The sequence below is a fragment of the Chloroherpetonaceae bacterium genome (assembly GCA_033763895.1).
Taxonomy (GTDB): Bacteria; Bacteroidota; Chlorobiia; order Chlorobiales; family Thermochlorobacteraceae; genus JANRJQ01.
In genome coordinates this window covers 346,029-461,371 of sequence record JANRJQ010000004.1, presented here as the reverse complement: position 1 = coordinate 461,371, position 115,343 = coordinate 346,029, and the positions used below count along the sequence as shown (strand labels likewise).

General features: G+C 40.7%; 96 protein-coding genes and 1 tRNA gene (2 of these 97 cut by a window edge). 63 read left to right on the top strand and 34 right to left on the bottom strand.

Annotated elements, in window-relative coordinates; translation table 11 throughout:
- A protein-coding gene (locus SFU91_02645) for an outer membrane protein transport protein (protein MDX2127918.1) crosses the window boundary here: on the bottom strand, positions 1–1,248 show its 5' portion. It extends 276 nt beyond the left edge of the window; 1,248 of the gene's 1,524 nt are visible here — the first part of the coding sequence; the start codon lies at positions 1,246–1,248; the stop codon falls past the left edge of the window.
- 179 nt (positions 1,249–1,427) lie between these two features.
- On the opposite strand from SFU91_02645, the gene SFU91_02640 reads away from it, so the two are divergent.
- The 4 genes from SFU91_02640 (at position 1,428) to ftsH (ending at position 8,484) form a co-directional block, all read left to right on the top strand.
- Positions 1,428–3,914 carry a glycoside hydrolase family 31 protein gene (locus SFU91_02640; protein ID MDX2127917.1) on the top strand — a complete coding sequence of 829 codons (2,487 nt, stop codon included), beginning with the start codon at positions 1,428–1,430 and terminating at the stop codon, positions 3,912–3,914.
- Between the two features lie 145 nt (positions 3,915–4,059).
- A complete protein-coding gene (locus SFU91_02635) occupies positions 4,060–4,731 on the top strand; it encodes a phosphatidate cytidylyltransferase (protein MDX2127916.1) in 672 nt (223 codons plus the stop codon).
- Positions 4,732–4,817: 86 nt separating this feature from the next.
- Positions 4,818–6,110 (top strand): hypothetical protein, encoded by a 1,293-nt coding sequence (locus tag SFU91_02630; protein MDX2127915.1) that lies wholly within the window; start codon positions 4,818–4,820, stop codon positions 6,108–6,110.
- Between the two features lie 337 nt (positions 6,111–6,447).
- Entirely contained in the window at positions 6,448–8,484 is a 2,037-nt protein-coding gene (gene ftsH, locus SFU91_02625; protein ID MDX2127914.1) for an ATP-dependent zinc metalloprotease FtsH, read from the top strand.
- 104 nt (positions 8,485–8,588) lie between these two features.
- Here the strand turns inward: ftsH and SFU91_02620 are convergent, their stop codons facing one another.
- Positions 8,589–9,437 carry a DUF350 domain-containing protein gene (locus SFU91_02620; protein ID MDX2127913.1) on the bottom strand — a complete coding sequence of 283 codons (849 nt, stop codon included), beginning with the start codon at positions 9,435–9,437 and terminating at the stop codon, positions 8,589–8,591.
- Between the two features lie 97 nt (positions 9,438–9,534).
- The gene (locus SFU91_02615) at positions 9,535–11,880 is read right to left on the bottom strand and encodes a polyribonucleotide nucleotidyltransferase (protein ID MDX2127912.1); all 2,346 of its coding nucleotides are present in this window, start codon (positions 11,878–11,880) and stop codon (positions 9,535–9,537) included.
- 16 nt (positions 11,881–11,896) lie between these two features.
- Between SFU91_02615 and SFU91_02610 the strand changes: the two genes are divergently transcribed.
- Complete coding sequence (locus SFU91_02610; protein MDX2127911.1) at positions 11,897–12,052, top strand: hypothetical protein; 156 nt, start codon at positions 11,897–11,899, stop codon at positions 12,050–12,052.
- Between the two features lie 18 nt (positions 12,053–12,070).
- Here SFU91_02610 and SFU91_02605 read toward each other — a convergent pair whose 3' ends face one another.
- The 4 genes from SFU91_02605 to SFU91_02590 are packed head-to-tail and all read right to left on the bottom strand — an operon-like array spanning position 12,071 to position 14,814.
- Entirely contained in the window at positions 12,071–13,603 is a 1,533-nt protein-coding gene (locus SFU91_02605) for a cryptochrome/photolyase family protein (protein MDX2127910.1), read from the bottom strand.
- A 14-nt stretch (positions 13,604–13,617) separates the two neighbouring features.
- Positions 13,618–13,911 (bottom strand): iron-sulfur cluster biosynthesis family protein, encoded by a 294-nt coding sequence (locus SFU91_02600; GenBank protein ID MDX2127909.1) that lies wholly within the window; start codon positions 13,909–13,911, stop codon positions 13,618–13,620.
- A gap of 60 nt (positions 13,912–13,971) precedes the next feature.
- On the bottom strand, positions 13,972–14,427 hold the full coding sequence (locus SFU91_02595) for a DUF1569 domain-containing protein (protein MDX2127908.1): 456 nt from the start codon (positions 14,425–14,427) through the stop codon (positions 13,972–13,974).
- Between the two features lie 3 nt (positions 14,428–14,430).
- Positions 14,431–14,814 carry a nuclease A inhibitor family protein gene (locus SFU91_02590; GenBank protein ID MDX2127907.1) on the bottom strand — a complete coding sequence of 128 codons (384 nt, stop codon included), beginning with the start codon at positions 14,812–14,814 and terminating at the stop codon, positions 14,431–14,433.
- A gap of 136 nt (positions 14,815–14,950) precedes the next feature.
- Here SFU91_02590 and SFU91_02585 point away from each other — a divergent pair.
- From SFU91_02585 to SFU91_02565, 5 genes are all read left to right on the top strand, one after another.
- Positions 14,951–15,024, top strand: a tRNA-Met gene (locus SFU91_02585).
- 47 nt (positions 15,025–15,071) lie between these two features.
- Positions 15,072–16,370 (top strand): MFS transporter, encoded by a 1,299-nt coding sequence (locus SFU91_02580; GenBank protein ID MDX2127906.1) that lies wholly within the window; start codon positions 15,072–15,074, stop codon positions 16,368–16,370.
- A gap of 49 nt (positions 16,371–16,419) precedes the next feature.
- Positions 16,420–17,490, top strand: a complete 1,071-nt coding sequence (locus tag SFU91_02575; protein MDX2127905.1) for an agmatine deiminase family protein — start codon at positions 16,420–16,422, stop codon at positions 17,488–17,490.
- 8 nt (positions 17,491–17,498) lie between these two features.
- Entirely contained in the window at positions 17,499–18,638 is a 1,140-nt protein-coding gene (locus SFU91_02570; protein MDX2127904.1) for a hypothetical protein, read from the top strand.
- Positions 18,639–18,641: 3 nt separating this feature from the next.
- Positions 18,642–19,628, top strand: a complete 987-nt coding sequence (locus SFU91_02565; protein ID MDX2127903.1) for an ATP-binding cassette domain-containing protein — start codon at positions 18,642–18,644, stop codon at positions 19,626–19,628.
- Between the two features lie 35 nt (positions 19,629–19,663).
- Here SFU91_02565 and SFU91_02560 read toward each other — a convergent pair whose 3' ends face one another.
- The 5 genes from SFU91_02560 to SFU91_02540 form a co-directional block, all read right to left on the bottom strand.
- Entirely contained in the window at positions 19,664–20,233 is a 570-nt protein-coding gene (locus SFU91_02560; GenBank protein MDX2127902.1) for a Uma2 family endonuclease, read from the bottom strand.
- Between the two features lie 71 nt (positions 20,234–20,304).
- A complete protein-coding gene (locus tag SFU91_02555) occupies positions 20,305–21,192 on the bottom strand; it encodes a YitT family protein (GenBank protein ID MDX2127901.1) in 888 nt (295 codons plus the stop codon).
- Between the two features lie 114 nt (positions 21,193–21,306).
- Positions 21,307–23,568, bottom strand: coding sequence for an ATP cone domain-containing protein (locus SFU91_02550; GenBank protein MDX2127900.1), 2,262 nt, complete (start codon positions 23,566–23,568; stop codon positions 21,307–21,309).
- A gap of 236 nt (positions 23,569–23,804) precedes the next feature.
- Positions 23,805–25,169, bottom strand: coding sequence for an ATP-binding protein (locus SFU91_02545; GenBank protein ID MDX2127899.1), 1,365 nt, complete (start codon positions 25,167–25,169; stop codon positions 23,805–23,807).
- Positions 25,159–26,550, bottom strand: a complete 1,392-nt coding sequence (locus SFU91_02540; protein MDX2127898.1) for a sigma-54 dependent transcriptional regulator — start codon at positions 26,548–26,550, stop codon at positions 25,159–25,161. Before SFU91_02540 ends, SFU91_02545 begins: the two co-directional genes overlap by 11 nt.
- A gap of 314 nt (positions 26,551–26,864) precedes the next feature.
- Here SFU91_02540 and SFU91_02535 point away from each other — a divergent pair, with 314 nt between their 5' ends.
- The 3 genes from SFU91_02535 to SFU91_02525 all read left to right on the top strand — a co-directional run bounded on the left by SFU91_02535 (position 26,865) and on the right by SFU91_02525 (position 31,480).
- Positions 26,865–28,187 carry an HlyD family efflux transporter periplasmic adaptor subunit gene (locus SFU91_02535; protein MDX2127897.1) on the top strand — a complete coding sequence of 441 codons (1,323 nt, stop codon included), beginning with the start codon at positions 26,865–26,867 and terminating at the stop codon, positions 28,185–28,187.
- A gap of 26 nt (positions 28,188–28,213) precedes the next feature.
- The gene (locus SFU91_02530) at positions 28,214–28,906 is read left to right on the top strand and encodes an ABC transporter ATP-binding protein (protein ID MDX2127896.1); all 693 of its coding nucleotides are present in this window, start codon (positions 28,214–28,216) and stop codon (positions 28,904–28,906) included.
- An 81-nt stretch (positions 28,907–28,987) separates the two neighbouring features.
- The gene (locus SFU91_02525; GenBank protein MDX2127895.1) at positions 28,988–31,480 is read left to right on the top strand and encodes an FtsX-like permease family protein; all 2,493 of its coding nucleotides are present in this window, start codon (positions 28,988–28,990) and stop codon (positions 31,478–31,480) included.
- Positions 31,481–31,500: 20 nt separating this feature from the next.
- On the opposite strand, the gene SFU91_02520 is transcribed toward SFU91_02525, so the two are convergent.
- The 5 genes from SFU91_02520 to lpxD form a co-directional block, all read right to left on the bottom strand.
- Complete coding sequence (locus tag SFU91_02520) at positions 31,501–32,121, bottom strand: hypothetical protein (GenBank protein ID MDX2127894.1); 621 nt, start codon at positions 32,119–32,121, stop codon at positions 31,501–31,503.
- Positions 32,078–32,557 carry a hypothetical protein gene (locus SFU91_02515; protein MDX2127893.1) on the bottom strand — a complete coding sequence of 160 codons (480 nt, stop codon included), beginning with the start codon at positions 32,555–32,557 and terminating at the stop codon, positions 32,078–32,080. Before SFU91_02515 ends, SFU91_02520 begins: the two co-directional genes overlap by 44 nt.
- Positions 32,557–33,222, bottom strand: coding sequence for a hypothetical protein (locus SFU91_02510; GenBank protein ID MDX2127892.1), 666 nt, complete (start codon positions 33,220–33,222; stop codon positions 32,557–32,559). Before SFU91_02510 ends, SFU91_02515 begins: the two co-directional genes overlap by 1 nt.
- On the bottom strand, positions 33,219–34,565 hold the full coding sequence (locus SFU91_02505; protein MDX2127891.1) for a peptidoglycan recognition family protein: 1,347 nt from the start codon (positions 34,563–34,565) through the stop codon (positions 33,219–33,221). Before SFU91_02505 ends, SFU91_02510 begins: the two co-directional genes overlap by 4 nt.
- Positions 34,566–34,720: 155 nt before the next feature.
- Entirely contained in the window at positions 34,721–35,782 is a 1,062-nt protein-coding gene (gene lpxD, locus SFU91_02500; GenBank protein ID MDX2127890.1) for a UDP-3-O-(3-hydroxymyristoyl)glucosamine N-acyltransferase, read from the bottom strand.
- 239 nt (positions 35,783–36,021) lie between these two features.
- Here lpxD and SFU91_02495 point away from each other — a divergent pair, with 239 nt between their 5' ends.
- The 20 genes from SFU91_02495 to SFU91_02400 all read left to right on the top strand — a co-directional run bounded on the left by SFU91_02495 (position 36,022) and on the right by SFU91_02400 (position 56,255).
- Positions 36,022–36,975: a ribose-phosphate pyrophosphokinase gene (locus SFU91_02495; protein ID MDX2127889.1), complete on the top strand. Its 954-nt coding sequence runs from the start codon at positions 36,022–36,024 to the stop codon at positions 36,973–36,975.
- 89 nt (positions 36,976–37,064) lie between these two features.
- Entirely contained in the window at positions 37,065–37,733 is a 669-nt protein-coding gene (locus SFU91_02490; GenBank protein ID MDX2127888.1) for a 50S ribosomal protein L25/general stress protein Ctc, read from the top strand.
- 110 nt (positions 37,734–37,843) lie between these two features.
- The gene (locus SFU91_02485) at positions 37,844–38,668 is read left to right on the top strand and encodes a gamma-glutamyl-gamma-aminobutyrate hydrolase family protein (protein ID MDX2127887.1); all 825 of its coding nucleotides are present in this window, start codon (positions 37,844–37,846) and stop codon (positions 38,666–38,668) included.
- A 5-nt stretch (positions 38,669–38,673) separates the two neighbouring features.
- Positions 38,674–39,786 (top strand): glutamate 5-kinase, encoded by a 1,113-nt coding sequence (proB, locus tag SFU91_02480; GenBank protein MDX2127886.1) that lies wholly within the window; start codon positions 38,674–38,676, stop codon positions 39,784–39,786.
- A 29-nt stretch (positions 39,787–39,815) separates the two neighbouring features.
- On the top strand, positions 39,816–40,601 hold the full coding sequence (locus SFU91_02475) for a DUF6733 family protein (GenBank protein ID MDX2127885.1): 786 nt from the start codon (positions 39,816–39,818) through the stop codon (positions 40,599–40,601).
- 76 nt (positions 40,602–40,677) lie between these two features.
- Positions 40,678–41,547 (top strand): CDP-diacylglycerol--serine O-phosphatidyltransferase, encoded by an 870-nt coding sequence (pssA, locus tag SFU91_02470; GenBank protein MDX2127884.1) that lies wholly within the window; start codon positions 40,678–40,680, stop codon positions 41,545–41,547.
- A gap of 23 nt (positions 41,548–41,570) precedes the next feature.
- Positions 41,571–42,017, top strand: coding sequence for a hypothetical protein (locus SFU91_02465; GenBank protein ID MDX2127883.1), 447 nt, complete (start codon positions 41,571–41,573; stop codon positions 42,015–42,017).
- Between the two features lie 10 nt (positions 42,018–42,027).
- The gene (gene purS / locus SFU91_02460; protein ID MDX2127882.1) at positions 42,028–42,288 is read left to right on the top strand and encodes a phosphoribosylformylglycinamidine synthase subunit PurS; all 261 of its coding nucleotides are present in this window, start codon (positions 42,028–42,030) and stop codon (positions 42,286–42,288) included.
- Positions 42,289–42,294: 6 nt separating this feature from the next.
- Positions 42,295–42,900, top strand: coding sequence for an aminoacyl-tRNA hydrolase (pth, locus tag SFU91_02455; GenBank protein ID MDX2127881.1), 606 nt, complete (start codon positions 42,295–42,297; stop codon positions 42,898–42,900).
- A 197-nt stretch (positions 42,901–43,097) separates the two neighbouring features.
- Positions 43,098–45,956 (top strand): TonB-dependent receptor, encoded by a 2,859-nt coding sequence (locus SFU91_02450; protein ID MDX2127880.1) that lies wholly within the window; start codon positions 43,098–43,100, stop codon positions 45,954–45,956.
- Positions 45,957–45,993: 37 nt separating this feature from the next.
- On the top strand, positions 45,994–47,517 hold the full coding sequence (locus SFU91_02445; protein MDX2127879.1) for a hypothetical protein: 1,524 nt from the start codon (positions 45,994–45,996) through the stop codon (positions 47,515–47,517).
- 33 nt (positions 47,518–47,550) lie between these two features.
- Positions 47,551–48,360, top strand: coding sequence for a DUF4397 domain-containing protein (locus SFU91_02440; protein ID MDX2127878.1), 810 nt, complete (start codon positions 47,551–47,553; stop codon positions 48,358–48,360).
- Between the two features lie 74 nt (positions 48,361–48,434).
- A complete protein-coding gene (locus SFU91_02435) occupies positions 48,435–49,829 on the top strand; it encodes a tetratricopeptide repeat protein (protein ID MDX2127877.1) in 1,395 nt (464 codons plus the stop codon).
- On the top strand, positions 49,819–50,565 hold the full coding sequence (locus SFU91_02430) for a Sir2 family NAD-dependent protein deacetylase (protein ID MDX2127876.1): 747 nt from the start codon (positions 49,819–49,821) through the stop codon (positions 50,563–50,565). The genes SFU91_02435 and SFU91_02430 overlap by 11 nt, the downstream gene beginning before the upstream one ends.
- A gap of 395 nt (positions 50,566–50,960) precedes the next feature.
- Positions 50,961–52,196 (top strand): TRC40/GET3/ArsA family transport-energizing ATPase, encoded by a 1,236-nt coding sequence (locus tag SFU91_02425; protein MDX2127875.1) that lies wholly within the window; start codon positions 50,961–50,963, stop codon positions 52,194–52,196.
- A 114-nt stretch (positions 52,197–52,310) separates the two neighbouring features.
- Positions 52,311–52,754 (top strand): chlorosome protein C, encoded by a 444-nt coding sequence (locus SFU91_02420; protein MDX2127874.1) that lies wholly within the window; start codon positions 52,311–52,313, stop codon positions 52,752–52,754.
- A 198-nt stretch (positions 52,755–52,952) separates the two neighbouring features.
- On the top strand, positions 52,953–53,270 hold the full coding sequence (locus SFU91_02415; GenBank protein MDX2127873.1) for a hypothetical protein: 318 nt from the start codon (positions 52,953–52,955) through the stop codon (positions 53,268–53,270).
- Between the two features lie 93 nt (positions 53,271–53,363).
- The gene (locus tag SFU91_02410) at positions 53,364–53,612 is read left to right on the top strand and encodes a bacteriochlorophyll c-binding family protein (GenBank protein MDX2127872.1); all 249 of its coding nucleotides are present in this window, start codon (positions 53,364–53,366) and stop codon (positions 53,610–53,612) included.
- 219 nt (positions 53,613–53,831) lie between these two features.
- Entirely contained in the window at positions 53,832–55,055 is a 1,224-nt protein-coding gene (locus SFU91_02405; protein ID MDX2127871.1) for a hypothetical protein, read from the top strand.
- A gap of 48 nt (positions 55,056–55,103) precedes the next feature.
- A complete protein-coding gene (locus SFU91_02400) occupies positions 55,104–56,255 on the top strand; it encodes an ArsA family ATPase (GenBank protein ID MDX2127870.1) in 1,152 nt (383 codons plus the stop codon).
- Between the two features lie 15 nt (positions 56,256–56,270).
- On the opposite strand, the gene SFU91_02395 is transcribed toward SFU91_02400, so the two are convergent.
- Positions 56,271–57,395: a response regulator gene (locus SFU91_02395; GenBank protein ID MDX2127869.1), complete on the bottom strand. Its 1,125-nt coding sequence runs from the start codon at positions 57,393–57,395 to the stop codon at positions 56,271–56,273.
- A gap of 192 nt (positions 57,396–57,587) precedes the next feature.
- On the opposite strand from SFU91_02395, the gene SFU91_02390 reads away from it, so the two are divergent.
- Both SFU91_02390 and SFU91_02385 read left to right on the top strand, forming a co-directional pair.
- A complete protein-coding gene (locus tag SFU91_02390; GenBank protein MDX2127868.1) occupies positions 57,588–59,459 on the top strand; it encodes a DUF5939 domain-containing protein in 1,872 nt (623 codons plus the stop codon).
- Between the two features lie 29 nt (positions 59,460–59,488).
- Positions 59,489–60,751: a hypothetical protein gene (locus SFU91_02385; GenBank protein MDX2127867.1), complete on the top strand. Its 1,263-nt coding sequence runs from the start codon at positions 59,489–59,491 to the stop codon at positions 60,749–60,751.
- Here SFU91_02385 and SFU91_02380 read toward each other — a convergent pair whose 3' ends face one another.
- On the bottom strand, positions 60,752–61,753 hold the full coding sequence (locus tag SFU91_02380) for a LysR substrate-binding domain-containing protein (GenBank protein ID MDX2127866.1): 1,002 nt from the start codon (positions 61,751–61,753) through the stop codon (positions 60,752–60,754). It lies immediately after the preceding gene.
- Positions 61,754–61,963: 210 nt separating this feature from the next.
- Between SFU91_02380 and SFU91_02375 the strand changes: the two genes are divergently transcribed.
- Together SFU91_02375 and SFU91_02370 are read left to right on the top strand one after the other, a co-directional pair.
- The gene (locus SFU91_02375) at positions 61,964–62,449 is read left to right on the top strand and encodes a rubrerythrin family protein (protein MDX2127865.1); all 486 of its coding nucleotides are present in this window, start codon (positions 61,964–61,966) and stop codon (positions 62,447–62,449) included.
- A gap of 132 nt (positions 62,450–62,581) precedes the next feature.
- Positions 62,582–64,414 (top strand): DUF2779 domain-containing protein, encoded by a 1,833-nt coding sequence (locus tag SFU91_02370; GenBank protein MDX2127864.1) that lies wholly within the window; start codon positions 62,582–62,584, stop codon positions 64,412–64,414.
- 57 nt (positions 64,415–64,471) lie between these two features.
- Here SFU91_02370 and purM read toward each other — a convergent pair whose 3' ends face one another.
- Genes purM through lysC form a run of 3 tightly spaced genes read right to left on the bottom strand, consistent with a single transcriptional unit; the run spans position 64,472 to position 67,292 of the window.
- On the bottom strand, positions 64,472–65,476 hold the full coding sequence (gene purM, locus SFU91_02365) for a phosphoribosylformylglycinamidine cyclo-ligase (protein ID MDX2127863.1): 1,005 nt from the start codon (positions 65,474–65,476) through the stop codon (positions 64,472–64,474).
- A 14-nt stretch (positions 65,477–65,490) separates the two neighbouring features.
- Positions 65,491–65,853: a hypothetical protein gene (locus tag SFU91_02360; GenBank protein MDX2127862.1), complete on the bottom strand. Its 363-nt coding sequence runs from the start codon at positions 65,851–65,853 to the stop codon at positions 65,491–65,493.
- A 38-nt stretch (positions 65,854–65,891) separates the two neighbouring features.
- Entirely contained in the window at positions 65,892–67,292 is a 1,401-nt protein-coding gene (lysC, locus tag SFU91_02355; GenBank protein MDX2127861.1) for a lysine-sensitive aspartokinase 3, read from the bottom strand.
- A 211-nt stretch (positions 67,293–67,503) separates the two neighbouring features.
- Here lysC and sppA point away from each other — a divergent pair, with 211 nt between their 5' ends.
- The 3 genes from sppA to SFU91_02340 all read left to right on the top strand — a co-directional run bounded on the left by sppA (position 67,504) and on the right by SFU91_02340 (position 71,558).
- On the top strand, positions 67,504–69,306 hold the full coding sequence (sppA, locus tag SFU91_02350; GenBank protein ID MDX2127860.1) for a signal peptide peptidase SppA: 1,803 nt from the start codon (positions 67,504–67,506) through the stop codon (positions 69,304–69,306).
- 202 nt (positions 69,307–69,508) lie between these two features.
- On the top strand, positions 69,509–71,035 hold the full coding sequence (locus SFU91_02345; GenBank protein ID MDX2127859.1) for an alpha/beta hydrolase-fold protein: 1,527 nt from the start codon (positions 69,509–69,511) through the stop codon (positions 71,033–71,035).
- Positions 71,036–71,138: 103 nt separating this feature from the next.
- A complete protein-coding gene (locus SFU91_02340) occupies positions 71,139–71,558 on the top strand; it encodes a hypothetical protein (GenBank protein MDX2127858.1) in 420 nt (139 codons plus the stop codon).
- Between the two features lie 369 nt (positions 71,559–71,927).
- Here SFU91_02340 and tsaD read toward each other — a convergent pair whose 3' ends face one another.
- The gene (gene tsaD, locus SFU91_02335; GenBank protein MDX2127857.1) at positions 71,928–72,953 is read right to left on the bottom strand and encodes a tRNA (adenosine(37)-N6)-threonylcarbamoyltransferase complex transferase subunit TsaD; all 1,026 of its coding nucleotides are present in this window, start codon (positions 72,951–72,953) and stop codon (positions 71,928–71,930) included.
- 36 nt (positions 72,954–72,989) lie between these two features.
- On the opposite strand from tsaD, the gene SFU91_02330 reads away from it, so the two are divergent.
- From SFU91_02330 to SFU91_02285, 10 genes are read left to right on the top strand one after another with little or no spacing between them, the layout of a single operon-like run.
- Positions 72,990–73,217 carry a hypothetical protein gene (locus SFU91_02330; GenBank protein ID MDX2127856.1) on the top strand — a complete coding sequence of 76 codons (228 nt, stop codon included), beginning with the start codon at positions 72,990–72,992 and terminating at the stop codon, positions 73,215–73,217.
- A gap of 56 nt (positions 73,218–73,273) precedes the next feature.
- Positions 73,274–74,272 carry a MoxR family ATPase gene (locus SFU91_02325; protein ID MDX2127855.1) on the top strand — a complete coding sequence of 333 codons (999 nt, stop codon included), beginning with the start codon at positions 73,274–73,276 and terminating at the stop codon, positions 74,270–74,272.
- A gap of 41 nt (positions 74,273–74,313) precedes the next feature.
- Complete coding sequence (locus SFU91_02320; GenBank protein MDX2127854.1) at positions 74,314–75,198, top strand: DUF58 domain-containing protein; 885 nt, start codon at positions 74,314–74,316, stop codon at positions 75,196–75,198.
- A gap of 9 nt (positions 75,199–75,207) precedes the next feature.
- Complete coding sequence (locus SFU91_02315; GenBank protein ID MDX2127853.1) at positions 75,208–76,233, top strand: hypothetical protein; 1,026 nt, start codon at positions 75,208–75,210, stop codon at positions 76,231–76,233.
- Positions 76,234–77,256: a VWA domain-containing protein gene (locus SFU91_02310; protein MDX2127852.1), complete on the top strand. Its 1,023-nt coding sequence runs from the start codon at positions 76,234–76,236 to the stop codon at positions 77,254–77,256.
- A gap of 14 nt (positions 77,257–77,270) precedes the next feature.
- Positions 77,271–78,311: a VWA domain-containing protein gene (locus tag SFU91_02305; GenBank protein MDX2127851.1), complete on the top strand. Its 1,041-nt coding sequence runs from the start codon at positions 77,271–77,273 to the stop codon at positions 78,309–78,311.
- A 20-nt stretch (positions 78,312–78,331) separates the two neighbouring features.
- On the top strand, positions 78,332–79,183 hold the full coding sequence (locus SFU91_02300) for a hypothetical protein (protein ID MDX2127850.1): 852 nt from the start codon (positions 78,332–78,334) through the stop codon (positions 79,181–79,183).
- Between the two features lie 4 nt (positions 79,184–79,187).
- On the top strand, positions 79,188–80,009 hold the full coding sequence (proC, locus tag SFU91_02295; protein MDX2127849.1) for a pyrroline-5-carboxylate reductase: 822 nt from the start codon (positions 79,188–79,190) through the stop codon (positions 80,007–80,009).
- Positions 80,010–80,025: 16 nt separating this feature from the next.
- Positions 80,026–80,247 carry a hypothetical protein gene (locus tag SFU91_02290; protein ID MDX2127848.1) on the top strand — a complete coding sequence of 74 codons (222 nt, stop codon included), beginning with the start codon at positions 80,026–80,028 and terminating at the stop codon, positions 80,245–80,247.
- A 3-nt stretch (positions 80,248–80,250) separates the two neighbouring features.
- The gene (locus tag SFU91_02285) at positions 80,251–80,436 is read left to right on the top strand and encodes a type II toxin-antitoxin system RelE/ParE family toxin (GenBank protein ID MDX2127847.1); all 186 of its coding nucleotides are present in this window, start codon (positions 80,251–80,253) and stop codon (positions 80,434–80,436) included.
- Positions 80,437–80,539: 103 nt separating this feature from the next.
- On the opposite strand, the gene SFU91_02280 is transcribed toward SFU91_02285, so the two are convergent.
- The 3 genes from SFU91_02280 to SFU91_02270 all read right to left on the bottom strand — a co-directional run bounded on the left by SFU91_02280 (position 80,540) and on the right by SFU91_02270 (position 84,497).
- Positions 80,540–81,742, bottom strand: coding sequence for a PLP-dependent aspartate aminotransferase family protein (locus tag SFU91_02280; GenBank protein MDX2127846.1), 1,203 nt, complete (start codon positions 81,740–81,742; stop codon positions 80,540–80,542).
- Between the two features lie 2 nt (positions 81,743–81,744).
- Positions 81,745–83,892 (bottom strand): methionine--tRNA ligase, encoded by a 2,148-nt coding sequence (gene metG, locus SFU91_02275; protein MDX2127845.1) that lies wholly within the window; start codon positions 83,890–83,892, stop codon positions 81,745–81,747.
- 68 nt (positions 83,893–83,960) lie between these two features.
- Positions 83,961–84,497 (bottom strand): 3-deoxy-D-manno-octulosonate 8-phosphate phosphatase, encoded by a 537-nt coding sequence (locus SFU91_02270; protein ID MDX2127844.1) that lies wholly within the window; start codon positions 84,495–84,497, stop codon positions 83,961–83,963.
- Between the two features lie 129 nt (positions 84,498–84,626).
- Between SFU91_02270 and sdaAA the strand changes: the two genes are divergently transcribed.
- A complete protein-coding gene (gene sdaAA / locus SFU91_02265) occupies positions 84,627–85,493 on the top strand; it encodes an L-serine ammonia-lyase, iron-sulfur-dependent, subunit alpha (protein MDX2127843.1) in 867 nt (288 codons plus the stop codon).
- Positions 85,494–85,506: 13 nt separating this feature from the next.
- On the opposite strand, the gene SFU91_02260 is transcribed toward sdaAA, so the two are convergent.
- The 5 genes from SFU91_02260 to SFU91_02240 all read right to left on the bottom strand — a co-directional run bounded on the left by SFU91_02260 (position 85,507) and on the right by SFU91_02240 (position 92,522).
- Positions 85,507–85,974: a nucleoside deaminase gene (locus SFU91_02260; GenBank protein ID MDX2127842.1), complete on the bottom strand. Its 468-nt coding sequence runs from the start codon at positions 85,972–85,974 to the stop codon at positions 85,507–85,509.
- A gap of 8 nt (positions 85,975–85,982) precedes the next feature.
- On the bottom strand, positions 85,983–86,762 hold the full coding sequence (locus SFU91_02255) for a hypothetical protein (GenBank protein MDX2127841.1): 780 nt from the start codon (positions 86,760–86,762) through the stop codon (positions 85,983–85,985).
- A 3-nt stretch (positions 86,763–86,765) separates the two neighbouring features.
- Positions 86,766–88,595: a BatD family protein gene (locus SFU91_02250; protein ID MDX2127840.1), complete on the bottom strand. Its 1,830-nt coding sequence runs from the start codon at positions 88,593–88,595 to the stop codon at positions 86,766–86,768.
- A 26-nt stretch (positions 88,596–88,621) separates the two neighbouring features.
- The gene (gene hemF, locus SFU91_02245; GenBank protein MDX2127839.1) at positions 88,622–89,527 is read right to left on the bottom strand and encodes an oxygen-dependent coproporphyrinogen oxidase; all 906 of its coding nucleotides are present in this window, start codon (positions 89,525–89,527) and stop codon (positions 88,622–88,624) included.
- Positions 89,528–89,645: 118 nt separating this feature from the next.
- Positions 89,646–92,522 (bottom strand): alpha-amylase family glycosyl hydrolase, encoded by a 2,877-nt coding sequence (locus SFU91_02240; protein ID MDX2127838.1) that lies wholly within the window; start codon positions 92,520–92,522, stop codon positions 89,646–89,648.
- 216 nt (positions 92,523–92,738) lie between these two features.
- Here SFU91_02240 and SFU91_02235 point away from each other — a divergent pair, with 216 nt between their 5' ends.
- Positions 92,739–95,348, top strand: a complete 2,610-nt coding sequence (locus SFU91_02235) for a TonB-dependent receptor (protein MDX2127837.1) — start codon at positions 92,739–92,741, stop codon at positions 95,346–95,348.
- On the opposite strand, the gene SFU91_02230 is transcribed toward SFU91_02235, so the two are convergent.
- Complete coding sequence (locus tag SFU91_02230; GenBank protein ID MDX2127836.1) at positions 95,332–96,015, bottom strand: YdcF family protein; 684 nt, start codon at positions 96,013–96,015, stop codon at positions 95,332–95,334. The genes SFU91_02235 and SFU91_02230 overlap by 17 nt on opposite strands.
- A 132-nt stretch (positions 96,016–96,147) precedes the next feature.
- Between SFU91_02230 and SFU91_02225 the strand changes: the two genes are divergently transcribed.
- The 3 genes from SFU91_02225 (at position 96,148) to SFU91_02215 (ending at position 99,836) form a co-directional block, all read left to right on the top strand.
- Positions 96,148–98,193: a glycoside hydrolase family 13 protein gene (locus tag SFU91_02225; protein MDX2127835.1), complete on the top strand. Its 2,046-nt coding sequence runs from the start codon at positions 96,148–96,150 to the stop codon at positions 98,191–98,193.
- Between the two features lie 3 nt (positions 98,194–98,196).
- Positions 98,197–98,787 carry an LPS export ABC transporter periplasmic protein LptC gene (lptC, locus tag SFU91_02220; protein MDX2127834.1) on the top strand — a complete coding sequence of 197 codons (591 nt, stop codon included), beginning with the start codon at positions 98,197–98,199 and terminating at the stop codon, positions 98,785–98,787.
- A 65-nt stretch (positions 98,788–98,852) separates the two neighbouring features.
- Positions 98,853–99,836: an extracellular solute-binding protein gene (locus SFU91_02215; protein ID MDX2127833.1), complete on the top strand. Its 984-nt coding sequence runs from the start codon at positions 98,853–98,855 to the stop codon at positions 99,834–99,836.
- A gap of 545 nt (positions 99,837–100,381) precedes the next feature.
- On the opposite strand, the gene SFU91_02210 is transcribed toward SFU91_02215, so the two are convergent.
- A complete protein-coding gene (locus SFU91_02210) occupies positions 100,382–100,549 on the bottom strand; it encodes a hypothetical protein (GenBank protein MDX2127832.1) in 168 nt (55 codons plus the stop codon).
- A gap of 39 nt (positions 100,550–100,588) precedes the next feature.
- On the opposite strand from SFU91_02210, the gene SFU91_02205 reads away from it, so the two are divergent.
- The 7 genes from SFU91_02205 (at position 100,589) to SFU91_02175 (ending at position 113,793) form a co-directional block, all read left to right on the top strand.
- Positions 100,589–103,666, top strand: coding sequence for a TonB-dependent receptor (locus SFU91_02205; GenBank protein ID MDX2127831.1), 3,078 nt, complete (start codon positions 100,589–100,591; stop codon positions 103,664–103,666).
- A gap of 43 nt (positions 103,667–103,709) precedes the next feature.
- A complete protein-coding gene (locus SFU91_02200; protein MDX2127830.1) occupies positions 103,710–107,828 on the top strand; it encodes a hypothetical protein in 4,119 nt (1,372 codons plus the stop codon).
- A 36-nt stretch (positions 107,829–107,864) separates the two neighbouring features.
- Entirely contained in the window at positions 107,865–108,899 is a 1,035-nt protein-coding gene (locus SFU91_02195; GenBank protein MDX2127829.1) for a PorV/PorQ family protein, read from the top strand.
- 113 nt (positions 108,900–109,012) lie between these two features.
- Positions 109,013–110,590 carry a T9SS type A sorting domain-containing protein gene (locus SFU91_02190; protein ID MDX2127828.1) on the top strand — a complete coding sequence of 526 codons (1,578 nt, stop codon included), beginning with the start codon at positions 109,013–109,015 and terminating at the stop codon, positions 110,588–110,590.
- A 205-nt stretch (positions 110,591–110,795) separates the two neighbouring features.
- Entirely contained in the window at positions 110,796–111,953 is a 1,158-nt protein-coding gene (locus SFU91_02185; GenBank protein MDX2127827.1) for an extracellular solute-binding protein, read from the top strand.
- Positions 111,954–111,998: 45 nt separating this feature from the next.
- Positions 111,999–112,940, top strand: a complete 942-nt coding sequence (locus SFU91_02180) for a sugar ABC transporter permease (protein ID MDX2127826.1) — start codon at positions 111,999–112,001, stop codon at positions 112,938–112,940.
- A gap of 1 nt (position 112,941) precedes the next feature.
- Complete coding sequence (locus SFU91_02175) at positions 112,942–113,793, top strand: carbohydrate ABC transporter permease (GenBank protein ID MDX2127825.1); 852 nt, start codon at positions 112,942–112,944, stop codon at positions 113,791–113,793.
- Between the two features lie 48 nt (positions 113,794–113,841).
- On the opposite strand, the gene SFU91_02170 is transcribed toward SFU91_02175, so the two are convergent.
- Entirely contained in the window at positions 113,842–114,555 is a 714-nt protein-coding gene (locus tag SFU91_02170; protein ID MDX2127824.1) for an SDR family oxidoreductase, read from the bottom strand.
- Positions 114,556–114,692: 137 nt separating this feature from the next.
- On the opposite strand from SFU91_02170, the gene SFU91_02165 reads away from it, so the two are divergent.
- A protein-coding gene (locus SFU91_02165; protein ID MDX2127823.1) for an NADH-quinone oxidoreductase subunit M crosses the window boundary here: on the top strand, positions 114,693–115,343 show its 5' portion. It continues 885 nt past the right edge of the window; only the first 651 of its 1,536 coding nucleotides appear in the window; it begins with the start codon at positions 114,693–114,695; the stop codon falls past the right edge of the window.

Genomic DNA, 115,343 nt, shown 5'->3' with positions numbered 1-115,343 from the left:
AGGGCGAATTTCAAGACCAATCGCTAACCCATAACTTGCGGAAAGTTGATTTTGAATTACCGTATTGATGTCATCAAGGGGAGAATTGTCTTGGCTGTAAGAAAGCTCTTTATGATTAGTATATCGTAAATCGGCAGCGAGCGTCATCCAAGATTCTTCATAACTGAAACCCAAACCAAAAACGAAAGGAGTTCGTAGTGTATAGTCAAATGAGCCTTCAAAACGGTCTTGAGAAGAATTGGTAGAGTCAAATAGCACCCCGTTTCGAAATACGGGAACTCTTCGAAAATCATAATTTGACTGCAATTCGCTTGAAAAGCGGTCGCTGAGACTATATAAATAGGGCGATTCTACCGTAAAGGAGAATCTCAGATTTTCATCCAGCCTGTAAAGAAATCCTCCTTTTACTCCCCAACCTGAAATCTGGGTTGTAAAATTATCGACCAATGAAAGCGATTGAAATCCCCACACGGCATTTGTATTGTCGGTTTCGTTGTAAGTACGGTTAAATGTGTAATTGCCATTGTAATAATTCAATGTAAGGCCAACAAACAAGGCAGGAGCAATTTCAAGCGAAAATCCTGCATTATATAAGTTTGTCCCACCAGTTTCATTAATTTTAGAATTTTGTTGAACTCGGTTACTGGTCCCTTCATTCACATAACGTCCTCCCACCAAATCAAACAGATAGGTTGACCAAGCTAAGCCCCCGTAATCTTCTATTTGAAGGTTAAAATTTGAATCAAATATGGGATTTAAGTTCGAAAACGAATTCAATATAGATCCGGTGGCATTAAAGGCATCAGCGGTTTGTGTGCCTGTGAAGTTATTGCTTCGTTGAAAACCAAATGCAATGACGAAGCTTCCTTGAAATGTAGGGATAGGGATAATGAGACCTAAAGCACTTGGAAGGGTTTGAGTAGCACTTGAAGTTTGAGTGTTTCCCAAATAGGAGGCATTGCTTGAGAAACCATAGTTTTCAAGAGCTAACATTAATTCAAAGCGTTTAATTTGACCGAGCCCGGCAGGATTAAATTGCATTGCACCAAAATCTTCAGATACTGCCGAATAGGCAGAGCCCATCCCCAAAGCCCGCGAATGAACGGCAAGAGGTTTCTCGCTAAATCGAAGGGCATCCAATTCATTCTGAGCCCTTAAAGCGTGAGCTGAAAGGAGTAAAATGACGATTAAAAGCGGCTGCAAAAAGAGGTTGTTCGATGATGCGTTTGTTTTTCTCGGGAATAACATTTGAAAGTGAATATGTTTGAAAAAACTCAAACGAATATGCTGAAATTTTGATACACTTTTGGCGATAGATATTTCTGAAAAAAATTTGAGATACCTAAACAAAACAATTAATTGTAAAGAAGTGAAAATAATGAGATTGACTTTTATATTGGAGTTTCTTGTAAAGTTTAGAAAATCCTATGATGCACGCTAAATCTCGAACTGGCCTGAATCCCCTTTTATTCGTAATTCTTTTTGCAGTTTTCACATCTGAACCGATTTTTGCTCAAATCTTGAAGCCTTCCACATTTGGAAAAATTTTGAAATCGACGCAAGAGGAAAATGGATTAACAATTCTATCAGAAGGTGCCAATATTCAAGTTATCGTTTATCGCCCGGCGACAATTCGAATTAGAATCTTTAAGACGGGTTTTGCTGATTCGTTGAGTTATGCGGTGGTTAAAGGACCTGAAAAAACAAAATTTCAAATTAGCGAAACACAGGAATCGATTCGCTTGGTGACAGACTCTTTGGAATTGCGAATTTCAAAAGATCCGGTGAGACTAACCTTTTTGAATCGAAAAGGGGAGATACTTTCGGAAGATGAAACATTTAGCACGCAGTGGATTGGTCAAAAAGTGACAACCTACAAAAAGCTCCAACCCGGTGAAAAGTTTATAGGATTAGGGGAAAAAACAGGGTCTCTAAACCGCTTCGGCAATGCCTATACCAATTGGAATTCAGATGTTCCGGGTTACAGTATCGGTCAAGATCCTTTATATGTTTCAACCCCATTTTTTATGGGGATTCATTCCAAGAATCTCTATGGAATTTTCTTGGATAATACCTACAAAACAGAATTCAATTTCGGGGCTTCAAACCGACGCTTTTCTTCATTCAGTGCGGAAGCAGGGGAGATGAATTATTATTTTTTTGCTCGCTCAAGTGTTCAAGGAATTTTGGAAGAATACACTTCACTTACCGGAAAAATGCCTTTACCTCCGTTTTGGAGCTTGGGTTACCAGCAATGCCGTTGGAGCTATACACCAGATAAAGAGGTGAAGCGAATGGCAGAAACATTCAGAGAAAAAGAGATTCCCGCCGATGTGATATACCTTGATATTGACTATATGGATAACTTCAAGGTTTTTACGTGGCATCCAAAAAATTTTTCAAAACCAAAAGAATTGTTGCAAGACTTAAAGCAACTTGGTTTTCATACCGTGGTTATTATTGACCCGGGGGTGAAAGTAGAAAAGGGCTATCACGCTTATGAAGAAGGTCGGGCTCAGGATTTATTTGTCAAATATTCCGACGGAGATTTTTATCAAGGCGAGGTGTGGCCAAGTTGGTCTCACTTTCCGGACTTTACTAATCCCAAAACAAGGATATGGTGGGGTGAAAAATTTCAGGGCTTGGTTGAAACTGGTGTTCGCGGGTTTTGGAATGACATGAATGAACCGGCAACTTGGGGACAGCGATATCCTGATAACACAATGTTCAATTTTGAGGGTGAAATTGGCACCCATTTGAGAGCTCATAATATCTATGGGCTTCAAATGTCAAGGTCAACTTATGAAGGTGCAAAAAAATTAATGAAAGGAGAACGCCCATTCATTTTAACAAGGGCGGCTTTTTCGGGTGTTCAACGATATTCCGCTGTTTGGACTGGTGATAACGCTGCAAATGATGATCATATTCTGCTTGGGGTTCGGTTGCTCAACTCGATGGGGCTCGCAGGGATTCCTTTTGTCGGAGTTGATATTGGCGGATTTAACGGAGAGAAGAGTTCTCAAGATTTATTTGGTCGGTGGATTTCAGTTGGCGCATTTTCGCCATTCTTTCGCGCGCATTCGATGCGAGGGACTCGTGAAAATGACCCTTGGTCTTACGGTGAACATGTTGAAATGATATCAAAGGCTTTTATAAAATGGCGTTATACCTTGTTACCCTATCTGTATTCTCAATTTGAAGAAAGTTCAACAACCGGAGCCCCGATTCAACGATCACTTGTTTACAAAACCCCTTTTGACCCAAAAGTTTATGATTGGGCGTTCGAGAATCAATTTCTCCTTGGTGATGCCTTAATGATTGCACCGCTTAAAAGCAATGAGCAATACATTAGGGTATATTTTCCCGAAACTGATTGGTATGATGTTTATACTGATGAACTCCTTTCAGCCGGTTCAGAAAAGATTGTATTTGCGCCTTTAGAAAAATTACCTGTTTTTGCTAGAGCGGGTTCAGTCGTTATTCAGCAAAATGTGGTTATGCATACCACCGAAACCCCTTCAGATACCTTATATCTTCATGTCTATAATGGTATGAGTGGTGGTTCATTCAACTATTATGAGGATGACGGTTTGACTTATAACTTTGAGAATGGGGATTTTTTTAAGCGTGTAATCGAATTTATACCGTCCAAAAAACAAATTTTATTGTCTAAACCGATAGGTAAAAGAAATTCTCAGCGGAAAAAGGTGAAAGTAATTTTACACGGATTTGAAAATATACGTGCAGTCAAAGTTGGCGGAAAAACCTTAAAAACTGCTGAAGAATTTCTTCCATTACCGATGCGAGCGATGGAAGAATGGTCTCCAGTTAAAAATTTCTTAAACTTAAAAGGGAAGAAAATAAGTACCGTTATTGTTGATTTTCAATCAGATGAATTTAGTATTTCTTGGTAACCCATTTGGATTTGTTGAAAAGAATAAATCTGTAGATGCCAATTATCGACTTATTTTGTAGCCTATATGCAACAAGAATTCGAAATAAGAAATCGGATTCTCTATCAAATAAATGATGAGTCAATCATTGAGAAAAAGCCCCGAAATGAAAAGTCAACCCTTGTCTGAAACGGAAATCGGTCAGATTAATTATCAAAATGAATTGGCTCGGAAGGGAATTCATTCAGCCTCAATTTTGATTCCAATCATTTACTATCATATAGAGCGGGATTTGGCGTTACTACTTCTCGCGATACTTTTTGGAGGGTTTTTTATCGTTGATCTCTTGAAGATGTTTTTTTCACCGTTGAGAAATTGGTATTACGCCCAATTCGGCGGTATGCTTCGTGCTCATGAACAAGGGACAAGAAGTTTTAACGGGGCAACTTTTGTCTCACTCTCTGCACTTATTTTGGTTTTCTTTTTTCCGAAGTTAATTGCCATTGCTTCATTTGCCATTTTAGTCGTGGCCGATACAGCAGCGGCTCTTGTTGGAAGAAAATTTGGAAAAACTAAAATTTTCTCAAAGTCATTGGAAGGCAGTATCGCCTTTTTTGTATTCGCTCTTTTAGTATCGTTTAACACTCCAAAAATTCATTGGGGAGTTGCTTTAGGGATGTCCTTTGTCGGAATGATTGCCGAACTTATTCCTATCAAATTGGGCGATTATACCTTTGATGATAACCTTACCATACCCTTGTCCACCGCCGTATTTGCTTATGTATGTTATATTTTTTTGATGCCGGAAAGTATCATGATGATTTCAATCACGCCATAAAGAAATTTAAAGTTTATTTTAAAAATGTTAATCTTGATGTAGAGACGAGTTGTCATACTTTTATTTGAAATCAAAAACATTTGCTAATGAAAGTTCCAGAGATGATTATCAAACATCAACAATCCATATTTATCCTTCTTCTTTTTTGTGCATTTTTCTCCTTAAATGGACAGACGAAAAAAAATTCTATTAACAGTGATTTTTCTGAGTACACTCAAAAGCGGATTTTAGGTTATACAGATACTCTGCTCACGGTTGACTTTTTTGATCTACCCATTCAAACCAAAAATATTATTAGAACCGAAGCAAAAAGACTTATAGAACGAACGGACTCATTGATACTAAGTAGTAAAATGCCGTTGGGAAAAATGGAAAAAGAAAGATTGCTCATAGAGACCATAGATTCTTTAGACCGATTCTCTGAATCATTGTATGAAAAATTTTTAGCATCAATGATAAGTAATGGTGCAGTCACACAAGAAACTTATTCAGAAGCAGATCTTGATTCACTTGAAAATGCCTTTGCTGCCTCTGGCTTTAGTCGGGATGTCAGCGGAAGTGCATACCAAAGGGATAATTTTTCGCAACCTTCAGGCAACAATTCATATTTCTTAGCTAATGGCAGAGGCTCCCGTCAGCAAGTTTGGAGGGGAACCGATCAAAGTGGTGGGAATGGTTCTGCTTCGCTCTCACTTTCATATCGCTTTGGATTTGGACTGCGTTTGAGTGCCAGTGGTTTATTTATTCCCAATCAAACAAGCCCGCTGGATCAATCGACTCTCTCGGTGGGATATATTTTTCCGATTGTTGATAAATTGAAAGCCTCTGTTTCTTATTCACGATCATTTTTTTCAAATGAAAGCGCTCAAAGCATTTCCGCATTGAATAATGATATCACTATTTCACTTTTTTACAACAACGAGTTCTTATTCATTTCATCGAGCTTTAGTTACACTTTTGGTAAACAAACAATTGAAGTTGTGCGAAGGTTAATCCCTCTGCAAGTGGTCAACGAACAAGTTGATGCGGCACAACGGTATTTTTATGCTTCTCTCAGTAAACCCTTTACAATCGAAAATGTATTGGGAAGTTACTTGGTCATAGAACCTGCATTTGACCTAAGTTTTGGAACTGTGCCAAAGTTCATCGACGAAACAAGGCAAGTCAGAAGAGCTAATGGGACGGTTGTAAATGTGCCATCAAGAAGAATCATTGATAACTCGGTATTTGCCATTACAAACTATGATTTCAATCTTTTCTTTTCCTTTGACTTTGGTTTTATCACCATTGACCCTGAATTAGGCTATTCGATTCCCGTAAATCAAGACGGGGCTGAGAATTTATTCAATACTGCAATTGGATTTTCAATTATCCTTTGATAAAGGGAAATTGGTTCCTCGCTAAATTTGCTTTTTACTTCAAGTATTGATTTAATCAAGATGTGATTGAATAAATCAATGCGACACGCCGCATTTTATTTCCTTTTTTTGCGTTACATTAAATAATAGATAGACATACAGATTTGCAAATATTGCTTTAGAATTAGATAGAGATTAAATTTTTGAAATACCTTTTGATGTTAAATGTGGATTGAGGTTAAGTTTTTGGCAGCACTGAATCCCTAACCTTATTGAACATGCTGCGTAAAGAAAAGAGTTACCCTAAATTTTCAGGAGATTTTTTTAGGATTTAAGAATAAAGAAAGGACAAAACGATATGGCCAATAACTTTTTTGACGGCTTCAACGATGAGGGAAGCGAAAAGAAGAAAAAGGATAAAGACGGAAAACCAAAATTCTCGGCTATTTACTATGTGATGGCAATTTTAATTTTGATTGGGATTCAGATTACGTTTTTGTGGTCTAGCTCTACAGTAGAACTGCCTTACAGCCAGTTTCGTCAGTTGCTTTCTGAAGATAAAATTCAGGATGTAAAGATTTCGCCCTCTCGCGTCACCTATACCATCAAGCCTAATGTGGTTGTTGAGTTTCCGGGGAAACAGCAATCGCTATTCAAGCGACAAACAAATACTCGCGAATTTACCTCCGTTGCCATTAAGGATGAAAGCCTTGTGAAGCTTTTGGAAGAAAAAGGGGTTCGCTATCAGGGAGTCGCTGATGGAAATTGGTTTACGGAAAGTATCCAGTGGTTTATCTTTTTTGGGCTTTTTATTGCTGTTTACTTCTTCCTTTTCCGCCGGATGAATCCGAATTCGCAAGTGATGAATATCGGTAAAAGCAAGGGCCAATTGTATGAAGGTGAAGAAAATACAAAAATAACCTTCAAAGATGTAGCAGGCCTTGATGAAGCTAAAGAAGAAGTAATGGAAGTGGTTGATTTTCTAAAAGATCCGAAGCGATTCACAAAGCTTGGCGGAAAATTGCCAAAAGGGGTTTTGCTGGTTGGGCCACCCGGTGCCGGTAAAACGCTTCTAGCGAAGGCCGTTGCAGGTGAAGCCAATGTTCCATTTTTCTCGCTTTCAGGTTCTGATTTCGTTGAAATGTTTGTTGGAGTTGGTGCAGCTCGTGTAAGGGATTTGTTTAAGCAAGCAAAAGAAAAAGCGCCGTGCATAATTTTTATCGATGAAATTGATGCCGTAGGACGCTCGAGAGGAAAGGGCGTGATGATGGGTGCAAATGATGAGCGAGAAAATACGCTTAATCAACTTTTGGTTGAGATGGATGGATTTGCAAGTGATAAGGGTGTTATTATGATGGCCGCAACCAACCGCCCTGATGTTCTCGACCCAGCATTGCTTCGTCCCGGTCGATTTGACCGACAAATCACGGTTGATAAACCTGATTTGAAAGGTCGTTTGGCAATCTTTAAAGTTCATTCTCGTAACATGCCGCTTGCCAAAGATGTCGATTTAAAAATATTGGCATCTCAAACGCCCGGTTTTGCGGGGGCAGAAATTGCGAATGTTTGTAATGAATCTGCACTCCTTGCTTCACGCAGAAATAAGGAGCAAATTGAAATGATTGATTTTCAAGATGCAATCGAACGCGTGATAGCAGGGCTTGAAAAGAAAAATAAGGTGATTAGCCCAAAAGAAAAGAAGATTGTGGCATATCATGAATCGGGGCATGCAATTATTTCTTGGCTTAAAGAAGGAAATGATCCGCCGCAAAAAGTTACAATTGTGCCGCGTGGGGTGAGTGCTTTGGGTTACACACTCAATATGCCATTAGAGGATCGGTATTTAATGACAAAGGATGAACTTTTTGCAAGAATTTGCGGGCTTTTAGGCGGAAGAGTGGCAGAAGAAATTGTCTTTAACCAGATATCAACCGGCGCTCAAAACGACTTAGAACGCGTCACCGACATCGCCTATAGTATGGTTGCTCTTTATGGTATGAGCGAAAAAGTAGGTTATCTTTCTTTTGCCGATACCTCAAATCAGTTTCTTTATGGCATGAGCATTGATAAAAAATATGGTGAAGAAACAGCTCGGTTGATTGATAGCGAAGTCAAGGTAATTATTGATGAAGCACATCAAGAAACCCGTCGGATGCTCAATGAAAATCGTGATAAGCTTGAACGAATGGCAACCGATCTTTTGAGGCGTGAAGTTTTAAATTATAAAGATCTCGAGGAAATTTTAGGTAAACGCCCGAATATGGATGATTTAAATACTAACTTGGATTTCGGCGATGAAGAAAAGGCAAATGAAGCACCAGTTGAATTGCCGAAAGAAGAACGTGCTGCGCTCGAAGCTGCCGTTGAAAAACTCAAAGCTAGAAAAGCTGAATAGATGAATTGGAAACAACCGAAATTAACACAAAACAAAACGGGGCTCTTGCCCCATTTTGTTTTTCAGCTGTTGTGATTGCAAAATATTTTTTTATGAGGAAAGTATTAAGCTAACTGTGTGATTAAGAGCGATGTACCGATATAAGCAGCGGCTTCAATTGTTCCGACACTGATATTTCTATCTCTAGCAATTTCCTTATCCAATTCACCCCCATAAATCGCAAATCCTGATCCTAAAACCAATCCTTGAACTAAAAATTGACGAATTGGGTAAAAGAAAATAATCACGAGAAGAGATTTCCCATATCCGATCAAACTTTGGCCGTAGCCAACAAATTCTCCTTGAAGGCCATAATGAATGGCAAGAGCAATACCAATCATCACACCGGCATAGGCAAGGGCTGCGGCGGTGTTGCCATTATTTATTTCGATTGCATCGTCGTAGGCGGTCAGAATGCGGTAGAGTCTTGTAAGGACATGAAGAGAAACCTGTCCAACAAGGAAAAATACGATTGCCGTTAACCAATCGCCGCCTGTATTATCTCCTGAAACTGTCCCAGCGATCACCAAAGAAGTTGAGATAAACCCTCCTGCAGCAATAATCCCGGCGGCGGTATTTCGATTGGCAACTTCAGTGACCACATCAATATTATGAATCCACTTAAAGCCAAATAAAGCCAGAAGTGAAAGCAACACGATTCCTCCTATGCCATAGGCGCTAACAATGAGAGCATCGGTTAAAAAACTGGTATGACCATCCCCGCGAAGAACGGCCGCTATTATTTGGACAACCCCAAAGAGGTATCCAGCAACGGCAATTCCGATTGAAGGGCAGTCTTTCATTACAACAGCGTCGTGCATATTAATTTTCATAACTGCTTGATAAACATAACGCGCAATGACAAGCATAAATATCATTGCTGTAAACGAAAAGAGAATGGCCTGCCAATTCATCAGCATTATAGGTTTGAGTTAAAAAAAATCCTCGCTTCCGAAAAATTAGCGAAGCGAGGATTGTTATCCAGAATTAAATCGTAAAATTTAATCGAACTTACTCGCCGCGCGGTTCACGATGACCGCCATTTCTATCGCCCCGATCTCCCCTGTCACCTCGATCGCCACGGTCACCGCGGTGGTCACGATTGCCACGGTTGTCACGGCGTCCATCGCCACGATTCCCGCCATAATCGCCACGCGGTTCGCGCGGTTCTCTTGGCTTCGGTGCTTCCATTCCTTCAGGCATCGGAATTAGTGCCTTCAAAGAAAGACGAAGTCGTGGTTTGCCGGACTTCGGATCTTTCTGAACATCAAGCAATTTAACCGTTATGCGTTCGCCTGCTTTAACGATATCGGTTGCTTTTCCAACACGCTCATGTGCGAGTTCAGAAATATGCAATAAGCCTTCAACTTTTGGAAGAATTTCTACAAAAGCTCCAAGTTCATCACGAACTTCTTTGACAAGGGCGTTTTCATAGATGGTTCCAATTTCGGGCTCGCTTGTAATTCTCTTGATAATTTCCAAAGCGCGTTCAGCTGCTTCACCGCTGACCGAAGCAATTGTGATGGTTCCGTCATCGGCGATATCAATTTCAGTACCGGTTTCAAGGGTAATGGAGCGAATGGTTTCGCCGCCTTTGCCAATCACAGCACCGATGGATTCAACCGGAACCTTGATGGTGGTTAATCTTGGGGCATAGCGTGATAGCTCGGTTCGTGGCGCAACAATTGCTTCATTCATTTTTCCTAAAATATGCATACGACCTTCTCGGGCTTGGGCTAAAGCCTCTTCAAGAATTTTGTAATCGAGCCCATCGATTTTGATATCCATTTGGCATGCGGTGATCCCGTCTTTTGTTCCGGCAACTTTGAAATCCATATCACCCAAGTGATCTTCGTTACCTAGGATATCGGAAAGAACGGCATATTCTTTTCCTTCTTTGATAAGACCCATTGCAATTCCAGCAACAGGCTTTTTCATAGGAACACCGGCATCCATCGCAGCAAGTGTACCGCCGCAAACTGAAGCCATTGAAGAAGAGCCGTTAGATTCTAGAATATCGGAAACAATTCGAATCGAATAAGGAAACTCGGATTCGCTTGGTGCCATCATTTTAATTGCTCGTTCGGCAAGATTACCGTGACCGATTTCGCGGCGACCTGTAAATCCTAAGCGACCAACTTCGCCCACAGAGAAGGGCGGAAAATTATAATGCAACATAAATCTCTTGGATGGGCCTTCGTAAAGCGTGTCCACCAATTGCTCATCTTTTTTGGTGCCAAGCGTTAATGATACCAACGCTTGTGTTTCTCCGCGAGTAAAAAGAGCTGAGCCGTGAACGCGTGGTAACAACCCGAGTTCAATTGAAATAGGCCGAATCTGCTTGGTATTTCTGCCATCGAGACGAAGACCGCCTTTTAAGACCTGACGGCGCATTGCATCGCGCTCGAGATCGTGAATGACGATTTTGATCATTTTCTCATTAAGAAATACGGCCTTTTCCGGATGAGCGGCGAGGACTTCTTCGGTCAACTCAGCCTTAAATTTCTCAAGTGTCTTTTTAACGGTTTCTTGATAAACCTCTTTGGTGCGCTCTGCACGAGCTTCTTTTGCAAGCGGCTCGGCGGCAAGGGCTTCAAGTTTTGAATAGCAAATACCTTTGACATAGGCATTTAATTCTGAAGGTGGAAGCATCGGAACAAAAGCTCTTTTGGGTTTTCCGGCGGTTTTAACCATTTCAGAAATTCCATTTGATATTTTGGTAATAGCTTCGTGGCCAAAGCGAATGGCGGCAAGCATTTCAGCTTCAGAAATTTCCTTCATTTCGCCTTCAAGCATGCAAATCGTTTCGGCGGTGCCTCCAATGCAAATGTCGAGTTCGGTATTGGCAAGTTCTTCGACCGTTGGGTTCAAGACAAATTCACCGTTGATTCTGGCGACACGAACCTCTGACATCGGTGTTGTGAAGGGAATGTCGGAAAGGCAGAGTGCGGCTGAGGCTGCAACACCGCCAAGAACATCGGCATCGTTGGATCGATCGCTTGAGAGGACATTAACGATAACTTGAGTTTCGTTGTAATACCCATCTGGAAAAAGCGGGCGAAGGGCACGGTCGATTAAGCGGGAAGAGAGAACTTCCTTTTCACTTGGTTTTCCTTCGCGTTTTACAAAGCCACCGGGAAATTTACCAGCTGCCGAATATTTTTCACGGTATTCAACTTGAAGCGGAAGAAAATCTTGACCGAGCGGCGGTTCATCTTTTTTAGCAACAACCGTGGCGAGCACCATTGTATCGCCAATGCTTGCAACGACAGAACCATCAGCCTGTTTGGCGAGTTTTCCGGTTTCGAGCTTTAATATTCTGCCAGAACCGAGATCAATTTCTTTTGTATGTACCATAATAATAATGAGTTAAGTGAATAAACGCCGAGTTATCGTGCTTATCACCAACCATTCTGAACATAGAAAAGCCGCAATCGTGCTTTGCCGTGTTCAGCATAGTGGTGACCTCGATGAACGGCGTGCGAATATAGACCAATTGGGGCGGTTTGAGAAATTTGAGGTGGGATAAAGGTATCAAGCCAAATACTCAATAATATGAATTGGGTTTTATTTTTTCACGAAATTCATCGGCGGAGGTACGAATCGCAACCAATTCATCGGCTGACTTTTTTTCAAGGAGTTGGTAAGCCATTCCGATGCGAGAATTTCCTCTGAGTTTCTCTTCATTGCGGAGATAGAAATCCCAATACAAATAGTTGAAAGGGCAAGCATTTTTTCCGGTTCGCTCAGTTTTATTGTAACTGCAGCTATGACAAAAGTTGCTCATTTTGGAAATATAATTGGCACTTGCCGCGTAGGGCTTTGTGGCAACCAATCCACCATCTGCAAATTGAGACATCCCAATAACATTTGGTGTAACGACCCAATCATAAGAATCGACATAAAACTCCCAAAACCATTGATTGATTTCTTCGGGTTTTACTCCGAAAAGCAGAGCAAAATTACCAAGAATCATCAAGCGTTCTATGTGATGAGAGTATCCGTGCTTGATTACTCGGTTAATAACTTGAGAGAGACAGTTCATTTTTGTATTGCCAGTCCAGAAAAACTCTGGGAGCTTGTGAGTATTATTAAAAAAATTTTCTTTGTGGTAATCGGTCTCGGACATTTTAAGCCAATAGCAGGCATATATGAATTCACGCCAACCAATGATTTGCCGTATAAAACCTTCAACAGAATTAATCGGTGCGTGATTTTTTTTGAAGCAAGCTTCAACATCGCGGACAAGCTTAAGAGGGTCAAGAAGGCCGATATTCAAAAGTGGTGAAATAGAGGAATGAAATAGAATACTTTCGTTTGCGAGCATAGCATCTTCATATTTACCAAACAGTGGGAGGCGGTGCTTGACAAAATCATGAAAGAAAATTTCTGATTCTTCACGAGTTGTCGGAAGTGAGAAATCTTGTGTATGACCGGGATTATTCGGGAAATACTTTTCGACAGCCCCGATTACATCGCGATCAATTTTATCTTTTTTTGGAGAATAAACTTCAGGGAGTTTGACATCGGATTTCAACGGCAAACGATTTTCTTTATCAAAATTCCACGCCCCACCTGTTGGTTGACCATTCTTCTCCAACAGTACACGGTGTTTCTTTCTCATTTCTCGATAAAAGGGCTCCATTACCAAGTGTTTTTTTTTCTTATTTTTTTTGATGAAGGCATGCCGATCGGTCAGAAACATTGTATTGGGGGTGAGTTCAATTTTCGGGTCGTGATTGAAATTACTTGCAAATTCAACGGTGGCTTTTTCATGCGGCTCCATTAAGAAAATGCGATTAATATGATTTTTTTTTGAAATTGATTTCAGTGCTGTCTGGAATGAATGATTCTCTTCCAATTCAAAGTAAAGCACTTGATAGCCCAACTCAATAAGTTCTTCCCGAAAATGGCGCATCGCTGAAAAGCAGAGTATCAATTTGTGTTTGTGATGATTGAGAAGGCTTGCGTGTTCAAGCGATTCGACCATCAAGACATAATCATGTTTTTTCTCGAGCAATTGAAGCGCTGAGTTAGAGGGGGTTAGCTGATCGCCAATAATCCAAGCAAGGTTGGGCATTTGAAGAAATAGAGTTAGATGCGGTAAGGATTTTCTACAGTTAAAGTGCCGCCAAATGGAGTTTCTAAGAAATCGATGATTGCACCATCGGCATGTTTTTTTGAATTTCGATCAATGTAAATTTCAAACCCTGCTTGGCGAAGAAAGGCATCATCATCGCTTGGAATCATATCAAATTGAATTTCCAAAATTGGCATTGCCTGAGCAACACCTTTAAGAATGAGGCGAAACCTTCGTGAATGAATTTGACCTGAAGCGACAAGCTCTTCGAGATGACCTTGAGCCGTTTTGGTGATGAAAACAGTCATTTAAGTTGAGTCGATTTCGACTTACGACAAAAAAAAAGTGGTAAACATTCCCGCAAGCGATTAAATCAACTTAAACTGTTTGAAGTGATGTGTAAAATGCTTGGTATGAAAGGTTTCCCATTCGGTTTTGTTGAGCTCGCCCATTGTGGGATTCATTGGTTTCGCATCAGGGTTTTCAAGAAAAAACTGATGAAAATTTGAAAGGGCTGTAAGTAGATTGGTTTTCGCCATTTCAATCGATTCAAAAATCAGTGGAGGGGGTAAATCGGGGACGATTGGCGATTTAAACCCTACCGGAATTTCATTGGGCGAGTGGATTAGTCTTTGTTTAATAATCTCTGCTTTTCTCTCAGGGAAATGCAATGTTTGAGGGAGATTACCATTTGAAATTTGAAGACTTAAATAGAGATGTTCAATCATCCCTTGAGCAGAAAAGGCTCCGAAAACTGGGGATTCCTTGGGCTGCAATTGATTCAGCAAGTGACTGAGTTGAGCCGAGTTATGAATATCGAGCATGATTTAGGTTTCAATAAGTGTTGTATGAAATCCGCAGGCTTCACCGCTATTTAAAGAGCCAACGATAAATAATTTTTTTTCGCTTGGGTTGTCATTTTCTGAAAAAAGAAAAGCCTGAGGATTTCTAAGATTACGGTTAATGAATTGATTCAATTTATTAAATCGATTTGTGGGGTCATTTTTGCAAATCGGGTCTAAAAAATTCTCATGCATAGAACGCTCAAGGTGAAAGGATTTATTATTATAAAAACGGGAAACAATGAATTTTTCAATCGAAGTGCTATCAAAGTTTTTGGCTTCGGGCCAATGAAACGCGATCAAGGGAAAATCAGATTCGCTTGGGTAAAGCAGCCCATCGGTCAATTTTTTCAGTTCACTAAAACTCATCGATGATAGATTTATTTATTGAAGATAACCTTGAAATCAACGAAAATTGAAATCTGTGAAAGGCTTTTGTTAACCCAAGGGTGAATAGTATATTTGCAACCCTTTTGGAAAGTATAATGCTGTTCAATAGGGAAATGGTGTGGTAGCTCAGATGGTTAGAGCACAGGATTCATAACCCTGAGGTCGGGGGTTCGACTCCCCCCTACACCACGCGAGCCGGAGAAATCCGGCTTTTTTTATTGATAGATAATTTACTGATGCCACATCCTGAATCGCAAGAATTCCAAAAGATAATACAAGAGGAGAGAGATGCCTATGCAGCGCTAAAACTCCCAGAATACCGGCTTTATTTGGCGGCGCGTTTTTTATTTACTGTAGCCATTCAGATGCAAGCTGTCGCGGTAGGTTGGCAAGTTTATGAGATTACAAAAGATTCACTTTCACTTGGGCTTGTTGGGCTTGCAGAAGCGATTCCATCAATTGCCGTGGCTCTCTATGCGGGTCATCTCGCTGATATTCACCGTCGAAAGCAAATTATTCTTATTTCGCTATTTGTCCTTTTAGGTTGTTCACTATTCCTTTACTTCTTCCTTTTTCTTACACCAAATTTTTTTCAATCAAGTGGTGCATTTCCGATTTATACTGTGATTTTTATCAGCGGTATTGCGAGAGGTTTTCTTACACCTGCGGTATTTGGGCTTTTTGCTGAAATTGTTCCAAGATCGCTTTATGCAAACGCAGCAGCTTGGAGCAGTACGGTTTGGCAAACGGCAGCGATTTCGGGGCCGGCTGCTGGAGGGTTAGTGGTTGGTTTTTTGGGGTTAAAATCGGTTTACTTTCTGGATAGTCTTCTCATGATTTTATCAATTTCGATGGTGTTTTTGATTGAGCCAAAAATTAGAACTGAAAGAAATCAAAGTGAATCTGTATTTCAAAGCATACGCGAAGGGATTTTATTTGTATTTCAGAATCCGATAATCATATCCGCGATTTCACTTGATTTATTTGCCGTTTTATTTGGAGGTGCCGTCGCCTTACTTCCAATTTTTGCGACGGATATTTTAAATGTTGGGGCCGAAGGTTTAGGCATTTTAAGAGCTTCTCCTGCAATTGGAGCTGTTGTTATGGCCTTCTGGATGGCACATCATCCGCCAAAGGAGAATGCGGGTAAAATTCTTTTGCTTGCTGTGGCGGGTTTTGGGCTTTCGATGATAGGCTTTGCACTTTCGAGTATATTTCTGCTTTCTTGTTTCCTTTTGTTGCTCAGTGGTGCATTTGACGAAATTAGTGTGGTCATAAGGTCAACAGTGTTACAGCTCTCGACACCAGATCACATGCGTGGAAGGGTTTCGGCAGTCAATAATATTTTCATTGGTTCATCAAATGAAATCGGTGCCTTTGAATCAGGAGTTGCTGCACGGTTAATGGGTGTAATTCCTTCGGTTATTTTTGGTGGAGGAATGACCCTTTTCGTGGTGTTGGTTACGGCGTGGAAATCGAAATCAATCCGTGAGCTTTCACTGTTAAATTTTCGTGAACGAAAAAACTCAGGCTAACTTTTGTGTAGCTTTTCAGACTTATCGAAATGAAAAATATTTTATTGATATGACACTAAAGGAACAAGGATTTTTTATGCCTCCGGAGTGGGCTGAACATGAAGCGACGTGGCTTTCTTGGCCGCATAAGCAGGAATCGTGGCCTGATATGGATATGAATTTGGTTTGGGAAGCTTGTATAGAAATCGTTCGCTTTTTATGCCCTCATGAAAAAGTTTGTATCAATGTGCTTGGTGCTGAAATGGAGGCCGATATTCGCCGCCGAGTAGAAGAAGCGGGAATCATTCGCGACGCAGTACCGAATATTCAATACTTTCACTTCCCAACGAACGATGCGTGGTGCCGCGATCACGGGCCAATGTTTGTGCTTCGTCATACTTCAAGCGGCGTTGAAAAGGTGATTCTTGATTGGGATTATAACGCTTGGGGAGGAAAGTATCCGCCGTTCGACTTGGATGATGACATCCCTTCCAAAATTGCAGCTTTGAAAAATTTGCCAGTTCATTATCCCAAAATCATAATGGAAGGTGGCTCCATAGATACCAATGGCAAAGGCGTATTGCTTACCACCACATCATGCCTTTTAAATCCAAACCGAAACCCGCATTTAAATCAAGAGCAAATCGAAAAGTCCCTTATTGATCACTTGGGGATGAGCAAAATCCTTTGGCTTGGCGAGGGAATTGTGGGTGATGATACCGATGGGCATATCGATGATATTTCAAGATTTGTGGATGCAAATACCATCGTTACCGCAATAGAAGATGATCCTTCTGATGAGAATTATGAAATTTTGAAAGAGAATTATGAGAAACTGAAAACCTTTACCGATCAAGATGGCAATCCTTTTCGAATCGTTACGATTCCAATGCCAACACCGGTTATTCATGACGGACAGCGCTCGCCGGCAAGCTATGCCAATTTTTATATTGCCAATAACACGGTGCTTGTTCCTACGTTTCGATCAAAAAATGATATTAAAGCACTTGAAGTATTGCAGAAGTGTTTTCCAACAAGGCGAGTACAAGGAATTGATTGTTATAACTTGATATGGGGCCTTGGGGCAATTCACTGCCTTTCTCACGAAGAGCCAAGCATGAACGGACTCAAAAATTTATAGAACAACAAATGAACCAACTTCGATTTTTAACCCTTCTCGCTTTCATTTTGATTGTCGCGGCGTGCAGCGCGACAAGTCAGCCGAGCCTTAAGGAACAAACCAAAAGTCAAGGATTTCCAAAACAAAATGAGACCGTGCTAATAGCGTGGTGGAATGTTGAAAATTTGTTTGACACCTTTGATGACCCAACCGACGATGATGAATTTCTTCCAAGTGGGCGACGGGCTTGGACAGAAGAGCGGTTGCAGAAAAAAATTACAAATCTCTCCAAAGTAATTTCCGATCTCTCTCAATCGCGAGGAAAAACCTTGCCCGATGTGATGGGTTTTTGCGAGGTAGAGCATCAAGCGTTGCTTGAAAGACTTTTTGAAGATGGTTTGAAGACCAAAAATTACAGGTATGCCTATTTTGAATCTGGCGACAACCGTGGAATTGATGTTGGTATCGCGTATGATGCAAGTAAGTTTACTCTTCAAAGCGCTGCAAAGTATAAAGTTGATATGGGTCAGGGTGAGCGACCGACACGTGATATTATCCGCGCGTCACTCACTTACAAAGGAAAAACGATTCACTATTTAGTCAATCATTGGCCTTCACGCTTAGGCGGTCAAGAGCGAAGTGAACCGAAAAGACTTTTGGCGGCAGCGGCACTTCGAAAAGTGGTGGATAGTATATATGCTTCAGATCCAAAGGCCGACTTTGTCATAATGGGTGACTTTAACGACGGGCCGGAAAATAAATCGATTACTGAAGTGATGAAGGCTTCGGTGACACATCAAGAACTTGCATCCTCAACCGGAAAACCTGAGGATATACCCCTCTTTAACTATGCAAAATTTTACCCCGGAAATGGTGAGGTGAAAGGAACAATCATCTTTAGTAATCAATGGGAGTTTATTGATTTATGCCTTATCAGTAAAGGGATGACGGATAATTACGGCTTTTATGCAAAAGAGGATAAACTTGATGAACCCTATGAAACCCGAGCGTTTAATATTTTTCAAAGAGATTATCTTTTTGAAGCGCCGGATGCAAATCGGCGTGGGCGGTTAAAGGATTTATATAGAACCTACGGCAGTGGAAATAAATATTTGGGAGGCTTTGCCGATCACTTGCCGGTATTCATAGAAGTTTATGTTGCACCTTGAAGAATGACGAAAGAATGTGTTATTGAGGTTTCTCATTTGGTCAAAGAGTATCGCTCGGTAAAGAAGGAATCGGGGATTTTGGGAACCTTGAAAAGTCTCTTGAATCGGCAATATCAGATAAAGAAAGCGGTCAATGATGTTTCATTTAAGATTGAAAAGGGGGAATTGGTTGGCTTTTTGGGTGCAAATGGAGCCGGGAAGACAACAACGCTCAAAATTCTTTCAGGATTACTTTTTCCTTCGCAAGGGAATGTGAGGGTATTGGGATATGAACCTTCAAAAAGAAGTGATGCCTTTCGGCGCCAGTTCTCTATCGTTTTAGGGCAGAAGAATCAGCTCATTTGGGATTTACCGGCTGACGACTCCTTTTTGCTTCTTAAAGAAATTTATGAAATTCCGACACCCATCTATCATCAGCGACTCGATGAGCTTTGCCGAATGATGGATGTGAAGGACAAACTCGGAATTCAATTGCGACAGCTTTCGCTTGGGGAGCGAATGAAAATGGAACTTATCGGTGCTCTTTTACATGCGCCGAAAGTTCTTTTTTTGGATGAGCCTACAATCGGGCTTGATGTGGTGGCTCAAAAAAGTATTCGTGAATTTATCAAGAAACTAAGCCAAGCAGGGGAAACAACCATCATTTTAACCAGTCATTACATGCAGGATATTGAAGAACTTTGCGATCGTGTAATGATAATGGATGCCGGAAAGCTCATATTCGACGGGGCATTAGGAGGAATAATCGAAAAATTCTCGTCAGAAAAACTACTTTCAATTGATTTTGAACGAAGTGTAACCGAAATTGAATTAAGGTCTTATGGCAGGGTAACTGAAGTTCAAGACGAACATGCAAAATTAAGATTGCCACGCAAGGACATTTCCACTCGCTCGGCAACACTCCTATCATCATTTCCGGTCAAGGATATTACGATTGAGGATATTCCAATCGAGGATATCATTCGAGAAATTTTCGAAAAGAGGGAATAAGGGCAAAACAAAATTTGAATATGCACTTGTTACTTTTATGCGCCCATCTTAACCTCTTCATAAATTTCCTTCAGTGATATCGAAAATCCGATACTCAGCAAGGGAATTTCAGACTCAATTGTGGTGTATTCGTGCAGAATCCATTCTCCATTTTCAACCTTTCGAAAATGCTCAGCCAAAATTGATTCTGAATCAACAAGTAAATATTCTCGAAAGGAAGGGATTGAGCGATACATTTTGAATTTTTCTCCTCGGTCGTAACTTTTTGTGCTCGAAGAAAGTACTTCAACAATAAGAACCGGATTTTTTAGCTCCGTTTGATTTTCACTTAAATCAGGGTTACCGCAATAAACTAAGGCATCGGGATATGTGTAAAGCCCTGAGGGTGTTACGATTCTAAAATCAGAACTTTTGGCAGTGCAATTTTTACCGATTAAGAATTTCCGAAGAGAAAAGAAAATATTTTCAGAAATCGCACTGTGATTAAGTGTGCCCCCTGCCATAGCGAAAATTTCACCCTGATAAAACTCGTGTTTAATGTGGTCCTTCTCCTCCAGAGCGAGATACTCTTTTATGGTATATGTTTTTTTTGCAATCTCTTCCATAAACTTATCCCAACTTGTTTTGGAAATTATTTGAAAAAAGAACTGATGATTTCGTGAAAAAAAAATTAAGATCAATCCGCTTTAATTTTTTTAACAATACCGCCTTTTGTTTCGCGGATGCTATGTGCGAACATAAATGCTTTTGGGTCAACCTCATTAATCGCTTCAGTGAGCATCAAAATTTCAAGCCTTGTGACAATGGTCAAAATAATATCGGTGTCTTCTCGAATTTCAAATGAATCGGGCAGGTATCCTCGCTCGCCTTTATACACCGTAATTGCTTTTCCAAAGAACTGAACCAGAAGCACTTTTACCGTTTCGGGTTTAGAAGAAATGATGGTCAGTGCGGTGTATTCTTCTAAGCCATCAACGATATAATCAACAACTTTAGTCGCAGTATAAAAAGTAATCATCGAATACATTGCCGTTTCAACACCAAGAGCAAAACCGGCAGAAATGAATATGAGGGCATTCAAAAAAAGAATTATTTCAGAGCTTGTTAAACCAATCTTTTTGGTGGTGAACAATGCAATAACCTCAGCGCCATCGAGCACGCCACCGCCGCGAATCACAAGTCCAACACCGGCACCCATTAATACACCGCCAAAGATTGAGGTTAAAAGCCGGTCGTTCGTAACGGTTGGAAATGGAAGAAATGTCAGTGCAACACCTAAAAGAACAGTGGAAATGACCATTTGCATCCCAAAGGTTTTTCCAAAGCGGCGATATCCGATAATGATGAAGGGAAGATTAAAACCAACGATAAGAATATTAATGGGAAGATGGGTGATTTCATGAATCAGAATTGAAATCCCCGAAACCCCGCCATCCATAAAGTGATTGGGAATCATAAATCCCTTGATGGCAATTGTTGAAAGCGCGACACCGAGAACTTTAAGAAATAGTTGTTTCGGTGAAAAAATGCTTTGCCAATTGATTGATTGCTTTTGACCTTCCATTAATGTTGAATTGGTTTTTTTCTTAGTGATTGTCAACTGAGAATAACTGGTGCATAAGATAAATAAAAAAGCGAGGCAAAATACCTCGCTTTATTGATCTTGAAAGGCGTGAATTTACAATTCGCATGAGCCGCCGACACAGGCAAGCTCTTTTGATCCTTGTGTTTCATCATTTTCTTCATAAGCTACGATTTCGGAGAAATCGATTTTTGGCAATTTCGCGGCAAGCTTTTCATAAGTTTCTTTGCTGACTTCCTCATAAGGTGCAAGCGCATAAACATGATTGGTTCTTGGAAGAAAAGATAATCCCCCAATGATTTCCCAATTTTTATAAAGCCAATTTCCGACTTCAAGCCACTCTTCTTCACCGACACTAACTGTGACAGAAGGATTATGCTCTGTAAAATGGGTCTTCACCAATTTCCAATGTGCAAGCTGTTCCAACGCCGAGACATCATCACGAGTCGTTGCACCGTCTGGGGCCTTCACAGGAAACTCAAGAACATAAGTCGTCGCTTGTCCATCGACTTGACCAACCTCAGGTTTATAAGGAAACTTTTGATCTTTCAAAAGTTTGAAGAGTGGATCGCTTGCGGAAATACGGATTCTGCGGATGTAATAAGGGGCGTGCCGGGCATGCATGCCTGAGGCAGCATCGACCAATTGAGAGACCGTACCTGAAGGCTTAACGCATGTGATACAAGTCGAGGCATTAATCCCAAAGCGCTTAGCGTACTCTTGATTGATTTTAAGTGACTCCGTTTTAAGCTTGGAAAGAGTACTGGCTTGACGCGCAGCATCTGAATCCCACTGACCGGTTATCGATACGCCTAAAAGTCGCTCTTCTTCACAATTTTTTTTCCAAGCTTCTGAAAGGTAAGGAAAGTCAGTTAGAGTTGATTGGAAGGTGCCAACAATGGTTGCAAGGCGAACCTTGCGAAGCAATGAATCTTCGGTGTCTTCACTTCTTGCAACAACTTCTGAGAGGTTACAGAACTGTTTTGAACGAAGGATGATTTCTCCGCAAGGATTCGTACCTGAAGTTGAAAGATAACGCTCAAATTTTTCTCGGCGGCGCTCTGGCAGTTGTGAAAGAAGCGTTGAGCGGTTGAAAATACCGCGTTCACCGCTTCCTGATTTGATCAGTGAAAGCCATTCATCTAAAAATTCTGAAACGGTAGGCCGTTCATTATAAATGGCGGAGTTGTTGGCCATACTTCGCTCAGGGTGAGACATATAAAACGCCCCATCCTTCGCGTGACGCATTTCAGTATCATCTAAATCGGAGAGTGAAATCAGCGCGCTTCGTCGAACCCCGCCCATCACAACCACTTCTCCGATTTTACAGATAATGTCGTGAACATCAAGTGTGGTAAGCCTTCTGCCTTGCCTTTGAAGCACGCGATCTCGCGTAAAATCAATGAGAGATCGAAGCGGCTCAGGGCCTGAAGCGCGCCCTCCCATAGTTTTAAGGCGCGCACCTTGTGGGCGAATAGTTGAATAATCAAATGAAATATCTTCTCCTGAAAACCAAGTGTTAAGTCCTAAAACAAAAGCATCAGCCCATCCTTCTTTGCTGTCTAAAACAACATGTGAAGGTTGCTTTTTACCGGTTTGCCTTTTGATTTGTGGAAGGCGGTGAATCGTTTGCTGTTCAACAGAAAAGCCAACGCCTGTTCCGCACATCAAGATGTACATGATTTCGCCGAAATCTTGAAGCGATTCGGGTGCAATGAATGAGCAATTATAAGCAGCAACATTCGTACGACTTGCGGCTTCTCCGGCGCTCCAGAGAAGTCTCATTGATGGCATGATATCTTGCTTTAAGATAGCGGTCCGAATCTCATCGTACTCCGCAGTGGTGAGTTTATCGCCAAGGTTTTGACGCATAAACTCAACATAGCGGGTTACAGTTTCGACCCAAGTCTCGCGGCGACCTTTTTCGGGTAACCATCGTGAATAAGTTCTATAGTAAACAAGTTCCGAAAGCTCGTTTCTAAAGAAATGCTTGCTTTCATCGGCCAATTTTTTTACTTCTTCGGGAATTGGGCGTTTTTGCTCTCGAATTTTAGCGCGCTCGTTTCTGTAAAGGATGTACGCCTTGGCAGTTTTCGCCCAATTTTCCTTGATGAGAACAGTTTCAACAATGTCTTGAATTTGTTCAACAGTAGGAATCTCGCCCTCAAATTTTTGCTCTAAAACTTTAACCACTTCTTCAGAAAGCTGTTGTGCGATTTCAGGTCCAAATTCCCCTGTGGCATTCCCGGCTTTATTGAGTGCAATTGAAATTTTGCTCTGATCAAATGAAACGACAGATTTATCTCGCTTCATAACCTTCAATAATAATGCAGTATCTCGGGTTGGTGTTGAATTCATAATGAAGTTTACTGTTTGAAGTTGTTAGAATATTGACGAAAAAATCGGTTTAGGAGTATGTTAAAACAAAACCTAAAGAAATAATTTCAAAATAAGTTGACTTATATTTTCTTTCGAATGAAAAAAATGAGTGGGCGTGATTTTTGAGAAATTTGAGGGAAGAGTGTGGAAGGAAAGGAGGTGCTTCATTGAAAAAATCTATCAATAAAAATGAACAGACTAGTGTTAAAGATTTGCTAAAATCGAAGAATAAACAATGTGCCTTTTTCGGGGGTTGAACGTACACGAATGTTCCCGTTATGAAGGCGCATAATTTGACGAGCTAAAGAAAGTCCGATTCCGCTGCCATTGGGCTTAGTTGTAAAAAAGGGAATAAAAATTCTTTCTTGTAACTCTTTCGACATCCCAATTCCGTTATCCTCAACTTCTATAATGACTTTTGATTGAGAATCCAAAAAGGCGCGAACCCAAACAGCACCGTTTGGCTTATCAATAATCGCTTGTCTTGAATTTGTAATTAAATTGATAAGCACTTGTTCAATCAAAGTTTGATCGGCAATAAGCTCTAATGAGGCGGGTTCAACACGAAAGGATAATTGAAGTTGAAATTCTTGAAAAGAAGATGAAAATAAAATTTGAAGTCGCTCCATTATTTGGTATAAAGGAAAAACGGAGAACTTTGGTGGAGGAATTTTTGTCAGATTTCGATAAGATTCTACAAATTCAAGAAGTCCATTGCTTCGTTTTGCAATCGTCTCTGATGCTAACAAAAGATCATCAAGGGTTTCTTTATCCATACTGGCTTGTTTTATCATCCTATTCATTGTTTCGGCGAGCGATGAGATTGGGGTGATACTATTCATCATTTCATGTGTTAAAATCCGAATTAGCTTTTGCCACGATTCCAATTCCTTTTCATCCAATTCCGATTGGATGTTTTGAACTGCAAAAAGAATCATCTCTTTTGAATCAATCGTGAAGCGAGTGGCAGAAAAAAGCAGTTGAGTATGGTCACCCTCAATCGAAAAGTTCACAAGCATTTTTTCCCCGCTCTTTAATGCCAGAAGCTTTTCATCGAGTCCTGTGTGTAGATGCGAGAGACCAGAAATGGTTCTTAAGGAAGGGAGTTGAAATAATCGCTTTGCAGCATTGTTTATCAGCTCAAGTGTCCCATCGCGATTTACGGCAATTAAACCGGTACTGATATGTTGAAAAGTTGTTTCGAGAAATTGGAGGCTTGCTTCTTTTTCTTTTCTTGTATTTCTAAACCTTTCAATGATTCGGTTAAAGGACTCATAAAGCTTGGAGAAATCTTCCCCTTCGGTATGGCTCTTGAATTGTTGTGAAAAGTCTTCATAAAGTATGGCATCGAGTAAGCGTGTTAGATCACGGTTGGTGCGTTCGACATAACGAATGAGAAGCCATAGTTGAATCACCCCAAAGGCGGTGAAAAGTAATGGAGTAAAAACAAAATCGGTAGTTATAAAAATAGAATAGGCGCCGATAAATAGAAGACATAAGAACAGAAGCCTTAAGATGAATTGAAAGCGAAAATTTTTCCAAAATTTCCGCAGATTTGACAGTAGGGGCTTATAGACCATATTTCTCTAAACGTCGGTAAAGAGAGCCTCTTGTAAGACCTAAAATTTTTGCCGCTTCGGTGATATTACCATTGCACTGTTCCAACGCTTTTTGAATCGCTTCTTTTTCCACCGATTCAAGATTGACGGTATGCTTTTCTTGATGAATCGAACCGGTGATTTCAATAGGGTTAATCTCGGTATTGGGAAAATCCTCCGGTGTCAGTAGGGATGATTCTGCAAGAATGACGGCACGCTCAACGGCATGACGAAGCTCTCTTACATTTCCTCGCCATCGAGCTTTTTGAAACAAAGAAATCGTTTCTGGGGTAAAGGTCATATCCCCTTTCTTGTACTTCGTGGCAAATTGATTTAAGAAATGGGTGGCAAGTAACGCGATATCAAGACCTCGCTCTCGGAGCGGCGGCAAATGAATTTCAATTGTATTGATTCGATAAAGCAAATCTTCCCGAAATGACTTTTCCCGTGAAAGCTGATGTAAATTGGCATTGGTGGCGGTGATAAGACGAACATTGATTGGTTTTGAGAGATTGCTGCCAAGCGGAGTAACCGATTGACTTTGCAAGGCCGAGAGAAGTTTCGCCTGAAGGTGTAAGGGTGTATTGCCAATTTCATCTAAAAAAAGTGTACCGCCTGAGGCAGCGAGAAATCGCCCAATCCGCTCTTCCTTTGCATCTGTAAATGCACCCTTTTTGTGCCCAAATAATTCCGATTCAAAAAGCGTTTCAGAGAGTGACCCGAGATCGACGGCAAGAAATATGTCATTCTTCCTTACCGAAGCCCGGTGAATTGCTCTCGCAACGAGTTCTTTGCCTGTGCCGTTTTCTCCTTGAATCAAGATATTGGCATCGGTCGGTGCAACTTTTTCAATCGTAGAAAATATTTTTTCCATCGCTGGAGATTTTCCAAGAAACTCTGAAAAGAGCCGATCTCCATTTTCGGAAAGTGCCTTGTTTTTTTGGGTTAGTGAAGCAGTTTCGCGTTTTGATTCAAGAAGTTTGAGAGAAGTAGAAATGGTGGCCAAAAGCCGTTCATTTTGCCACGGCTTTTGAATGAAGTCAGTTGCGCCACTTTTGATTGCCTTTACCGCAAGGTCAATATCACCATACGCTGTAATCATAATTACAATTGCAGTGGGGTCGATTTTTATGATTTCTTTTAGCCAAAACAGCCCCTCTTCGCCGCCGCTGACATCGCGAGTGAAATTCATATCCAATAAGATAACATCGTACGAATTGGAAGAGAGGATCTCGGGAAGTTTTTCCGGCTTTGTTTCTGTTTTTACTTCCGAAACATAAGGCTTCAAAAGAAGTTTGGCGGCCAAAAGGACATCTTCATTATCGTCGATAATGAGAAGTTTTGCAGTTGAATTCAGCATCATGTTTTAATTCGTTCAAAATAAAATACCACGCTTCACGAATTCACCCATCAATACAAGAAATATTTTTTGAATGTCCATTGGCGGACGTTGAATCGTCCAAGCTTGGACAAAGGGAAGACGCTGGTTAAACCACATGTCAATTTTCAATGAAACTCCAGTCTTTATAAGGGTTCTGACTTGGCATAGAAATTGAACAGATATAATAAAAAGTTGAAATCGTCACTGATATTCGAATTGAAATATCCACCTCGTTTTTGGTGTCATAATTAGGGAGAGAAATGAAATTTCACATAAATAAAAAAACCTGAAGAGAAATGTCAAGCGAAATCGATGAGCGCAGCGCAATGAGTTCCATTGAAGGTGAAGTCTTTATCAATCAGGATTCCAAAATGGATAGAAATATCAAAAAATCGTTTTGGAGCAAAGAGCGTATTGCTCTGTTAGCTTTTTCTGCCGTTCTCTCACTCGCAATTATTTTTGGTTTGATTTATCGAGGAAGCTCCAAAAAAAAGGTTGAGCGGTCAAAACTTTTAATCAGTGAAGTAAAAGTTGGGCAATTTCAGGAATTTATTCCTCTTAGCGGAAATGTTTTTCCAAAAACCACATTCTACTTAGATCTGATTCAAGGGGGGCAAATTGAGAAAGTTTATTTAGAACAGGGGGCACAGGTAAAACAAGGAGATTTAATACTTAAACTTTCCAATGCGGCATTCTTGCTCGATGCCACCACGAGAGAATCTCAAATCTTTGAACAAATGAGCAACCTTCGCAATACAAGAATTTTGATGGAACAAAATACTATTGCAAGGCGAGGCGAGTGTATCCAGATCGAAGCACAACTGACGGAACAGAAAAGTGCTTTTAACCGCTTGCTGTTGCTCCACCGTCAAAAGTTAGTCTCAAGTCAAGAGTTTGAACAAGCAGAAAACAGGCTGAATGAATTGGAGAAAAGATTTGCGCTTTCGCAACTGGCATTCAAGCAAGATTCACTCTTTAGAGAAAATCAACTCAATCAGATTGAAGAATCAATGCAGCGTTTAAAATTAAACTTGGAAGCTGTGAAATCAAGCGTTGAAAACTTAATGGTTCGCGCCGCTATGCCCGGAATACTAACTGCCATTACAGATCAAGTTGGAAAAGCCGTGGTGAGCGGAGAGCGCGTGGGGCAGATTGATTCAGAGTATGCATTTAAGATTCGAGCTCCTGTAGATGAATATTATATCAGTCGGGTATATGAAGGGCAAAAAGCGGTTGCCACGATTGAAGGAAATAAGATAATGCTTACCCTGTCGAAGGTTTTTCCCGAGGTTCGCAACGGCCGCTTTGAAGTCGATTTTCAATTTGAAAACACGCCGGCTGGAATTCGTCGAGGGCAAAGCATTCAGATTCGATTAGAACTTGGAGAGCAACTTCAAGCAGTTCAGATCGAGCGAGGAGACTTCTATCAAAAAACAGGGGGTCAATGGATTTATGCTCTTTCTAATGATGAGCGAACTGCAAAAAAGAGAGTGATCAAAATTGGTCGTCAAAATCCAGACGACTTTGAGATTCTCTCAGGACTTTCGGGAGGGGAAAAAGTTGTCGTTGCAGGCTATGAATTATGTGAGGATGCAGATGAACTTATCTTAAACGATTGAATAGAAACAAACAAAACCAATAACAAATGATTACGCTCAAGAATCTTCAGAAAGTATATCGAACGGATGAAGTTGAAACCACCGCCTTAAGGAGTATAAATCTACAAGTGAAAGAAGGCGAATTCGTTGCAATTATGGGGCCTTCAGGTTGCGGGAAGTCAACCCTTCTAAACATCTTAGGATTGCTCGATAACCCCAATGATGGCGAGTTTATTTTTGATGGTGAAAACGTAGCCGGTTACTCAGAATCGCAACGAGCGGTACTTCGTAAACACAAAATCGGATTCGTTTTCCAGAGTTTTAATCTCATTGACGAGCTCACTGTATTTGAAAATGTTGAACTTCCCTTGCTTTATCAAGGGGTTTCAAGTGGCGATCGAAAATGGCGAGTCGATAAAGCACTTGCCCAAATGAACATCATGCCTCGCCGAAATCATTTCCCTCAGCAGCTTTCCGGTGGCCAACAGCAGCGAGCCGCAATTGCAAGGGCAGTGGTTGGCAATCCAAAATTTATTCTTGCCGATGAACCAACCGGAAACTTGGATTCTAAAAATCGAAAAGAAGTGATGGATACGTTATCAAAACTCAATGAGAGTGGAACCACTATTGTTATGGTGACACACTCGGGTGAAGACGCCGATTATGCTCATCGCGCGGTTCACTTGTTTGATGGGCAAGTGGTATCTGAAAATTACAAACGAACCCTAAAACACGGATGATTGAGCACTTGAAATCGCACCTCTTTTTAGAACTGGGGTGAACAATAGAATTTTTATAAATGGCGTTATAAAAACCGCATCATGTTAAAAAACTATCTGCTAACGGCGTGGCGAAATATGCTACGTCAAAAAACTTACACGGTAATAAATCTTATTGGATTAGCGCTTGGGCTAGCTTCTGCAGGGATGATTGTCCTTTATGTCGCTGATGAACTTGCCTTTGATGAATTTCACGAAAAAAAAGATCGAATTATCCGTATTGGCCGGCGCTCGATTCGTGACGGTAAGGCAGAAGTTTCAGCCGTTATGCCCGCACCTTTTGGCAAAATGATGAAAGAAAAAATGACGACGATTGAATCGGCGATTCGCCTTTTCAAGTTTGGTGGAAAAGATTGGCAAATCGAATTTCAATCAATTTCAAAAGGAACCAAGTTTAAAACCAATGAAATCCTTTTTGCAGATAAAGAGTTCTTCAATGTGTTTTCGTTTGAACTTATTCAAGGCAATCCGGAAACTGCCTTAGAGATTCCTTTTTCTATGGTGGTTTCGGAATCGTTTGCACAAAAAAGATTTGGTCACACGGCAATTATTGGAGAAAAACTTAAAACCTCATTTGGCGAGGTCACCATAACGGGAGTAATCAAAGACCCGCCAAAACAATCTCATATCTGCTTTGAGATTCTAGGGTCATTTCGCACGTTGGAACTAATTCCCGGGGTCGCTTGGATGATGGATAATTGGTCATCTTCCTCCTACTATACTTATGTCCTTCTTCATAAGGGCGTCTTGTTACAACAGTTTGAACAAGAACTAAAAGCAACGGCTGAGAAACTACTCAATGAACGAATAAAGGGAGATAACCTCAAAATTCAACTTCTTCTTGAACCACTAAAAGACATTTACTTAAGGTCAGAACTGGAAAATCAGATGTCGGAAGTTGGGAATATGAACGCAATTCTGCTTTTTTCAACAATAGGACTTGTGATTTTGATATTGGCAGGGATCAATTTCATCAACCTTGCAACTGCCCGTTCAATGAGACGATACAAAGAAATAGGAATCCGAAAAACACTCGGGGCAGAGCGAAAACATATTGCAATTCAATTTATTGCGGAATCAGTAATGCTTACCCTATTGTCCTCAATTATCGCCATAGGAATAATCGAAGTTCTTTTACCTGAATTCAATGCTTTTACTGAAAAGAAGTTATCGTTAGGTTCATCAGCCCTTTCGTTGCTTGGGTTTACATCTATACCGATAAGTAACACCATTCTCTTTTTTTTATCTGCTTTTATCGTAGGTGTTGCTGCAGGGCTTTATCCAGCCGCAGTTCTCTCTCGATTTCTTCCCTCTGGTTCCGCACTGTATTCACGCCAAAAAAGCAGTAGGATAGTGAGAAAAGCTCTCGTTGTATTTCAATTTTCAATTTCTGCAGCGTTAATTATCGCTGCACTTATTGTTAAGTCGCAAATCAATTACATGAATTCCAAACCCTTAGGTTTTAGTACAACCCCAATGATTGTTATTGATGTCGAAAATGAAGAAGCGAGAGCCCGACTTGAAGCACTAAAAAATGAATTTGCAAAGTCGGCTTATATCGCAAGTGTCAGCCTTTCCGGTAATGTTCCATCAGCACCCGTAGGTACTTGGCTTATGAATATCGAATTGAGTGAGGGGAAAGAGCCGCTTCGCACTGAAATGAATATGTTCCTTATCGATGATCAATTTATTGACCAATATGAACTGACCACTGTTGCCGGAAGGCCGTATCGAAAGGGAGAACCACTGGAAATGATGAATACCGAATACGGATTTTCTACACAGTGCTCCCGAGGGATATTGCTTAATGAAACGGCGATTCAAACCTTGGGTTTCAAGTCACCCGAGGAGGCTTTAGGGAAAAAAATTACCAAACTTTTTCCGGGAGATGGTGAAGTTATTGGTGTGGTGAAAGATTTTCACTATAAGTCGCTTCAAACCAAAATTGAGCCGCTTGCATTGCGAATTTTCCCGGGTCAATTTAGCTCTCTCAGTCTTAAACTTTCGCCGGCTGCTTGTGAATCCTCGGAGTCGGTTGAAAATACGATTCGCGAAATAAAATCGATTTGGGCAAGAGTGATTCAAAATAGTGATTTAAGATTCAGTTTTCTTTCGGAGAGATATGAAGCACAATATCGAAATCAATTTCGATTTGGATATTTACTGAGCGTCTTTGCGGTCATTGCGGTTGCTATCGGCTCACTTGGGCTTTTTGGATTATCAGCTTTTACTGCGGAAGAGCGAACAAAAGAAATTGGAATTCGAAAGGTTTTGGGAGCTTCAGTCGGAGATATCTTTTCAATGATTGCAGCCGATTTTCTTAAGTTGGTCGGTATTGCATTTGTGATTGCAATCCCAATTACGCATGTTGTGATGAAAGAGTGGCTCAATAGTTTTGCCTATCATACCGAGCCAAAACTCTCTCTCTTTTTCTTTTCAATTCTGTTAGGAATAATGATCGCAACTATAACCGTTTCAGCACATTCCATTCGCGTAGCCTTAACCAATCCGGTGAAGAGTTTGCGGTATGAATAGTTTATGGGTTAATGACGGAATCAAAAGCCAAAGACTTTAATGATACTCAATGAATTTGTTGCAAATCCTGTAAAACCATAAGTGAACATAAACTGCCAATCACGATAGCCAAAGCCGAAATGCCCATAGAGATTTACTTCGTCACGCTCTCTCCATCCGGCACCCCCAATCAGCAAGCGATAATCGCTGCTGCCCGAAATTGATTTCAGATCAATGTAAAGCTTTTTATAAGCCTCAGAAATGCTGTCTGTTACAGCAATCAATGATTTTTGCCTGATAAGATTGGTATCAGCGGCAGCTTTATAGGCTTCAAAGTTTTGAATCAATTTCAATTGTGAGGCAATTTCAATGCTATCTCGCTTCACCCGCTCTTGCAAAATGCGAACCCGCTCAACCAATCGCGACAATGTATCCATCGGTAAAATGACTACAACAGACGAATCCTTTTTTGCAACAAAAGTATTGGCATCCAATCGGCTGACTTGAAAACTCTTTCCACCTATACTAAACTTCACTTCTTGGGCGTACAAGTTCACTGAAACCATTAGACTTAGGATGGCCAATCTGCCAAGTGAAAAAAGCTGTAAGAATGAAATTCTATTGCGGCGCAGGCGTTCCAAGTATTTTTTTGATTTCATCATAGAGTTCTTCTGGTGTTATGGTTTCGTGATGCTTTTTTATTTCTTCAACCCTTTTGCGTAAGCTTTCATCAGCATTGGCTATGGCTTCGGCACTTTCTAACTTCGATTGCTTTAACCGTTCCGAAGCCGCTTGATACTCGGCATCACTGATTTCCGCCTTTCGCTTTAATTCATCGTACCGCTTTTCCATCGCGGCGATTTCTTCCTCTCGCTTTTTTAGTTCTTCAAATAACCGCTTTCTTCTCCACGCTATCCCTCCTATGCCAAACCCCAATAAAATAAACATAACCGTATAAAACCATCCCCGATTTCCACTTCCTTTCAGCTCTAATCGTACAAAAAGAAATATGCCCAAAATAAAAACCACGGTAAGGATAAGAACATCAACCCAAAATGAATTGAGTTGAAAACTGAATATAGATTTAACAAACTCCATTATGATGATTTTTCCGTTGATGACTTAAGCTTTTTTTCGGCTTGGACAATAAGATTGTGAAGCGGTTCAACGCCCATTGAAATCAGCGCTGAAACAATAAACACGGATGGTGCAGTAAGTGAAATTTCTAAACCCTCCTGACCAATGTTATCGAAAAGAAACTCAAAAATTGACTTAAAGCGATTGAACCCATAAACATCAAGGATACTCTTCAGCAAAAGTGCCGATTTGGCTTCAAGCACCGTATTCTGCAAAACAACTTTTAAGAGAAACAACGCTAGAAAAAAAGACATCACGCGATTGACCGCCTTCACCCAAAAAATTCGAACTTTTTCGATAGAAATCGATTTCTTCTCACCTTCTTTGGAACTGCTTAGCAAATGAGATGAAAATGATTCCACTACGGTTTTCCCTATAGCAGAGTTTTGTTGAAGTGCATACGCAAGTTCAAGTTTCTCTTGAACAAACTTGGCACGATGAAGCCAAAAACCAGAGAAAAAATCATGCCTCATCTCTACATACTTAAAGAGGCTATTGAGATACTCTAAAATCCGTTCTACTGTTATGGCAAGAGTGAGATAAATGAAAAATACAAACGTCGTGAGCGTAATGGCATCCTTCGAGAATGTCTCAACTCCCGTTTTTACCGAATCCAATGGGTTCATAAGTAGGGTTGTGTTTTGAAATTTTTTAGTGCAGTTTCAAATCCATCTAATTTTTTCCAAGCGGTTACATATTCAACAATTGTTTGTTGAAACAGATCAAATTGAAAACTTTCTCCGGGGCAAGCCTTAAATGCCAAGTGACGATGAGGAACAATTCCTTTTATCGCTTTTGAAATAACCTTTTTATCTGAAACTGCCTGAGGGAATTCGAGCGGAACTTGATAAAGAAAGTGCCATAGCGCAATAACGCGAGCAGCTGCATGTAACTGAGGCAATGTGGCTTGCGAAGAACCAAGCCTGCCATTCACATTTGAAAACGGTACTTTAGGGTTTGTTTCATAATTGCCTTGAAATGCCAGCCCAAGCGAGCGAAAATTGTATCCTGCCGCATGATTGCCCCGCCTATCCCAACGGGTTAAAATTTCAATTGCCCCGTTCTGAAACACTACCGCATGATATCCCGCAAGCCACTTTTTTCGTTCGAATTCTTTGATTACTTCAGAAAAAGGCGCGCTGCTGTTCATCGCTGTGTGATGATAAACGATAAGATCAATTGGTGCGGTGCGCTGATGAGAATGTTCTATCGCTTTAGAATGAACCCCTTGATGGTGCAGGTAGCCCACAAGTGTTTCTAGTGAAATTGGAGCATGCGTCAAAACTTCATTTTTCAGAGCATTAGCCGAATTGAATCCGTTAGTAGTTTGTTTAACAGTAGCGGAAGGTATTGAAGCACTTTCAGAATTTATCTGTTCATGTTCATCAGATGGGTTTGCGCTAAGCAATTCACGATATCCCACAATTTTTTCAGGACGAGATACTTGTAATTTTCTCTCCGTAATAAAGCGAATCAAAAAATGTACCGGCTTACTTCCTGCGCCAATAATGATACCGGTCAATACCATACCAAGTACTGTGTTAGGCAAGGAATCGTTGCCAAAAGGCAGAAAAGTGAAAATCGAAAAATTTGAGAATTTGCATCCGGCAATTCCTACAAAACAGCCTAAAGTGTTTAACCAAAATTCTTTTGTGATGGAATTTCGATTTCCTATAGGCATTGGAAGAAGATCAAATGATTTTTCCACAAACGAGAAATTTGGGTTTGGAGGGATTTCTCTGAGATCATGATTAAATGAACGAATTTCATCTAATTCCGAGGCTTCCTTAAATGCCAGCTGCTCCTTTTCTAAATCACGCTTTAAGGATGAGTAAATCTCAATGCGAAAAAGAAAAAGTTGGTCAAATAGCCAACTGCCAATCTCTAAAAAACGCTCAACTGCAAGTGAAAGCGTGAGCATCACACCGAGTGCCGCTAAAAGTGGCGCAAAAGGGAGATAAAGTTCCATTTCGTTTTCGGTTTAGAATTTGGTAAAAGTGAGAAATAAATGTAGGATTTAACCTCTCTATCAAAAAACTTGAGCAATGCGTTTAAATCACTTGAAAGGATTAATGGCCTTGAGAAAAGAATGAATCTTTGAAGTGAAAGAATTATAACGAAATGCTAAGTCGATTTTGACTTCAATTCATCAAGTTCCTTTTGCATCACTTTCACGGTTTCTATTAGATCAGCCAATTTTCCAAGCAAAGCCTCTTGGCGCAACTGATGGCGAATCGGGCGAGCGGGAATGCCTCGAAGCGATTCCCCTTCGTTCAAAAACGATTTTGCAACGCCTGCTTTTGAACCGATAGTGATTTTATTTCCTATTTCAATATGCCCTACGAGCCCAACTTGACCACCTAAAAGGCAATTTTCACCTATTTTCGTACTTCCCGAAATGCCAACTTGCCCTGCAATGACGGTGTTCTTCCCGATTTTGCAGTTATGCCCAATTTGAACAAGGTTATCTATTTTTACACCATCTTCGATAACGGTTTCAGTAATTGTAGCACGGTCAATCGTGGTATTGGCACCGATTTCAACATCGTTTCCAATGCGTACAATCCCTATTTGGGGAATTTTATGATACCGCCCATCTGACCTTGGTGCGAAACCAAATCCATCCGCTCCAATAACCGCACCCGAGTGAATCGTTACTCGATGCCCAATTTTTGACCCGTGATAGATTGTCACATTTGGGTAAATCGTACAATCTTCACCAAGAAGTGAACCTGCAAGAATGACTGAATTTTGAAATATTCGGGTATTTCTGCCAATTCTAACATTTTCTCCAATAAAAGCATTTTCGCCAACAGAAACCCCGTCAGCCAAAATCGCAGAAGGATGAATAAATGAGGATGGTGAAATGCCGTTTCGGATTAATTCGATTGGAGGTGTAAATTTTTCAAGCAAAAAGACAAACGCCAAATAAGCATCATCCACCTGAAAAAGCCCAAGCCCGGGGCGAGCGGATTCGATTTTAAGGTCTTTTGAAACGATTAATGCAGAGGCCTCAGTGGTAGTCAAAAACTTCTCATACTTCGGGTTAGAAATAAAGGAAATTTCTCCGTATCCGGCTTCCTCAATTTTGGCGAGTTTCGAGAGCTCAAGCGTCGGGTCGCCAAAGTAATCGACAGAACTTCCAAGTTTTTCAGATAAATAGTCCTTAATTTCGTTTGCTCTCATAATTCGGTTAAAACCGCAGGTCTTTGAATAGAATAAAACCCTCTCCAAATGGGAAAGGAAAAAAGCCTGAATTCCATTACTTTTTTTAGAAATTAATGTATATTTGCGGCTCAATTTTTTTAGCCGAGAAAAAGCAGGGGCTTTACCGTTGCTTTTTTGCTTTGTCAAAATTAGGGTATGGCAAGCCTAAAAAAAACTTGTTTGGAAAATTTAATTCCGGTTTTTATCCGAGGTCCACTATGATCAAAACGATAAAAATTTTTGCTGGGCGAAGCAATCGCCCGTTGGCTGAAAAAATTGCAAGACATCTTTCCTTGCCTTTGTGCAGGGCAGAAGTAAAAAACTTTTCGGACGGTGAACTTTCGGTTCAATACAACGAATCGATTCGCGGTAGTGATCTATTTATTATTCAATCCACGAATCCACCTTCCGATAATTTGATGGAGTTACTCATTTTGATTGATGCTGCCAAACGCGCATCGGCAAGCCGTATCACGGCGGTGATTCCATATTACGGTTACGCTCGTCAAGATCGAAAAGATCAGCCGCGTGTTTCCATCACGGCCAAGCTGAATGCTAATTTGATTACAACAGCCGGGGCCGATAGAGTTTTAACAATGGATTTGCATGCACCGCAAATTCAAGGGTTTTTTGATATTCCGTTTGATCATCTCTATTCATCGATCGTACTGACCGAGCATATACGGCAAATGGAACTTGAAAATTTCGTAATTGCCTCGCCCGATGTTGGTGGTGTAAAACTTGCGCGCGCTTATGCTCAGCGGTTGCACACCGATCTGGTTATATGTGATAAACGCCGGCCAAAGCCGAATGAAGCGGAGATTATGAATATTATCGGCGAAGTAAAGGGAAAAAATGTGTTGCTTGTTGATGATATGATTGACACTGCCGGCACAATTTGCCAAGCCGCTGAAGCTATGAAGAAAAACGGTGCAGAAAAAATTTATGCCGTTTGTACACATCCGATACTTTCAGGCAAAGCAGTTGAACGGTTAGAAAATTCTCATATTGAACGCGTGATAGCGACTGATTCCGTACTGACCAATCACGCACCGTGTTCAAAATTAGATGTTGTTTCCATCAGCGGCATTTTTGCAGAAGCTATTAAAAGAATTTACGACGATAGTTCAGTAACATCGCTCTTTGATGAATTGAAGCAATCGGATAAATAGTTTACAAGTATTCCGAAATGGTTGCCATTTCAAGGCAATAAATATTATAAGTCTTAAAATTTTTGATAACATAAACTTTACTAAGAATCATGCAAACGATAACGCTTGAAGCCAAAACGAGAGCCGTGGGAAAGAAAAGCGAATTGAAACAGTTGCGCCGTGAAGGGTTTGTTCCGGCAACCCTTTATCACCGCGGAGAAGATTGTGTCACCCTTACCGTTAAAGAAGCCGAGCTTCGCCAATTGGTCTATACCACTCAATCACACCTTGTGAATTTGAAATTCCAAGACGGAAAAGAAAAGCAAGCCGTCATGAAGGATGCTCAATTTGATCCTGTGACGGATTCGTTGATTCATGCCGACTTTCTTTCATTGAAAGACGATGAAAAAGTTGAAATTACCGTTCCGGTTCTTTACAAAGGAACGCCTGTTGGACAAATCAAGGGAGGAAAACTTCAAGTTATTTTGCACAAAGTTTCTGTTCGAGCCTTGCCTGCCGATATTCCTGAGCATATCGATGTTGATGTTTCAATTCTGGATTTATCCCAATCCGTTCACATCGGCGATCTTCGCAAAACCTACGCGACTTCAAAGTTTGAAATTTTAGGAGAAACCACCACTTCGCTTGTCACCCTCATCTCGCCAAGCCGCTTGGCCGCCGCTGAAGCCGCTGCAATCGCATCACCTGCTGATGGCGCAGCACCAGCAGAACCTGAAGTCATCGCTAAGGGTAAAGAAAAGGGTGAAAAGGAAAAATAACCGATTTTCTTTCAATCAACTTTTAGGCTGGGTTTACTACCCAGCCTTTTTTTTAAATTTATTTTTCTGTTGTTTCAAATCTTACTTTCGAAATCGGTATAAAACCTTGAATGGAAAAAACAAAACTCAAAATTGCCGTAACCTCTTGTGGTCATAAAACGCCCGAGTACTTATCGTGGATTTCAACTGCCCAAAATGAGCATATTGAAATTGAATGCGTTGAATTAAAATATCATGAACCTCATGAGTCGTTTGAAGTCTATTCTTCGCTTTTACAAAAGAATCTTCAAACCATTGAAACTGCCGATGCCATCGTTTTCACTGGGGGGCTCGATGTCGAACCGGCTCGCTTTGGAAGAAATGATGATAAAAATGTGTTGAAAGACTTGGATGTTGAAATTCATCCTGAGCGTGACCAAATGGAATGGGAATTGGCGGAAACGGCCCTTGAAAAAAAATTACCGATTCTTGGAATTTGCCGAGGGCTTCAATTGATAAATGTGGTGATGGGCGGAACTTTGTATCTCGATATTCAAAAGGAAGGTGCTACAGAGATTTCTCACAAAAAAATATCGAATGACACGAGTGGCTTTCACGGAACAAAATTACTTCGCCAATCAGGTCTCTTTGAACTGATTCGTGAAGAATCGACAGACAATCTCACCACAAGGCATCACCAAGCCATTCGCGATGTTGCCCCTGAATTAAAAGCGGTTGCATTTTCGCCCGACGGAATTATCGAAGCCGCAGAATCAAAAGATCCAGCCCGAGATATTTGGCTGGTCCAATGGCATCCGGAGCGAATGTGGATTGAAAGTGCCGCGAACCCACGCCTTGACAATGCCTTTTCCAAAAATTTACTATTGGGCTTTATTGATCGGCTCCTTCAAAAAAAATTGCTCAAGCTGGAATCGGCTGTCAACACTCACTCATAGAGGTTATGACCGAAGCCAAAAAGCATAAGCCGGAGACCGTTGTCATAAAAATTGGAACCAATGTGATTACCGGTTCAAATGGGCTTCTTGATTTGGAAGTAATGGAAGCTTTAACCGCCGATATCGCGGCGGAGCGGAAAAAGGGAAATCGCCTTATTATGGTATCATCAGGCGCAATGGGTGCGGGAAGATCTCTTTTAACCTTGCCCGAAAAATCGAATCCGGTATCGGTGCGTCAAATTTTAGCCTCTATTGGCCAAGTCAAGTTGATACATCATTATTCAGACCTATTTGAAAAACATCATCTTTTGTGTGCGCAAGTTTTAGCTACAAAAGAAGACTTCCGCGACCGCCGTCATTACCTAAACATGAAACATTGCTTCGAAGCACTGCTTGAGCAAGGTATTATCCCTATAGTCAATGAAAACGATGTGGTATCGGTTACGGAGTTAATGTTTACCGATAACGATGAACTCGCCGGATTAATCGCTGCAATGATGAATGCAGATTCACTCATGCTATTAACCAGTGTTGAGGGAATTTATTCAGGCAGCCCAAACGACCCCAATTCAAAAGTCATTTCCAAAGTTGAAATCGGCACGAGCTCAAAACGAAGCCCCATTGGTGAACTTTCAACAATGATCACAAGCGAGAAATCGCAATTTGGCAGGGGAGGAATGCAGACAAAGTTTTCGATTGCGTCGAAACTTGCAAAAGTGGGGATTCGCGTGTACATCGCGAATGGAAAAAAAAGAGGGATGATTTCAGATCTCTTAAAAGGTAAAGAACTGGGAACAACATTTATTCCTGTTAAAAAAACTTCAGGGGTGAAAAAATGGGTCGCAACTTCTGAAAGCGGTGCAAAAGCGAAAGTGATCATTAACCGCGGTGCAAGCGAACAATTGAAACGTGAAAATGCCGCCTCAAGTCTTCTTCCGATAGGAGTAATAAGAATAGAAGGAACTTTTCAGAAAGGGGATATCATTAAAATTGAATCAGAAAGCGGAGAGGGAATTGGGGTTGGCGTTGCTCAATATGGTTCAGACATTGCAGCCTCACGGCTCGGTAAACGGGGTGAAAAGCCGCTTGTTCATTACAATTATCTTTATCTTACTTAAAATCTCTCGAACCCAAAAACATGAAACCAATGAATCCGCTTTCCCGAAGCTTAAAATGTGTCGTGCCATTTTTACTTGGATGCCTGTTTTTTGTTTACGAATCTCCAAAGCTTTTCGCGAGTCAAGTTTCTCGCGATAGCACAACGGCACTGCCAAAACAGGAAAAAAAAACTGTAAACGCGAGGGCATCAGTCGGTTTCGATCAATTTTGGGGAAGCTGGATTTCTGGAAATGTGGCTAAAAATTTGGATTCAACAGGTTGGATAAAATCCTATGAGCTTTACTTACAAGGGTGGCAAAACCCTGCCTTAGGAAATGGTTTGGGAAGTGACCCTTGGGTTGAATTCGGTACTTCTGTTACTTTTCATCCAGTTGAAGAAGTCTGGTTCATTAAACCCTCATTTGGGATAACTGCCGGGCGTTTTTTGGTCTCCTCTTCATTTGGAAACTTTGCCGAATCGTTCACAATCAGCCTTCAGAATGAATTAAAAATTTTCGGAGTAAACCTTTTTGCAAGGCCAAAGTATTACTTCGTATTATTTAATCGGGGTAAACCCTCAAACGACTTGTTTCTTTTGTGTGGCGGTATTGGATATGATTTTTCAACAATTGTCATTGCTGAGCTTCGCGGAGAGTGGCTTGGTGCTGCAAGGTCAACAACTCAAAACAACACCACTTACTACCAAAGAGTAGGATTCGCATTAAGATATGACGATCGAAAACTTTTTGCGATGGAATTTGAAGGAGGTTTTGATTTTGCTGAGCAATTCTCAAATGGAAATTATTATCGGTGGATGATATCATTAGGATTTTGAGATCATTTGGTTACTCCCGTCAAAAATCAAAAAAAGTTTCTTAGTTTGAGCCAAAATAAACTGTCACAAAATCAATATGCCTGTGCCTGAGTCTGAAAAAAAAGAACCTGAAATAAATGAAAAGCTCGAAGGCGGAATTGTTTCAAGCATGAGGAAATGGCGTCCCAAGCGACGATTTCGAATGGGTCGTGTGACAATCCCAAGCATATCTCGCGTTGCAGTGCCCTCCACTTTTACAGTCATGAATATGGTGAGCGGCTATATTTCAATCGTTCTTGCTCATGACGCAAACCTAACTTTAGCCGGATGGTTTATAATCCTTGCAGCCTTTTTTGATACCATCGATGGAATGGTTGCCCGTCTTGCAAATGCCTCTTCAGATTTTGGTGTTGAATTAGATTCGCTGTCAGACTTAGTCTCTTTTGGCGCGGCACCGTCCTTTCTCGTTTATCAAGCGGGGTTACACCAAATTGGTATTTTGGGTGTCTTGTTAAGCTCAGCATTGATGGTTGGAAGCGGATTGCGATTAGCTCGCTTTAATGTTCAACTTGTTGGGTTTACAAAAGACTATTTCACTGGTTTACCCACGCCCTCTCAAGCAATGACAATTGCTACATTTGTGATTTGGGCTTACGCAGAATCTCTCTTTTCCGAGGAAGTTCGCGATATCATTCTTGTTATGCTTACAATTTCCTTATCACTTTTAATGGTGAGTAAAATCAAGTATGATACCCTTCCCAAGCCGACCCTTGAAAATTTAAAGGATCATCCGGTGAAGATGTTTTTGTTTGGATGTGGGTTTTTGGCGATGCTTGTCTTTCAAGCAAAAGGATTTTTTATAGCAATGATATTCTTCATTCTCTTCGGTGTAATCCGTTCGCTTTATTACTTTTTTAGCGAAGAAATCACTCACCATTCTGTTGCGAACTCATCAAAATCTGAGTAACTCAAAATTCAAATTCATTAACTATGAAAAAAAATCTGTACTTGGCAATTTTATTAATTGCTATTTGCGCGGTTTTTACTGCGTGCAATCAAAAGGAAGAGGTCAAGAAATCGGAGCCGGCAATCCAAAAGTGGGCGGAGGAAGATGATTTTCACATTGTGATGGCAGAAACGTTTCATCCGATGGATAACGACTCAAATTTTACACCTATTAAAACCCGCTCGAAAGAGCTTGTTGAAGCCGCTCAAAAGTGGATAAATTCAAAGCCACCGTTTGAATTAGAACATCCTGAAGGATGTGCTGAGGCTTTGGTAAAGTTGGTCAGTGCAAGCGAAGCATTACATAATCAAATTCAAGCGGGTGCGAGTGATGAAGAGATAAGAAAATCGCTTACAGCATTACACGACTTATTTCACGAGGCAAGTGAAGAATCGGCTCCAAAGGGAACTGGTCATAACCATAAACACTAATTATTTTCCGATGTCATACTTAGCAAAAATTCAGGTTACTTTGAGAAAATCGATACTTGATACTCAGGGCAAAACCGTTTCACAAGCACTTTCTCAATTGGGATATTCAAGTATCGGTAGTGTTCGTATCGGGAAATACATTGAAGTGGAGATCGCTGAGACTAGTGCCTCTAAAGCAAAAGAAGTAGCCGAAGAAGCTTGTAAGAAATTGCTTTCCAATCCGGTAATGGAAGATTATCATATTGATTTAATCGAAATCGCAGCGAAGTGAAAAACAATGAAATTGATCTGCGGGCTTGGAAACATTGGGAAAGAGTATGTAGGGACAAGGCATAATGTTGGATTTCGTGTTGCAGAGTCTGTCGCTGAGAAACTTGGGTTGGGCTTTAAATCTGGAAAAGGAGATTACGACTTCGCTAAGGGGGTTTATGAATCCAATGAAGTACTGATAATAAAGCCCACAACCTATATGAATCTTTCCGGCCGAGCAGTTCGCCACGCTATGGCCTTTTATAAAATCAGCATCCTCGATCTTCTAGTCATTTGTGATGATTTTGCGATTCCCTTAGGTGCAATTCGCCTTCGTGGCGAAGGTTCCGACGGGGGTCAAAACGGGTTGAAAAATATTATTCAAGAACTTGGGCGAAATGATTTCACAAGACTTCGTTTTGGGATTGGAAACCCGGAATTCAAAGGAAGTGCCGCAGACTTTGTTCTTTCAAACTTTAAACCTGAAGAACTTGAAGTTGTTGAAGACACAATCGCTCAGTGCCGAGACGCCGCATTGTATTTCCTCACCCACGGTTTGAATCCTACGAGTACAAAGTTCAATCGAAAAAGTTCCCCTTTAGAAAAAAAAGTTTTTTTGCCAAAAGAAAATTAATTCACTATTTGAATTTTTCTGAACAAATATTATAATTCAATTATCTGAACTTATATTTTGAAGGACATTAGTTTTTAAGGCAATCGCCAATCCTTCCTTTTTTATTCCGATTTTTCTTATCTGTTTCTTTCAACTCAATAATGGGTTGTATAAGGTTTTAAGCACATTTTTTTCAACAAATAACAAAACAAAACAATATGAAAAGGTTATACCTCTTCAAACTGGTGCTATTGCTCGTGCTTACAAGCACTTCAGTAATGGCTCAAGGAGTCGGTGAAATCACCGGGGTTGTCTCTGATGCAAGTGATAAAGAAAAACTCATTGGAGCACAAATTTCTCTATTGGACACAAAGACAGGAACAGTTACCAATGCACAAGGACGATTTTATCTCCGAAGAGTAAAAACAGGGGACTATATCGTTATTGCGAAGTATGTTGGTTACAAGCCCCAAACTAAGAATGTTACCGTTACAGAAGATAAAAGTGTTACGGTGGATTTTGAATTGGTGCCTACTGCCGTTCAAGCATCTGAAGTCATTGTGACAGGGACTGGCGCAGCAACAGAAAAGAAAAAACTCTCTGCACCCGTACAAAGCATCAATGCCGAAAGGTTAAATAATATTACGGTACAATCTATTGATCAGTTACTCCAAGGTCAGGTGGCCGGTGTATCGGTTGGGTTTGCTTCAGGGCTCCCCGGTACAGGGTCAAGAATTCAATCGCGAGGTGTTAAGAGTGTTGCGGCAAATTCTACACCTGTGTTCTATGTGGATAATGTGCGTGTGGATGCGGGAGATAACTTCGGCGTAGGAACAGGCGGAACCGTTTCATCCTCATTAGCACAATTAATTACAGGTGAGGTTGACCGCGTAGAAGTTGCACTTGGTGGATCTGCGGCAACATTATATGGTACCCAAGCTGGAAACGGGGTAACTCAGATATTCACCAAAAAAGGAACTCCCGGAACCCCAACTTTGAAAATTGTCGGAACTTTAGGTGCAGACAATCCAGAAACCAAGTTTGTGCAAGAAGATGTTACAAGAAATCTCTTGTTTCAAACCGGATTTTTCCAGCAATATACGGCAAACCTTAATGGTGGAGCAGAAACTTTTACTTACAACTTTTCTGCAATGTCTCGAAATAGCACCGGTTTTATTGTTCGCAATCAAGCTCGTGATGAACTTTACAACCTTGCCTTTGCTGCAAGAGCCATCCTAAGCGATAAGCTCGAAGCGGAATTTTCCACTTCATTTATCAGAAACAGCTTTGACCGGTTTAACCAAGGTAATAACATTTTTGCACCGCTCGGTGCAATGGAAACAGGTTCGCAGTTCCGTTCGCGCAATCTGAATTCAAACGGAACTGATAACCCAGATAGTCTTTTAGCCATTTGGATGACGCCAGATTATGATGAAAATGTAAACCGTATCATTACCTCATTAACATTTAACTATAATCCTTACAATTGGTTTTCACATCGCTTAACAGTTGGTCTTGATTATAACAAAAGAGAGTCACGCTTTCTGACACCTATAGAAGCGAGTATAGCTTTTGGCTCGACAGTACTGGGAAGTATTGTTAGAAGCGACCGTGAATTTTTTCAACCAATTGTCAATTATTCGGGAAGTGTATCTCTTCCTGAATTAGATGAACTTTCCGCGTCAATAAATTTTGGTGGTGAGGCTTTTCGTCAAGAAGTACGTGTAATTACAGGGTCAGGTCAAAACCTTGCCGCAGGTACACAAACATTTAATCAAGCTGGAATTGTAACCGGATCCGAAGGAGTTGCTGCCCTGTTTTTCGGTGGCGGTTTTGCCGAATTGAGAGGAACACTATTGAAAAATATTTTTTTCGATGGCGGAATTCGATTAGATGTGAGTTCTGCTTTCGGAAAAGAGGTTTCAGTTATTCCGCTTTTTAGGGGAGGAGTTGCGACAGTTCTTTCAGATTTTCAATTTTATCCGGAAGATATTAAGCCCTACGTTCCTTATTTCAAATTACGAGCGGCTTTAGGTCAATCGGGAAATTTCCCCGCGCCATTTTTGAGAGATAGAACCTATGCAGCCCCTTCGTTTCTTGGTTCAGCTGCTATAACATTTGCAGGTGCTGGAAATCCAGATGTAAAGCCAGAAATTATTAATTCTTTAGAATTTGGTTTAGATCTTGGACTTTGGGAAGATCGGTTAGAATTCAATGCTACATATAGCACGACTTCGACAATCGATGGACTTTTTTCAGTACCCAACGATCCGGTAACCGGTTTTGGACTTATTCAAAGAAACATTGGAGAGGTGTTGAATAATGTATGGGAATTTTCGCTTTCGGGTAGCATTTATAAAGATTCTGATTTCGAGTTGAAAGGACGTCTAAATTTCACATTGGTTGAAAATAATATTCCTGACATCGGACAGATTGGAGGTCGCCCGATTCCTGAGTTTGCTGTTGGGGGATTTGCATTTTCAGGTCTCTTCATTGCAAATCAACGCTCTATTGGTGCAATTCGAGCCAATCGATTGGCGCAAGAAGCAGACGGAACTTACCGTGGAAGATTTATTGCAAATCAATTCAATGGGGCTCAATCCATTCCAACACGTTTTGGTTCTGTTGGGTTTGATGCAATTATCATGAAAGACCTTACTATTAGCGCATTGCTTGAATATTCGTGGGGTAATGCTTTGGTTAATACACAACAAGTGTTAAGAATTGCGAATGGATACCTCGATGCCCTTTCAACCGTTCCGGGTTTTGTGAGTTTGACACAAAACTCTGTGACTAATCCTTCAAGTTTCGCAAACTATGGTTCTTTCTTTGTCGAAGATGCACGATGGGTTAAACTTCGCGATATAACGATTCGATATAACGAACCATTCGGAATGAGTGGATTAAATTTAGCATTTGCTATACGTAATCCTTTTATCATTTCCACTTCAGCAACTGGAGTAGATCCTGAATTGAACTGGGCTCGAGCTGGCGGTGCTCTTGATCTAGGTGCAACTGGGGGCGCAAATCTTTCTGCTGCCCGTCAAATTCGATTTACAATTGGATATAATTTTTAATTCTCCGTAACCATTAGACGCACAAAAAATGTTAAATATGAACGATCTTAAATTTTCGTACACGAAAGTGAAGCGTGCGACCTATGCGGGGGTAATTACATTATTCCTTGTTTTAGGTTTTAGTGCTTGCATTAATAATCCAACGGATATCATTAACCCAACGATTACTGATGAATCATTGCAACGGTTTCCGGGAGGTAGTGCCAACCAAGTTTTACAAGGTGTTCGAACTACTTTTTCCACTGCCGTTGGAAACATAGTTCTCTATAATGCCTATGTAAGTGATGAATATGTCAATATTTCGACATTTTTGTCTCCTTCGGCTGATAATCCAAGACTAATTACTTCGGACGATTTAAGCCTTCCCGGTAGTTATTCAGGGCTTCAGAATCTAAAAGCAAATGCTGAATTTGCTATTACGCAGGTTCCTTTGGATAATACTTTGAATGCAAACCAAAGAATTAATGCTACCGCTCAAGCAAGGTTCTTCAGAGGTATGGCATTATTAATGCTAGCTGAAAATTTTGCCAATGTTCCTGTAACGGTTGGCGGTTCGGGGCTAACTTCAAATCAATTGGCTCAAGAGGCAATAAATGATTTCAATTTGGCGCTTCCCGGATTGGGTTTGCCTGCTGTGTTGCCCTCAGGTTCACCGGCTTCGTTAGCAATGAATCAAACCGCTTGCCGTTTAGCCCTTGCGAGATCGCATCGCTTAAGAGGAACTTTGGATAGTGCTATATTTTATGCGAATGCTGCTTTATCAAGCGCAGGAAGTACAAACTATGTGTATCGCGCACTTTTTGATGCTCAAACAAATAACAATGGAGTTGTCCCTTTCTTAGTAACCAGAACAACAAGGGATCTGCAACCACTTCCGAGATTAGACTTTCTAGATCCTAAATATACCGCTATTGATTCTCCAATTCCAGTTTTAAAGATAGAGGAAGCTCATCTTATTTTAGCAGAAGCAGCTATTGCGAATGGTAATTTTACTGATGCACGAACAAGCCTCCGGAATGCCGTCAACGCTGCAAGAAGGGCAGATTCCTTGGTTGGATTTAATAGCGCAAATACAAGACTTGCCGTGGCAGCAGTCGGGGGTAATCGCCCGAGATCCAATACTCTTTCGGTTCGAGCAGATGCAAATTCTCCGGCTATTCCAAATTTGATTCCGACACGGCCGGGATTGGTTACGGTTTTTCCAACTTCATTTACAAGTATAAGAACAAGTGACATTGATGCATTAGCAGAAACAGAAGAAGAATTTTTAAGAACACTGTTTTTGCTTAGACAAGAAATCTTTTTCTTGGAAGGGCGTCGAATCGCAGATTTGGGAATTCGTTTACCTGTTTGGAGACGCCAATTGGATGTGAATCCTTATGGTTCTGGTGTCGGTTTCGATTTGAGTGTGGTTCCTGATTACATTCCGGGTTTTGCAAATTTCAATCCCGGAACTCACGATATGGATGCATTTATCGTTTCCGGAAATGTGGTTACCTGTAGCGTCGATATGAACCGCGTTTTGGCAACAAACAGAGCGTATTCCTTAAGAAGACCTTAATCTTTGAGAACACAAAAATTTTTGAACGAGAACATGTTAAAAAAATTCAATTTTCTAATAGCAACGAGCTTTTGCATCCTGCTTTTAGCTTCTTGCTCCGATATCCCGACAACGGGAGAGACGCCGACCTTGGGCAGCGTTCGCGTGCTGCATCTTTCGGCAAATGCAGGAACAGTGGATTTGCTTTTTGATAATCGGGTATTTGCCGATACCATCTTCGCATTCTTTAATCGAAGTGTATCAGGTACGGTTCCTCGGTTTACGAATCCTGCGGTAGCTTATCTTGGAAATACCGGATATATTGGAGTTGAAACGGGTACAAGAAACCTAAAAGTGTTTGCAGCTCCGGGTGGTGTGGCAGCGCGTCCACCGTTAACTTCAGGAGATACACGGGTGGTAGCTGAAACCAATATCAATGTTGGTTCAAATAAGGCTTACACAGTCTTCGTTTCAGATACTGCAGGAACTACCGGTGGAATTATACCTGTGGTTGTAGAGGATGCAGTACCGAGCTTTCCTGACCTTAATGTTGCGCAAGGTAGCATTCGGTTTGGGCATTTTTCTCCAAACGCTCCGGCAGTTCGTATTCTTGCAACGCGCACGAGTAGCCCGGGAATTACCAATGTTGAAGTTTTTAGCTCAACAAGTTACAAACAAATCAGCGGGTTCACACCAATTGATTCCGGAACATTCCGTTTCAATGTTGTAGCGGGTTCAGATACCGTGCTTACTGTAAATAATCAAGCCATTGCACGGCGTAGGGTTTATACTCTTCTTGCAAGAGGTCTTGTAGGTGGTGCTGGTGCGGCTGCACTTGGAGCTACCATTTATTTCAATAATTAAAGTATAGTAAAATAAAAAACGCCGGAACAAACCGGCGTTTTTTATTTTAAAGCAATTTTTAGAATAGAATTGTAATGCAAGCCAAAACAATCCTGATCATAATATTTATTATCACTTCGTCCTCATTATTTGCACAACATAAGAGGGCTAATGAGGAGAGTATAGATAGTCTATACCGTATTGGAATTGAGGCCATTCATAAAAGAGAATTTGCGAAAGGGGTGGTTGTTTTTAATCAGCTATTGCAAAATGATTCAACCCATTATAAAGCCCTCTTGATGAGAGGTTTTGCTAAGCAATTCTTGATGGATTCAAGTGGAGCATTTCATGATTATTCTTTGGCAATAAGATCTAGTGAAGAGAACTTTGAAGCATTTGTGATGAGAGGACTATGGGCTTCAAAAATGAGGAATTACTCAAGAGCCAATGCTGATTTTACGGCGGCTATATCAATGAAACCAGATAGTGCGCAACTTTATTTTTTTCGGGGATTGGTAAAGATTGAAATGCAACTTTTTGACTCTGCCATTGAAGATTTTTCTACAGCGATTGGAAAAGCCCCGCTTGATGATGCTTACTTTCAACGAGCCGCATGTTATGCCCAATTGGGAAAGAACAATGAAGCAGAAAAGGATTATGAATGGCTTGTTGAAAATCGAGGTGATTTGAATGCATTTAGGCAAAGAAGTGCGTTTCTAAGACGATTAGGCCGTTACGAAGAATCTTTAGGTGATATTGAAAAAGCTTTACAACTCGGTCCATCAATTCCGGAATTGCTCTATGAAGCAGGCACACTTAAATTGGGAATGGGACTTAAAGAGAAAGGGCTAAATGATTTGGCCAGAGCTTATCGAATGGGATATGGTCCAGCAAAAGAACTCATTTTAAAGAACTACTCTAAAGAATTTATCTCAGATTCTTTGCGTGTTTATTATGCACCGGAGATTGTTGTGCAATCACTTGCTCCAGAACAACTTGTTGCTCTTAAAGAATTGAAACAACTTTCATTTTCAGCTCCTAGAATTATCCGCTCCGATATGACAGCCTTGAGATCGGGAAGAGCGAATGATTTGTTTAATACAGCAATTTATAAGGCGGCAAAAGTTGGTGGTATTTCAATGTTTGGATGTAACGAAAATGTCCTTCTTGCCGGTGGAACAAGTCAATCAAGCCAAGGTCAAAATTTTGCAACCGATGGTGGAAGAGGGCCTTTAAGAAATGTGAGTATTCAATGTATTGTCATTCTTCTTAACCGGAAGGCAAGGCAATTGAATGATCCATATATAATGAAGCTTGCAGAAGAAATGTCTTATCTCGTTGATCAGATAAATAATCAAATGCAAATCGCTGAGTCGCAAAACAACACGGTTGATGATGCGCGTCGTACTTCCGAATCAGCACTCATAGAAATTGAAGCAAAGATTAAGCAAATGTCGGAGTATTTGGCTGTAAAAAATTATGAGCAATAAGACAATTTTAATCCTCTTCTCCGGCGCCGGGCTTTCAGCTGAAAGCGGTATTCCAACTTTCAGAGATAGCAATGGCTTGTGGGAAAATCATCGCATTGAAGATGTCGCCTCTCCTGAGGGGTGGAAACGAAACCCAAATCTCGTTCTTGATTTTTATTCAAGAAGGTTTGAAAAACTTCAAAACGTAAAACCAAACCGCGCGCATTATGCAATTGCAGAACTTCAAGAGAAGTATGAGGTCATCAATATCACTCAAAACATTGATAATCTTCTTGAACAAGCCGGGTCAAAAACGGTTTGGCATTTGCACGGTGAATTGACCAAAGCAAAATGTGAATGGCATTATGAAATTTTTGGATTTAACCCGCATTTCAGATGTACGTTCAAAAAAGAAATAAGTTCGCCGGATGAATATGAAAAAGAGTGTCCGCTTTGTGGCGGAAAACTGAGACCTGATGTCGTTTGGTTTGGTGAAGCAGTCGATATGAAAACAGGTGAGTTGGAAAAGCTAAAAGAATCGGCATCGATATTTATTGGCGTTGGGACTTCAGCACAAGTTTATCCGGCGGCTGGATTGATCAGTTACTTTTCGAACCTCCCCCAAAAATTCTTCATTGATAAAAACCCTGCATTTGAAAGCCTTCGTGGTTTTGAAGTTCTGCAAGGGCTCGCTTCAGAAATGCTTCCAAAACTTGCCAATGAGCTACTTGATCGTTCAAATTTGAGTCGTACTTGATAAAAACCTGACTTAAAGAATTTTTATCGCTCATTAGGCCGTAAAAAAGCCGAACCAAAAAGTACGAATTACGGGCGATATGGTCGATTTTGCCTCTTCATGTCCGAAAACCCCAATAGATACAAGGAATTACGGGCAATACAAAATAGGGTGACAAACAAAGAACGTGGTTTGAAATGTTTGTGCTCAGGCTTGGGGAAGGCTAACTTTATACCGAATTCAAAATGAAAATTGCTAAGGCAATCGTGTGTTGGTGGAGAAAGTCAAAATATTGAATTGTCAATCTCCTTCAATTTGAATCTGAGTAAATATCCGCGTCGCACCTCATGTTTTGGTTTTGACAAGAGGGGGAAGCATTTGATCACAAAAGAAACCTGAGAGGAAATACGCGAAGTATGCGCATTCTTACATTTACAGGCAAAGGCGGCGTCGGAAAGACAAGTATCGCAGCAGCAACAGCGCTAAGATTGTCGGAATTGGGATATCGGACACTTATCATGTCAACCGATCCGGCTCACAGCCTTTCCGATTCGATTGATGTTCAACTAAGTGGTGAAGTAAAAAAAGTAGCCGAGAATTTAGAGGCGATCGAGGTAAATCCTTACATCGACTTGAAAGAAAATTGGGAATTGGTTCAGAAATATTTCCTCAGGATGCTGATGGCACAAGGGATGCCGGCAGATTTAATGATGGATGAAATGACCATTCTCCCGGGTATGGAAGAGCTCTTTGCACTTATGAGAGTTAAGCGATACAAGTATTCGGGAAGGTATGATGCGGTGATACTTGATACCGCGCCAACAGGAGAAACGCTTCGTTTGCTTTCTTTACCTGAGATGTTAGGATGGGGGATGAAAGTCGCGAGAAATGTCGAAAAGTTCTTTATAAAGCCAATAGCAAGGCCGCTTTCAAAAATGTCGGATAAATTATCAAGTATGGTTCCCGATGAAGATGTGATGAAAGGGGTTGATAACATGTTCAATGATTTGGAAGGTGTCAAAGCCATTTTAACCGATGAAAAGAATGCTTCCGTAAGGCTTGTTATGAATGCCGAAAAAATGGTGATTAAGGAAACAATGCGTGCCCTGACCTACCTTAATCTTTACGGATTTAAGGTTGATATGGTCACAGTAAATAAACTCTTGAATTCTGAGCAAGACAGCGGATACTTAGAAAAGTGGAAAGGGGTTCAGAAAAAATACATCACTGAAATTGAAAATGCTTTTTCACCGATTCCCATTAAAAAAGTAAATCTTTATGATGAGGAAGTCATTGGTTTCAAAGCGTTATCAAAACTTGCAAGGGATGTTTATCAGGAAACCGATCCTGCGGCAATGATGTATGAAGAATCACCGATTCGATTTGAGCGAAAAGCAAATCTTTGTGAAGTTCATGTAAAATTGCCTTTTGCAGATGCAAGTGATATTCAAAGTTGGGTTTCTGGCGATGAGCTTTTTATTCAATTGGGGAATCAAAGAAAAATTGTGTCATTACCACTCGTTTTAGCAGGAGTTGAGCCGGGAAATGCGTCGTATAAAGAAAAATGGTTGACGATTCCCTTTGCAATCGGTCGGTCAGTGCAGCCGGCGGTAATCAATGGTCATTATCATGCCCTTGGAGCTCAGGCATGAGAGTAACTAATAAGGCTGAAAAAGGTGTGTAGTATCAAACAGCAGTATCAATTTAGATCTTTAAAAACAACAACGGTGCGTGAAGTCGCACAATTAAAGGCAGAGGAGGCCGTTATGACAGAATCATATGAAACACTACGGAAAGAATTCAAGGCGATGGCGCTTGGCGATCGAATGGCGTTTTTAGCAGAAGCGGCCATCTTGACGGGTCAATCAGCGATTGTCGGTACTTTAAATCTCATTGGCGATGTGGTTGAAGGCGTTACTTCAGCGACAGAAAACCTTACCAAGAGTGTCGGAATAACCGGCGGAGATGGACAAAGTCCGGCAGCACAAACGGTTAATCGTGTCGTGATTACCGTAAAAGATGCGGGTAAAGCAGCAGGCACAGTAATGAAGGATGTCGCAAAAACGGTTGATACCGCAACAGCTGATGTCGCTAAAGGAGTGAGCGAAGCTGCGGCTAAGGCTGTTGAAGTTGTCAATGATGTTGCAAGTGCGGCACAAAAAGCGGTAAAACCTACAACCGGCTCAGCGACACCTGAAAAAGGTAATTAATTCAATTTTTTTGATTGTTCTTTTTTTTAAGAGCGTGCTTAATTGCTTTGACAAAGGAAGCACCAGCATTTTGAAGCGGGAGCAAACCGTTTGGCACAAGACACTTTGTTTCCGCTTCAATTGCAAATGAATACTGATTGATGTCAAGCGAAGAGTAATAAAGAAGTTAAGTTTTTAGAGGATAAAACGAGAGGTACAATGGATAATCAAAATTTGGGCAAAGAATTCAGGAAACTTGAAATTACTGAACAGGCCACGTTTTTCGTTTTAGGTGCAATTGATACCGTGTTTCATACACTGACCAATACCTTTGGTGCCGTTTCAGATGTTTCAAATGAATTTGCTGATTTTACAAGGCCCGGCGCGAGTGAAAAGCTCGGTGCCAAATCGCTCGATGCTATTTTGGGGCTCAATGTTAGAACAGATAAAGTTGTTCGTAAAGATTCTGAAACAGAAGCTGCTAAAGCACCAACAACAATATCAATTAAACCAAAACCTGCACCAAAAGCAGAGTAGCGGAATCAATTTTTTAGTAGTGCCAAACGGGGCGCACATTTGCAACCTGTTTGTTTTCAATTATTCTTTAACTCATAATCTTAGGAGGTTATTATGGCAGCAGGTGGCGGCGTAATTACAGATGTTTTAGTTAGCATCGGACGCATCTCGGAATACATGTTTGAAGGTCACTGGTACACAGGGGGAATGATTTTTGATTCTCTCGCAAAGGGTACAATGCGCCTCAATCAAAATCTTTATGGTGGTTTGACAGGCGGCGGCTCAGGTCTTCGCGGTTCATCACCAACAGCAAGCAGCACAGCCGCACGCGATAAAGAAATCGAAGCGCGCTTCGGAAAGTAAACGACTTTCGTTTGTACTGCATTTTTCGTAGCCGCATCACTTTGGAGTGATGTTGTAATACTCATCCTTCAAGAGATGCGGCAAGCGTTATGAGTTCGATTGATTGGCTTTTACGAACATTGATTTGCCCTTCATTGATTTTGAAGTGTGCCATTAAGTTTTAACCATAATTAGAAGTGGCGTGCTTCGGCCTGCCACCGTTTGCGAGGAGTAAGGAGTATGAATGCGGTAAGTCTTTACGCAGCGAAGCACACGGATGCGGCTCACATCAGCGAGTTCTTTTCAAAAAAACTATTGGCTGAGGGAGAAGAAGCCCTTGCCGTTTTTGACGGCGTTTTTTATGAAGCCAAAAATGAACGCGTTGGAGGAGTTGCCTTTCATGATTATCTGATTTTTTCTTCCAAATCAATTTATATCTGGGCAAGAGGAATCAATAAAGATTACCTTGACCGATTCCCGCTTGGTTCTGTTTCCTTCAAATCGAAAGTAAAAGATCGGGATTTTTCTGTTCTCGATATTTCAATCACCCGAGAAGGTAAACCGCCCATTGTACTCATTTTTGATCTTATTCCAACTCCAGAAACAGAAATGCTGATTCGCCTGCATTATGAATTGGAATCTGCATTAGAATCGTATTATGGAGGAGTTCACCTTACAGAAATTTCAGATGAAGCCGCTTTGAATTTGATTTCATCGGCAAAAGAAATATTACCACAACGAGAAATTCCGATTTTCGCAGCGACCGAAACTGACGATGCAGGGTTTCCATTCTTTCCATTTTCAAATCCATTAACACCGCACAATCCAAGTAGCCCAAAAATATATGGAGATACATTGCTTGAAAGACTACGCTATATGCGAAGTGCCGGTGTTGATCCAAAACCTACCGGTCAAACTCCGCCTGACCCATTTGCAGAAGCCCAGCAAGGGCGAAATCCATTTCAACAATTTTATTCACCCGGCGCTCACGCAATGGGAAACTTGGATATGGTTTCCCTAAAACGAGCAGAAGCAATAACAAAAGATTTACTGAATAATATTCCTGAAGAATATCGAAATCAAGCAAAGGAAGATCTTGAGAAACTCCCTGAAAGATTTTCAACAACACTTTCCACCCTGAATGAAATTGTAAAAAACGTGGCTCAAAATCCAGAGGCTCAAAATTTTATCATTCAAACCGTGGCGACAGCTGTAAAAAACGATGGAATTTTAGGCGCTTTTGTTAAGGCAATGACGACTTATCAGAATCTTCCAAATTCAAGATCGAACGGAAATCCTCAATCGAATCATGCCAATGCTGAATTTGATTCCACAAATAGTGGTCAAAATCAAACACCCCGTGAGGCAGAAGAGAGAAATGATATGAATGAAGCAAAAGAAAACCAAGATGCAAAAGAGGCTTATGTAAAAGCGCATAAGAGAATTAAAATTAATATTGATTAACCGGCAAAGGCCGATTATGTTTCAAAAGGGGTGCAGGGCACCGGTACGATGCGAATAATAATTTATCTCGGGAAAGGCGGCGTTGGTAAAACGACGGTTTCAGCAGCAACAGCGGCAAAAATTGCAAATTCAGGAAAACGCGTATTGATTATGAGTACCGATATCGCTCATAGTCTTGGAGATGCATTTGGCGCAGAACTTAGTGACTCGCCACGCGAAGTGTTTCCAAATCTTTTTGCGATGGAAATCAATGTGCTTGCCGAGATCAGAAATCATTGGTCATTATTACATGATTATTTTTCGTCGATGCTGATGAACGAGGGTGCAAGCGAGGTTGTCGCTGATGAACTTGCCATTATTCCGGGAATGGAAGAAATGATGAGCTTAAAGCACATTTGGGAGGCGTCGAAGTCCGGCAAGTATGATGTCATAATTGTTGATGCAGCGCCAACGGGCGAAACAATGCGTCTTCTCGCGATGCCCGATTCTTACCAATGGTACACCAAGAAAATCGCATCGTGGCACACGCGGGTCATCAGCTTTGCAATGCCCTTGATTGAAAAGCTTATGCCAAAGAAAAATGTCTTTAAGTTGATGCCCGAAATTGGCGAGCAAATCAAAGAGTTACACGGTTACTTGTTAGACCCAAAGGTCACGTCCTATCGCATTGTGGTGAATCCAGAAAATATGGTTATTCGCGAGGCACTGAGAGCACAAACTTATCTCAACCTTTTTGGCTATACACTTGATGCCGTAGTGGTTAATAAAATATTCCCTGAAGGAGCGCTTTCAAAGTCGATGAAAGGCCTTTTTGAGCAGCAGCAAAGATACTTAAAGCAAATTGACCAATTCTTTTATCCACTTCCTATTTTCAAGGTAAAGCATTTTGAAAATGAAGTCATTGGGAATATTTCACTATCCAAAATGGGCGAATCGCTCTTTCAAACTGAACTCCCGGAGGAAATCCTGTATAACGATTTCAAAACACATACTATCGAGAAGAGCAATGGGAAGTATTTGTTAAAACTTTACTTACCAAATGTTGAAATTGATCATGTACAGATGAATGTCAAAGGTGATGAATTGCTGATAGAGGTGAATAACTTCAGAAAAAATATCGTGCTTCCGAATGTCCTTGTTGGTCGAAAAACAGATTACGCTGCCTACGAAAATGGAAGGTTGAATGTTTTTTTCTGTTAGAAGAATGAAACTGATTTAAGGGTGATAAATTGGAAATTCTACAGTGAAGGTTGCGCCCTTCCCAACACCCGCGGAGGTAGCCCATATTTTTCCACCTTGAAGCTCTACAAGCTGTTTGGCGATTGAAAGGCCAATCCCATTCGAAGACTCACCGCCTGTAGGCTTTGCTGAAAGCCGCTGAAATTTTTTGAATAAGTTTTTCATGTCTTCTTCTGAAATTCCCGGCCCTTCGTCTGTCACTTCCAAACGCACAATTTCTCCAATGGAATAAACGCGAACTGAAATTGTTGAACCAATTGGTGAATAGATAATTGCATTTGAAATAAGTTGATTCACAATTTCTTGAAGCCTGATCTCATCGCCTTTCACAAGCACACTTTGATCGGCATGAAAGAGAAATTTTTGCTTTTTTTCAGTTGCACGATGAAGAGCGATGCCGACATTGAATTTCACAAGTTCTCCAAGCCCGATAGGCCTTTGTGCAAAGATGAGTTTCCCACTTTCAATGGCTTCCGAATTAAGAACCTCTCGAATAATATGATTCATGCGGTTGGCTAAGTCTTGAATAATTCTGAGGTATTGAGCGTGCTGCTCCGCGGTTGGGCGTCCGGAAAGCATTGTGTCAGAAAACTGAATGATACTCCCCAAAGGATCACTTAAATCATTGGCTGCAATGGCCATCAAATGTGTTTTAAGGGTACTAACTTCCTCCAACTTCTTATTTAGTATCTCAAGTTCTGAATTTTTTTTGAGTAATTCATTTTGAGCGGCTCTTAACGCAAGCATATTTCGTGCGCGAGCGATAAATTCTGTGCCATCAATTGGCTTGTTGAGAAAATCATTTGCGCCCATTTCAAGAGCTTTGTACCGAAGTTCTTGTTGACTTTCGGCCGTAATCATGATGATTGGTACAGATTCTTTTCCGGGTAACGAGCGAAATTCGGTCATGAAGTCGGTTCCAAACATTTCAGGCATCTGGTAGTCTGTGAGAATTAAATCAACAGATTCTGTCTTGCAATATTGAAGTGCTTCAAGAGGATTCAGGAAGGCGATAATTTCCGTTTCAGGAAGTTTGCCGGCGTGTCGCTTCAAAACATCTAGATTTATCGGTTGGTCATCAACTATGACAATTTTCATCATTCTCTCGTGTTGAATGGTCATTGGTGTTAAAAGCACAATACTGAATGTTCCTCAAAACAATAGGAAAATAATAAAAAGTGAGCCGTTGCATCTCAAATGAAAAAACAAACTTTAGACGAGAAGTCACAGATTTTCTCTTAAGAGTGTCTTAAATTTAAGGTCAAAGCGATATTACAACCCTTTTCTGCCGCAATGACAGACAAATGTTCAATACCTGATCTACCGGAAATTCAAAAGCTCCGTTCAGAAGCGCTGTCATTACAAGGAATGGCAGAACTTCGCCACGCGCCCGAAGAACTTTGGACATACCTTTCGAATACGGAAATTCTTTTCAAAAAAATTGGCTTTGGAAAACAAAAAATTGATCGTCTTTTTGATTCCATTAAAGGGAATGCTTTGTACATCGAAACAGAGCGTGATTCCGAAATCACCGATTCCAAAGAAACATTTATAGAATTGCCTTTTGAGTGGGTTGCGCCAGAGTATTTATTCTGTGAACGCTTTTATCTCACCGGCGCATTTCAATACTACGCGTTGAAACTAAAAGCAGAGCTCAGTCAAACAGGGGGAACGTTGCTTACCATTGAAGTTCGATATTTACCACGCGATGAAAACTTTTCTGCAATGGTCTTTGCAAATGAAGACATTGAAAGATTGATTGCAGAACTAAAGCGAATCGATGAGGCTATTCGCCGAACAGAAGTATTAGGTTATGAAAGCTTTATGGCAGAAGAAAAGACATTCGGCGCTGAAATCGATTCCTTAGCAAAAACTTGGAAACATTTGGCTCCAGATACGGCACTTCCGGAAAAAATTTCTGAATACATTTACACCGCGCCCGACCGTTACATAAGGCGCATGCGACCAATTCCACTCAGCTATTTCAGCCGTTCAACACCAAGCGAAGTTTTGCGCTTTTTAATTAAAGCATCAAGAGAAGGGTACCTGAAAAAAAACTGGGATATCATATGCCCCGTTTGCAAAAGCCAAGTTCAGCGCTATGAACGACTTGCGGAGATTCCAACTCAACACCATTGCTCGGTATGCAAAACGGAGTTTACTCCCGAATTTGATAAGAATATTGAAATCACTTTTTCACCCAATATCAAATATCGATCCTCTGATGAAGGTCAATACTCAGCCGGAAGCCCATCTCATTTCAATCACCTTTCTTCACAGTTGATGATTGAACCAGCCCATCATCGTTCGCAACAGATGGCGATGAGTGAAGGCTTTTATCACATTTCCTCATCAATTACTTCGGGGACTGTACAATTTGAAATTTCAAAAGACACAGGTTCAAATGAGTTGGTGATTCACCTTGGTCAAGAGCTATCGGTTACCGGAAGCTTAGCCCAAGAGCCCGTGTTTCAACTGACAGTTCAAAATCCTAAGCCGTTTCGTGCAACTCTCACCTTCGAGACTTTAGGTAAAATACGAACATCGACATCCGCTTATTCAGCAACAGCTTTTCCTGATTTCTTTGATCATTTCCCTGAGGATGTCATGCACCCCTCTGTGAATTTTCAGATTCATGAAGCAGTCTTTCTTTCAGCGGCGCTATTAAATCCAATAGAGTTGCTTGAAGAATTTGGAGACCTTCCCGTAAGAGAAATTTACAAAGAAGCTGAAGCGTTACTTTCAAAATGCGCACGTACTTATGAAGGCCGTATCTGCCATAGTGGCACATTCGATTTTGCAATCACATTTCCTAAACAAGAAATGGCACTCAAAGCAGGTGTTGAAGTTTTGCAATTGCTTCGGGTTAGAAATATGAGAAATCCACACAAGCCCCTTCGATTGCGTTTAGGATTATACTCGGGTAAGGTTTTGGTTTCTTCTCCAAACGGAAAGTTAAATTTCTTTGGTTCTGCGCTTGCACTTGCACAAGCCGTTATGGCGAAAAGTCAGGGCGATGATTTGGTTAGTTCCAAGAAATTTTTCAGTTCAAAAGAAGTTGTTGATTTTATTCGATCAGAGCGAGTAGCTATTACAACTTTTGATTTTGAACTGAATCGTCTCAAAATTCCTCTTTACCGAGTGAAACTCATCCCTTTTGCTTAAGTAAAATGAGTTTCAAGTTGAATAAAAAAATGAAAAAAATCCTTATCAATCTTTCAATCGGAATCATTCTTCTCAGCAACAGTCTTGTAGGGAAAACAGCTGACCCTCGAGTCACTTTAGAAAAGCCAAAAGGTAACCCGCAGGTCGTTGTTCATTTCTATCAAGTTAGAGTATTGATTCAACCGCCAAACCTTGAAGGCATTGTATTTCAAAGGGAACTCAATGACCCAAATTTTGAGGCAATGATTTCTACAATTTCTTCTCGCTTAGAAAGCGTTCATAAGGTGCTTCATCGAGTGGCCGATTCGCTTCGCTTGTCGGAATGGTGGCGATTTCAACTTTATTTGCAGGCAGCAAAATCTATTGAAGTCAATGACGAAAGGGTATCACATGTTCTTCTGGCTTTGCTTGAAAAGACACCCTTCAACGCGACTTTAGTGCAAGAAAGTACCAACCAAAAAAATATTCGTTCACTTGCGCTTGCTATAAAAGAAAAGCTCTTCTTTGCATCGAATCTTGAGTACATGAATTCTTACTTTTACCTGATCGATATAAAAAGTGGAAAATTTCATACCCTCTCTTCTACACAAGTTGAAATGCTTCCGATTTCACAAGAGAAGATGAATCGGAAACGACCGATGGATTTGAGAGTGACCGACATGCCGGACTTTGGCGGGGCGACAATAAAAAAAGAATGGATTTGGCGTTCAGGTGGGAAACTGTATGCTTTGAAAGGGGAAATCAGTCAATTAAAAATGGCTTTTTACGCCGCATATCCTCAGCGAGATTTACCGACATATTTTGACATGATCTTTGGCGAATCCCTCTTTTCACTCGCCGATTCCCTCGCATCAATTATCCAAAAAGAAAAAAAAAGCAGCATTGAAGCGCTACAATTTTTGCACGATTTTGTGACTTATGCCTTACCATATAAAGAGGATAAGGCAACAGAACGAGGTGAACACTGTAGCTTTGCCGAGGAAACTTTATTTGATGAATATAGTGACTGCGAAGACCGCACTATCCTACTTGCTCTTCTCTACAAGAAAATTCTCAAAATTCGCCCCATCATTTTGGAATACAAAGATCATGTTTCGCTCGCAATCCCCATATCTAAAGCAGATCTTGAGCAATTCACGATTGCGAAAGAAAAAAATAATAAAATGACCCTATTGAAATTTGAATCAAAAGACTATCTCCCTATTGATCCTTCCTTTTTTAATTCTACTATCGGAGAAATAAACCCACTTTTTTCTAAACGAAAAACCGAGAGAATATTTTTCGTTCCTTAGTTATAAAAGTGCTTCATTTAAAATCGGCTCTATTCGGTTTGTCCCTTCACGACTTAAAAGTTGCTTTGGAACCGTTTTCTTGATTTCAGCGCCAAGTAAATCAATGATATGCTTTTTCAAAACTGAACGTGAATGAACAATAGAGATTTCACGAATCGGTGTAGGTAGATCAAAATGCCTTAGACTTGGATGATCTTTCCTTTCTAAGTCAAGTGCTTTGAGATAGGGGAGCAAGGTCATCCCAAACCCTTGATCCACTAATTTTTTGAGGGTATCAAAATTTCCACTTTCAAATCGAAAGGATTGTGAGGCATGATTACTCTTATCATTCCCCTTATCATGATTTTTTTCGGGAGTTGAAAAACGGCATAGTTTAATTAACTGATTTCTAAAACAATGACCTTCATTGAGCAGAAGCAAATCGTGGCTATCAAGATCATCAATCGAAATCTTTTTTTTCTTAGCTAAGCGATGTGTCTGGGGTAGATACGCGACAAAAGGTTCATAGAATAATGGAATCTCTCCGATTCCTACCTCCGAAAGCGGCGTGGCCAAAAGCCCTGCATCAAGCGTATCCTTGCGAAGCCGCTCCACAATCACATGCGTTTGCAATTCTTCAATGACCAACTCTACCTTTGGATATTTGTGTGTGAAGTTTTTTAAGAAAAGGGGTAGAAGACTCGGCGCAAGTGTTGGAATAATACCAAGCCTGAATTCTCCTTCAATAGCCCCCTGATTGACTCGAATGAGCTCAGGTAACTTTTGTGACTCTTTAAGAATCACGCGAGATTGATCCAAGATAACTCGACCGATTCCGGTAGGCTCAACCGGCTGTTTACTCCGATCGAAAATCATCACTCCAAGCTCCCGCTCAAGCTTCTGAATCTGCATCGAAAGTGTCGGCTGCGTAATAAATACACTATCGGCAGCCTTGGCAAAATTTCTGTGGGTATCGACAGCGACAATATAGGAGAGCTGTGTAAGCGTAATGTTGAGCGACATACATCCCGAAGGTTAGTAGTGAAAAAATAGGATATTGATAAATACTATCGGTAAATAAAAACAATCGATTTCATTTATTGAATCTACTCTTGTAGGTTTGTCGTGTAGTGATTGACAAAACTTATTGAAAATAGAAATCAATTGGTTTTGAATATAAGAATCTCAACCGCTTTTTTTATTAACAACGAACTAAAAATTAAAGGAGACTTTATGACCATTCAAGGAACAGAAACACGGAAAAATCTCGAAGCTGCATTTGCAGGGGAAGCAATGGCCTTTCGCCGCTATCTCTACTTCGGAGAAATTGCCCGAGAACTTGGCAGCGAAGAAGTGGCGGAAGTATTTGAAAAAACCGCTCGCGATGAATTCGGCCACGCCGTCGCGCATTTGCAATTGCTTTACCCGAAGTATTTGCTTACGGTTGAAAAACTTTTGGAAATTGCAGCTGAAGGTGAGCTTTACGAAACCAACATAATGTACCCACAATTTGAGGCGACGGCGCTTCGCGAGGGGAATTTGGATGCCGTAGAGGAATTCCGTGAGCAGCAAAAGGAATCGCTCGAGCATGCAGAAATCTTTAAGGCAGCAGCAAAACGCTTCAAGTCGTTTAAGAAAGTGGAGAAGGCGCACGCCGATCATTATTTGCAAACGCTTGAAAAGTATCGTAAAGAAAAGGCTGCCGAAGTAACTGTATAAGCACGCGCAAAAAGAGTTGTTACTTTGATTGATGATGCCAAAGGCCGCACACCGCAATGGGTGCGGTTTTTGGTTTTAAATCAAAGGGCCGAATTATATTTGATTTTCTAAATCACGAAATGCCGCCCAACGATGTACTTATCAAAATCTGATTTTAAGCTTGCGCAAAGCTGCGCTACGAAACTCTTTTATGCTAAAAAAAATTACCCGAATGAGCGTGAATCAGATCCTCTTTTAGACAACTTGGCTGATGGCGGATTTTTAGTTGCCAAATTGGCGCAGCTTATGTTCCCCGAAGGCATTGAAATTAAAAGTGATCAGTCAATTTTGAACGCCCATCAAGTGACTCTAGAAATGCTTTTGAAAGAGGAAGTGACACTTTTTGAGCCACTCCTTATTGCAAACAGAAAACTCGCAAGGGTTGATATTCTTCGTAAAAGAGGAAATGAACTTGAATTAATTGAAGTTAAAGCGAAATCATTCGACGGCACTTTAGGCAATGAGCAGTTTTGGTCGGCAAAGAAAGATAAAATCGCTTCGGGTTGGGATGAATATCTCCGTGATATCGCCTTCCAAGTGATTATCGCCCGTGAGGCATTTCCGCAGATGAGCATTCGCGCGTTTCTGATGATGACGGATAAAACAAAGACAACTGGAATTGAGGGACTTGCTAAGCAATTTCAACTCAATGAAGTAGAACTCGATTCAGGAAGGAAAGGTTACAAAGTTGATTTTACAGGTAGCCTTGAAGCCATTCATCAAGATCAATTTCTTACTCGGATTGAAGTGACCAATGAAGTCGAATTCCTTATCCCATTGATTCGCAACGATATCGCGCAATACCTTGATAGTTTAGGAGAAAATGGTGAGATTAAGAAAATCGCAACGCCTATCGGAAGAGGCTGTAAAGGCTGCGAATTTTTTAGTGAGAATAAGGCTGAAAGCGGCTTTGATGAATGTTGGGGAGAGCTCGCAAAACCAACGCCACACTTTTTTGAGCTTTATTGGGGGCTTGATGACGAGAAAACCAATCAGCTCATTGAAACCAAATCAACCTCACTTTTTGATATTCCCCTCGATTGGCTCAAGAATAAAAAGGGCGATTTTGGATCGCGCGGCTTAAGACAAAAGATTCAAATTGAAAATACGAGATCAGGAAAAGTATGGATAGGTAATGGGCTTAAGCAAGAATTGCAACACATTCAATATCCCGTACACTTCATTGATTTCGAAACCTACCAATCGGCCTTGCCTTACCACCGAGGAATGCGTGCCTATGAGCGTATTGCATTTCAATGGAGTGTTCATACACTAAGTTCTCCTGATGCAGAACCCACACATTCCGAATTCCTCAATACTGAAGCGGTTTTTCCGAATTTCACATTTGCTGAAAGTCTGATGAAAAAGCTTGGAAATTCAGGAACGATCCTTATCTGGACACAATACGAAAACACGGTACTTCGCGCAATCTATCAACAGCTTCAAGATTATGCCGGAACCCTTCACATAGATGCCGCGCCGCTTTTGCAGTGGCTTGAATCAACAGCTAAGATCGAGGGTGTTTCTGATGGCAGAATGGTGGATATGAATAAACTTTGTTTCGATTATTTCTTTCATCCAATGATGAAAGGCTCAACATCCATCAAAGCCGTACTTCCCGCCGTTTGGAAAGATGGCGTTTTTCTTCACGAACTTTCTTGGCTTAAAAAATATGTGAAGGTTGAAAAAGGCGAGGTCTTAAGTCCCTACAAGGCACTTGAATCGATTGAAATTTTTGAGCGTGCAGAGCGGGTAGAAGAAGGAATGGGTGCAATGCGTGCTTACGAGGAAATGATTTACGGTCGTAGTGCTGCCCATCCCGAAAAGAAGCAAAAGTGGGAACAATTGCTTTTGGAATATTGCAAGCTTGATACATTGGCAATGGTCATCATTTGGAAGTATTGGCTGAATAAATGCGGGACATGAGAAAAAAAGCCGCTTCTTAGAAGCGGCTTGTCATAAGTCCATTTTGAGATAAGAGAATTAGGCAGCGGTGTTTACCACTTTTCCAATGACTCGAAACTTTTCGCCCATCAAACGAAGATGCTCGGAAATAGTGGGTAGGAAGGAATCGGAAGTGACAATTACCAGCCCAACGCCCAAATTAAATGTTCGCTGCATATCACTCTCCGGAACATTGCCCAAAGATTGAATTAACTTGAAAATTTCGGGGCGCTCCCACGCGTTCCAATCTACAGCAAGTGAAAGTCCTTTGGGAATAATGCGCATTGTATTTCCCACGAGTCCGCCGCCGGTGATATGAGAAAGGCCTTTGATTCCAAAGCGGGATGAATCGGAGAGCATTGGATAGATGGTTTTGTAATAGGAGCGGTGTGGGGTAAGCAAAACATCGCCAATGGTGTGAGTGGCATTTGGCATTGGTTCGTGATACTTACCTTGAAGCACTTTTCGGGCAAGTGAATAGCCGTTCGTATGAAGCCCGTTGCTATCAACCCCAATGAGAATATCTCCGGCAGTAATAGACTTTCCGTCTAAAATTTTTGCTTTATCCACCACACCGACAATCGTTCCGGCTAAGTCAAAATCGGTGCCGGAATAGACGCCCGGCATTTCAGCCGTTTCTCCGCCGATGAGTGCGCAGCCATTTTCTTCGCAGGCTTTTACCATTCCACCAATGACAGCAACGGCGTTATCGGGTTGTAGCTTTCCGGTTGCGTAGTAATCGAGGAAGTAAAGTGGTTTTGCACCGCAAACAAGAATATCGTTCACACAATGATTCACAAGGCATTGCCCAACGGTATCGTAGTGCCCCAATTCAGCGGCAATTTTGAGCTTTGTTCCAACACCATCAACACTGCTGACTAAAACGGGCTTTTCGAATCCGGTCGTATCTAATTCAAAGAATGCGCCAAAAGCGCCGATATCACTCACAACGCCTTTGGTGAAGGTTCGGCGAACGAGCGGTTTTATGCGATGAACAACTTCTTCACCGTTATCAATGTCAACGCCGGCTGTTTTGTAATCCATAAAATTTATATGAGTTAATGGTTGATTTCGCTCATTTGAATGTGCAAGACTTTATCGCGCAATTGTGGTGTAAGGTAACCAAGTTCAATGAGTAAATCGCCCAAATAACCTTTTGATTTTGCTTGGACTTCAGCCGCTTTATCCAATTCAATTTGCGTTACAATACCCATTTCAATGGCACATTCTCCGAAACGCTTCCCGTGATGCTGCTTCTGATATTCGAACACGCGTTCTTGTTGATGATGGGTCATAAAGTGTAAATCCACAAGCACTCGACCCAAAAGCAATTGGCTCATTGACTGGTACGCCAACGCTTTATCCATTTGTTCTTGGGTTACGAAACCCTCTTCCAATAAAATTTCACCGAATTTTCGCATGACAGTTCAGTTTTTTGATTTTTCACAGTTTATGAGAATTATGCAAAGATGGCATTTTCGCGAATTGCAGAAAAGAATTCATCATGAAGAAGTCGCACCGCGGTATCGGCATCCTTTTCATCGACAACGAATCCGATATTGATTTCTGAAGCACCTTGAGAAATCATTTTCACATTGATGCTTGGCAAAGAAGAAAAAACACGTGAGGCAATACCCGGTGATTTTCGAATGCTATCTCCAACCACACAAACGATGGCAACACCACGGTCGATACTGACATCAGCGATTTTCTTCAATCTCTCAATAATCAGATCAAGATTTGTTGTTATGCCAATGGTTACGGAAATCGACACTTCGCTGGTAGAAATCATATCAATTGGGGTTTCATATTCAGCAAAAATTTCTGAAACCTTATAAAGAAAACCATACTCTCCGAGCATTGAGGTGGTGGTCAAGTTGATCATCGTTTGCCCCTTTTTACAAGCGATTGATTTTACGGTGCCTTCGTGGGAATCCACTTCATTGGAGATGCGAGTTCCTTCCGACTCCGGTCGTTTTGAATTCAAAACATATACCGGAATATTTTTTTGAATCGCAGGGCGAATTGTGGAAGGATGAAGAACTTTTGCGCCAAAATATGCAAGTTCGGCGGCCTCTGAAAAAGTCATCACTTTCAGGCGGCGTGCTCCCGCGACAACGCGTGGGTCGGTGGTTAATACACCATCGACATCAGTCCAAATTTGAATTGCATCGACACCAAGCGCAGCGCCAAATATCGCGGCTGAGTAATCAGAGCCACCTCGCCCTAAGGTTGTGGTTTTTCCTTGTTCTGTGGAGCCGATATAACCTTGGGAAAGCACTACCGTACCCCTTTTAAGCAAAGGATAAACTTTTTCTTGGATTTGTTTTTCAACAAGCGGCCAAAGTGGAACTGCTTTTCCAAAATTTGAATCGGTTTTGAGTAAATGGCGGGCATCAAGCCATTCAGTAAAAATACCATTTTGATTCAATGCTTCACCTAAAACGGTTGACGAAAGCAACTCCCCAAACGATGCAAAAGCATCTTCCAAACGTGGGGTTAATTCGCCAAGGTAAATGACTGCTCTAACCAACTGATCAAGTTCAGAGAGAAGCTTAATGATCTTTTCAGTAACAAGTGATTTTCGTGTTGGATCGGTAACTAAATTTTCAATGATTTTGAGGTGATGATCACGAATGATGCCAAATATTTTCAAGGCTTCGGATTCTTTGCCTGCGGCCGCTAATTTTGAAAGCTCAAAAAGCTTATTCGTAATTCCGGCGCATGCACTAATAATAACCATCGGTGCAGGAGAGCCCTCTTCTACAGAACGTTTTAAGGCGGTGTGAACAATTGAAGCAACTTTCGACATCGCAGATGCATCTTCAACCGATGTTCCGCCAAATTTCATAATGACCATAGTTCAAAAACCGAAATTTCTTCGATTAGCAATTTGAGTTAAAGATTTTCGATACATGCTTTTAAAAAAATGCAGCGCAAAGATAAAGGTTTCATTGGCATCTTGAAGAAGGATTTTTACAAACAAGTCTTAGAAGTTTGCGTTAAAGTCTGTTTAGGCTTAGATTCTAAGCCATTAAAGAAATATTGAACCTAACCTTGCTCACATTCAAATGTCAGATAAGAAAAGTAAACGAGGCAGATTTTGGCTTATCATTTTTGCTTTGCTTTTAGTTATAGGAATTATTGCAGTTGTTAAGTCAGGCAGCTCAACGGTTTCTGTGGCTGAAAAAACAGTTCTGTTTGCCGAGATTCGCGGTGAACTCAGCGAAATCTCTACGGAAGAGGCATTTCCACCATTTACTCCGGAAAATCCGGTCACGCATCAAGGGTTACTGAAGATGTTTCGCAAAGCCAAAAAGGATTCACGCATTCAACGAATCGTGTTAAAAATTGAAAATCCTTCTGCGCTATTTTCAAAACTCACTGAATTAAGAGAAGCGATTGAAGATTTTCGCACAACCGGAAGAGAAGTTTGGGCATATCTCTCAGTTGCTGATGACGCCGACTATTACCTTGCCTCAGCATGCAACAAAATCTTTATTCAACCTTATGGCATGTTGATGCTCGATGGACTTGTTTCTGAAAGACTTTACTACAAAAATACCCTTGAAAAAATCGGTGTTGAATTTGAAGCAGCTCGTCGAGGTAAATTTAAAAGCGCTGTTGAAACTTATGTAGGAACAGGGCTTTCAAACGAAGATAGAATTCAGAGAGAAGCTTACTTAAAACTCTTTGATAGTGCGATGGTTGCTGCGATCTCGTCATCACGGAAAATTTCAAAAGAGTCATTTCTTGAGATGCGAACAAATAAAGCGTGGCTTCGCGATGACGATGCCGTAGCGATGGGTTATGCTGATAGTGCCCTATTTTTTGATCAGTTAAAGGGCCTTCTAAAAAATGAATACAATGAATCACTTGAGTCAAAATTGTTCATTTCAAGAAAGAACTATGAAAATGTTTCGGTTGAAAGTGAGGATTTTGAAACCGAACAAGTGGCGGTGGTTTACATTATGGGAGGAATTGTCGATGGAAAGGGCGGAGCTGGAAATACAGGCGATGAGCCGATTGTAAAAGCCCTGAATGAAATTGCAAGAAATAGCGAAATCAAGGGTGTCTTGCTTCGAGTTGATAGCCCCGGGGGCTCAGCAGTTGCATCCGATAAAATAAAGTTGGCGATTGAGAATATTAAAAATCAAGGCAAGCCGGTTGTCGTCTCAATGTCGGATCTTGCCGCTTCTGGCGGGTATTGGGTGGCGATGAATGCCAATAAAATTGTTGCTTCCCCTTATACTATTACCGGCTCAATTGGGGTGTTTAGTATGAAGCCGAATATTCAAAAGCTGCAATCGATGATTGACCTTAAGCGCGATGTTATAACCACCTCAAAGTATGCCGATGGGTTTAATCTATTTCAAAAATTTTCACCTGAAATGATGGTTCGCTTTGATGCAATGGTGGATGGGATTTATCAACGGTTTTTAGCCAATGTCGCTGAAGGTCGAGGTAAGTCGATTGCAAGTATAGATTCCATTGCTCAAGGCAGGGTATGGACTGGGCTCGCCGCTAAGGAGATTGGACTTGTGGATGAACTCGGCGGGTTTTATAAAGCGCTCGAAGTTTTGAAAGAAGCAGCTGGTATTAATCCGGAAACAAAACTTGCGTTAGTTGAGTATCCCAAGCCAACAAGTATTTTCGAGACCATTTTTGAGGAGGAAGAGGATGTGGTATCAATCAAGGAAATTTTCTTTACCTCACTTCGAAAAAACCTTACAAAAGAAATTCTTTCTAGTTTATTTGGGCCAATCTATTCGGAGTCGGCAGCAAGTCATTTCGAGCACGCTGTGTATTTTCTAAAGGCCAATGCCTCGCTTATTCCTGTTGTGGCGTTGCCTTACGAAGAAACGATTCACTAACAGATTATCTTTTGAACGCAAATGAAATATCGCTCTTTAAAAAAAACTCGGGGCGATATTTCCTTTTTAAATCATCCTTTAAAAGTTAATCTTGTGTTTTAAGGTTTACCGAATCATATTCAATGAAGTATTTATGAAGTTCAGTTACCAATCACTCCAACCAAAATCAAATAGTCCCAACAAATGTGTTGCTCTTAAAACAATGAAATTGAGTTCCCTTTTCGTTTTGATTACTTCTTTTTGGTTTTCCCATCAAGTCATCCAAGCACAATATCCCGACAGTGCGAAATTTCAAACATTTTCTGAATTTAAATCTGCGCTGGTAACTGCCTCAAACAGCCCAACGGAACTCAATGTACTCTGGCAATTGCTTCTTAATTCTAGGCGCGTCCCTTTTGCCATCGGCGATTCCGTGGCATTTCTTTATCGCGGAAATTCAAGCTCTGTAAAGTGGAATGGCGATTTCAATAATTGGGGAGGTTCGAGCGGAGGAACTGGTGTCAAGATTGGAAACAACGATGTGTGGATTTGGGAAACCGTTTTCCCCAACGACGCACGGCTCGATTATAAAATCGTTCTCAATGGGAATAATTGGATACTAGATCCCAACAATCCAAACCAACAAATGAGCGGCTTTGGACCGAATTCGGAACTCCGAATGCCGCAATATGTTTCTCCAATTTTTGCATATCGAAAGCAAGGTGTCGCTCAAGGGCCACTCACTTCAAATCAACTCATTTCATCAAACAATCTGGGTTATTCACTTCATTACAGAGTTTATACACCCAATGGTTATAACACGCTTTCGAATCTTCCAGTCATTTATGTTACCGATGGTCAGGAGTACTCTCATGATCAAATGGGCAGTATGGTGATTACCTTGGATAACCTTATCGCTGAGGGTTCGATACGGCCGATTATTGCAGTCTTTATCAGCCCGGTAAATCCATCAAATTCAAGTCAAAACCGGCGGCAAAATGAATATCCGATGAATACCACTTATCTCAATTTTGTGAAAAATGAACTGGTTCCATTGATTGATACTAATTATAAAACCGCAAAGAGCCAAGACCAGCGTGCCATTTTGGGCACTTCGCTTGGCGGAATTTGTGCGGCTTTTTTTGGTGTAAGGGCATCACATACTTTTGGGTTGATAGGGATTCAATCACCTGCATTTTGGTACTCGCCCGGGATTTACACCGATTATCAAGACTCCGTGAAATTACCGCTCAAAGTTTACATGAGCTCCGGAACCATTAATGATACACGAGATCGGGCGCGGCAAATGCGTGACTTAATGCAACAAAAGGGCTACCCACTGCTTTACCGAGAAGTGAATGAAGGGCACTCGTGGGGAAACTGGCGGGCATTGATGAAAGAGATGTTGACGTTTTTTTTTCCACCGACCCCACTGAAGGTGAAGGAGGGAAAAACGCCTCAAAAAAAAAGTAAAAACTTTGGGTTAAAAAATTTTCCTAACCCGTTTAATCCAACCACACAAATTCAATTCAACTTGAAGGAACCATCGGATGTCACGCTCGAGATTTATGATGCTTTAGGAAAAAAAGTCACCACACTTCTGAAATCCAGTCACAATCAAGGAAATTATTCTATCCCGTTTGAAGCTGGTTCGTTGAAACTTTCGAGCGGTGTATATTTTTACAAACTGAAAGTGAATTCAAAAGCTGGTCTTTTTGAAGAAACGAATGCAATGATGCTCGTTAAGTGAAGAGATCCCTCAAAGATTCGATGATTCTATTTGAAGAAAAGGCTTCAAATAAATCGGTAAATTTGAAACTCAGGTAATTTCAAAAATATAGCGTAAGAAATTTATGGTTGATGTTCGTTCAAATGAATCTCCGGGAGAAAAGGCTTTTAACTTGCTTTCAAAATATCTTGATGAAAATGGGATTCGAGAGTTTGAAGAAATTTCAGTTGAAATGGAGTCAATTTTTGCAACGCATCCTTCCCCTTCGTTACAAACCGCTGAAAACATAATTGCAAGTTTTTTTCGCGCAAGAGGCGTGGATAATGATTTTTTGAATAAGTGGTTTAACGGTGCAAAGGCCCACGCCACAGGATATGGTATTGGCGCAGAAGGCTTGCCAATTGCAATGCTTGCGGATTTCGGGATGTTTCGCTTTTTAGAATTTCTGCGCGAAAAAGATGTCCCAGATGATGTCATTTTCCAAATTTTTTCAAGCGCGGCTCAAGGTGATGGCGAAGGAAAAATTTCTTTGTGGGGAATGTAATTTTTGAATTGAGCAGATTGAAAGAGTGGAATTTGACTCAAATTATTCTTAGTGATTTTCGCTCATCAAAAGGTTTTTTGGCTTGTGAAGCGGCCTGCAAACAAAAGCAAAAATTTATCTTTCTTTTCTCTTCAAAACTCGTGGTCAGAACACCGTTCAAAAAGCATGACTCATTTCTCTTCCTAAGGCACAGAGTCCAATACCAATCTTAAATCGCTCCTCAGGCAATTTCTCAAATAACTTTTTACGTTATCGTTCTTTATTTGAGGCGGGGTATCAGATTTTAATCATTAATCAAAAACTTCAGGTCAAGATGCTCGAATTTTTTTGAGACATCAAAAAGAACTGTGGTTTCATCAGAACAATGAATTATAGTGATGCGAACGCTTTTGCGTTATAACGACGAGCCTCAAATTGTCCACGCTCTATTTTAAGTTTTGCAAGGGTGGCGATCATTGCAGCGTTATCAGTCGAGTAAATTGGTTTAGGAATGAAAAGTGAAATGTTTCGAGCAGCCGCGGCTTCGTTCATTTGACGTCGAAGTTCAGAATTAGCACTGACGCCTCCAGCCACTGAAATTGTTTTGATGCCCAGCGATTCAGCGGCGGCGATGGTTTTCCGAGTTAATGCTGAAGCAATAGCAAATTGAATTGAGGCACAAATATCGGCCAAATGGGTTTCAATAAATGCTTTGGGCTGTTGCTGCAAATAGGTTTGAACAGAAGTTTTAAGACCTGAAAAACTGAAATTGAAATTTTCAAGTCCTCCGTGTTCTCCTCGGTTCATCAGGGCTTGAGGAAACTTATGAAAGTGAGGATTTCCTTCTTTGGCAAGTTTATCGATAATTGGTCCGGCGGGATAAGGTAGCCCAAGCATTTTACCCGTTTTGTCAAATCCTTCACCTGCAGCATCATCGATTGTTTTTCCTAAAATTTTATAAGACAAATTTTCTTCGACGAGCGCAAGCATCGTATGTCCGCCTGAAACGGTCAGTGAAATAAAAGGAAATTTTGGAAAAGCAAGCTGTGAGCCGTCGTTGATGAATGTTGAAAAAATATGCGCTTCGATGTGATTAATCGGAATAAATGGAATGCCAAGAGCATAGGCAAATGATTGTGCAAAATTGAGCCCTACCAGAACTGCGCCAATGAGACCGGGTCCTGAGGTCGCTGATATGAAATCCAAGTCAGATTTATTTATATTGGAAACTTTCATTGCCGTATTCGTTACACTGGCGATGAGTCGCTCGTGCTCCCGAGAAGCCAATTCAGGAACAACGCCGCCAAACTCTTGATGCCTAAGCTGGGAACTGATGATGTTCGAAGCAACTTTACCATTAAGTAGGACAGCGGCTGAGGTTTCGTCACAGCTTGTTTCGAGAGCAAGAATATTCATCTTTAAATTTTCTAAAAAAGAAGTTAATTGAAAACGATGAGCAATAAGTCTGGAAAGCCGGAAGTTAGTGTTCGTACCTCGAGAATGCTTGCCTTTCTATTGGGTGCTAATTTGGTGATTCTCTTTATTCCTAGAATTGGGATGATTCACGATTATTTTCATGTACATCCGATGCTGGCATTGCTGCTTAGCGCAAGTGGCTTTGGAATAATGATTTGGGCATTTCGAACCATTTATGTCACCAAACAATCATCTGAAAAGTAACTACCAATAGAAAAAAATTCAATCTCAAAAAAAAATCAAACAACTTTCATAAACATATGCAAACGGCCGTCAACATCGAAGAATTAAAAGCACGCATTTATCAGGAATCTGAATTTGTTACAAAACTCCAAACTGAAATTTCAAAACAAGTTGTTGGCCAAAAAGAGGTTGTTTCTCGCCTTTTGATGGGTCTTTTAACCAATGGACATATTTTGCTTGAAGGTGTACCGGGTCTTGCAAAAACCCTTACTGTAAGCACTCTTGCTAAAGCCATTGATCTTAAATTTCATCGTATTCAATTCACGCCCGATCTTTTGCCCGCCGACCTTATCGGGACGATGATTTATAATCAAAAAACAATGGAGTTTACAACGAAGAAAGGCCCGATCTTCGCCAATATCATTCTCGCTGATGAAATCAATCGGTCTCCCGCTAAAGTTCAATCGGCTTTGCTTGAGGCAATGCAAGAAAAGCAAGTCACGATTGGGGAAGAAACCTATAAACTTGATAATCCTTTCTTGGTGATGGCCACTCAAAATCCGGTTGAACAGGAAGGAACATATCCTCTTCCTGAAGCGCAAGTTGACCGATTTATGATGAAGCTCAAAGTGGGTTATCCAACACCTGAAGATGAGCTTGAGATTATGGACAGAATGGCAAGAACAGAAAGAAAAGATACAGTGAATTCTGTTGTAACTGTGGATGAGATTCTCAGAGCCCGACGCGTTGTCAATGACGTTTATATGGAAGAGAAAGTAAAAAAATACATAGTTGATATTGTTATTGCCACCCGTGAGCCCGAAAAATTCGGTATGCCGGAGCTTCGCAATCTGATTCAGTATGGTGCTTCACCTCGTGCAACAATTAACTTGAATCTTGCTTCGAAAGCGCACGCTTTTTTGAATCGAAGAGGTTATGTGACTCCTGATGATGTAAAACTTATTGCTTACGATGTTCTTCGACATCGCATTATCCCAACTTACGAAGCTGAAGCAGAAGATGTCCGTGCGGAGGATATTGTCAGAAAAGTGCTCAATGCAGTCAATGTTCCCTGAGCGTTTGAAACGGGATTTTATCAACGCCTGAATCGAATGAAATGGCAGAAATCAGTTTAAAAGAAATTTTTAAAAAAGTACGGCAGCTCGAAATTCGAACGCGCGGACTTGTTAACAATGTCTTTGGAGGCGAGTACCACTCAGCCTTTAAGGGCAAAGGAATGGAATTTGCCGAAGTACGTGCTTATCAATTTGGCGACGATGTGCGTGCCATTGATTGGAATGTTTCAGCAAGGCGCGATGACACTTATATCAAGCTCTTTAATGAAGAGCGTGAGCAAACCCTTATGATTCTTTATGATGGCTCGGGCTCAGCGGCATTCGGCTCCAAGAAGCAATTCAAACGAGATTTAGCTGCTGAAATTTGTGCCACCCTTGCCTTCAGTGCCATAACCAATAATGACAAGGTCGGGCTCATCATCTTTACCGATACAATTGAGAAATTCATTGCCCCAAGAAAAGGGAAAAAACATGTCTTGAGATTGCTTCGCGAAATCTTTTCTTTTCAGCCGCAAGGCAAAGGCACCAATATTGGTGGGGCACTTGATTTTATGACCCGCTTGCTCAAACGCAAGTCAATTGTTTTTTTGGTGAGTGATTTGCTCACGCCCAAGTTTGATGATAAAATGAAGCTGATTAACCGAAAGCATGATTTTATTGTGATTCAACTTTCAGATGAGCGTGAATTTAACTTGCCCCGGGTCGGACTTTTAGAATTGGAAGATGCAGAAACCGGCGAGCGATTTATGCTTGACACCTTTGATGATTCTGCACGCAGAGACTATGAAAATAAAATGGATGATTTCAGACGGCTAAGAAATGATACGCTGAAAAAAATGCAAATCGATATGATTGAAGTCAGTACCGGAGAGTCGTTTATAACTCCGCTTGAAGGATTCTTTAAACGTCGTGAAATGAGGCGATAATCAATGATAATGAAGCGAATAATTCCGTTCTTTTTATTTTATGCGTTTTTTGTAGGGTTTCATTGTGCGACGCTTTACGCACAGCAGCCGTCTGTTCGTAGCGATGTTTATCCCGATACGGTTTCGATTGGTGATGATATCACTTACACACTCACGGTATTAAAGCGGCCCGATGTCTCTTTGCTTTATCCGACCAAAAAGGATACTGTGGCTTTTGCACCATTAGAAATTCGGGATGTTCAATATTTGCCAAGAGAAACGCGTGAGTCGCTTGTGGTTGAAAAAATTCAATATACCCTTGCTGTTTTTGATACCGGAATGCAGCCGATTCCCTTTCTTAACTTAACCTATCTTACAGGAAAAGACAGTGTATCGAGAGCTATTGTGCAAGCCCCGCCAAGTCGGGTTTATGTTGTCTCTTTACTAGATACTACCCGAAAAGATATTGAGGATATTAAAGAGATTCGCTCACTTCCAATTCCGTGGTGGGTCTATGCGTCAATCGCGACGGCCGTTTTACTTTTTGTTGGAATGAGCTTTTGGATTTATCGATGGGTTCGCTCAAGAAAAGTCAAAGAAGTCGTTGAGCCGGTTATTCAACGCTCAGCCTATGAAATTGCGGTTGAAAAAATCGATGTGTTATATCATTCGAAGCTTGAATCAGATGCCGACTTGAAGCGGTTTTATTTTGAACTCTCCTTTATCATTCGTGAATTTTTGGAGAATCATTTTGGAATTTTGGCTCTTGAACAAACGTCGTATGAAATTTATCAATCCATTGAAACGAAAGTTGAAAAAGCGCAATACAACAGGCTTTACAATATTTTTGAAAGAGCAGATATGGTAAAATTTGCGAAATATTTGCCAAGTAAAATTGAAATCAAAGAAAGCTATCAAGAGGCATTGGAATTTCTCGTTCGATTTAAGCCTGATAAAACATCAGGGGCATCAAAAGGAAGCGCGTCACTAAATTCTTCTTTTCAGGAAGAATCGAATAATTCTCGTAACCCTTCAACCGTGAACGAGGAGCGTTAAATGTTAGAGTTATTTCGTTCGGCAAATTTTTCGTTTCAAAATCCGGAGTTTTTGTTTCTCCTACTTTTGATTCCTTTGCTATCAATTCTTTATTTTTTTAGAGAATATCGAGGGAATACGCCTGCCTTAATTTTTTCAAGCATTTCAATATTAAAGAGTGCGCGTGGTGGGATATTGAAGAATTTTCGTCATAGCGTTTTCATCTTCCGAATGCTTACGCTTGCTTTGTTAATTTTAGCCTTTGCTAGGCCACGAACATCCAATCAAAAACAAATTGTTTATTCAGAGGGAATCGATATTGTACTTTGCTTGGATCTATCAACCTCAATGTTTGCCGAGGACTTTGAGCCAAAGAATCGAATCGATGCCGCGAAGGAAGTCGCCCGAGAGTTTATTCGAAATCGTGTTAGTGATCGAATCGGACTGGTGATTTTTCAAGCTAAAGCATTTACACAATGCCCATTGACACTTGACTATACCTTGCTCAATCGCTTTATTAGCGGCTTGAATGCCGGTAAAATGCAAGAGGATGGAACGGCAATTGGTCTTGCACTGGCAACAGCCACCAATCGTTTAAGGAATTCAACGGCAAAAAGTAAGCTCATAATATTACTTACCGATGGGCAGAATAATGCCGGCGAAATTGAACCTCAAACAGCCGCTGATTTAGCTGCAGCCTTAGGAATCAAAGTTTATACCGTTGGCGCCGGAACGCGAGGTTACGCCAATTATCCGATTCCAGACCCATTATATGGCACGCGTTACATTCGCGCGAAGGTCGATGTGGATGATGTTGGATTGGAAAGAATCGCGAAAACAACCGGTGGAAAGTATTTTAGAGCAACCGATTTTAAGAGCCTTCAGGAAACTTATCGTGAGATTGACAATCTTGAAAAATCAAAGGTTGAAGTTCAAACCTACACGGAGTACAAAGAAGAATTTTCGAAGGTGTTGCTTTGGGCGTTGATTCTATTTGCAGTTGAAATTTTATTAGCAAATACACGCTTCCGTAAAGCACCGTAAAATCAGATAAAAACATGCGTTTTGGAAACCCAACACATCTTTATTACTTATTTGCACTAATACCGCTATTGATCTTCCTAGTGTTTTTTTTATCTCGGCGGTTTGCCGCGGTAAAACTGCTTGGCGATAGTGAATTGATGCAGGAACTGGCCGGCTCTGTTAGTCGTACGAAACTCATTTGGAAACTGATTTTAATTTTTTTGGCAGCAGCCTTAATTCTTTTTGCCTATGCCGCGCCACAGCTTGGAACACGGCTTAAAGAAGTCAAGCGTAAAGGGATTGAAGTTGTAATTGCGCTTGATGTTTCAAACAGCATGCAAGCAGAGGATATTCGTCCAAGCCGTTTGCAAAAAGCGAAATATGAAATCTCTCGTTTTATCGATCAATTAGGTGGAGACCGTGTCGGGCTGGTTGTTTTTGCGGGTCAATCGTATTTGCAGTGCCCGATGACACTCGATAAATCTTCGATCAAATTATTTCTTGATATTGTTTCTCCTGAGGTTATCGAAACACAAGGAACAAACTTTGCTGCTGCAATTCGCGAATCACTTGAAGCATTCAAAAGCATTGAAGAAGGTGCCGATGCATCCGCGCGTGGCAATAAGCCTTCTAAGGTGATTATCATTTTTAGCGATGGAGAAGATCACGAAGCCGGATGGGAAGAAATGGTAGATGAAGCTTTGGTGGAGGGTGTCAAGGTTTACACAGTTGGGATTGGTTCACCTTCCGCCACGCCAATTCCTATTTATGATAAATCAATGAATAGAATTGATTACAAACGCGGCAGTGATGGCGAAGTGGCGATGACCAAATTTGTCCCCGACGGGCTAAGAAGAATAGCAGAGAAATCTGGGGCGAGTTTTTATCAAATCAATGCTGCCGGTTCCGATTTCGATAAAATTTTAGTTGAGCTTGATAAGCTTCAAAAAACCGAATTTGCCTCACGAGAATCTGTGGATTACGAAGATCAATTTCAATATTTCATCGGTGTGGCAATCGCCCTTTTGGTGCTTGAATCTCTGCTTGGCGAAAGAATAAGGAAAGTGAAAAAGTAAAATTTAGGTGATCTTATCTTATGAAACACTTCACAAAGCATTTCTCATTTCATCAAGAGAAAAGGGAACAATTAGTTTTGAAGCTCTTCAAAACAGGAATTCTGATTGCAGCACTGTTCCTTTCTACTGACGGATTGAAGGCACAATATTTTGAAGTTCGGAAAGGGAACAACGCCTACAGCCGTGGTGAGTATGATGAGGCAAAAGGTCAATACGAAAAAATTGAAAATTCTGAGGAAGCCTCTACCGAAGGCAAAGCCGCAGCTACTTTTAATGCCGGCAACGCGTCCTATCGCCAAAAAAAATATACCGATGCCCAAAAGAAATACGAGAAAATTGCTGCCGATGAATCCATAGATGCAGCCACTCGTGCAGATGCTTATTACAATCTTGGCAATAGTGCATTTAAGCGGGCGAAAGATGCCAAACCGGAAGAAAAGCCAGAATTGCTTCGAGAGGCACTTAAGAATTATAAGCAGGCTTTAACACACAACAGCAGCGATAGGCAAACCAAGGTTAATTATGAATTTGCCAAAGCAATGCTGAAAGAAATGGAAGAAGAGCAGCGTCAAAGGCAAAAACAACAGAATAAAGACAATCAAAACCAAAACGACCAGCAGAAAAAGGAAAACGAACAGAAACAAGATCAGAATAAACAAGATCAAAATCAGCAACAGAAGGAAGAGCAAAAGGAGCAACAAAATCAAGAAAATCAAAATCAGCAGAAAGAGGAGCAAAAGCCTCAAGAGCAAAAATTCAGCAAACAGGATGCAGAAAAGATTTTGGATGCAATGAAAGAAGATGAAAAAAACATGATGAAAAAGTATCAGGTGAAGAAGAATTCGGGTGCACGCTACTCAAAAGATTGGTAAATGAATGAAGAAACTTGGAATTATCGGTTATGGAAAACTTGGAGAAGCCATTGCAAATGGACTAATTAAGCAAGCGATCGTTTCACCCAACGATATGATGGCAAGCGTACGCCGCGAAAGTTCGCTCTTAAAACGACAATCCGAAAATGTTAACTCCCTCGCTTCAATTGAGTTTGGGCGAAATAACCAGAGTATCGCACAATCTTGTAAAACCATCCTCTTGGCCGTAAAACCCCAAAACGTTGAAGCCGTACTTAACGACATTGATTCCGTTCTCACCGAAGAACATCTGCTCATCAGCGTGGCAGCTTCTGTAACCACAAGCTATATCGAAACACGCCTCTCAAAACCTGTGCCGGTCATTCGTGCAATGCCAAATACGCCGAGCGTCATCAATGCCGGAATGACCGCGCTTTCGAAAGGAAAATTTGCGACCGAAGAGCAACTCGCCTTTTCAAAAACCCTCTTTGATGCCATTGGGAAAACGGTGATTGTCGAAGAATATTTAATGGATGGTGTTACGGCACTCTCGGCAAGCGGCCCGGCATATATTTATGTTGTCATTGAAGCACTTGCCGAAGCAGGCGTGAAACTTGGAATCCCACGCGATGTCTCAACCTTGCTTGCCGCGCAAACAATGTACGGCGCATCAAAATTGGTGCTTGAAACCAATATTCATCCCGCCGTGCTTAAAGACAGCGTTACAACTCCCGCCGGATGCACAATCGACGGGCTTTTGGAATTGGAAGAAGGCGGACTTCGTGTTACTTTAATCAAAGCCGTTGTAAAAGCAGCCGAAAGAGCCTCAGAATTGGTCAAGAAATAAATGAATCGGAGGAAGAATGAAACTCGAAGAACTAGAAAAGGAAATAATCTCGCTCAAAAAGGACGAGTTTGAATCTTTACTGATCTTTATGCTCAATCTTTCAAGAAACGATACTCCAGCAAAAGATGAGCCTTGGTTGGAAGAGGTGGAAAAAAGATATCAGGAGTTGATTTCAGGCAAAGTCAAAGGGATTGGTATAGATGAACTAAAACAGAAAACAAAAAGTATTTTGGGTTAATTCATGATTGAAATCCACCCCGAAGCAGAAAAGGAGTATTTCGAAGCGCTGCTTTACTACAAAGAAAAATCACCTAAAGCAGCTCAAATGTTTGCAGATGAATTTGAAAGTATACTATTTAAAATTAGTGCTTTTCCCAGTATAGGAATTCAATACAAAAATGATTTTCGAAAATTCAGCAGTATTTAATTTCACTTTTCAATTATTTATAAGAAAACACAATTCGGGATAAAAGTAATTTCGATAGCAGATCATCATCGACTGCCTGATTATTGGATTGAACGAAAGTAACTCACAGCGCCTCCCGAAAATCCCCGATTAAATCATCGATGTGCTCAATTCCTACTGAAAGACGAATGAGCCCCAGTCCAATGCCTGATGCCTTTCGCTGTTCGGGCGTGTAGTGATATCGCCACATTGACGCCGGATGAACAATCAGCGTTTCCACTCCGCCCAAGCTCACGGCATTTTTCGGGAATCGCAGTTTTTTAAGAAGCGACTGTGCATTATCGAATTTTTCCTCTTCACTTTCACCTCTGACTTCAAAGCTCATCATTCCCGATGGCCCAAGCATTTGCGATTTTGCTAAAGAGAGTTGAGGATGAGTTTTCAAAAATGGAAAATGAACCGTTTCAATGTTGGGGTGAGAAACTAAATAGTCGGCAAGTGCAATCGCATTGGCGTTAATTCGCTCCATTCGAAGCGAAAGCGTGCGAAGCCCACGAAGCAACAGCCACGAATCGAATGAAGCAAGCGAAGAGCCAAAAATAATCATCATTCGCCACGCGGCCTTCACAAATTCTTTTGTGCCGCAAATGGCGCCGGCGGTGAGATCGGAGTGACCGCCTAAAAATTTTGTCGCGCTATGAATCACCACATCGATTCCTAAGTCGATTGGCCGTTGATTGATTGGGCTTGCAAAAGTATTATCGCAAATGGTGGTGATGCCGCGTTTTTTGGCAAGTGCAGAAACGGCTTTTAAGTCGGTGAGCGTCATAAGGGGGTTCACCGGTGTTTCAAGATAAATGAGTTTTGTATTCGGGCGAATGGCTTTTTCAAAGGCGGCGGTATCGGTGGCCTCTACAAATGTGACTTCAACGCCATACTTCGGCAAGAGATCGCGAAAAAGAATCATCGATGCCGCATAGAGGATTTTTTGCGTAACCACGTGCTCGCCCGCTTTTACAGATGCAAAAACCGCCGCTGAAACCGCACCCATCCCGGAAGCCGTAACCAAGGCCGCTTCTGCATGTTCAAGCGATGCAATGATGGCTTGAACCTGCGCGTTCGTTGGGTTGCCGTGGCGAGAGTAGAATTCGGTGGGGTTGATTGAAGCGGCAAGTTCCGAAAATGCCGCAGGGTCTTCAGGTGCAAGATAAGTTGAGGTTTGCCAAATTGGCGGCGCAACAGCAGAGGTGGTATTGAACTCGTCGCCAAGATGAATTAAGCCGGTTTCGAGTTTCATCTTTGCGTTTTGATTTGCTCCTTCGCTCATTGTTATTTCACTCTCCGCCCGTTTATCGATTCTCCGGAAGGAAATACCACATTCACTTTTCCATCTTCACCCTCAACAGCCAAAAGCATTCCGTGCGATTCAATGCCGCGCATTTTGCGAGGCGCAAGATTAGCCACCACCACAATATTTTTTCCGATTAAGGTCTCTGGTGTATAGTGCTCGGCAATGCCCGAAAGAATCACGCGCTCCGAGTCACCAATTTTAACCGTAAGCTTGAGCAGTTTATCAGCCTTCAGGACTTTTTCGCAGGCGAGAACAGTGGCAACCCGCAAGTCAATTTTATCGAAATCATCAATCGTGATTTCAGGCTTGATGGCATAAGGATTTTCAACGGCTGCTACGGGTGCGGCTTCCGGTTTTGGTTCTGTGGTCATTTTCGATTTTGATTTTGCAAGATCATCGGCTTCCGCTTGTTTGATTAAAGCGGCAATTTTTTCAAGTTCAGGAGCAATGTCTTTATCCTCAATCTTTTTGAAGAGGACATCGGTTTTTCCGGATAATTTATGACCCTTTTTGAGGGAAGGAGAGAATGCTTTGTACCATTCAATTTCACTCGGCGAGACACCAAGCATTAATTGAATGGCCTGTGAAGCTTGAGGTAAAATTGGGTAAAAGATCATCGAAAGAGAAAAGCATAAATTAAGTGAAACGGCAAGCGATTCTTTCGCGGCTTCTGGATTTGATTTTATCACTTTCCAAGGCTCTGAATCCGTAAGAAATTTATTGGCGGTTCGTGCCACTTCCATCGCTAAAAAGGCAGCCTCCTTAATATGAACACCTTCATAATTGGCTTCGAGTTCTTCTCTAATTTTATTCCAATCAATTCCCAATGAATTCCACTTTTCAGGAGTAATATCTGCCTGTACTTCTCCTGCAAAGCGGGAATTGGAGAAATCGACGGCACGCTTCACAAAATTCCCAAGTGTATCGGCGAGCTCGCCATTGATGCGATTTTGAAAATCATTCCAACTGAAATCGGTATCGCGGTTTTCTGGGTAATTAATCGCAATCATGTAGCGAAGCGTATCCGCAGGGAATTTCTCTAAGAATTCGTGGGCATACACCGCATACCCACGCGACTTCGAAAACTTCTTTCCTTCAATATTGATAAACTCCGAAGCGGGAATTTGATCCACCAAAACATATTTCTCTTTTGAGTTCGCTTCATTCTTGGCCATCAACATCGCAGGAAACATCAAGGCGTGGAAAACCACGTTATCTTTCCCGATAAAATGAATGAGCCTTGTATCGCCCTGAAGCCAATATTCACGCCACTTTTCGGGCTGCCCAATTTTATGCGCCCATTCTTTTGTTGAGGAAATGTATCCTAAAACCGCATCGAACCACACATAAATCACTTTTCCCTTGGCATCGGAGCTTTCGGAAGGTACGGGAACACCCCACGCCATATCGCGCGTGATGGCTCTATCGCCAAGCCCGCGGCGAAGCCATTCACGGGTATAATTCAAGACATTGTGCCGCCAATGACTATTTTTTTCACGGTCATCAATCATTTCCTCCAAGGCTTTTTGATAACGCCCAAGCGGAAAGTACCAATGCATTGTTTCTTTCAGAATCGGTGTTTCTCCGGTGAGTTTGCTTTTGGGGTTGATAAGTTCTTGAGGGCTTAAATAGGTTCCGCAGTTTTCACACTGGTCGCCATTGGCCTCGGTGTTTCCACAAACGGGGCAAGTGCCCACAACATACCGATCGGCCAAAAACTTTTGAGACTTTTCGTCATAAAATTGCTTTTCAGTTTTTTTGACGAAAATGCCTTTTGCTTCAATGTCTCGGAAGAATTCCTGCGTGGTATCGTGATGAATTGGGAGCGATGTTCTCGAAAAATTATCGAGCTCAATATTCAACTTTGCAAGTACTTCCTTTTGCATATTGTGGTATCTATCCACAATTGCTTGCGGGGAAAGTCCTTCTTTTTCGGCTAAGAGTGTAATCGGAACGCCGTGTTCATCGCTTCCTCCAATGTGAATGATTTCCTCGCCCCGCAGTTTTTTATACCGAACAAAAATATCAGCAGGAATGAAAGTTCCGGCCAAGTGCCCCAAGTGCAGCGGGCCATTGGCATAGGGGAGAGCGGTAGTAACAAGGGTTCGTTTAAATACTTGCGTCATTTGAATCGAAATAAAAGAAATGCCCGAGAGGGCATGAAGATTTGAAATGGATTCAGTGTTTGTGAGTTTTATTCATTCACCCATTTTCCTTGTTCGGTAAGCACAAGCTCAATTGCTTCACGAATCGAACCTCTTCCACCTTCGGCTGCGGTGACATAGGCCACGCGGTCTCTCAGGTATTGAGGTGAGCCAACCGGGCAAACACAAAATCCGGCCTCTTTCATAATCGGGATATCAGAGAGTTCATCACCGATATATAAACACTCTTCATCCGAAAAATGATTCAGATATTTTAATTCATGATAGGTTTCTAATTTATTTCGAATCCCTAAATAAATATCCGTCACGCCAAGTTCAATTAAACGTTTGCGAACAGCCTTGGAGACACGTTCAGAAATCACGATGACCTTAAACCCCTTTTCAAGTGCTACTCGAATCGCGAAGCCATCACGAACATGAAATGATTTGATTTCATCGCCCGATTCGGTGTATGAAATCGTGCCATCCGTTAAAACACCATCCGCCACCAGTAAAATGACCCGGATTTTATTCAACGCATTTTTATATTTCTCTTGAAGATTCACCGATGACGGTGAGACAGGCATTCCGAAAAACTCCATTGGAATTGAAAACGATATTGTATGGTAAGAAAGTTAAACTCCCTAAATATACATTTTGCATTGCGTTTGAAATGCTAATTTGAATGGACTTAAAAACGAAACTGCCAAATCATAATGATGGAATTTAATTATCTCTCCGATATCGCCGCCTATTGTGAAAAGGAGAATAAAACGCTTTCAGAAGCAATGTGCGACTACGAAATGCATCATAAGCGTTTGACGAAAGAAGAAGTATATGATCATCTTGAAAAGGTATTGAAAGTAATGGAAGACTCGGTTGAGCAAGGGCTTACGCAAATGATGATTACAAAAAGCGGAATGCTAAACAACTGGGCAAAGTCGGTTTATGAGGCTAAAAAAACCGTTCTTTCTTTTCCGCTGCAACAGGCAGTCGCGCGAGCACTCGCTGTAAGTGAGGTCAATGCTTGTATGGGGAAGATTGTTGCAGCACCAACGGCAGGCTCTTCAGGAATTATCCCCGCTGCACTTGTGACATTAATGAAAGAGCATCAGATGAGTAGAGAAATGATGATTGAAGCGCTGCTTGTCAGTGCTGCAATCGGACTCATATTTGCAAAAAATTCTTCATTTGCCGGTAGCGAAGCCGGCTGTATGGGCGAAACAGGAAGCGCCGCAGCGATGGCTGCGGCCTCTATTGCGTACTCTTTTGGCGCTGATACAGAAACCTGTTTCGAAGCTGCAGCAATCGCTTTGAAGGGTTCTATGGGTTTGGTTTGCGACCCTGTGGCAGGGCTTGTAGAAGAACCTTGCGCTATTCGAAATGCAATCGGTGTGGCAAATGCCTTCACTTCGGCACAAATTGCGCTTGCGGGTGTAAAAGGTCTAATCCCGCCCGATGAAGTGATTTTGGCGACAAAAGAGGTTGGCGATTTAATGTCTCCCCGCTTGAAAGAATCGGCACTCGGTGGGTTAGCCAATACAAAGACAGCAAGAGAGATTCAAAAGAGGGTTTTTAAATGATTGCATTAGAGAATTAGTTTTTCATCCGCTTTGTGATGAAAAAATTCTGTAACGCCGTTTTGCATTCACCCTCTAAAATTCCACCGATAGATTCAATGCGATGATTGGTTTTTGCGGAATCGGTAATATTAAAAATGGTGCCACACGCGCCCATTTTTGAATCGTATGCACCAAAGACAATTCTGCCGATTTTAGACAGTACCAAAGCACCTGCGCACATAGGGCAAGGCTCCATCGTTACCACCAGCGTACAGTCTTGTAAATACTTTGATTGCATCGTATTCATTGCAGCCGTGAGAGCAATCATCTCGGCGTGCGCCGTGGCATCGAGCAGCATTTCCACTTGATTATATCCCTTCCCGACTGGAAATCCGTTAGAATCCAAAATGATAGCACCAACCGGGGTTTCACCTTTTTCGGATGCCTTTTCGGCTTCACGCAAGGCTTGACGCATAAACTTTTCCCAAGAGTGATCAATCATAAACTATCTTAGATGCGTTCAGCGTCGCGTTGATTAATCCACCCTTTATCGCCATTTGGCAGCCGAACTTCAAACCAATTTTGTTCTTCATTAAGAATAATCACTTTTAAGCCGGAGTGAATTTCAGTAAGTGTTGAAGCTTTTTCGAGAGGTTCGCTCTTCAAGGCTGATGTTGGGCTTAAGATGATGGCCTCATCACGCTGAAAATCTTGGTAAGCCTTTGAGAGAAAAATCACCAACGAAATGGTTAATAAAACAGAAAGGGTGATGTTGATCGCATTTTTAAAAGTAGGTGAAAAGGGAAGACCAAAACGCATCTCCACAATCAGAGAAGCAAACAAAAGATAAAAAAAGATAAGAACCAAAGTTCCAGAGAACCACATAGGAAAGTAAGACAAGACTCGACGCGCAATCGTAGAAAGGAAAAAAGCTGGTAGTTCAGCAATTCGGTCTTTTGTTTTTAACCGAGCGAGATCAAGATTATTTTTGATGTCGGGGTCATTTTCACCAAGTTCCTTTTTTGCGCGTTCATAATAAAGAATAGCTCTTCCGAAATCACCAATTTTGTAATAACAGTTACCGATGTTATAGTACAATTCCCCTGAACCAAAACCCGAGGAATCAATCTTTCGAAAGAGCTCTAATGATGATGCAAATTTTCTTTCAACAAAAAATTTTCCCGCTTCCTTGAAATCCGCTTGTGCTTGTTGAATCCGATAGCCCTCGCTTTTCAACGAAGAAGGACACATGAGTAAAGTCAAAAGAACAATGTAAAGAAGTTTTTGCATCGGTTACTTTTTCTTAGAGAGTTCAGTAATGACAATTGAGGTTCTATCGTAATAATCATCAAGATCGGCTTTGACCATTCCTTCAGGCGCATACCGAATTTCCGCAGCCATATCAAGTGTAGAAATACATTTTTCAATTAACTCCGAATCAATACCTTTTGATTCCAAAAAGGCACGCCGTTCGGTATTTGTGAAGGCGAAGGTATCTGTATTGAAACGATCGCCAATGTATTTAATGAGAGCATGCTCCAATTCACCAAAAAATCCTTTTTGATCGCCCTTGTTTTTAAAATCCAAAGCCGCTTTCAAACGCTTCTTTGCCTCTGGAGATGCCTTAAAACTTCGCGCAAAAGCGACATCAGTTTGAAGTTTTTCATCTCGCTTTTGAATAATTCCAACCCCGATGTAAGCAATGAGAGGCAGAAGCAAAAGTCCAAAGAACCAAAAACTCAGATAAATTGGTTTTCCAATACGCGTGAGTGTTTCAGAGTTTGGTTTGATAAAATTGATTTCACCGGTTGCGGAAGCAAATGGGGAAGTCGTTGAAAAAACGGCATTTGGGTCGGGAAGAACATCAAGTTCAAAACGATTCGACTTTAAGGTGATATAACTTTTCTTTGAAGGATTGAAGTAAGAAAATTCGAGCTCACCCAAATCAAAATGACCTTCAGAGCGAGGAACCACCACAACTTCTTGTGTTCGAGATCCAATTAGGGAGCCCGTAGTAGTTTCTTTCTTTTGTTTAACATCGGGCGGGTAGGCTTCGAATGAAGAAGGAAAGGGAATCGCGATATCGCTTAAAGTGGGGATATTTCCTTCCCCTTCGATGGCAATTTTGAATGTCACCGGTTCACCAACTTTGACTTGAGTTTTGCTCATAGTAGCGGTGAAATTGTACTTCCCAACCGCGCCGTTAAAAGAAAGCGGTTTTGGCTCAGGCGTCGGCGATACTGTAAATTTTATTGAGGGTGAGTACACTTTAATCGGGATTGTGGAAGTTGAACCCATTGAATTAAAGAACTGGAATAAATTTTGAGGTACAACCCCACGGTTAAAATTCAAATCACGTTGCAAAACTTCACAGGTTGCAGAATAAGGAGAAATTTCAAGAGCTCCGGCTCGCGTTGGAAATACAATCATTTTATTTATCACTGCTACGCGATAAACTGCGCCGTTGTAATACTCTGTGGTACTTGGTGAGTTGTTTCCTAAATCAAATTTTTCAATCCAAAAACCATCAGGCTTGATGTCTTGCGTTTGTTCATACTTAATGATGTTGATTCTAAAATATAATTTGTAAGTCACTAGCGCGGCTTCGCCAACAAAAAGTTTTGTTTTACTTACCAAGGGCCTAATAAAAGCTTGATCAGCGGCTAAAGTCGGCTCGTTCCCCTTTCCGCCTTTGTTTTGAGCCGGAGCTTGAGCAGCGCCTTTAGAAACCACAACATCAATTGAGTTGCTGGTGTATGTTGTGCCGCCGATATCGACCGTAGCTGCAGGGATGGTTTGTCTCCCTTCCTTTCTTGGGATAAGGAGATATGAAAGCGACTTTGATTGTGAAACCCGCCCGTTAACGATGCTAAAGCTCGAGGATTGCGAAACGCGACCTTGCATCACTTCGAAGACTTGCGTTTTCCCTAATTGAACCTCATTAAAATTCGCATTCCCTTGAACTTCAACAGTGTAACTGAACGGTTCACCTAAAACAAGATTCGGATTATCAACAGTTGCCTTTACACTAACCTGTGCATATAGCAAGTTTGGTAACGATAAAAAAATGAGCAACAGAATTGAGGCTCGAATAGAGGCGATATCAAAGCGATGGTGAATCATGATTTCGTGAGTCATCAATTAAAAGTTCAAATATCATTGATATTTAACCAATCGTGTGGTTTTAGAAATTTATACAAAATAGCTTCTCGCGACCCTACAGCCGGCGAATAATTATAACCCCAAGCGGCAAATGGTGGTAAAGACATTAAAATCGATTCAGTTCGTCCCTCTGTTTCCAGTCCAAAAAGGGTGCCTCGGTCATACACCAAGTTAAACTCCACATACCTTCCACGGCGCAAAAATTGGAAATGCTTTTCCGAATCTCCAAATGGTTCATGCTGTCTTTTTTCAACAATCGGCAGGTAAGCCTCTGAAAAGGCATTTCCACACGATTGAATAAATTGAAAGGTTTGTTCGGGATTTTCTTTCAAATAGTCGAAGAATATTCCCCCAACGCCACGCGTTTCTTTACGATGAGGAAGATAAAAATAGTCATCGCAATGAGATTTATAAGTCGAGTATAACGATTCGCCATACGGGTCACAAGCCAATTTCAAAATGCGGTGAAAGTGCTGAACATCTTCCAAGAAGGGATAATATGGTGTTAAATCAGCACCACCACCGAACCAAGAAGTCGTGACATTGCCATTATCATCATACTGTTCAAAATATCGAAAATTACAATGAACCGTTGGAATCATTGGGCTGAACGGATGAATCACGACAGAAACACCCGTTGCAAAAAAAGGGGTGGCCGATGTTCTCATTTTATCTGCCATCTTTTGTGGTAAAACACCAGAAACGGCCGAAAAATTAACCCCGCCTTTTTCAAAAACAGCGCCATTTTCAATGACACGGGTTTTTCCGCCGCCGCCGTTTTTATGTACCCACGATTCTTCCTGAAATCGAGCCTTTCCATCAGCCGCTTCAAAAGTAGATGTGATATGATTTTGAAGACCTTCTAAATAGGCTTGAACCCGATGTTTAAACATTCGAAAAAAATCCTGAAGTATTAATTGAAAACCAAAACGAAAAAATTCTACAAACGTATCAAAAATAAAAAACCCTGCAAGGGTAGCTTGCAGGGCTTAAAAGAAATCATTGAATGTCTTATTTCACCAATAACATTTTTCGTGTTTGAGAAAACGAACCCGAAGTAAGGCGGTAGAAATAAACCCCCGTGGAAAGTGATGCCGCATTAAAATTGACTTGAAATGTTCCTGCATCGTGGCGTCCTGTGGCTAATGTGGAAATTTCTCTTCCCAAAATATCGAAGACTTTCAGGCTAACTTCTCCAGCGGTCGGAATCGAATAGCGAATTGATGTCGAGGGGTTGAATGGGTTCGGATAATTTTGCTCAAGTGCAAACGCACGTGGTATTGCACGAGAATCCAAACCGACACTCAATGCCACATCAATTCCTTGATCCGGTGTTGGTAATTTTTTCGAGGTATAGATTCTAAATTCTCCGGCCTGCAATGTCATGATGGTATCTGTGTTTGAAACGACAATGCTATCGCCTTTCATATAATTATACCATACACCCGCATTGTGAAAAAGCGGTTGAATTGTACTTGTATTCACAAGGAAATTACCAATCACCGTGACATTCATCTCGTTATGAGTAATCTTGATTCGCTTCATTCCGCCTGAAGTTGACATTGAAGCCGTGCCTTCACGAAAAGCAAGGTTTTCCTTCTTCAGTTTAATCAAAGCAGCGTAGGTTTTGTAAAGATTTTGGCGAGCAACATTATTGAAGTAGTCCCACCGAATTGGTTTCTCTGCAAGGCGTGAATTCTCGGTATCAGTGGGATAATTGATAGAAAAGTCATAACCAAGTTCACCGAATTGCCAAAACATCTTTGGGCCGGGAATTGTGAAGAAAAACGCACCTGCGGCTTTGATGCGATCGAGTGAAGTATTGAGATTCCTCGTGCTGTAACCAACGGATAGATTTTGCGCACCGAATTTGATATTCTTAACCATTAACCGCTCTTCATCGTGATCCTCAATAATCGTCACTAAATTATTTTGTGACCAACCGCGATTGGCAAAGTAACCCCAATTCAAATCAGATTTATTGTTTTCGTGATAACCCATTGTGGATTCGTTGTAATTATTAACCAACTTGCCCCAAAACATCAGCCCAAAATTGGCGAGCTCGGTTTCTTCTTGATTTTCAGAAAGATGTTCCAAAATCACATAAGCCCCCGGCGCTGTGGCTTGAATCTCATTATAAATACGCTTCCATATCGCGATTCGCGATGCATCGTATTGTCCCCAAAGCCCAACATTGCTTCCTGAATTGACTTGCGTGAATCCTTTTGATAAGTCAAATCGGAATCCATCGATCTTAAATTCATTCAGCCAAAAATCATTGACGCGTTTTACAAAAGCGCGTGTGAATTTGCTTTCGTGATTCATATCGTAGCCAACATTAAAGGGATGGCGTGCGATGCGGTTAAACCAAAGATTGTCATCGGTAGGTGGACCGTAGTCGCCTGAAGAATAAAGCCGCACCAAAGGTGACTGTCCAAATTGATGATTCAGCACCATATCCACCACAACGGCAATGCCCCTTGCGTGGCAGGTATCGATAAATCTCTTCAAGTTATTTTTGGTACCGTAGTATTTATCCGCTGCAAAAAAGAAAGACGGGTTATAGCCCCAACTGCTATTGCCTTCGAATTCATTGATTGGCATCAATTCAATACAATTCACCCCTAAGCGCTGAAGGTAACCTAAGGTATCAATCAAGGTTTGAAAGTTTCGTGCAGAAATAAAGTCACGAACAAGCATTTCATAAATCACCAAGTCGCGCTTATCGGGACGTTGAAAATTCGGCACATTCCATTGATATGGCGTTTGATTGGTTTGGAAAACTGAAACTTGAAAGGATGTTTTTCCTGATGGGTAAGCCTTTAAATTTGGGTAAGTGGCAGAAGGAATAAATTGATCATCAAATGGATCGAGAATTTTTTCGGTGTAAGGATCTGCAATTCTCAAATTACCATCCACCAAATATTGAAATGCATACTCTTGACCCGGTGTCAAACCTGTAAGTGTAATCCAATAAAAAACGCTGTCCGCTTTTAATGAATCTCTTTTCATAAGAAAACTCGGCTGAACTTCCCAATTATTAAAATCGCCGATGGCATGAACAAATTTTTTGTATGGTGCAAAGAGGCAAAGTGTGACGGTGGTGGAATTGATATAATTGATACCTTCAACAATGCCGGCAGGACGCGGTTCATCAACTGGTGTGGCAACGATTGCAGAAAAAGTAGAAGAGTCTTCACGAACAGCACCGCTAAAAGTAACCGCTCTCACCAAAAGTTTATTTGTGCCATTAAGAAGTGTGCGCCCCGAAAAACTGCTTGAAAGTGATGAAACATAAAAAAATTGTTTTGTCGAATCATAGTAAGGGCGAAGCGAACCCAAATCAACCCCATTCAAGAAAATCTTAGAGCTGTCAATATTGATGCGGTCATTGTTACGAGCTGCAAGAGTTGCCGCCAAATAAGTATCCGTTCCTTGAATCACCTTATTATTTCCCGGTTCAAGTTGGAATATCATTGGATGGCGGACAATAACGACAGAATTCTGATCGTTGCTAAATCGGAGAGGATTTGCCGGATCACTAAACCACGCCCAATTTGACCCATCGCCATTATACTGCTCATGCATTTTGTATTGGTAACCGGTTCCTTGTGGGGTTGACCCTGTTCCTCCGCCTTCTCGTAACCGTAAAGTTTTTGAGTAGAATGGAACAAAAAAATCAGGGTCGTCCATTTTCGATACAGCGTTCGTTGCAATTCTTCCGGCAGTATTTGGCCCCCAGCCGTTGAATTCGCCCGGTAGAAATGCCCTCAAAGCTGTTGCCGTAGGTTGATAATGGAAATAAACGGAGATAGAATCTTGAGCATAAAGCGGCAAAGCAAGCGAAAGCATCAAGAAACTCAAAATGGAACGAAGGAACTTCATCATTGTTCGGAATTAATTTGGATTGTACAGCCAAGAAATGTTAAAGAAAATTTTGATAGGAAACGAATATATAATAATGCCGTTTAAAGGCGTGTGACTTTAAGGGCAACTTTTACCGATTTTTTCGGAAGTCTTTTGTCCTATTTGGCTAATCAAACCGTTGTATTTTAGAAATGTTCAACTACAAGTCCGCGTTGATTTCGAATACCCAAATAATTCATGTTCAGTGTGAAGCGATTTAAGTTTTTCTTCTCCGCTACGGTAGCATTTCTTCTTGCTATTTACCCTGTTACTTCCTTTGGTCAAGAAGCATATTTCACTTTGAGAGGAAAGGTTTTGAGTACTGAATCCAAGGAGCCGATTTCCGGTGTTGTAATCCGATTGGAAAAAACGCAGTACGGGGCAATTACCAAAAACGACGGGACTTATTTGATGACAGGGATTCCGAGTGGAAGTTATATCATCTCCGCAACAATCATTGGTTATGAAAAAGCGGAATTTCTGATTGAAGTCAAAGACGAAAATGTCACACGCAACTTTGAATTAAAAGAAAGTGATGTTACCACAGCCGAAATTCAAGTTGTGGCTGATGAAGAAAGGCAAAAGAAAGAAGATGTTCGAACAAGCGTTTACAAACTCAAACCCCGTGAGATCAAAGCCATTGCCGGCGGAGTTGAAGATTTGCTCCGAACCCTTCAATCGGTACCCGGAGTTCTCGCTCAAAATGACTTCTCGTCTCAATTGATTGTTCGTGGCTCCGGCCCGGATCAAAACCTTATGCTTATCGACGACATCGAGGTTTTTAATCCGTACCGGCTTTATGGGACAATCAGTATGTTCAATCCAGAAACCATCTCTGATGTCAATCTAATTACCGGCGGCTTTCCTGCTCGTTACGGCGATCGCCTTTCTGCTGTCTTGGACGTCACAAATCGAGATGGAACAAGAGATGTCGGCTTTACCTCACTCATCAACGCCAATGTGACTGATGCAAACATCGTTTCTGAAGGTAAAGCGCCATTTGGCCTGAATGGGTCTTGGATTGTTTCAGCACGAAGGACATATTATGATCTCATAGTAGGGCCGATTCTAAAAAGTACCGGATTGGTTGACAGAGAAACGGCCTTCCCGAATTTTACCGATTTCCAGTCAAAGATTGCTTTCCAAATCAATGATGAACATCGCCTTCAATTCACGACCCTCTTAAGCCGCGATGCCGTAAATGTGATTACCGCGGCAAGAACCAACGAGCGACCGGATAGTTCAGCGGTGACAAATCAAACGGATAATAATACCTTGGGTGCATCGTGGCACTATCGGCCCAATGAAAATGTCTTTAACCGATTTGTCGTGTCTTGGTACAGCAATACCGGCGAAACCTCTTTTGGCGGAGTGTTTGTCGATCGCTTCAATTACCGCGGCGATTTCTACCGCAGCCTTGAAGATTGCACTTTTGTCAATCCAAATTCACTCGCCAATCAATCCCTTGAATCAAATTCAAGTTTTAATTTCATCAAAACCTCTTTTCGTGATGAAATATCAATTCGATCCAATCGCCATTTTATCGAATCAGGAGTTGGACTTGATGTTCTTACCACCAAACTTTCCTTTTTTATTTCGGCCAATGAGCGGCTTCGTGCCATCTTTCGTGCTATTCAATCCAATGGGAGAGTTGGAGCGTTGCCCTTCGATACCACCCTCATTCAAGCTCGAACTTACTTCAGAAGCAATGCATACATTCAAGACCGTTGGGAAGTGATTCCTGAAAGGCTCTACATTCAACCCGGTATTCGACTTGATTATTACGAAATCAATAACCGATTTTACCTCTCTCCTCGCTTTAATTTTTCTTATTCAATCAGCGAAGCCACAACCCTGCGAGGCGCTTGGGGGCTATACTTCCAATCACCGGGTTATGAAAAGTTGATTGATCAAAATCAATTTTTTGATCTCTCTCAAACCAATGATTTCATTCGCTCACTCCGTGCCGAGCAGGCCGTTCATTATGTGTTAGGTATTGATCATTGGCTTGATGACAAATGGCAATTTAAGTCGGAGATTTATTACAAAGATTTAAGCCAGCTTTTGGTTCAAACAAAAACACCGTCCCAAGTTTATTCAGCCACCTTCTTAGGAGGAAATGCCTACGACGAACGAAACTGGAGAATTGATTCAACGGCAGGGTTTCAACTTTCTCCCACTCCTGTGAATGACGGCGTTGGGGCCGCTTATGGAATTGAATTTATGCTTGCAAAGCGAAAGAAATCGGGCGACGACAAATTCAGTGGATGGATTACTTATTCATTGGCTTTTGCAAATCGAAATCGCGATGCAATCACCATACCATTTAATTTTGATCAGCGCCATACCATTAATGTCGTTTCCGATTATCGATTTAACGAATCTTGGAACATCGGTGCACGATGGCGATTTGGTTCTGGGTTTCCAATCACAAATCCCCTTGGAATTCAGCCGCGGTTACTTGTGGATAGCCTCGGTGCGGTCAGTATTGATGTTGACCAATTAGAAGCCGGAAGACGTGTGCTTTTTAACATTCAATTTGGAGGCGAGGAAAATCTTAATCAAGGGCGATTACCCACTTATCAAAGGCTTGATGTTCGAATCACTTATTCAACTGAATTTTGGGGAGCATCGTGGCAGTTTTACCTCGATATCATTAATCTCTATAATCAAACCAATGTAATCGGTTATCGGAATCGTGCACCGGAGCAGATTGATGTTCCAATTGGTGCGCGTCCGGAGCCAATCCGGACAGAAACCGGCATGTTACCGATTGTTCCCACATTCGGAATCAGTGCTGTGTTTTAATGAACTTTTGCATTGCCATCATTTCTTTTTCTGGCTTGAATGAAGGGTGTATCGGGTTTGGGTGTTCATCGATTCCCCACTGTTGAATTGAAAGATAGAAAACGGATAATATTGATTCGCGCAGCAATTGAAATAGCCCTTCGTCAGGACTGTTGCTTGGAACAGGTACTGCATAAATCCCATTATTATCAGCAATCAGTTGGGCGCGGAAAACGTGAAATTCACTTGTTACAAGAATTACCTGTTGTTCTTTTAGACTATCCAAAATAACTCTTGAAAATTGAAAGTTTTCGATGGTACTTGAAGCACGGGCTTCCATAAAAATATTTTCTTCTGGTACACCTTTTTCAACGAGAATTGCCTTCATGACTTCTGCTTCAGATTTTTGATTTTCTCCTAAAATTCCTCCTGAAACAATAATGCGCTCTGTATAATCGTTACGGTAAAGGTCAAATGCTTTATCAAGTCTTGAAAGCAAAATATCGCTGGGTAAATCGTGCTCAAGCTTATGACCCAAAACCAATGTCGTAGAAAAAGACGGCGGTTCATTTAGTTGATAAAATTGATGATAATAGGTAGCTGCACGATAGACTGAAACAAGCGAGATGCTTAGAACCAACCCAATAAAGATAAAAAGCGAAAGCATAATGAAAAATATTCGGCGCATACCCTTGATTCAGCAATTGAAAACTTTTTGCAAATGGTAGGAAAATGATAAAACCTTCTTAGATTTATAAAGCAACAGCCTTATATCCAAACCTCAAAATGCATTATTCAGATTTCATTGTATTTATCATTTATGTTTTTTTTGAACCTCATTCAACATCATATCAGAGGCAGTTTTAAGAAGGTTCCTCTACAGTTGCAAAGCCATCAATTAAGAATAAAATCAAAACAATCGATTTTATTTTCGATTTTTCTTTTTGTTTATTTTTTTTCGCCACTTCCACTTTCTTCACAGTCTTTAGAAACTTCGGAAAGTAAACGCAATGGTCTTTCGGGTTCAATTCCAAAATGGGCAAAAAGCGCAATTTGGTATCAAATCTTCCCTGAGCGGTTTCGAAATGGAGACCCCACCAATGACCCAACACTTTCAACTCTCAGCGGAGCATACCCGCATGATACGCTTTCGCCGTGGCAAATCCATCCTTGGGGAAGTGATTGGTACGAACTTCAACCATATGAAAAAAAGAATGGTAAGAACATTTGGTTCAATATTCAACGCCGTAGGTACGGAGGTGATTTACAAGGAATCATTGATAAACTCGATTACTTAAAAGACTTAGGGATAACCGCCATTTATTTGAATCCAATATTTGAAGCCCCCTCTTCCCACAAGTATGATGGAATGCTCTATCACCATATTGACCCGAACTTTGGACCATCACCAAGTCGTGACCGCGAACTTATGAACTCCGAAACCCCTGACGATCCAACCACTTGGGTTTGGACAGAGGCCGATAAATTAGCGCTTAAATTGATAGAAGAAGCCCATCAAAAGGGGATTCGCATCATTTTTGATGGCGTTTTTAATCATCTTGGCATTCGAAGTTTTGCTTTTAAGGATGTCAAAATCAACCGTGAAAATTCTCGATTCAAGGATTGGTTTATCATCAAGAATTTTGGCGATTCCAATGGAAAAGGATTTGATTATACCGGATGGTTTGGCGTTAAAGAACTCCCAGAACTCAATGAAATCGATGGGGATTACCCCGAGTCTCTAAAACAATATATCTATGCATCAACCGAGCGCTGGATGTCGCCAAACGGCAATCGTGCAAATGGTATTGATGGCTGGCGATTGGACGTTGCTTTTTGTGTTGGACATCCTTTTTGGAAACGGTGGCGGGGGTTTGTGAAAAGCATTAACCCCGAAGCCTACCTCACAGCAGAAGTCATTGATACTCCCGAGGCCCAAAAGCCTTACCTCTTGGGTGATGAATTTGATGCGGTGATGAATTACAATTTTGCATTTTCAGTTTTTGACTTCTTCATCTCAAAGCCCTTTCGAATTTCAGTGAGTGAGTTCGATAAAAAGTTGAAACAACTTCGAGAATCTTTTCCGGAAGAGGTCGCTTACGGTATGCAAAACCTTATGGATAGTCATGATGCCGCTCGTCTCGCAACACAAATTGTAAACCGAGATATTGGAAACTATCGAGATTTCGGGAAATATTTTGAACTCTCGAAAGGCAGTAATAAAGCCTTCAAAGTTCGCAAACCCAACAACGATGAAATTATAATTCAAAAACTGATTGCGCTTTTTCAAATGACTTATATTGGCGCTCCGATGATTTATTATGGCGATGAAGTTGGAATGTGGGGAGCCAATGACCCTTGTGACCGAAAGCCGATGATTTGGGATGATATTGCCTATAAACCCGAAAAATTCAACCCCGACGGCTCAACCCGTACTCCCGATAAAGTCAAGCCCGATAATAATCTTCTGCTTTGGTATAAGAGCCTGATTTCAATTCGAAACCATTCTCCGGCGCTTCAGTTTGGTTCTTACAGAACCATTCTTAAAGATGACGCAAAAAAAATATTTGCCTTTGAAAGACGCCTAAGCGGAAATTCGGAAAGTGACGATGAACACTTCATTGTTGCAATCAATAACGGTGATATCACGGAAAAAGTAATTATTAATGTTGATGGAAAATGGTGGGATATGATTAACAACATTGAGGTTGAGCTATCTTACCAAACCAATGTGAAGGTGGGAAAAATGAATGTGAAGCAAACCAAAAAAAGTTCTATTCAAAAAAGAGTCATTCAAGGGAAAACTTCAAGCGGTGTTGTGATTTTTTTACCACCAAAAACAGGCGTGATTTTGAAGAGAGTATAATTTATGATGGAGAATCGTGTGAAGCCCTTTTGGAAATGGATTTTAATTTCTGTTTCGATTCTTCATTTTGGTTGTCAGTCAAAACCCGAACCTCCAAAAATAGATGCCACCTACGAAAGTGATAATTATCCGGTTCAACAAACGTGGAATGCTGTTGTTTCTTTTAGCGATTCCGGATTTGTTCGCGCAGTCCTTAATGCAGGTTACATCGCACAATACCCTCGAAACGGCCAACTCGAAAAGCAAATTGAACTCGGGGTAAAAGTAAATTTCTTAAACGGGACAGGAGAAGTCACTTCCGTTTTAACTTCCAAAAAGGGGCTCGTGTATGTCAATAACAATATGCTTGCCTACGATAGTGTGGTTGTGATATCAACAGAAAATACCATAATCACCACAGATTCACTTCTTTGGGATGCTGCCGATAAAATGATTCGATCCAATTCATTTGTCAAAATTCAAAAACCAACAGAAATAATCACTGGCTATGGTTTTGAAAGCGATCAAGGGCTGAAAAATTATCGCATCTTTAAGGTAAGCGGAGAGGTACTCGTAAATGAAACCAAACAATCACAGAAGGCAAAAATCGAATGATGAATCATAACCGCTTCTTTATTTCCAAAATAATACCCTACTTAATATGCCTATTGCTTCTGCAGATGCTTTACGCGTGCAACCCAAAAGAAAACGCGAAGAGAAAAATCGTAGTCTATTCTCCACACGGAAAGGAAATGCTGAGTGAAATTGAAAAGCGGTTTGAAGCCGAGAACCCTACCATTGATGTCGTTTGGCTTGATATGGGTTCGCAAGCAGCTTTTGATAGAATTCGCTCCGAAAAGCAAAGGCCACAAGCAGATGTATGGTGGGGAGGGCCAAAAGAGCTCTTTCAAATGGCAGAAAAGGAATCACTTTTAGAACCGTATGAGCCCGCTTGGAGCAATGAAATTTCACTCCCTGATCGATCAGAAAAATTTGCGTGGATGCCGACTTTCATCACTCCAGAATGCATCATGTTTAATCAAAATCTAATTTCATCAACTGAAGTGCCAAAAGAATGGGATGAATTGCTGAATCCAAAATGGAAAGGAAAAATTATCATCCGTGATCCAATTCAATCAGGCACAATGAGAATTATTTTTTCTTTGATGATTCAAAAAGAAATGGATAGAACCGGATCATTAGACTCAGGTTATTACTGGCTTGAGAGACTTCATAAGAACACAAGAGGATATGCGGCCGACCCGACACAAATGTATTTGAAAATATCAAGAGGTGAAGCACCTTTAACTCTATGGAACGTGACGGATGCACTCTTGCAATATCAACAAAATAAACTCCCCTTTGGTTTTGTGATTCCTGAATCAGGTACAGCTTTTGCAATCGAAGGAATCGCTCTTGTAAAAGGAAGTAACAACTTGAACGATGCAAAAAAATTCTACGATTATGTTACTTCTGATTCTTCTCTCGTGCTACAAATGGAAAAGTTCTATCGTATCCCTTCCAGAAAGATAAATAACCAAAATGTCCCTTGGCTAACCAAACTGAACTATAAAAGAATGCCTATAAAACATGAAGTAACGGCAGAAGAGCAAAAAATCTGGATGGAGCATTGGCAAAGTGTTATTCGAAACAAAGTCGATTAATGCGTATCAAGAATCTTATTTCAGAATTTTGATAAATGAAGTTCAATATCAAGAATGAAGTATTGACTTATTCAATTCTTTTCATTATCTCGGAGGGTGAAAGTAACTTGAAAAAAGTAAGCCGATTCAATTATAGAGTAAGAAGTGAGTTTCATAGGTCATGTATGTTTTTTTCTGAAATGTTTTTTTTGTGTTAAGAAATTGTATTACTTTCACAAGACTCGAGATGAAGCATAAACGGTCTTAATTGGGTTCACCCGAAATGTGGTTTAGTTTCACTCTGGAGTTCATTTTACCTTTAGCGTTCCTTAGTAAGAATGAAATGCATCTATCCAATGGATGCTTTTTTACGAGAAAGTTCCAAGTTTAATTTCTTGGATGATTAAGCAGTAAATTTTTATGACAGTGAGTTTTACCCGTTTTAATGAGTTTGATACTCTAAATACTCTCCTAAATACTCTGATTTATCAGCCTCAGTTCAGCCGTATTCCAACATTTTTTTATTCACAGGTAGCACTCAAGATTCAATCGCTATTTCTATCTTTTCAATTACCTTTTTCAGTATTTCTCCTTCCTTCAGGCTCAAAAAATCTATCATATCTGATCAAGTCAAAGAAACCGAGTGAAAAACGGTTTTCGTTACTTCCTTCTTTTTTGCTTTCCCTATTTTTTATCAAATCTTTTGCTCTAAACCATAACACATCGGTGCTCAAAGCTATGTGCCTTTGTGGAACTTTTTCTTTTGTATTGTTATGATGTCATTGTTACAAAGCCAAAGGGCAATTACTGTTGCACACCGACTTCACAACATCCTTTTCCTTCTTTTTGCATTGTGTGTTGGAACAGGAGTGTTGCAGGCAGAAGACAAAAAGTCTGTATTAGGAACTACGGGAAAAATAGCAGGTACTATAATCGATGCTACAACCGGGGATCCTTTAATTGGTGCAACAGTCCGTTTGGAAGGAACAAAATTTGGGGCTCGCTCAGATGTTGAAGGTAATTACACCATCCTTAATATCCCGCCCGGTGCCTACACGGTAACTGCATCTTATGTTGGCTACCAACCAAAATCTATCTCTGGACTTAAAGTTAGTATAGATTTAACAGCCAGAGCAGATTTTAAGCTTTCGACAACCGAAGTCACCACAGAAGAAGTGGTTATTACGGCTGAACGGCCGGTTGTAATTAAAGATATGACCGCTACCCGGGCGGCTGTTGGTTCAGAAGAAATTCAATCCCTTCCAATTCAAAATCCAAGCCAAGTGCTCGAACTTCAAGGTGGTGCCGTTGGCGGAACGTTCCGTGGCGGTCGCCGTGGTGAAGCAATGTATATCGTTGATGGATTTTCAGTGAATGATGTCTATGACGGAAATCAAAGCCGTGGTGTCAATAATATCGGTGTTGAAGGTCAAGCGATTCAAGAATTAGAACTCTTAACCGGAGGATACAACGCGGAATATGGGCAAGCACTTTCTGCTGTAGTAAATATTGTAACCAAAGAAGGGGGTTCTAAGCTCAGCGGATCATTCCAATCGTTTTTGGGAGGCTATGCAACCCCAAGAACTGAAACCTTTCAAAATGTCAATAATTTTGCCCGGCTCGGTGTGCGCGATTTTCAAGGCAGCTTAAGCGGTGCAATCCCCGGATTTGGAGATGAATTGACCTTCTTCCTTAATGCTCGGTCGTATGAAGATGAAGGTCGCTTTTATGGTAGAAATGTTTACCAAGCAGGTGATATTTTGCCGGCTTCTATTTTTACCAATAACCAAATCGGTGGCTTTATTGGAATTCTGCCGGGTGAATTTTCAAATGAGAATTTTATTGATTTAATAGAACAGTTTAGAACTAGATTTCCTCAAACCATTAACCCGAGTGGTGATAGCTATTTTGCAGTTCCAATAAACTTTAACGATTTCACAGAAGGAATAAGGGTTTATGAAGCTCTTCGTCCATCGAATGACGATTTTAAGCCTTATGCAACAGGAAACGGTGATTTCGTTGTTATGAATCCTTATCGCAAGTTTTCCGGTATGTCTAAACTCACTTGGCGACCCTCAGGCTCCTTTAAGGTATCAGGGCAATTGATGGTAACTGATGAAAAGTTTCAAAATTTTGACTTCGGAAGAAGCCTTTCCCCATTCGGAATCCCACAAAACTTTAGAACTTCATACACCGGCATTGTTAATGCTACTCACACACTATCCAGCTCTACTTTTTATAACATTGGTGTCTCTTATTTGTATTCAAAAGAGCAAAGTTATCTCTATGAAGATCCGCTTGACCAAAGATATTTAATGGCCGGAATTAATGATCAGACTGTGGGAGGAAGTTTTTCTCCGGGTCAAGCTCAATTTGGACTTGAATTTTTGTTGACTGGATTAGGAACTGATCACTTCCGCCGTTCAACGCAAACTATAAATATTAAAGGTGATATCTCGTCGCAAGTTGACAACAACAATCTTGTAAAGATGGGGCTCGATGTCAAATTACATACATTAGATTTACAACGTACACCATTGTTTCTTGATGAGTCATCTTTATTTTCAGGAATCCCTGCAATAAGGCGCGCGGAACTTGGTGAGGCAGGTTATGATGAATACACACGAAGACCAATGGAGTTTGCTGCCTACATTCAAAACAAATTTGAAATCAATAACTTTATTGTAAATCTCGGTGTTCGTTTTGATCTTTTTAGCCCAGACGGAACTGTGCCCATCGACCCGAGTGATCCCTCTCCTTATGATCCATTAAGACCTGAAAATCTCCCAAAAGACGCCAATGGAAACATCATTCCTTACACAAGAAATGTGTTACCAATTTATGTTGAAAATGGGCAAAGGCTCTTATCAGACAATTTCAGATCTGCAACTGTAAAATGGCAATTTAGTCCACGCCTTGGAGTCGCTTTTCCGATTACAGATAAAGGAATTTTGAGGTTTTTCTACGGTCATGTGTTCCAAATCCCCAATTTTGAATTTTTATATCGAAATCCATTCTTCAGAAGAGACCCTAGTGCTGCTATCAGTGGACCTTATGGGAATGCTGATTTAAAACCACAAAAAACAATTAAGGGCGAGGTTGGACTTCAACAGCAGTTCGGCGAAGATATTGGTGTTGATGTAGCACTCTACTTTAATGATATTCGAAACTTAAATGGAAGTGCGTTCCTTAGGGAGTACTTTGATAGAGGGTCGTATACGCAATTTGTAAATACAGATTACGCTTTAGTAAGAGGAATAGTAATTGGAATTAATAAGCGATTGTCACAAAATTTTAACCTTTCTTTAGATTATACTTTTCAAATAGCACAAGGCAATGCTTCAGACCCTGCTTCTGCCGCCGTTGCTTTGTCCTCAAATTCACCATTACCAACCCAATTAATTACTCTGGATTGGGATCAAAGACATACCTTCAATGTTACTGGCATATTTCAGATTGATGGGTGGGAATTTAGTACAATAGGTCGTTATGGTAGTGGGTTTCCATTTACTCCTGATTTAAATGCTCCATTTGAAATTTTGACACGAGGTAGTAGGGGAGAGATTGTAACGAATACACTAAGAAGAGAAACAACTTTTACTTTAGATTTCAGAGCTCAAAAAAACTTTAAATTTGGAGACACTAGTTTTGGAGTTTTTTTCCAAGTTTATAATGTGCTTGATGCAGAGAATCAAACAGGAAATTATCCATTTGCTCAATTAACTCCAGATTTAATACTGAGAAATGTTTCAGTTGAATCGTCAATTAACAGTTCATCCCAATATTTAAATCAACCCCAATTATTTTCAGCACCTAGACAGATTTTAACTGGTTTAAGCATATTTTTCTAAATTCATTAACCATTAATTCTTTTTGAATTATCAAATTATGTTTATGAAGTTTATTCAATTATTTAAAGATTACTTAGTTTCAAGATCAATCCAATTAGTGGTTTTATTTATAGTTACATTTACACCAATTGATATTTTTGCGCAATCAGGGAATGTACCAACAAACTTACCAAGTGGGAGAGCTTTTAGAAGAGTCGGGTTTCATAATGGAAATCGGGTATTAACAAAGTTCCAAAATGATGGGTTGGTTGGAAGTCGTACTTATGTTGCTCCTCTTTTACCATCCCTCGCTTGGAAAGAACAGCAAAATGAATACATATATGATTTACAAACACTCTTTGGGATTGAAAGAGAATTTAAAGACACAATCATTTTGGGCTCTTCAGATAATGCATCCGACACTACTAGGGGCACAAGATTAAGAGATAATAGAACAAATGTTGTGGTACCTCGAAATAACCCTAATCTAATTTCAATCAAAAATATTCTTGTCGATTCAAAACCAGCCGTAGAAGTGGTAATAAGGGCTAAGTATGTGACAACCCAACAAGGTCCAAGAAGTGGAGGATATAGAATTGTAAATGGTCAATTTGAAGGTTTACAACCAATTACCGGTTTTTTTAATCCAATTGGGGAGTCCCCTGCAATTAGTACGGATCCTTCTACTTGGCCAAATCAATGGCCAGATCAACCTACTTGGATTGACCCTGCAACCGGAAAAGCAGAATGGAATGGATATTTTGGGAGAAATGTATTTAATGCAGATCAAGAAAGTTACTTTGTGTTTGATGATGCCACTGATAAAAGATGGTTTGAAGAGTTTGGATTTCAACCTCGGTCTGATGAACCGAATAGATTCGGTGTTGGACTTCAAGTAAAGGCCCGCGGATTGCAATGGTCAAGTTTTTTAGCTCAAGACAATATTTTTTTAGTTTATGATGTTAAAAACATTAGTGATTATGATTATAACAAAGTAGTGTTTGGAACTGTAGTAGGTACTGCAGTTGGTGGACAGGCTGGTGCTCCATCAAATGTATCCGTTTTTGACCAAAGAAGATCTGTTACTTATACCTATAATCCTTCAAATATTAGGGAAAGTAATTGGGTTGGAAATGTTGGTTTAGTTGGTGTAGCTTTTTTAGAAAGTCCCGGAAATCCGTTTGATGGGATTGACAACGATGATGATTGGAATGCAATTAGTCAAGGTCCTTACAGCGTATCAAATAAAGGAATCCCAGATCAATTTAAGTCAATTCCAGTTGGTCAAATTTCGAATACTGGTTATGATTTTTATGAGTTTGAATATTCAATCGACAATTCAAGTTTTAGAGCTAGAGGAGAAAATGCAATTAGGGTATTAAAAGCAGGGGATTTCGTAATTACAATAAAAGATACTTTAATTCGTACCCCGGAAATGGTAAGCGCAGGTTATAATCAATTTATCGTCGTACCTAAAAGAGCAGCTTATCAGATACCTCAATCAGGAAAAATTTTGTTGGAGTCACAGGGAATTATTTTTCAAGTTGGTGTTGGGGATACTTTAAAAGAAGTTTCTTCAAATCTTATAGATGATAATTTGAATGGGATTATCGATGAGGATTATAGATTACATTTTCGCAGAATTCAGTTCGAGGCAGATTTATTAAATCCCGGAAGATCAGTTCCTAAAGAATTACCTCCATTAAGATTTGTTAACTATATACAACTTGCAATAAATGGTGAAAATTTATTAGATCCTTTGCGTTTTCCTATGATAGACGAAAGGAGAGATGATGGTATTGATAACAATGGAGATTGGACTTTTTTAGATGACTTAGGTTCCGACGGTTCGCCTTCATCTCAAGATTTAGGTGAATCAGACGGGAGACCAACAGCAGGTGAATCTCAATTTGATGCGACAGACATAAGAGAATCTGATCAAATCGGGTTGTCAAGTTACAAATTTGACCTTTCTGGCCAACCAAGAATGGGGAATTCTGATGATTTATGGAGAATTACTACCCCCGGATTATTTGATTCATTGGATGTAACTCCTAAAGACGGGGATTACACCTATGGAACAGGGTATTTTCCATTAAAGAGAGGTCAAATAGAACGCTTTTCAGTATCTGTTGTTTATGGAGATAATGCACAAGAATTACTTAGGAATATTGATATAGTTCAAGAAATTTATAATAACAATTACCGTTTTACAGGTCCTCCCTTGCCTTCTCCGCTTTTGAGTGCAGTACCGGGTGATAAAAAAGTAACGTTGTATTGGACTAGCGAAGGTGAAACCTACTTTGATAGGTTTATCAACAGAAAGCTTGCAAAAAGTCCGACTGATACCACATTGTATGAAGATGCTTTTACGTTTGAAGGTTATAAAATATACAAAAGCACAGACCCTTCATTTAACGATTCAAGATTAATCTCAGGTGGACAGGGTGAAATTGGATTTAGGACAGTTCCTATTGCACAATTCGACAAAATTAATGGAATACTTGGTTATTTTCCTATGGTTGGCAGTTCTCTATTAAATCAAGCTAGAGGAGTTAGTTTTTATAGGGGAAATGAAACTGGATTAGTTCATACATTAACGGATACCGATGTGCAAAATGGAAAAACTTATTATTATGCAGTTGCAAATTACTCAAGAGGTTTTATTCCTCTCGATTCATTAAACAGACCAGACTATAATGCTGCAATATTTCCTTCAGAAAATGCTATTAAAGGTTTTTTTGACAGCAGGGGTGTGTTGCGATTGCCTCCAAACGCAGTTTCCGTTGTCCCCTCTCCGGTAGAAAGTGGTATCAATGATCCAAATAATTCTAAAGGAGGATTAACTCCAGCGTTAAATAACAAAGGGAATGGAAGTGTGGAATACACTGTACTAAACAATCGAAAGTTTAACAGGCCAAAAAAGATTGAATTAGAATTTGTTGACACATCAAGCGATACCTTGGACAATAATAATAATGGTCTTAAGGATATTAATGATCCTATAGAAAGTAAAGGTCCATTTACAAGTTATTTTAGAATTATTGATAAAGCAGATGCAAACTCAATTGATACTATTTTACATCGAAGTGGTTATGTAAGAACACGCTTTGTGAGACCTATGTATGAGATTTCCTCTTACGAAAAGGATCAAGAGGGTAAATTTGTTTATAGGGCAAGTGATGAAACTGAAGTTGTCAATAAATTGGGAGTTTATTTTACTGTAAAAAACCCTCCTCAAACAAACCTTGACACAGCAATATGGAGATTTAAAAATCCTAGACCCTATGGTAGAATTAACAATGGTGATACAGTGGCAGTCGTTACTTCAATGACTTCGGAACCATTATTATCTTCAATCAAAGGATTGTCAATAAAAGCTCCAGCTGACTATGCATTAATCATTCAAACAGGAAGTTCAAGTGATTCAGCTACTGTTTTAGTAAACAACAATCCCATTTTAGTTCCTTCCTATTCAACGAATTTCTTCATTTATGACCTAACAAATAAAAAGAAGAAGAGATTTATTTTAGATAGAAATTTAGGAGGTCCAGACCGTGGTTTAATTGGAAAAGCAGCTATCAATTTATCAATCTTGGAACTCGATTTAGACCAAAATGGAAAAAGACCAGTATTGGATACTCTATTTTCTTGGAGAATTCAAATTGCAAGTGCCACCAGATATACAGTTCCAGAAAATGGTGATACGATACTTATTAAACTGAATAAACCATTTTTAAATGGAGATAAGTTTACTTTAAATATTGAACCTCTAGTTCAAGACCAAGAAAGAATAAAAAATAATCTAGAAAATATTCGCGTTTTCCCAAATCCATACATAGTTACGAATACTGCAGAAACAAATTTAATTGGAAAAGATTCAAGAGGCAGATCCTCTAGGAAGTTGTTTTTCAAAAACGTCCCATTAAAATCAACAATTAGAATTTATACAATTAGAGGTGAATTAATACGAACTCTTAAAGCAGATGACCCTTCTAATGAACTCTTTGGGCAAAGAGATCGAGAATCTTCTGGTTTAGGTACTTTTAATTATCCAACTTCTTTAGTTGAATGGGACTTAAAAAGTTCTGAAAATTTAGATATCGCTTATGGTGTGTATCTCTATCATGTAGATGCGCCCGGTGTTGGGACAAAGACCGGCAAGTTTGCCGTAATCAAATAAACCAATTAGTACAGAAGCAGAATAAGGATTATGATTATGAAAAAACGGATTACAAACTTCTGGGTCGTCCTTCTCATTACAGGGATTTGGATTACAAATGCGCCACTTATTGCTCAATCAAAATTTGGCACAACCGCTGCGCAATTTTTAGGGATTGGCATTGGTGCTCGCTCGATAGCGATGGGTGGCGCTTTTGCCGCTCAATCCGACGACATTTCGGCACTTTATTGGAATCCTGCCGGGATTGCGAAAATCGACCGCGTTCAAGTCGGATTTAACCATAGCCAATGGCTCGTAAACACTTCAATTAATTCAGCCGGGGCGAGTTTACCTGCCGGCGGTTTTGGAACTTTTGGTGTTTTTGTGACATCCCTCGATTATGGAAAAATGGAAGTTACAACCATTGACCTTGAAGATGGCACAGGAGAACAGTTTGGCGCTTCAGATTTAGTCGCTCAAATTACTTGGGCAAAAGAACTCACAGACCAATTTTCAATTGGGATTTCGGCAAAGTTGATAAACCAAACCATTTACCGAACTTCTGCGCAAGGAATTGCGATTGATGTGGGATTCTTGTTTGATACCGGTTTATTACCAAATGGTCTTCGTTTAGGGGCAAGTGTCACTAATTTCGGATCAAAAATGAGATTAGAAGGCGAAGGGTTGACCGTAAATTATGATCAAACTGGAGGAAGCGAAAGCGGTGTTAATTCTAATGTGCCAGCACGGTTAGTAACTGATGGCTTTGATTTGCCGCTCAATTTCAGAATTGGTACAGCTTATGACCTTATTCGAAATGATGCCACAAGGTGGACTTTGGTAATGGATACCAATATCCCAAATGATAACGCACAAAGTTTAAGTTTCGGTACGGAATACGCTTGGAAAAATATTCTTTTCCTTCGGGCTGGATATAATGCACTGTTTGAAGAAGAATCCGAAAAAGGGTTAACAGTTGGTGCCGGTATAAGGTACGAATTAAACGGTTTTGCAATACGATTTGACTATACTTACCAAACTTATGGAAGGCTAAACGCACCACAGTGGTTTGCCATTGGAATGGAGTTTTAATTTTTTCCGCAATGACACTTAAACCTTCAATTTGGTTTAAGCATCAAAGCAATATGTTCTTTCTTTATAACCATACCTTTATTAAATAAATTAATCATCTATTTGGAGCAAATATGTACAAAAAAATATTAACCTTGTTGGTTGCACTTATGGTAGCAGCGCCAACAATTTTCGCGCAGCAAGATACCGTTCGGTTTACGGCTAATATGCGCAGACTTCTTCAAGCGGGAACTGTTGCAACAACCGATACCGTATATGCACTCATCTTTTCTGGTGCATCTGGCCTTGGAAATCCGGTAGCTGCAAATAGACTCGGTGGTATCAGAAGCACAAGCCCAAACGACTCACTTTACGGGCCTACTGCAACAGCACTTGGTGCAGTAAATATCAAAACTATTACCTATAAATTCGTTTGGGTAAGAGGAACAACCATCAATTATGAAGATGGAAATGACAGAACGGTTAATTTCGCAGAAAATGCAGCCGATACCACAGTAGCGAATACCATTTCAGTAACAAGATATTGGAATGATGATCCTTCAGTTGGAGTTGCAAACATCACACGCCCAGTTAAATTCCGTGCGGATATGACTGAACTCTTAAATGCAGGGTTTAATGAGTCATTAGGCGATAGCATTGGTGCAACAGGTTCTTTCAATGGGTGGACAGGTACACCGGCACCGCTTTCAATCGAAGGATTGGGTCCGGCCTATTCAAGAGTCTATCAAATTACAGGGGCACCAAATTCTACAGTCCAATGGAAATTTAAAGGCTATACAACCCGCAACCCAAATCCGTTTCTTGACGGTGGCTGGGGACAAGGAAGCAACAGCACTTTTAGTCTTGGCACAGAGACAACTGAATTAGTTGTTGGCAGTGCAGGTGATGGTCTTCCAACCAACATTGGATTTAAAACACCAAAGAGTTTCACTGTTCGTTTTGTTTGTAACACCAACGGCAGACGCGACCTAAACAATGTCAGCATTGACTCACTCCGTGCAGCAGGCGCACTTACTGGAAATCTTAATGGGATTCCTTATGGTATTTACCTCGCTGGAGAAGGTGTTTTTGGCTCTTGGCCCGGTTGGGATACAGCAACTTTGAGATCTAGTATTACAGCTACAAACTTTAGTGATAAACGATTTGAACAAATGGTTCCGAGTTCAACATTTGGTGCAGGTTTTTATGAAGTTACTATCCCTGTTAATTTCTTAACGGTTGGTCCTTTCAAATATTCAGTATTCTATAACGGAATTTTTGGAAATCCTGCTCCAAGCAACGGAATTTTGGACAATGAAGCAGGATTTGGCGTTAACAAAATTGCCAACTTTAACAATGCCACAACAGTTACAGGAAACACCTACACCGTTATTGGTATTTTTGGTCAAGGTGATGGCGGACTTTCAGTTGGAAATGAACGTAAAGTTGAAAACTTTGAACTCAGCCAAAACTATCCAAATCCATTCAACCCAAGCACATCGATTAAGTTCTCTGTTCCGGCAGCAAGCGATGTTCGTTTGGAAGTCTTCAATATTTTAGGTCAAAAAGTTGCTACATTGGTCAATACCAGACTCAATGCTGGTACTTATACCCAAAATTTCAACGCAATCAACATGTCAAGCGGTGTATATTTCTATCGTTTACAAGCAGGTTCGTTCAACAAGACAATGAAGATGACTCTGGTTAAGTAATCCAGTCAAGTTTCTTCGTTTTGTAAAGACTTAGGTTAGTCCGAGTGTTACGGAAATTAAAATGTTACCCGTTTCACTCGGACTTTCCGATTTAAATCACCTACCAATGACTCTGTACAGAATTTTTTTAATTATCACTTTTTGGTGTCTTTCACTTTGTGGGTGCTCATCCAATAGGGAAAAAATTATCTCTATCTGGACTCAAATGCAGCCCGGAGAAAGGAAAGTTTTGGATGTTGCTTTAGAAAAATTTGCAAAAGAAGACCCTATTGGAAAACAATGGGCAGAAAAAGGATATGTTTTTCGCGAACTTTTTTACGAAACAGAACCGATTCGATCGAACTTTATGATTGCCGCGCTGGGTGGTAGCGGGGCTGAGTTGGTGTATGGGCCTTCTGATATGGTAGGACCGTTCACACAGTTAGAAATTATCCACCAAATGGATTCACTCCCCGATGGCGTTAAGCTTGAACAAGAATTTTTAGACAGTTTTATAACTGAACCTTTCCCCGCGAATACTTATCTCAACGAACATCTTTATCAAATTGCCGATCAAGTAGGCAACCATCTTTGCTTGGTTTACAACAAAGACATTATTCCTGTACCGCCAAAGACAATTGGAGAAATGATTGAGATGGGGAAAAAATTAACCAAAGACGGAAATTACGGGCTTGTGTGGAATTACACCGAACCCTATTTCTTTATTCCATTTGTAGGAAGTTTTGGTGGCGGTGTGATGAATGAAAAATTTGAACCCACCTTAAATACAGAAGCAACCGTTAAGGCTGCACAACTTATCGTTGACCTTCGCGATAAGCATAAAATTATTCCAACAGACTGTGACTATCAAACCGCTAATGCGCTCTTCAAGGAAGGCCGTGCAGCTATGATTATTAACGGCCCGTGGTCGTGGGCAACTTACAAAAATGCCGGAATGAATTTTGGAATCGCGCGCATTCCGCTCAATGAAGAAACAGGACTTTATCCCGCCCCGATGGTATCGCCTCGAGGCTATAGCATCAATATCAATACACGCGGCGAAAAACTTCGAGCCACTGTTGACTTATTAAAATTCTTATGCAGCCCTGAAGTAGAGCTTGAATTCACAAAAGCTGTTGGAACAATCCCTTCAAGAAAAGAAGCTTATGCACAGATGGCTTCATTTGCCGATGACAATTTAAGAGGCTCAATGGATCAAATCCTCGTTGGCCGAGCGATGCCGGTAGTCAGCGAAATGAGAGTGATTTGGGATTCAATGCGACCCTCTTATCAAGCGGTACTGAATGGAAGCAAAACGCCTGAGCAAGCGGCGAAAGAGATGCAGGAGCTGGCTCAAAAGCTGATTAAAGAAATGAAGCAATAGAAATGAAGCAAATGAAAAGCATTAACAATTATTCGGTTTAGAAAAATGGAAAAATCGATATCGCAAGTTCAAAATTCTGCTGAGCCGAGTAAAGGAGACTTCATGCAATCGGTTAAGAAAATTCATTGGACTCCGTATATCTACGCAGCGCCGTCGCTTTTTGTAATGGCTTTAATTGTCCTTTATCCATTTATCTATAATGTGCTCGTTAGTTTCAGTAATATGAACCTTGAGCACTTCAGAGATTGGAGTTTCAAAGGATTAGATAATTATATCAACGTTTTCACGGATCCAAAATTCTTTTGGTTTTTTGGTAAAACGATATTATGGACGATCGTTAACCTGTTTTTTCATGTGACGATTGGGGTTTTTCTTGCCATTTTGCTTAATAAAAACATCAAAGGAAAAGAATGGTTTAGAGTCATCTTAATTCTCCCTTGGGCAGTTCCTCAGTATATCACTGCACTAAATTGGCGTGGTTTATTTAATTCTGAATATGGCGCTGTTAATCTAATTCTTGTACAATTCGGATTAGAACCGGTGCAATGGTTAAATACAGAATGGGGTGCTTTTTCTGCTGCTCTGATCACCAATATTTGGCTTGGGTTTCCTTTTATGATGATCGTTGCATTGGGTGGCTTGCAGTCAATCCCTGATGCTTTATATGAAGCTGCTGACATTGACGGAGCAAATTGGTACGATAAATTGGTCAATATTACCATTCCCCTTCTCAAGCCCGTGATGATTCCCGCAATCACCTTGGGTACGATTTGGACATTTAACAACTTTAATGTGGTGTGGTTAGTTAGCAACGGTGGAGAGCCTTCCGATCAAACACACATTCTTGTTAGCTGGGTTTATAAAGTCGGTTTGAATTATTTCAGAATCGGATATGCAGCAGCGTTTTCACTGATTATCTTCTCGATTCTTTTTGCTTTTGGATGGAATTTTATTCACAAGACAAAAGCCACGCAAAGCGTCTATTGATATGGCAACAGTAAAAAATCCTCGGGATGTGTCAACTGCTGGTAAAGTTGGCATTTATGCGGTATTAATTCTATTTAGTTTGTTTTCAATTTTTCCGATCCTTCAAGTGATTACCATTTCACTGAGGCCCGGAGACAAATTACTTTCAACTTCTTTAGAGATTATACCTGATGGTGCAACTTTCAATAGTTACATCGCCATATTTAGAGATCATCCATTTGCAAAATGGATGCTGAATAGCATGCTTGTAAGTTTCACGGTTACTTTGGTCAGCGTAGCTTTGGCATCAACGGCAGGCTATGCGTTCAGCCGTTATAAATTTTGGGGGCGAGATTCGGGGATGATTATTTTGATTGCGACTCAAATGTTTCCTGTGACAATGCTCCTGTTGCCCCTTTTTATTATGCTGATTCAGCTTGGGATTTATGATTCGTATGCTGGGCTTATCGTGGCTTATTCGGCAACAGCGCTACCTTTTTGCATTTGGCAGATGAAAGGCTTTTATGATACAATTCCAAGAAGCCTTGAAGAATCGGCACGAATTGACGGATGTTCTGAAATACAAACCTTTTGGAAAATTGTGTTTCCGCTTGCGCAACCTGCTTTAGTGATAACGGCATTGTTTTCATTTATGTCGGCTTGGAGTGAATATCTCGTTGCGGCAGTGCTAGTTCAAGACCCAAGTCTTTTTACACTGCCAATGGGATTAAAATCATTTCAAAGTGATTTGGAAGTAGCGTGGGGAATGTATTCTGCGGGGGCGATAGTGGTTAGTATCCCGGTAGTGATTTTATTCATTGCGTTGTCGCGCTTTTTAGTAAGCGGATTAACAATGGGTGGTGTGAAAGAATAAAAATCATTTTCGTTAGGTTAAATAGGCACTAAGTCAAAGCGGCTATTTTTATAAATCTCCGGCGATAGGTCGAAGTACGATTTCTTCAATGCTTGTTCGGGTTGGAAGATAATAGGCTTGAACAATGGGTTCTGCAATATCTTCCGGCATCATCATTCGTTGTTCATTTCTTATGCCTTCTTCGCCCCACATCGGGGTAAATACAGCGCCGGGCATTACGTTTGTTATTCTGACATTACATTTTTGCGCGTAGAGTCTTAATACTTCCACAAACCCTTTTTGACCAAACTTCGACATGCAATACAAAGCGCTTTGCTCGAATGGTTTTTCTGCGGCAATGGAAGTAATAAAAAAGATATGACCATTTTTTGCGCTTTGCATTGATTGAAAAACAAGTTGAGTTAGAAAAAAAGTCGCTTTGAGATTTGTATCCATTGTGAAGTTATAATCGTCTTCAGTAAGTTCAAATAAAGATTTAAATCTTCCAACACCCGCATTATTAACAAGGCAATTAATTTGTTGAAAGCGGTTTATGGCTATATTAAATGTGGCTTTAGCGGCATTGGTTGTCGAAAGGTCGGAAACCAAATAATCTACTTCTGCGCCATAACTTTCGCATATTTTTTTTACAGAGATAAGATCTGATTCCGTTCTTGAAGTCAGAAATAGCTTTGTTTCGCGGTTTGGTTGAAGCTTTTTGGCAAATTCAATGGCGATGGCTTTACCTATGCCTTTTCCGGCCCCGGTGATTAGGATGCACATATAAATTGATGGAATTGGTTTTTATGGATATATAACTTTTCAGTTCAGGTCTCATTTTGTAAGTTTGCAGATAATTTTGGAAAGTTAATCCAAAATCTCACATCAAAGTATTTCAAACGGTTTTAACCGCTTTAGTAATGAGTCGTTTTTTGCTTTCGCAGATAATTGCTGCACCGCTTTTCCTATCCTTGCTTCTATTCTTATTACCAAAAAATCAGAAAAACAGTTCAGCGAGATTCGTCGCTTTGATGATTTCATTGGTGCCATTGGTTATGACCCTAATTTTGGTTATTGCCTTTGAACCCGCCGGAGGTTTTCAATTTGTTGATGAAGGACTTTATCATTGGCTTGGCGAACGAACAGATATCAAATACCTTATTGGTTTAGATGGGTCTTCAATGCTCCTTTTTTTATTTTCAACCATTGTATTCCCGTTGGTTATTCTTGGCAGTTGGGAGGAAGGAAAAGACAAGCCCCGAGAGTTTTTTTTCTTTCTGCTTTTTTTAGAAACAGCAGTCTTAGGAATTTTTGCTTCATTAGATCTTTTTCTTTTTTACATGTTTTGGGAGGCAATGCTTATCCCGATGTATTTCTTAATTGGAATTTGGGGAAATGATAAAAGAGAAAAAACGGCTTTACAGTTTATTCTTTTCATGCTAACCTCTTCACTTTTAATGCTCATTGGCATTATTTATCTAGGCTACTTGGGAGGGTTACAGAACGAGGGAATTTTTACAACCGATTACCGAAAATTACAAGGCATTTCAATAACAATTGAAACAGAATCA

Excerpts from the sequence above, each read along its gene's own strand:
- metG (MDX2127845.1), bottom strand. The coding sequence starts at position 83,892 with ATGACGCAAGTATTTAAACGAACCCTTGTTACTACCGCTCTCCCCTAT.
- SFU91_02180 (MDX2127826.1), top strand. The coding sequence starts at position 111,999 with ATGGAAAAATCGATATCGCAAGTTCAAAATTCTGCTGAGCCGAGTAAA.
- SFU91_02315 (MDX2127853.1), top strand. The coding sequence starts at position 75,208 with ATGAAGCGAATAATTCCGTTCTTTTTATTTTATGCGTTTTTTGTAGGG.
- lpxD (MDX2127890.1), bottom strand. The coding sequence starts at position 35,782 with ATGAGAGCAAACGAAATTAAGGACTATTTATCTGAAAAACTTGGAAGT.
- SFU91_02370 (MDX2127864.1), top strand. The coding sequence starts at position 62,582 with ATGTACTTATCAAAATCTGATTTTAAGCTTGCGCAAAGCTGCGCTACG.
- SFU91_02580 (MDX2127906.1), top strand. The coding sequence starts at position 15,072 with ATGCCACATCCTGAATCGCAAGAATTCCAAAAGATAATACAAGAGGAG.
- SFU91_02205 (MDX2127831.1), top strand. The coding sequence starts at position 100,589 with ATGATGTCATTGTTACAAAGCCAAAGGGCAATTACTGTTGCACACCGA.
- SFU91_02485 (MDX2127887.1), top strand. The coding sequence starts at position 37,844 with ATGGAAAAAACAAAACTCAAAATTGCCGTAACCTCTTGTGGTCATAAA.
- SFU91_02285 (MDX2127847.1), top strand. The coding sequence starts at position 80,251 with ATGATTGAAATCCACCCCGAAGCAGAAAAGGAGTATTTCGAAGCGCTG.
- SFU91_02310 (MDX2127852.1), top strand. The coding sequence starts at position 76,234 with ATGTTAGAGTTATTTCGTTCGGCAAATTTTTCGTTTCAAAATCCGGAG.
- SFU91_02520 (MDX2127894.1), bottom strand. The coding sequence starts at position 32,121 with ATGATGAAATCAAAAAAATACTTGGAACGCCTGCGCCGCAATAGAATT.
- pth (MDX2127881.1), top strand. The coding sequence starts at position 42,295 with ATGAAATTGATCTGCGGGCTTGGAAACATTGGGAAAGAGTATGTAGGG.
- SFU91_02325 (MDX2127855.1), top strand. The coding sequence starts at position 73,274 with ATGCAAACGGCCGTCAACATCGAAGAATTAAAAGCACGCATTTATCAG.
- SFU91_02290 (MDX2127848.1), top strand. The coding sequence starts at position 80,026 with ATGAAACTCGAAGAACTAGAAAAGGAAATAATCTCGCTCAAAAAGGAC.
- ftsH (MDX2127914.1), top strand. The coding sequence starts at position 6,448 with ATGGCCAATAACTTTTTTGACGGCTTCAACGATGAGGGAAGCGAAAAG.
- SFU91_02420 (MDX2127874.1), top strand. The coding sequence starts at position 52,311 with ATGACAGAATCATATGAAACACTACGGAAAGAATTCAAGGCGATGGCG.
- SFU91_02320 (MDX2127854.1), top strand. The coding sequence starts at position 74,314 with ATGGCAGAAATCAGTTTAAAAGAAATTTTTAAAAAAGTACGGCAGCTC.
- SFU91_02615 (MDX2127912.1), bottom strand. The coding sequence starts at position 11,880 with ATGGTACATACAAAAGAAATTGATCTCGGTTCTGGCAGAATATTAAAG.
- SFU91_02330 (MDX2127856.1), top strand. The coding sequence starts at position 72,990 with ATGAGCAATAAGTCTGGAAAGCCGGAAGTTAGTGTTCGTACCTCGAGA.
- SFU91_02490 (MDX2127888.1), top strand. The coding sequence starts at position 37,065 with ATGCAAACGATAACGCTTGAAGCCAAAACGAGAGCCGTGGGAAAGAAA.
- SFU91_02640 (MDX2127917.1), top strand. The coding sequence starts at position 1,428 with ATGATGCACGCTAAATCTCGAACTGGCCTGAATCCCCTTTTATTCGTA.
- SFU91_02505 (MDX2127891.1), bottom strand. The coding sequence starts at position 34,565 with ATGGAACTTTATCTCCCTTTTGCGCCACTTTTAGCGGCACTCGGTGTG.
- tsaD (MDX2127857.1), bottom strand. The coding sequence starts at position 72,953 with ATGAATATTCTTGCTCTCGAAACAAGCTGTGACGAAACCTCAGCCGCT.
- SFU91_02410 (MDX2127872.1), top strand. The coding sequence starts at position 53,364 with ATGGCAGCAGGTGGCGGCGTAATTACAGATGTTTTAGTTAGCATCGGA.
- SFU91_02620 (MDX2127913.1), bottom strand. The coding sequence starts at position 9,437 with ATGAATTGGCAGGCCATTCTCTTTTCGTTTACAGCAATGATATTTATG.
- SFU91_02545 (MDX2127899.1), bottom strand. The coding sequence starts at position 25,169 with ATGGTCTATAAGCCCCTACTGTCAAATCTGCGGAAATTTTGGAAAAAT.
- purM (MDX2127863.1), bottom strand. The coding sequence starts at position 65,476 with ATGGATTACAAAACAGCCGGCGTTGACATTGATAACGGTGAAGAAGTT.
- hemF (MDX2127839.1), bottom strand. The coding sequence starts at position 89,527 with ATGTTTAAACATCGGGTTCAAGCCTATTTAGAAGGTCTTCAAAATCAT.
- SFU91_02190 (MDX2127828.1), top strand. The coding sequence starts at position 109,013 with ATGTACAAAAAAATATTAACCTTGTTGGTTGCACTTATGGTAGCAGCG.
- sdaAA (MDX2127843.1), top strand. The coding sequence starts at position 84,627 with ATGATGGAATTTAATTATCTCTCCGATATCGCCGCCTATTGTGAAAAG.
- SFU91_02435 (MDX2127877.1), top strand. The coding sequence starts at position 48,435 with ATGCAAGCCAAAACAATCCTGATCATAATATTTATTATCACTTCGTCC.
- lysC (MDX2127861.1), bottom strand. The coding sequence starts at position 67,292 with ATGGTCATTATGAAATTTGGCGGAACATCGGTTGAAGATGCATCTGCG.
- SFU91_02535 (MDX2127897.1), top strand. The coding sequence starts at position 26,865 with ATGTCAAGCGAAATCGATGAGCGCAGCGCAATGAGTTCCATTGAAGGT.
- lptC (MDX2127834.1), top strand. The coding sequence starts at position 98,197 with ATGATGGAGAATCGTGTGAAGCCCTTTTGGAAATGGATTTTAATTTCT.
- SFU91_02340 (MDX2127858.1), top strand. The coding sequence starts at position 71,139 with ATGGTTGATGTTCGTTCAAATGAATCTCCGGGAGAAAAGGCTTTTAAC.
- SFU91_02270 (MDX2127844.1), bottom strand. The coding sequence starts at position 84,497 with ATGCCTGTCTCACCGTCATCGGTGAATCTTCAAGAGAAATATAAAAAT.
- SFU91_02380 (MDX2127866.1), bottom strand. The coding sequence starts at position 61,753 with ATGTCGCTCAACATTACGCTTACACAGCTCTCCTATATTGTCGCTGTC.
- SFU91_02260 (MDX2127842.1), bottom strand. The coding sequence starts at position 85,974 with ATGATTGATCACTCTTGGGAAAAGTTTATGCGTCAAGCCTTGCGTGAA.
- SFU91_02255 (MDX2127841.1), bottom strand. The coding sequence starts at position 86,762 with ATGCAAAAACTTCTTTACATTGTTCTTTTGACTTTACTCATGTGTCCT.
- SFU91_02525 (MDX2127895.1), top strand. The coding sequence starts at position 28,988 with ATGTTAAAAAACTATCTGCTAACGGCGTGGCGAAATATGCTACGTCAA.
- SFU91_02405 (MDX2127871.1), top strand. The coding sequence starts at position 53,832 with ATGAATGCGGTAAGTCTTTACGCAGCGAAGCACACGGATGCGGCTCAC.
- proB (MDX2127886.1), top strand. The coding sequence starts at position 38,674 with ATGACCGAAGCCAAAAAGCATAAGCCGGAGACCGTTGTCATAAAAATT.
- SFU91_02375 (MDX2127865.1), top strand. The coding sequence starts at position 61,964 with ATGACCATTCAAGGAACAGAAACACGGAAAAATCTCGAAGCTGCATTT.
- SFU91_02250 (MDX2127840.1), bottom strand. The coding sequence starts at position 88,595 with ATGATTCACCATCGCTTTGATATCGCCTCTATTCGAGCCTCAATTCTG.
- SFU91_02170 (MDX2127824.1), bottom strand. The coding sequence starts at position 114,555 with ATGTGCATCCTAATCACCGGGGCCGGAAAAGGCATAGGTAAAGCCATC.
- SFU91_02495 (MDX2127889.1), top strand. The coding sequence starts at position 36,022 with ATGATCAAAACGATAAAAATTTTTGCTGGGCGAAGCAATCGCCCGTTG.
- SFU91_02570 (MDX2127904.1), top strand. The coding sequence starts at position 17,499 with ATGAACCAACTTCGATTTTTAACCCTTCTCGCTTTCATTTTGATTGTC.
- SFU91_02590 (MDX2127907.1), bottom strand. The coding sequence starts at position 14,814 with ATGAGTTTTAGTGAACTGAAAAAATTGACCGATGGGCTGCTTTACCCA.
- SFU91_02440 (MDX2127878.1), top strand. The coding sequence starts at position 47,551 with ATGTTAAAAAAATTCAATTTTCTAATAGCAACGAGCTTTTGCATCCTG.
- SFU91_02280 (MDX2127846.1), bottom strand. The coding sequence starts at position 81,742 with ATGAGCGAAGGAGCAAATCAAAACGCAAAGATGAAACTCGAAACCGGC.
- SFU91_02630 (MDX2127915.1), top strand. The coding sequence starts at position 4,818 with ATGAAAGTTCCAGAGATGATTATCAAACATCAACAATCCATATTTATC.
- SFU91_02540 (MDX2127898.1), bottom strand. The coding sequence starts at position 26,550 with ATGATGCTGAATTCAACTGCAAAACTTCTCATTATCGACGATAATGAA.
- SFU91_02235 (MDX2127837.1), top strand. The coding sequence starts at position 92,739 with ATGTTCAGTGTGAAGCGATTTAAGTTTTTCTTCTCCGCTACGGTAGCA.
- SFU91_02215 (MDX2127833.1), top strand. The coding sequence starts at position 98,853 with ATGCTTTACGCGTGCAACCCAAAAGAAAACGCGAAGAGAAAAATCGTA.
- SFU91_02385 (MDX2127867.1), top strand. The coding sequence starts at position 59,489 with ATGAAAAAAATCCTTATCAATCTTTCAATCGGAATCATTCTTCTCAGC.
- SFU91_02185 (MDX2127827.1), top strand. The coding sequence starts at position 110,796 with ATGCAGCCCGGAGAAAGGAAAGTTTTGGATGTTGCTTTAGAAAAATTT.
- SFU91_02305 (MDX2127851.1), top strand. The coding sequence starts at position 77,271 with ATGCGTTTTGGAAACCCAACACATCTTTATTACTTATTTGCACTAATA.
- SFU91_02565 (MDX2127903.1), top strand. The coding sequence starts at position 18,642 with ATGACGAAAGAATGTGTTATTGAGGTTTCTCATTTGGTCAAAGAGTAT.
- SFU91_02475 (MDX2127885.1), top strand. The coding sequence starts at position 39,816 with ATGAATCCGCTTTCCCGAAGCTTAAAATGTGTCGTGCCATTTTTACTT.
- SFU91_02445 (MDX2127879.1), top strand. The coding sequence starts at position 45,994 with ATGAACGATCTTAAATTTTCGTACACGAAAGTGAAGCGTGCGACCTAT.
- SFU91_02425 (MDX2127875.1), top strand. The coding sequence starts at position 50,961 with ATGCGCATTCTTACATTTACAGGCAAAGGCGGCGTCGGAAAGACAAGT.
- SFU91_02400 (MDX2127870.1), top strand. The coding sequence starts at position 55,104 with ATGCGAATAATAATTTATCTCGGGAAAGGCGGCGTTGGTAAAACGACG.
- SFU91_02595 (MDX2127908.1), bottom strand. The coding sequence starts at position 14,427 with ATGCTCGATATTCATAACTCGGCTCAACTCAGTCACTTGCTGAATCAA.
- SFU91_02230 (MDX2127836.1), bottom strand. The coding sequence starts at position 96,015 with ATGCGCCGAATATTTTTCATTATGCTTTCGCTTTTTATCTTTATTGGG.
- SFU91_02605 (MDX2127910.1), bottom strand. The coding sequence starts at position 13,603 with ATGCCCAACCTTGCTTGGATTATTGGCGATCAGCTAACCCCCTCTAAC.
- SFU91_02395 (MDX2127869.1), bottom strand. The coding sequence starts at position 57,395 with ATGATGAAAATTGTCATAGTTGATGACCAACCGATAAATCTAGATGTT.
- SFU91_02430 (MDX2127876.1), top strand. The coding sequence starts at position 49,819 with ATGAGCAATAAGACAATTTTAATCCTCTTCTCCGGCGCCGGGCTTTCA.
- SFU91_02390 (MDX2127868.1), top strand. The coding sequence starts at position 57,588 with ATGACAGACAAATGTTCAATACCTGATCTACCGGAAATTCAAAAGCTC.
- sppA (MDX2127860.1), top strand. The coding sequence starts at position 67,504 with ATGTCAGATAAGAAAAGTAAACGAGGCAGATTTTGGCTTATCATTTTT.
- SFU91_02560 (MDX2127902.1), bottom strand. The coding sequence starts at position 20,233 with ATGGAAGAGATTGCAAAAAAAACATATACCATAAAAGAGTATCTCGCT.
- SFU91_02575 (MDX2127905.1), top strand. The coding sequence starts at position 16,420 with ATGACACTAAAGGAACAAGGATTTTTTATGCCTCCGGAGTGGGCTGAA.
- SFU91_02555 (MDX2127901.1), bottom strand. The coding sequence starts at position 21,192 with ATGGAAGGTCAAAAGCAATCAATCAATTGGCAAAGCATTTTTTCACCG.
- SFU91_02345 (MDX2127859.1), top strand. The coding sequence starts at position 69,509 with ATGAAATTGAGTTCCCTTTTCGTTTTGATTACTTCTTTTTGGTTTTCC.
- SFU91_02635 (MDX2127916.1), top strand. The coding sequence starts at position 4,060 with ATGAAAAGTCAACCCTTGTCTGAAACGGAAATCGGTCAGATTAATTAT.
- SFU91_02300 (MDX2127850.1), top strand. The coding sequence starts at position 78,332 with ATGAAACACTTCACAAAGCATTTCTCATTTCATCAAGAGAAAAGGGAA.
- SFU91_02550 (MDX2127900.1), bottom strand. The coding sequence starts at position 23,568 with ATGAATTCAACACCAACCCGAGATACTGCATTATTATTGAAGGTTATG.
- SFU91_02515 (MDX2127893.1), bottom strand. The coding sequence starts at position 32,557 with ATGGAGTTTGTTAAATCTATATTCAGTTTTCAACTCAATTCATTTTGG.
- SFU91_02600 (MDX2127909.1), bottom strand. The coding sequence starts at position 13,911 with ATGACTGTTTTCATCACCAAAACGGCTCAAGGTCATCTCGAAGAGCTT.
- proC (MDX2127849.1), top strand. The coding sequence starts at position 79,188 with ATGAAGAAACTTGGAATTATCGGTTATGGAAAACTTGGAGAAGCCATT.
- SFU91_02450 (MDX2127880.1), top strand. The coding sequence starts at position 43,098 with ATGAAAAGGTTATACCTCTTCAAACTGGTGCTATTGCTCGTGCTTACA.
- SFU91_02195 (MDX2127829.1), top strand. The coding sequence starts at position 107,865 with ATGAAAAAACGGATTACAAACTTCTGGGTCGTCCTTCTCATTACAGGG.
- pssA (MDX2127884.1), top strand. The coding sequence starts at position 40,678 with ATGCCTGTGCCTGAGTCTGAAAAAAAAGAACCTGAAATAAATGAAAAG.
- SFU91_02240 (MDX2127838.1), bottom strand. The coding sequence starts at position 92,522 with ATGATGAAGTTCCTTCGTTCCATTTTGAGTTTCTTGATGCTTTCGCTT.
- SFU91_02415 (MDX2127873.1), top strand. The coding sequence starts at position 52,953 with ATGGATAATCAAAATTTGGGCAAAGAATTCAGGAAACTTGAAATTACT.
- SFU91_02200 (MDX2127830.1), top strand. The coding sequence starts at position 103,710 with ATGAAGTTTATTCAATTATTTAAAGATTACTTAGTTTCAAGATCAATC.
- purS (MDX2127882.1), top strand. The coding sequence starts at position 42,028 with ATGTCATACTTAGCAAAAATTCAGGTTACTTTGAGAAAATCGATACTT.
- SFU91_02530 (MDX2127896.1), top strand. The coding sequence starts at position 28,214 with ATGATTACGCTCAAGAATCTTCAGAAAGTATATCGAACGGATGAAGTT.
- SFU91_02225 (MDX2127835.1), top strand. The coding sequence starts at position 96,148 with ATGTTTTTTTTGAACCTCATTCAACATCATATCAGAGGCAGTTTTAAG.
- SFU91_02465 (MDX2127883.1), top strand. The coding sequence starts at position 41,571 with ATGAAAAAAAATCTGTACTTGGCAATTTTATTAATTGCTATTTGCGCG.
- SFU91_02510 (MDX2127892.1), bottom strand. The coding sequence starts at position 33,222 with ATGAACCCATTGGATTCGGTAAAAACGGGAGTTGAGACATTCTCGAAG.
- SFU91_02175 (MDX2127825.1), top strand. The coding sequence starts at position 112,942 with ATGGCAACAGTAAAAAATCCTCGGGATGTGTCAACTGCTGGTAAAGTT.
- SFU91_02360 (MDX2127862.1), bottom strand. The coding sequence starts at position 65,853 with ATGCGAAAATTCGGTGAAATTTTATTGGAAGAGGGTTTCGTAACCCAA.